Genomic DNA, 115,343 nt, shown 5'->3' with positions numbered 1-115,343 from the left:
CCGTCACGATGCCGCCATTGCCCAGGTTCGCACCGCCGTAGATGCCGGCGTCGCTGTTGAACACCTCACGCCACTGGCCGCCCTGCGGTACGCCGATGCGGTAGCCGTGCTGCACCACCGGAGTGAAGTTGATCACCACCAGCACCGGCGGATCGCCGCGCTTGCCCTTGCGCAGGAACGCCAGCACGCTGTTGGCGGCATCGTCGCCCACCACCCAGGCGAACCCGGCCGGGTCGTCGTCGTGCGCATGCAACGCGGGATATTCCGCGTACAACCGGTTGAGGTCGCGCACCAGGGTCTGCACCCCGCGGTGGCGCGGGTCGTCGAGCAGGTGCCACGGAATGCTGGCGTCGTGGTTCCACTCGGTGGGCTGGCCGAACTCGCAGCCCATGAACAGCAACTTGCGCCCCGGGTGCGTGAACATATAGCCCAGATACGCACGCAGGTTGGCAAAGCGCTGCCACTCGTCGCCCGGCATACGGCCCAGCAACGAGCCCTTGCCGTGCACCACTTCATCGTGCGAGATCGGCAGCACGAAGCGCTCCGAATACGCATACACCATGCTGAAGGTCAGCTCGCCATGGTGGTAGCGGCGATAGATCGGGTCCAGGCCGGCGTAATGCAAGGTGTCGTGCATCCAGCCCATGTTCCACTTGTAGTGGAAACCCAGGCCACCGTGCGCCACATCGGCGGTGACACCGGGGAATGCAGTGGATTCTTCGGCAATCATCACCGCGCCCGGGGTGTGCTCGCGCACCACTTCGTTGAGCCGGCGCAGGAAGGCGATGGTTTCGTAGTTCTCGCGCCCGCCATGGATGTTGGGCACCCACTCGCCGGCATTGCGGCTGTAATCGCGGTACAGCATCGAAGCCACCGCATCCACGCGCAGCCCGTCCACGTGGTAACGCTGCAAGAACTCCAGCGCGCTGGCGATCAAGAACCCGGAGACCTCGCGGCGGCCGTGGTTGTAGATCAAGGTATTCCAGTCGCGGTGGAAGCCTTCGCGCGGGTCGGCGTGTTCGTACAGCGCGGTGCCGTCGAAATGCGCCAGGCCGTGCGCGTCGGTGGGAAAGTGCGCCGGTACCCAGTCCACCAGCACGCCGATGCCTTCGCGGTGGCAACGGTCGACGAAGCGGGCAAAGCCGTCCGGCGAACCGAAACGCGCGGTGGGTGCGAACAGGCCCAGCGGTTGATAGCCCCACGAGCCGCCAAACGGATGCTCGCTCACCGGCAGCAACTCGACATGGGTGAAGCCCATATCGGCCACGTACGGAATCAGCCGGTCGGCCAGGCCATCCCAGTCCAGGTCCACGCCTTCTTCGCGCAGCCAGGAACCGGCATGGATCTCGTAGATGCTCATCGGTGCGTCATGCGCCTGGCGGCGCGCACGCGTGGCCATCCAGCCGTCGTCGCTCCACTGGAACGGCGCCGGGTCGGCCACGATCGATGCGGTGCCGGGCGCCAGTTCCGCGCGCCGCGCCACCGGGTCGGCCTTGGCCGGCAATTCGTGCCCATGTGGGCCACGCAGCTGGTACTTGTAGTGCGCACCGGGGCCAACGTCGGGCACGAACAGCTCCCACACGCCGGACTGATGCCGCAGCCGCATCGGATGACGGCGCGCATCCCAGCTATTGAAGTCGCCCACCACCGCCACGCGCGAGGCATTGGGCGCCCACACCGCAAAGCGCGTGCCGCGTACGCCATCCACCTCGACCACGTTGGCGCCCAATGCGTCGGCCAGCTGAAGATGGTGGCCTTCGCTGATCAGGTGCAGGTCGAAGTCGGTGAGCTGCGGGCCGAATGCGTAAGGATCGGCCGTTTCCTGCTCGCCGCCGGGCCAGCCGATACGCAGCCGGTAACTGCCCTGCGCCGGCAGGTCGCCGGCAAACAGGCCCGGCTCCGGGCCGGGCTCCAGGGCGATCGTCTGGCCGTCGTCGAGCACGGCGCTCACCTGGTTGGCGCCCGGCAGATAGGTGCGCAACACGCGCCCGGTGTCGGTCGGATGCGCGCCTAACACGGCAAAGGCGTCGCCGTGGCGTGATTCGGCCAGCGCGCGTACCACGCCGGGGTCCCATCGATTGGTCACTGCTGTCATTACTCCATTCATCATGTGTCTCCTGCACCGGCGCGTGCGCGTTGCAGGATGCGTCGCAAGCCTTCGATCGGCACCATCAACCAGCCCGGGCGGTTGGCCGCTTCGTAACGCACCTCGTAGCAGGCCTTCTCCACCAGGAACAGCAAGGTGGCCGCGTTGAACGCCGCCGGCGCAATCCACGGGTGGGCGCTGGCGTCGAGCACGGCATGGTAAGCGTCCAGGAAGGCTTGTGTGGAGCGGCGGCGGAACTGCACCAGGAATTCGTCCAGATGCGTGTCCACCCCGACGCCTGCGCGCGCGGCCGTGCCCTCTTCGCCACGTGCCGAGACTTCGCTGGCGTAATCGAGCGAACGCAGGAAGCCGGCCACATCGCGTAGCGGGCTGGCCTTGGCGCGGCGTTCGGCCAGCGGCTTGGCCGGTTCGCCTTCGAAGTCGATCAACACCACATCGTCGAAAGCCACCAGGATCTGGCCCAGGTGGAAGTCGCCATGCACGCGGGTCAGCAGCGAATCGGCCAGCACGCTGGGAGCCTTCGCCAACAGGCTGTCCAGTTGCGGGCGCTGCGCCAGCACCGCTTCCAGTGCCTCGCGCTCGGTGGCGTCGTCGGTGCCTGCCAGGCGCGTATTGACCGTGTCCCACATCTCTTCCACCTGTCGCGCCACGCCGGCCACCACATCGTTGGCGGCGGGCAGGTCGATGCGCTGCGGGGCAAAGTCGGCATCGTCGCTGGCACGCGACAAGGCTTCATGCAGCTCGGCCAGGCGCTTGCCGACCACCGCGGCAAAGGCGTCGTACCCGGCAATGGCTTCGGCGCGTGCTTCGTCGGTCTGCGCGGTGGCGTACTCATCGAAGCTGCGCGCCAGGTGATCCAGCGTCCAGCGCCAGGCATCGCCCTGGTTGCGGATGAAGCCCTGCAACAAGGCGATGGTGGTGACGGTGCCCTGCGCGTCGATCCGGCTGACGCTGCCCAGCAACGGCGCAGCATTGGCGTAGCCCATTTCGGTCAGGCGGCGGCCGATCTCGATCTCCGGGTTCGCCCCGTCCGCCACATGCCGCAGCAGCTTGAACACCGCCTTGTCGGCCACCACCAGCGAGCTGTTGCTCTGTTCGGCCGACAACCAGCGGATGTCCGGGTCGGCAGGGATCTCCAGCCTGGCCAGTGCCGGCGTCGCTTCGAAGCGCACCTGGCCCTGCTGCGCGGCATCGTCGCCATCGCGTACGTCCAGCACCGCATTGCTGCGCAGCGCATCGATCACGCCGCGCACCATCGGCTTGAGTGCGAACGCATCGGTGAGATAGCCCACCTCGCGGCCCTGGCGCACGCGCGCCAGGGCCAGCTGCTCGGCCAGCGTGCTGGGGTGGTCGCGCTCCCACACGATGCCGATCGGCAGCATGTAGCGCTCGTGGCGGCCATCTTCCAGCTCTGCGTCGAGCTCCAGCAGGCTCATCGGCTCATCACCCGGCAGCGGCGTGCGGCGCGAGATGCGCACGTTCTTCAATGCCTGATCCTTGGCCGAGAACCAGCGACGCGCCGACAACCAAGCCGGCAGGATCTCGCCTTCCAGCGTGGCCAGATGCGGCAGCAAGGCGTTGCTCTCATCGGTGTCGCTGCGCAGCACCAGCGTGCGGTAATCCGGCAACGGCACCGGGCTGGGCACATGCCAATCCGGCAAGGTGCCTTCGCTGACCAACTGGAACGCGTAGAAACCGAATGGCGGCACGGTGAGCAGGTAGGTTAGCCGGCCGATCGGCGGAAAACTGCCGCCGCCGATGATGTCCACCGGCACGCGGCCCTCGAATTCGGACAGGTCCAGCTCCACCGCCTGCAGCGTGTGCGAGAGGTTGGCCACGCACAGCACGGTCTCGTCCTGATAGCAGCGCAGGTAGGCCAGCATGCGGCGGTTGCCCGGGTACAGGAAGCGCAGGCTGCCGCGCCCGAAGGCCTGATAGCGCTTGCGCACGCTGAGCACGCGGCGGGTCCAGGTCAGCAGCGAATGCTGGTCGCGGATCTGCGCTTCCACATTGACGGCCTGGAAGCCGTACAGCGGGTCCATCACCGGCGGCAGTACCAGCTGCGCGGGATCGGCGCGCGAGAAGCCACCGTTGCGGTCGATCGACCACTGCATCGGCGTGCGCACGCCATCGCGGTCGCCCAGATGGATGTTGTCGCCCATGCCGATCTCGTCGCCGTAATACAGCACCGGCGTGCCGGGCATGGTCAGCAGCAACGAGGTCATCAATTCAATACGACGTCGGTCGCGCTCCAGCAGCGGCGCCAGGCGGCGGCGGATGCCCAGGTTGATGCGTGCGCGGCGGTCGGCGGCATAGGTCTGCCACAGATAATCGCGCTCCGAATCGGTGACCATTTCCAGCGTCAGCTCGTCGTGGTTACGCAGGAAGATCGCCCACTGGCAGCTCTCCGGAATCTCCGGGGTCTGGCGCATGATGTCGGTGATGGGGAAGCGGTCTTCGCGCGCGATCGCCATGTACATGCGCGGCATCAGCGGGAAGTGGAACGCCATATGGCATTCGTCGGCGTTCTGGCCGAAATACTGCTGGGTGTCTTCCGGCCACATGTTGGCCTCGGCCAGCAGCATGCGGTCGGGGTATTCGGCATCCAGCGTGGCGCGGATCTTGCGCAGGATCGCGTGGGTTTCCGGCAGGTTTTCGTTGGAGGTGCCGGAGCGCTCGATCAGGTACGGCACCGCATCCAGACGCAGGCCATCCACCCCGCGGTCCAGCCAGAAGCGCATCACTTCCAGCACCGCTTCCAGCACTGCGGGGTTATCGAAGTTGAGGTCAGGCTGGTGCGAATAGAACCGGTGCCAGAAGTACTGCCCGGCCACCGGGTCCCAGGTCCAGTTGGACTTTTCGGTGTCGCAGAAAATGATCCGCGTGCCTTCGTATTCCTGGTCGGTGTCCGACCACACATAGAAGTCGCGCTCCGGCGAGCCGGCCGGCGCATTGCGTGCACGCTGGAACCATGGGTGCTGGTCGGAGGTGTGGTTGATCACCAGCTCGGTGACGATGCGGATGCCGCGTGCATGTGCCTGCGCCACCAGCTGCTCGAAATCCTCGATGCTGCCGTAGTCCGGGTGCACCGCCATGTATTCGGCAATGTCGTAGCCGTCATCACGGCGCGGGCTGGGGTAGAACGGCAGCAGCCAGATGGTGTCCACGCCCAGTTCGGCAATGTAGTCCAGCTTGGAAATCAGCCCCGGGAAGTCACCGATGCCATCGTCGTTGGAGTCGAAGAACGACTTGACGTGCACCTGGTAAATGATGGCGTCCTTGTACCAGAGCTGGTCGGCAACCACCGACGACTGCTCGGCATCGGCCTGTAACGCTGCAACTGCATTCATGCGACCTCTCCTGCGCGGATGCGCCATAACGCGAACGGTCGCGTTGCCTCTAGACGGATGTGTTGGTATTTGCCGTGCCACTCAAACCGGTGCCCGTCCCACAGATCCTCCACCGCAACGGTGGCGTGATCGGGCAGGCCCAGCTCCCACAGCGGGATTTCGATATCCGCATCCTGCCCGGCATGCGGGTCCAGGTTGACTGCCACCAGTACCATGCTGCGGCTGCGCGACAGGTAGCCGGCATCCAGGAACTTGCCGTAGTACAGCACCTGATCGTTATGCGCCTGATAGAAGCGCGTACCCAGGTGCGACTGCAGCTCCGGATGCATGCGGCGCAGCTGGTTGAAACGGGTGATCTCATCGACGATGTCGCCGGGCGACCGCTCCGGCCATGCACGTAGCTGGAATTTTTCCGAATCCAGATACTCTTCCTTGCCCGGTGCCAGCGGCGTGGCCTCGCACAATTCGAAGCCCTGGTACATGCCCCACAGCCCGGACAAGGTGGTTGCCAGCGCGGCGCGGATCAGATGCCCGTTGCGCCCACTGTTTTGCAGGAACGTGGGGTTGATATCCGGCGTGTTGACGAAGAAATGCGGGCGGAAGCATTCGCGCGGCACGCCTTCGTTCAACTCTTCCACGTACTCCTGTAGCTCGTGCTTGTGGTTGCGCCAGGTAAAGTAGGTGTAGGACTGCGAAAAGCCGCACTTGGCCAGGCGGTACATCATCTTCGGGCGGGTGAACGCCTCCGACAAAAACACCACGTCCGGCCGACGCCCGCGCACATCGGCAATCAACCATTCCCAGAACGGGAACGGCTTGGTGTGCGGGTTGTCCACCCGGAACAGGGTGACGCCTTCGTTGACCCAGAACAGCACCGCATCGCGCAGCGTGTTCCACAGGTCTGGCACCGCGCCACTGGCGTAGAAATCGACGTTGACGATGTCTTGGTATTTCTTCGGCGGGTTCTCCGCATACGGGATCGACCCATCCGCGCGCCAGGTGAACCAGTCCTTGTGGTCCTTCAACCACGGGTGGTCCGGCGCGCACTGGATCGCGAAATCCAATGCCACTTCCAGCCCATGTGCACGCGCGGCCTGGATCAGGCGACGGAAGCCCTCCAGCCCACCGAGTTCGGCATGCACCTCGGTGTGCCCGCCATCGCTGGCACCAATTGCATACGGGCTGCCCGGCTCGCCCTCCACCGCAGTGACCGAGTTGTTGCGGCCCTTGCGGTTGTTCAACCCGATCGGATGGATCGGCGGCATGTACAGCACATCGAAGTTCATCGCGCGGATGTGCGCCAGCCGCTTGATCACATCGTCGAAGGTGCCGTGCCGCTGCGGGTCGCCGCTTTGCGAGCGCGGGAACAATTCGTACCAGCTGGCAAAATGCGCCGCGCGGCGCTCCGATTCCACCCGGTAGGTCACCGGCGTCTCTGAGCGGAACGGCTTGTCGTCGGCTGCCGCCATCGCCTGCGCGGTGTCCGGCTCCAGCACGATGGCCAGCTGCTGCAAGGGCTCGCTCTGCGCGCCGATACGGGTAAGCACCGCCTGCAGGCGCTCGGCCAGCGCGCCACTGCTACGCGCATGCGCTGCCTGCACCACGGCGACGGCTTCCTGCACGTCCACCGGCAGCACCGTATTGGCCGCGCGCTTCTTTTCCAGGTCCGCATGCAAGGTGGCGAACACATCGCGCCAGCCTTCCACCCGGAACTCATAGGTGCCGATGCGCTCCAGCGGGAACTCCGCGCGCCAGCGGTCGTTGCCCAGTGCACGCATCGGTGCGCTGGACCAGGCCTTGGCATCGGCCGGGCGCCACAGCACCGCCACCGCGATGCGGTCGTGTCCGTCGCAGAACGCATCGGCTTCCACACAGATGCGGTCGCCCACCGTGCGCTTGACCGGGAAACGGCCGTTGTCCACCGACGGCGTCACCGACTCGATGCACACCCGCGGCCAGGTGGCGGCGGTCTGCGCACGCGGGCGCATGCGGGGCACCGCCAGCACGTGGCGCGCCGGCACGCTGCGGTACACGCGCACCTCGCCCGGCTCCAGCGCGTCGAGCGTCGCGCCGGACAAGGTGCGGCCGTCGTCGGCCACCAGCGCTTCGGCGTCGCCGAGCAGGCGCAACAGATCCGATGCCGGCACCGGCACCACATGCCGCGTATCGCCATTGATCAATAACAAGGAGGGCAAGCCGCCCAGCGGCTCCACTGCCACCGCGGTCAAGCCGGTGGATTCGCGCAGCAGCGGCCGCAACCGCATGCCCGCATTGCTGGTGGGCAAACCATCGGTGGCACGGATCGACAACGGCAACGCGTCCAGATGCGCATCGTCCAGCAACCAGGCGCTACCCAGGGCCAGCGCCAGCTGCCAGTGCTGCTCGGGCGCGGCGGCACGCTTGCCATCCGGTGCATCCAGCACGGCAATCACCTGCGAGGCCAATGCACGCAGCGCGGTGTCTTCGTCGAAGAACCAGCTGCCGCGACCATCCCACCATGCCAGCGACGAGAACGCCGCATCGAACCCGGCACCGGACAGCTGCTGCAGCGCCTCCAGCCCCAGCCCGGGCGTCCACGCCGCAAACACCACTTCCGGCGCCTGCGCGTGCACGCGGGCGATCAGCTCGCGCCAACGCTGTGCCGGCACTTGCTGCGGCTGCAACAGCCGAAACCCGGCCACACCCTGCCCGGCCCACTCCAGCAAGCGTGCGCTCCACCACTCCACCAGCGCGGCGCCCTCTTGTGCATAGCTGAAGCGCGCCTCAGCCACTTCCGGCGTGGCGCGCGGCTGACGCGGGTCCGGCACCGCCGTACTGCGTGCGCGGAACCACTGCGGGTTATCGCGCACCACCGCGCTGGCCCCGCCCACTTCATCCAGCCGCAGATCGATCAGCAGCTTCACCCCGGCGCGATGCGCGGCCTGCGCCGCCTCACGCAACGGGCCGTGCTGCACATCGGCAGCACCAGCCGGCTCGATGAGCCGGCCATCCGCATCACGCTCGAACGGCGCAGCCATCACCACGTAGTCGCACCCGGCCTCGCGCGCCGCCACGCAGCGCTGCTCCAGCCCGGTGGCGCTCGGGGTCGTTTCATTGAGTACACAGATCCGCATGACCGCCCCTCAGCAGGCAACGGCGCGCGAACGCACCGTCAGGGTGGACGTCACGCGGCAGCCGCCGCTCCATGCTGCCGCAAGCGCTCGCTGCCCACGCGCCGGCCCTCCCCCCGCTCGGACCGATGCGAGCGGCAGTGACGCATGCTGCGCCGCCGCCTGCTGCACCGATGCCCGCCCGCTCGACGCCTGGTCGACCCTGCCTACCGTGACTGCACTCATGCGCAACTCCGCAACGATTCTTGACCCATGCAGTCAAGCACCCGGCCTGCGAATTTCATGTGTCGGCCGAATTGACGAAAATCAAACAAGCCCGGCTGTGCCCAGGCAAGCAGGACTAAGCTTGGTGCTCACGAATGGACGCGAGACCAGCAATGAAGCTCATCGCTGCACAAATTCGTTCCGCACCGGGTGAGATCGACAGGAACATTGGTAGACACCTGGATGTCATTCGCTTCGCTGCGAGCAAAGGTGCCGACGTGCTGCTGTTCCCCGAGCTTTCCCTTACCGGTTACGAGCCGAGGCTGGCAGAGTCACTGGCGGTGAACCCGGCGGATAAGCGTTTTGACGCGTTTCAGGTGTCCAGTGACCGGTACGGCATGCTCATCGCCGTGGGCGCGCCCACCAGGGGAGCAAACGGTACCGAAATCGGTATGGTCTATTTCCAGCCGGGGCTGAAACGCCGTACCTATTCGAAACAGCATCTCCACCTCGACGAATTGCCTTTTTTCACCCCAGGCGCCGAGCAGCTTGTGCTCACGCAGGCAGATCATGTCCTGGCGCCCGCCATTTGCTATGAATCACTGCAGGCCAGCCATGCCGAACACGCAGCCGCATTAGGCGCTCACGTGTATCTGGCAAGCGTGGCGAAGTCTGAGAGAGGCGTCGCATCGGCCTATGGGCATTACCCGATGATTGCGAAGAAACATTCCATGACCGTGGTGATGGCCAACTGTGTGGGCGCCGCCGACACCTTCATCGGTGCGGGCCAGTCTGCTATCTGGAGCAGTGGCGGAAAATGCGTGTGCAGCGCCGACGCGTCTGAAGAGGCATTGGTGGCGTACGACGTAGGGACCGGAGAGGCGGGCGTCTTCCAATTGGCTTGAGTCAGGCCAGGGTCAATGACAGGCAGCCCCTCTGTGCGGTGACACTTCAGCCATCCCCTGCTCCCCGGCGCCGCGTTCACTTATCGCGGTCCCGCGGTGACCACGGGACTTCTGCAACACCTGCGTCACCTACTGCTCACCATTCAATTGACAACATGTTGTCAATTTGAATGGCGTCGATTGCATGCAGACAGACAACGCACACGTGCGCGCGTTGGCGCTAGCGGTGTTCGCGGCCAACGGCCGCTTGGTGAGCGCGGGCAACGAGCTGGTTGCCCATCTTGGGCTCGACGTCCCCCCGCCCTGAGTAGCGGTCGGGTTTAGAGTCCGGGGTTGATGATATCGGTGTTTGCCAGATGTTGGGCATAAGCGGACGGCGTCATGCCGCCAATTGCTTTCTTGGGTCGGTCCTCGTTGTATTCGCGTCGCCAGCGTTCGATCTCGGTGCGCGCATGCAGCAACGTCGGGAACCAGTGCTCGTTGAGGCATTCGTCGCGCAGCCGGCCGTTGAACGATTCGACGTAGGCGTTCTGGTTTGGTTTGCCCGGCTGGATGAGCCGTAGCTGCACACCCCGGTCATGCGCCCAGGCAACCATCGCTTTGCCGCAAAACTCCTTGCCGTTGTCGGTGCGGATCACCTGCGGCAGGCCGCGACTGTGTGCCAACCGATCCAGCGCGCGCGCAACCCCGTGCCCGGAGATCGCGCGTTCCACCTCGATGGCGACCGCTTCGTGCGTTGCGTCGTCCACGATCACCAGACACTTGATCACTCGGCCGTCGGCGGAGCGGTCGAACACGAAGTCCATCGACCACACCTGGTTGGCCTGCGCTGGCCGCAGCAGCGGCTGACGCTCGCCAACCGGTACCTTCTTGCGCTTGCGGCGCCGGACTTGTAGCTGCTGCTCGCGATACAACCGCTCCACGCGCTTGTAGTTCACCAGGCGTCCTTCCTGTCGCAGCTTGAGATAGATCATCCCCACGCCGTAGCGGCGATGGCGATGCGCCAACGCAAGAATGCGCTCGCGCAGTTCGCCATTGCGGTCTTGACGTGGGCAATAGCGCAGCGCGCTGGCGCTCATGCCGATCGCCGCCAACGCACGACGCTCGCTGGCACCACGCCCGATCCACTCGCGCACCAGCGCACGACGCGCCGGTGCGCTCACCACTTTTTTCGCAAAGCATCCTTGATCAGGTCATTCTCGAACAACTGCTCGGCCAGCAACTTCTTTAGCCGCGCGTTCTCGGCCTCAAGGTCCTTGAGCCGCTTGGCGTCGGGCACGCTCATGCCGCCGAACTTGCTGCGCCACAGATAGTACGAGGCCTCACTGAAGCCATGCCGCCGGCATAAGTCCTTGATCGCTATGCCCGCTTCGGCCTCGCGCAGGAAGCCGATGATCTGCTCTTCGGAAAAACGCTTCTTCACGTCCAATCTCCTTGGGGTAGGGAATTGGACTCCAAACTGAGGTGCTACTCAAAATTGGGGGGACGTCGCCCGCTGCTCAAGCATCTCGCGCACGGCATTGGCAGCATCGAAGATGGCTTGCCCGAGCGTGGGCAGCGTCTGCGCCTCCAGGCACTCCGGCTTGCTCATGGCGATGATGTCGCCGTGAGCGATGAGGATGCGTAGCAGGCGGTCGAGCTGGTCGCGTTGGTCCAGCGTGACATACAAGACGACGGAAGGGTGCTCCATCTGTGTCCTCCTCTGCGCGGTGAGCGGGGAGCGCGCACGGTGCGGCGATTGGCGCGTTGCGCTCGGCGCGGGGCGTGCGGGTGTGTGCTGCGCGTACGCGGCGCACCTGGTTAGTCCGTAGGTGCGATGCTGACGACCAGCTCGCCGTTGCGCATGGTTATGTTGAGTTTGCTGCCGATGGTGAAGCCGAGTTGTTCCAGCCAGCGGCCGCGTAGGCGTAGCGTGGGGATACGTTGGTGGCTGGCGGGGTAGTAGCCGTAGCCGACGGTGCAGTGTTGGGGGGCACGGGGATGGCCGGGGCGTGGGGGGCGGCGTTCGGTGCGGGGCTCGGGGATGGGCGTGCGCTCAAGGTACGGCGGTGGCTTGAGTGTGGGGTCGAGGGTGCGCCAGACGACCTCGGTGGGCGGCGGCACCTTGGTGCGCTTGCGTGCTGATGTGGGATGGGACGTGGGTCGACGCATGGCAAAGCCCTCCTTGACGAACAGGCCCCGCCGCCGGCTGGCGACGGGATGTCGGGAGGTTAGAAACCGCACACAGTCGGCGGGCGTATTCCCCGAAGGGTGTTGTATTAGCCGCCCTCCCGACGCAGGCATCGCGTCGGTTGTACCCGCGAAACGCTGCAGGTACAAAAACCCACCGGTTTGACGGAGGTGGGTACCGCTGTGTGAGGAGTTTCTACGCTCCTTGTGGTAGAGATTGCTGCGGGTTGGTTGGGATGTCAACTGCTTGGGGTGGCAGAGCATAGATGAGAATCTGAGAGTGCCCCCCCTGCCGATGCGCTGCACGCAGAATGTCTTGATCCCTTCACTTTCCCACTTGTTTCAAGAAGTGAACCTGACCCCGTTTCGCAAACGAATTGTTATCTATCAGCTGGCAATCTTAAGCAGGTTAGCCCCGCCGAAAATACTACTAATGAACACGGTAAACATGAGGGCTTGAACAGCAAGCACCGTGAAAAGTAGCTCAGCTAGCAGCGAAACCTTGATCTTGGCTGCCTCTTCTAGCGTTATTCCGAGTAGCCCGAGCACCCCCACTTTTGTAGCAGGCCGCGGCTCGAGCCCGCAATAACCACAGCATGGAATGGCTGATGGTTCGATTTTTAGCGCTGAAATTCTAAGCTTAACGGCTTTGTCTAGCACATCTAGACTTCGACAATAGTCGCTCATGAAATTGATGGAATTTGCAGCCACACTGATTATTGCAAGCAACAAGAGTGCGAAAAACAGAAGCGTCGCAGCCCAATTGGAAAGGTCTACTCGGTTAAAATCCAGGCGAGTGCCGATAAAGTATGCTAGCGACAGCAGAGCAACTTGTGGCGTCAGGTTTCGTAAGAATTCCAAGAAGGCTTTTCGGCCTTCGTCAAAAACATGCATCAATCTCACCTTGATGGCTATGGCCTGAGTTAAACCTTGCTCCGCGACGGCATAGGCTTGAACGAATTTTTAGGCCGCGGGTGGGTAGGCGGGGCCAGGTCAACTCATTAAGTGACCTAGCCCCCATCCTCTGGACTTCTTTAAATGAACCTGACCCCTTGTGACCCCATTCTGCCTACACTTCTTTTAAGGCTCTTCTGCCTTGGGTTGGCGCGTTGAAAGAATAAGGGCGTGGTCCACGACTTTGTCGCAACGATCATTGTCAGAAAACTCCGAGTCTGCGAACAAGATCTTGCCATACTTTTTGACGCCGATAGCCTGTTCAAAACATGCAGAGGCATCCGACATGACGCCGTTTGCGCAGACACGCTTGATCCGAATACATTGCGCAATTGTCTGAGTTTCTTTCGAGTCGTGACGTACCAAACACGACTCCCCGCCCTCGATTTTGCTGCAAGCTACAGTGGTTTTGAATGGATACGTCACCCCATATTTAAAGACCAAGAATCCGAGAAACGCGAATCCAGCAATGGCAACGGCCACTTGTGCCCGATCAGGTCGAGGACTGCCTTTAGACGCTTCGCCTTCAGGAATTTTTGTCATGAGTCCTACCAACTGAATTAAGCCGCGTGGCGAAACAGCGTCGGTTTTAATGAATTGTTAGACCTCATCCCGATCACCCTTGGAACTGTTGTGAGGAAAACACAAGAAGCGTAGGTTTGTGAGGTCATCTGTGCCACCGCGCGATAAGGCCTTGATGTGATCTATAGTGAGACCAGACGTGATATCGCAACCGGGGACCGCGCAGATGTGTGGGACGCCCGAGTTTAGCATTGCGAGAACGAGGTCAGAGCGCAGATTATTGAATTCGGATCGCCTAATCTGAGTGTGCCGCTTCTTTTCTGCGACACCAGCCTCAGAAATCTCGATCTCTCGTAGAAGTTCAAGGTATTCCGCAAAGTCCAAGTTGCGATAGTTAGCCAGAGGCCCTCTGCCGCCGCAGCATGCGGCCACTAACGCTGGGTCATTGAGGTGGGAATACGCAATCCGAACCACAGCTGCTAGTTCTTCTGGCTCCACCGAAAGCGCTTTCTCGTGAACCATCACGCCGTGGTTGGTTGCGAAAGACACCAAGTCGTCAATGTTTACGAACGGCATGCGGACATCTCTATGTAAGTTCAAAGGCCTGATTTAAGCCGATCCGCTACGCGGCGACGGCTGAGTGAAATCTTCCAGCGCTCCACCAAAGCCGCGAAGCGGCCACGGCTTGAACGAATTATTACATGCCGCTCCGAAGGGATTCACCTATCTCCTGAGCGAACATCTGTTGGTAGCGTTCCGCCAGCAAGTCACACTGCTTTGCGTACTCTGGAAGGTGTGCTTCCGAGACAATGCGGATAACGGCACGATTGTAGCGCTCCCAATGAGCACTAAACTCGAACGAGCTAGCCGGGACCTCTAGAAATCGCTGCTCTCCATTTGGACCCTCCGAGTACTCATAAATTGGAGTACTAACTACAATCGTGGGGAAGCCAAATGCTAGCGCCGAATCTTCTGTCTTTACGAGGGACGCCGCCGCCTTTAGAGCCCCAATGGAGGCTGTGTACGCGTGGTCCGATTGACCAGAAAACGCTTGCTTCAAGGCATAGCCACCGACCGACGAGCCCAGATAGTCCTCGTATGCAAGTAGATATTCCGAGACGTGGGTGCCCATGGCCTCACGAGCCTTCTGGGACATAGTGGCGATCCAGAGCCCGCCGAACCTGTTGTATTGGTTTCTATTGGTTAGGACTACCCAGGGCTTGTCGCTCGACTTGCACTCAACGACGAAGAAAGTTGCAAAACATCCAGTTGCATCTCGCCGATAGGCCAGGATGTCTATTTCCCTGCCTTTACTAGTTTCCGGGTCGATGTAGACGGCAGAGTGCTCGACTGCAAATCTAGCGCGAACAAAAGCGCGGGCAGATCGGATCTCCAGCGGAAATCCCGTAGAGTTAAACCATCGTTTTAGGTTTTCTTGACTTGCGTCATCGTTCATAGCGGCACCTAACACCTGAGTTGAACCCCGCCGTGAAACGGCGTCAGCTCGAACGAATTATTAGACCTTGTCCTCTACCTGACTGCAAAGTCAACGCCTGAAATATGGAAACTCACTTTATTCCCCTTGACCATCATGAAGTCAGCTTCATTCGACATGGTGAAGTCGCGTTCTCTACCACCCTTGATGGTTCCATATGCCGTCCTGAAAGACATGCCTTCAGAGATTGCGTATGTATAGGCCGTAAGCCCGCTCCCGTATAGACCATCTGTGCCTTTAGGGTAATTCGGATAGAGAGTCTTGTTGTATGGCGGCTTTAGAAGGCTAACCATCGCTTTTTCGGCATCGGCCACTAGCCGCTTATTGTCATAACTGAAGTCTAGGTCGTCGTCGTTGATCTCTGAGTCAGGCCCGAAGACCTTGAGCATCAGAGGCTCTACCTTAAACGCAAAGAGATATGTCTCGTCACTAACGCGTGCGCCAGGATACCGTTGCGGCTCTTTAGCCAAAATTTCCATTCTTGCGAGGTGACCTTTAGCGAAGAGACGCTCATAGGTGTCACTTTTCTTTGCGATGCCAACGTAAAGCAGGTCGTATATCGCAAGGTCGAGATAAGAATTGAAGCCACCAAGCACAGACTCTTTTCTACCTCGCCTCATTAAGACATCATCGGGCGTAAAGGCGGCAAATACCTGTTTGCTTCCATCGTCCTTGATCTCAAAGAATGCGATTTGCGAATCTCCCCACCGAACTTGAATATCCAGATCGTCCAAACTGTCTCGAATGTGGGGGATTTGATCAACAACAATCCATCCGGAGTCTTTTTTGCCACCTGCCACGGCGATCTCGAAGTGGAGGCGTCCAGTCGCAGAATCATGCCGAAAGTTTCCGAAGGTCGCCTGAGCACGACCGGCAATCATGTAGAAGTCGCTCTGCTTAAGGATCGACTCGGCAACCTTGTTGCCCACTAGATCTATCGCCAAACTATTGGGAATCGGTGGAGCAACAAGATCTAATGTGGCGGAGCAGGTGTTTGTCTTTTCTTCAGTCACCGATGATGCTTCCAGAGGTCTAACTTCAGTTGGACCGCCTAAGCGCGGCATAACAGGATCCTCGCCGACGTCCTGACCTCGGTCAAGTGCAATAAGCATTTGATACCAATCGCTTTTTTAGCGGTTTCCCTCTGACGTCAAGTGTTATGCCGCATCCCCAGTGCGGCCACAGTCAGTGCCACGATGCTCCATGCTTTGCTCAACATTGTTTCTTCCCCCTGAAGAAATGTGTGGCTTTGCGGCTGCACTAGATACTGCGTGACTTGATCCTCGCCGAGTTTTTGGGTTGCGTCAATGCGCTTGGGCAGTTGATTTTTGGCTTTATCGGGTTTGCCCTCATCCGCCCTTCGGGCACCTTCTCCCGCGTGCGGGAGAAGGGCTTGGTGTGTTGGGCTATTGGCGGTTCTCTGTGGTTGCCGGCTTGGCTGGGGTGGGTAGCGCGAGACTATTGTTGAGGCCGGTAATCTCTGGGACGTTGCCTTCGGTCATCACACGCAGGTGCGCGGTTTTTAGATTCGCGGCGTTGGTTCGCAGCAGGCGTACCTGGGTGGTGATCGGCTGCAGATTGCGTGGTGCCGCGAGTGACGGGAACGGGGTTCTTGCCAGCTCCCTGCCACGCGCATCTTCCAGCACCACAAACCCGGCCGGTGCATCGGCATGGCCAAGACTATGCACGGTCACTTCGATACCGTCTGCAGTCACGCGCACGTCGCCGTGACCGATGCCCAGGTCCGGGCGCAGTTCGACCGGGGTGGTGGCTGCGATGCGTTCGAGCTGCAGGACGGTGGTGCGGCCTGCGGGGAAGTCGATGTCGATGGAGGCGCTTTTTTCGAAGGCCAGCTCACGCGTGGTGCCGGTGCCGTCGATCTTGCCGTCGCCCTCGCGGTCCACGCCTTGGGTGATGCGCCATTGGCCTGGGGCGACGTTCCAGCCGGTCATGCTGGCGCGCTGAGGTTTGCTGGAGGTGTTGTAGGCGATGACGGTGAAGCGGTCTTGCTGGGGTGCGGGGATGGCGATGGCGACTTGGGTTGCGGCTTCGGGATCGGCGAAGCGCCAGCTCACGGTGTGACCGGGGTAGGTTTGATTGCGCTTGAGCGCCACACCCCCTAAGCGTGCGCGTTGCAGGTTGACCGTAGGGGATTCCACGCGGTCGCTCCACCAGTGGCCTTCGGTGTTCATGTAGAAGTTCTGCAGTTTCTCGCGTGCCTCGCTGCGGTAAATGGCGGCGAGATAATCCAGATTGCCGGTTTGCTCCCAGGCCACATGGTGCGGGAAGTCCGGGGCGCTGCCGTCGTCCTTGTTGGCGGCATCGATGAGCTTGCTGCTCCAGTCGCTGCGCTTGCCCATGACGTCGAGGAAGTTTTCGTTGAGCAGGGAGAGGCCATTGGGGCCGCTGTTGGCGACGCGGTAGTTAATGGGCTTGAGATAGCGGTCTTCGCCGGTGAAGCGGTAGGCGGCCCAGAAGGTGTGCAAGGTGTCGGCGCCGCCGCTGCCTTCGAACAGTTCGCCGCCGCGGGTTTTGCCGGTTTGCCAGTTGATCTCGTTGGGTAGCGCCCAGTTGCCCTTGGCGTTGGTGTAGGCGTGGGCGAGATAGCCGTCTGCCAGGCCGGTAACGATGCGGCGGCTGTTGGGGTCGGCGTTATAGCCGCCCAGCAGGATGGCCGGGTGCACGATGGGGAAGGAGTACGGTTTTTGCCATTGCCAGTTGGGCTCGCGATAGACGGTGCGGCCACCGAACCAGTTGCTGGCGAACAGCAGGTGGCCTTGTGGGTTGACCTGGATGACATTGTCGAAGGCCTTGACGGTTTCCATCAGGCGCTCGACGGTGCGCGGGTCGCCCCAGTTGAGGTACAGCAGGGCGCTGTTGAGGTTGATGCCCTCCTCATACGAGTGCAGCTCGTCGGTTTCGATGGTGGACAGGCCGTTGGTGAACATGCCGTTGCGGTAGTTGGCATCGGACAGCGCGAGCATGGAGGCGTTGAGCAGGTCCGGGTCCACGCCCATCAGGGCGACGCCGGGCCACTGCTGCACCAGGTCCGAGTCATCCGAGATGCCGCCACCAAAATCGCCGTAGGCCACCTGGCGCTGCTCGATCCACCAGCGGATGTAACGGCGGGTGGCGCTGAGGTCCTGCAGCTGCCAGAACGCCCAGGCGGGCACGCCCTTGGGCACGCTGGGCAGTTCGACAGGCAACTCGCCCTGGTTGGCGTAGCTGATGTCGTTCCAGTACTGGCGGCCGAGGGCGTGGTCCGGGTCGACGCGCAGCAGGTCGGTGATGTCGGCGTCCAGGCGCTTGTAGAGCAGCTGGCGCTTGGAGGTGGTGTGCTCTTCCACCAGAAAGCCCCAGTTGTCCTTGACCTGGTTGAAGCGGTCGGCGACGTGCTCTTTGATGGCCTCGGCGCGTGGTTTGAACACCAGCTGCAATTGGGTGCCGTCGAGCGCATTGGCATCGAAGCCGGGCGCGGCGGCGGCAATGCTGAGCATCAAGCTGTCGTTGCTGAGGATTCTGTCGCGCAGGTCCAGCCACAGCGTGCGGGCCTGGCCGGGGGTAACCGCGACCGAGACGTCGATCATGTCGCGCGCGGGCCAGATGGGGTCCTTGATGCGGATGTTGAGCGGGATGCTGCCGTTGTGGGTGGCCGGCAGGTTGAGCGCGGGCAAGGTGATGGCGATGCCGTCCAGGCCGTCGTGCATGTTCTCCCAGCCGTAGGACCAGCTGCGCATCAGCGCCTGGTCCGGCGGCGGGTCGCCCAGGCTGGACGGCACCAGAATGTGCACGATGGGTTGCTGCGCGCTTGCTGCGGCCTTGTCGCTGGGGCGCTTGCGCGCCGGTGCCTTGGTGGGCAGCGCGATGACGGTCTGGCGCTCGCCAGGCGGGTAGCGGCCGGCGATGACGTCGCGCAAGGGGGCGAGGTTGTCGTAGTCGGGCTGGATGTCGCTGCGCACGGTGTAGCTGAGCTGCGCGCTGCCTTTGGGCACCTCGCCCGGTTGCACGTTGTAGGCCCAGATTTCCTGGATGGGGGTTTCCTGCGCGGTGTTGGCAAAGCGCAGGGTGCCGCCACGGCGCTCGGGGAACTGGTCCACGCTGCGCACCACGCCCTGGCTGCGTGCGAACAGTGGCTGCGCCTGTGCGTTGGGCGCGGCGTAAGTGGCCTGGCCGTAGGCGGCGCCGCGCAGCTCGATGCGGTTGACCGGCTCGTCGGGCAGGGTGAGGTCCAGCGCCTTGCCGCCTTCGACGTAGGTGTTCCAGTCCGGGAGCTGGAAGTAGTCGTTGCGGCCGGGCAGGCGCGAGCGGTTGTAGACGCCGGGCCAGGTGGTCTCGGCGATGCCGTCGGTGGCCTTCCACATCCATTGTTTGAGGTCGCGTGCGTCGGCGAACTCCACCTTGCGGATGCGGGTGAACGGTGCGTCCAGCAGTGGTGGTGCGTGGCCGTTGTCCCAGCCGAAGCGGTGCAGGAAGGCGGCGTGTTGCGCGTTGCCGGTGGGTGCTTCAGCGGTGGCGGGCTCCTGCAGGCGTGCCAGCGCGGCGGCGCCGCTGGCGTCGAGCATGCGGTCGTAGATGCGGATCTCGTCGAAGTCGCTGCCGCGCAGGAAGTTGTAGCGGCTCTGTACCTGGTGCGGCGACATCACGCGCCCGGCCAGGCCGAACTGGTCCAGCGCGGCGTCGAAATCGAGTGCGCCGCCGTTGGCGCAGGGTGCGCCGCAGTCCACGCGTGCGGCCTCCTTGCCGTCCACATACAGGCGCACGCCGCGGGTTTCGTCCCAGGCAAAGGCGATATGGGTCCAGTCGCTGGCAGTGGGGGGTTTATCCAGCTTGAAGGAGACGCGGGTGCGCGCGAGATTGGCGTCGGTGACGAAGGCGTCGAAGCCGTGGCCATTCCAGTCGATGCGCAGCCAGGCCATGTCCCAGCTGGTGTGGTCGGCGTAGCCGACGCGGAAGATCACGAACGGCGCTTCGCCAACGGGATAGCGCGAGCGCCAGAAAAAGCTCAGCGTGCCGCGCTGGGTGTAGAGGTTGCCGGGCGCATTCCACGACAGCACGCCGTCGTCGGCCCATTCGATGGCGTTGCCGCGCTTGCCGGTGGGCACCAGGGCGATCTTGTCGCGGAAGTTGGGCACGCCATCGCCGCGGGCGACGTCCGCGTCCAGGCTGCGATCGGCGGACACGCGGAACAGCAGTTCCGGTGCCGCAACGGAGGCCGCGCTTGCCGGCAACGCGATCAGACACACCACACCCATCAAAAGCTTCAGCACGCTTACCTCACTTCAAAAAGAACGTCGCCGCGCGGGGTCGCCGCGCGGCGGGGTTTTGCCTACAGCCCGTTGGCGGCACGCCACTTGGGGATATCTTCCTTCAACAGCTTGTCCGGCCAAGTGCCGTGCCAGGCGTAGCCGACGCGGCGTTCGTTGGGCACCTTCATGTAGTCGGTCAATGCAACGCCGTCGCGGTTGGCATAGAGGGGGCGTTGATTCTGCAGGTCGTAGAAGCGTGCCCACAAGGAGGCGCCCGGTTGCGCGACCAGGATCACGTCCTTGCCGGTTTCCTGGGCGGGGTCGTCGATCTTTTTGGTGGCCAGGTCGCGCATGCGGTGAGTATCGAACCAGACAGCGGCCGCTTGCACCGCCGTCTTGATCTTGGCCGAGGGGTTGGGCTGACGCATCAGAAAGCGCACGATGCTGACCGACTCGCCCGACGACAACGAAGCCAGCTCATACGCGCGCGCCTTGGCCGGCTTGAGGGTGACCTCATCGTATTGCGCGCCCCAGATGGTGAGGGTGCCGCCGATCTTGACCTGGGTGGCGAGCACGCATTCCAGGCCCTTGGCCACGGCCTGGGTGGACTTGGCGCCATGGCTGCTGCGTAGTTGCGCGCCGGTGTCGCCCTTGCCCTCGCCGATGTCCTGCAACAGGTTGAGCACGCGCACCATGGCGTCGTCGTTGTAGGTGATCTGGTGGTGGTAGGACGACAGGTCCGGGTAGAACTGCGGCCAGCCGCCATTGGCGTATTGCGCCTTGAGCAGGTAGTCCACGCCACGCCGTGCGGCGGCGATGTACTTGGCGTTCTTCTCGTTCTTGAAGGCAGTGGCCAGGTACGTGATTTCGTACGTGGTGGCCTTGTTGTCGATGGTGGCGTCGTCCTTGCGGCCGGGCTGCTGCAGTTCGGCAATTTCTGCGGCGGTGAAGGTGCGCGTGTAATCCACCGCCACGCCCTTGTACTGCTTGGACCAGCCACCGGAGGCGGTCTGCAGCAGCAGCATGTTGTCGGCGATGGTGTCGGCCATGGCCGAGAGCGGGGCCAGCAGCAGCGCGCCGGTCAACGCGAAGGTTGAGAACTTGATCATCAGAACGGCCTCCAGGTGCCGAGGATGGCGGCGCGGTCTTGCGCGGCGGCCTGGGCAGCGGTGAGCTGGCGCGACCATTTCACGCGGCGCGAGGGGTTGGCGCCGGCGCCGCTGCTCTGGTATTCGCTGTAGCGGGCGGTGGCCTCGTTGGCGGCGTTGCCCCAGTTGTTCCAGCCTTCGGGCAGGATGTGCGCGCCGAGCTGGCTGCTGATGAAGCTGACGCTGGCATAGGGGCGCCACGGGCGGCCCAGGTGCACGCGGCTGACGCCGCTGGCAGCGGTGACGCGGGCATTGCGGAACACGAAGCCGCGTGCCGCCTCCTGCGGGGTGGAGGCGGCGGTGAGATAGCCATCGCCCAGCGAGTGCAGCTGCACGTTCTCGAACAAGGCGGTGCCGGCGCCGAACACGAAATCCACGGTGCCTTCGACATAGCAGTCGAGGAAATACGACAGCTTGGCGCCGCGCAGGTACAGGGTGTCTTGATATCCAAGGAAGCGCACGTTGCGGAACGCGGCGCGGTCGCCATCCACACGCACGGCCACCGCCTGCCCCACCGGGCCGGCGTGATTGCCGAAGCTCAGCTGCTCGGCAGTGAAGTCGTTGCCGGCGATGATGACGCTGGACGAGCCGGAGGTGCCGTATTCGGTGCCCGTAGCCGGATTGATGCGTGAGGCGTAGTTGTCGTAGGTGATGACGGTTTGGGTGGCGCCGGCGCCGGTGAGCTTGAGCGCCGGTGCGTTGGACGGCACCACGATCAGTTCCTGGTAGGTGCCGGCGCCGATGTTGATCTGCGCGCGTTTGCCACCCTGTACGGCGGCGTCGATGGCGGCCTGCACGGTGCGGTAGCCGGCGCTGCCCTGCTTGGCCACGGTGTAGACCGGGTCGGCGGCAAAGGCAGCATTGCTGCCCAGCGAGAGCCCGGCCAGCACGGCGGTGGCGACGAAGGTGCGTAACACGTTCCTGCGATGCGGTTGCATGCGTTGCTCCTGTCAGAACTTGTAGCGCGCGCCGACGTAGTACTGACGCCCGGTGACGGTGTACTTGTCGGGCAGTTCCAGCGTGGAATCGACGTAGCGGCGGTCGGGGGTGTCGAGCAGGTTGATCGCCTCGAAGGTCAGCGAGATGTGGTCGTTGAGCTTGTAGGACATGTTGAAGTCGACGTTTTCAACGCTGTATTTGCCGGTGACATCGGCAGTGACCAGGCGACGCCCGTCCAGGTCGTAGACGTCTTCCTGGGCCAGGATGTTGTTGATGTAGCCATCGCGGTAGCTGGTGGACACGCGCGCACTGAAGCGGCCGTCGTCGTAATAGACGGTGGCGTTGTAGGACTGCGGCGAAAGGTTGAGCAGGTCGCGCTCGGTGGCGGTGGTGGTGATGCTGGTGTTGCTGTTGCCGGCGGTACTGAACAGGTAATTGATCTTGGAATCGACCTGGGTGTAATTGAGCTGGATGCCGAAGTTGCGCCAGAAGCCGGGCAGGAAGTCGAAGGCCTGCTGGTAGGTCAGCTCGAAGCCCTTGAGCGGGCCACCGGGGGTGTTGAAGTAGCTCTGCACATTGAAGATGGTGTCCGGCGTAAAGCCTGCCGGGAGCAGGTCCAGCGAGTAGCCCATCGCTTCCCAGGTGCTGAGCACGCGGGTGCGCTGCACGTAGCTGTCGATGTCCTTGTAGAACACCGCCGCCGACAACAGCGAGCCTTCGCGGAAATACCATTCGGCGCTGAGGTCGTAGTTGGTGGAGCGGAACGGGTCGAGCTTGGGGTTGCCCAGGTTGATCGAGAAAAAGCGCCCGTCGTCGAAGAACTGGGTGGGGCCGCCGCTGACGCTGGGCGACAGGTAGGCCAGCGTGGGGCGTGCCATGGTCTTGGCCGCACCGAAGCGCAGCACCACCTCGTCGCTGACATCCCACGAGAGGTTCAACGAGGGCAGGATGTCGCGGTAGTTGTGGTTGACGGTGGTGGGCACCAGCAGGCGCTCGCCGGCTGCGGCGGTGGCGCTGGCCACGCCGAAGAACGATTCGCAGTTGGGCGAGATGGCGCCGGCGGCAGTCGCCGTGCACGGTGCATAGCCGCTGGCGGCGATCTGCGTCTGCACATAGCGCACGCCCAGGTTGCCGCGCAGCGCGCGGCCCCACAGGTCGGTGTTGAAATCCAGCTGCAGGTAGGTGCCCAGGCTCTTTTCGTTGACCGCGAAATTGTTGTTGGACGAGCCGAAGTGGCCGACATCGGCCAGGCGGTAGTCGCCACCGGGCACGCCGGTGTCGCAGTTGCAATTGATGTTGAGCAGGTCGGCGACCTTCTGGAAATCCGGAATCACCCAGGTGGTGGGGAAGCTGCCGTTCAAGCTGCGGCCGAAGCCATCCAGGTTGGTGCTCAGGTCACCCACGCCCACACCGGCCGGCAATGCCTGCGCCAATCGCCCGTAGGAGATGTTGCGCGACTCCGACGTGTCCATGTCGTAGTTCTTGTAGGCCAGCCCGGTGCGGAAGGTGAAGGTGGGGCTGATGTTGAATTCCAGGTCCACCTTGGCGGTGTCGAAGGTGTTGCCCACCGACTGCGGGTTGAGCCGCACCTCGCTGATGTTGGTGCCGCGCGCGGTGCCGTTGCTGTTGACCGGCACTGCGCCATAGCCCAGCCACTGCCAGTTGTTGGGGTTACCCGCATCGAACGGGAAGCTCATGCTCGGATAATCGCCGCCATTGCGGCGGTCGAGCACGAAGCCGTCCAGATTGGTGTTGTCGAAACTCACCATCGAAAACTCGGGGCGTTCGTAGTCCGAGGTCGAGTGGCCGACCAAGGCATTGAGGCGCACCTGGTCGTTGAAGCGGTGCGCCAGGTCCAGGCTGAACTGCTTGAACTCGGTGGATTCTTCGATGTTGCTGGACTCGGTGCGGAAATCGACGTTGTCGAACACGCCATAGGTGAGGCGGTTCTGGTCGTCCACCTGCGCCTGCCGCACGGCAATCTGGGTCTTGCCGCCGAAGTTGGCGGTGCGGTGCAGGTTGGCGCCGACCGAATCTTCGCGCTGGTCCTTGTCCAGCTTGGAATACAGCATGTCGAAGTTCAGCAGGGTGTCGTCGCTGACCTTGAACTGCAGCGCGCCGGTGACGCCCAGCCGTTTGATTTCATGATCGGTGCGGATGTAGCGCGGGTAGCGCGGAATCCAGGCGTTGGTGGCGGTTTCGTAGGCCTGGATGTTCTCCGGCGTGTTGGCCGGGCGCGGGATGCCGGTGCCGCAATTGGTGGCGCTGATGCCGTAGCTGCCCCAGCCGTTGTTGCGGTCCTGGTTGGCCTGCGAACCGACGCCAGCGCGCGTTTCATTGGCCAGCGGGTTGCGCGGGGTCTGCGGGTTGTAGCCCACCGGCGAACAGAAACCATAGGTGCCGTTGTTGGTGGCGGTGCTCTGGTTGGAGTTGCGGTAGTTGCCGTGCTCCCAACGCACCGGGTTGTAGCCTTCTTCGCGCAGGTGGCGCTCGCTATACGACACCGACATCAACGCGCCGACGCGGCCATCGGCCCAGATGTTGCTGATCAGACCGGAAAAACGCGGATCCTTTTCGCGCGAGAGATCGTTGTAGCCGTACTGCGTGGACGCGGCCGCTTCGAAGCCGTCGAAATCGAACGGGCGCGAGCCGCGCAGATCCACGGTGGCGCCCAATGAGCCTTCGTCCATCTGCGCCGACTGGGTCTTGCTGATGGTGACGCGGCTGAAGAGTTCGGAGGCGAAGGTGTTGAAGTCGAAACCGCGGCTGCGGTTGACGCCATCGCTGCCACTGCCGGCGGTGGCCAGGGCTTCCAGCCCGTTGATGCGCACGCGGGTGAAATCCGAGCCCAGGCCGCGCACGGAGATCTGCTTGCCCTCGCCGCCTTCGCGGTCGATGGAGACGCCGGCGATGCGCTGCATCGATTCGGCCAGGTTCAGATCGGGAAACTTGCCGATGTCTTCGGCGTAGATGGCGTCCACCTGCTCCACGCTGTAGCGCTTGGCATCGAGCGATTGCTGCAGGCTTTCGCGGTAGGTGGCCTTGACCTGCACGCGGTCCAAGTCCACCGCGTCGGTGGTTGGCGCGGGAGCGGTCTGCGCCACGGCCGCGGCCGCGTGCAGTGCCAGGACAATGGCCACCGATAGACGCGCGGTGGGCAGGCGGGCGGCCGCCAATGCGGCGGTACGACGCGAACGGACTTGCATGATGCACTCACTCCGGTGGCACTGCTGCAAAGACGCATGCAGCCTCCCCACAGGCCCGCGGCGTCGAATCGAGATGCGCCACCGGCAACACGGCAGGCCTCATGCGATGGCGTGCGCGGTGGTGCGGCAGCGGCTAGAAACAGCACGCCCACCGCGTTGCAGACGCCCACCTCGGGTGGGCGCAGACGCAAGCGCGATCAGGCGTTGGAAGAAGGCCCGCTGCGCATGTGCGCAGCGGGCGGGCGACACTTAGAACTTGTAGCGCAGGCCCAGCAGGTACTGCCGGCCGGTTTCGGCGTATTGCAGCGGCAACTGGCCGGTGCGCGGCGACGACACCCACTCGTCGGAGGCTTCGTTGGTGAGGTTGATGCCTTCCAGGCTCAGCTCCAGCTGCTTGCTGATCTTGTAGCGCAGCGAGGCGTCGAGCATGGTGGTGCCGGTCATGCCGTGCACGCCATCGACGTTGAAGCCGGCTTCCGCACCCGGTGCCTGGGTGAGGTAGTCGTCGCGGTTGGTGGCCGAGACGCGGCCGGCGAACATGTCGCCTTCGTAGAACAGCGTGGCGTTCCACGACGAGCGCGACAGGCCGAGCAGGTCGTTCTTCATCACCGGCGCGCCGCTGCTGGCCAGGTACTGGATCTGCGAATCGACCCAGGTGTAGTTGAGCTGCACGCCCAGGTTGGCCCACTTGCCCGGCAGGAAGGTGAAGGGCTGGGTGTAGTTGGCTTCCACGCCCTTCAGTTCGCCGCCCGGGGTGTTGAGCGGGATGCTGAAGGCGAAGTCGTCGTTAACGGTGGCGCCGGTGCCTTCCAGCAATTCGGCCGGCAGGCCGCTGCTGGAATACGGGCGCACTTCGCGCGCGGTCTGGATGAAGCTCTCGATGTCCTTGTAGAACACGCCGACACCGAGCATGGCGCCTTCGTTGAAGTACCACTCCAGGCCGAGGTCGACGTTGGTGGCTTCGATTGGGTCCAGGTCCGGGTTGCCGCCGGCCACGGTGCGCGCACCGCCGGCCACCGCCACGGTCACGCCGGGGGTGAGGCTGCCCAGGCCGGGACGCGACATCACCTTGGCCGCGCCAAGCCGCAGCAGCAGGTCCGGGGCCAGCTCGGCCACCAGGTTGAACGAGGGCAGCGTGTTGCTGTACTTGCGGCCCACCGTGGTCAGCGCCGGTGCGTTGTTGATCAGCGCGTAGCCGGTGGATTCCTGCTCGGTCTCCACGTAGCGCACACCGAAATTACCCGACAGCGGGATGGAGCCCAGGTCGGTGGAGAACTCGCCCATCAACCACACACCGCGGTCCTTTTCTTCCACGCTGCGGCTGTTGTTGACGCGCGGGGCCACGGCGAAGGTGCCGCTGTTGCTGTAGATGCCGAACTGGTTGGCTACCGCATCCAGGTTGGGCACCACCCACGCCGCCGGGCTGCCGTTGATGCCCTTGAGCCCGGCCTGTTCGTTGAGGTCGGCCGGCACGATGCGCGTGCCATTGGCGAAGGTGGGCACGGCCAGTTCGTTGGCGCGGCGCAGTTCGACGGTGCTGAAGCTGTAGTTCTTGGCCAGCACGCCACCCTTGAGGCGGAAGCCGGGGCTGATGTTCCAGTTGAAGTCGATCTGGCCGGTGTCGAAGTCGTTGTCCACCGACTGCGGACGCAGGCGGATTTCGGCCAGCTCCCAGCCATTGGGATTGGTCGGGTCGATGCCGTAGTTCAGCACCGGCGCGCGGCTGTTGCCACGGTAGTCGTAGCTGTACCCGTCGACGTCGTACTTGTCCATGATGATGGTGGTCTGCACCGGGTTCTCGTGCGCCGAGCGCGAGGTACCAACGCGGGCATTGACGCTGAAGGCATCGTTGAAGCGGTGCTCCACATCGAAGCTGATCTGCTTGAACTCGGTGTTCCACTCGTCGTGGCGGTTTTCCGAGCGGATGTCGACGTTGTCGAATTCACCATAGACCAGCGCGTTGTTGCGGATCTCGCCGTTGCGCACGACGGTGGCCGGCTTGCCGACGAGCACGGGGCGCGCATTGCCGCCGCGGCTGAAGGAGATCGCTTCGATGTAGTGCTCGTCGCGCTTGGCGTCGATCTTGGAATACAGCGCATCCAGCGACAGCGTGGTGCGATCGGTGGGCTTCCACTGCAGCGAGCCGGTGACGCCCAGACGCTGCTGGTCGTGGATCTGCTGGGTGTAGCGCGGGAAGCGCGGATGGTAGACATCGGCCGAGCGCGCGGCGGCGAACGGCGAGGTGGCGCTGAAGCCGCCATTGCTGGGGCCATTGGCCCAACGGCCGGTGTTGGCGCCTTCTTCCAGCACTTCGCGCTCGGTGTAGGCCACCGACAGCAAGGCGCCGAAGGTGTTGTCAGCCCAGGTGTTGGCGATCAACCCGGCCACGCGCGGGTTGGCCTTCTCGGCCATGGCGTTATAGGCCGCCTGGCTGCTGGCGGCGAAGGTGAAGCCGTTGTAGTCGAACGGACGCGCAGTGCGCAGGTCGACGGTGGCGCCCAGCGAGCCTTCTTCCACGTCGGCCGAGGCGGTCTTGCGCGCGATCAGCTGCGAGAACAGGTCCGAGGCGAACACGTTGAAGTCGAAGCCACGGCCGCGGTTGGTGCCGCCGCTCTGGTCGCCGGCGCCCACGGTGGTGAGCGCTTCCATGCCGTTGATGCGCACGCGGGTGAACTCCGGGCCCAGGCCACGCACCGAAATGGCGCGGCCTTCGCCGGCCTCACGGGTGATCACTACGCCGGGGATGCGCTGCAGCGACTCGGCCAGGTTGAGGTCGGGGAACTTGCCGATGTCCTCGGCGACGATGGCATCGACCACGCCGGCTTCGCCACGCTTGATGTCCAGGGCCTTTTCCACGCTGGCGCGGTAGCCGGTCACCGTGACGGTGTCCAGGTCCACGGCGGGCTCGGCAGGTGGGGTGGCGGCGTCTTGTGCGGCGGCGTGGCCGCTCAGCGCCAGGCCGATCGACAATGCCAGCAAGGTAACCGGTGTCTTCCGGCTGGTGGTCCGAAATTGCATGTCCTCCCCTCCCAAGGGTCCATGAACAATGTGAAATGCGGGGGTGTGAGCGGCAATGACACCGCTGGTCAAAACGACGTTACCAGCTGAATCGTCGTTCAACATCTTGCAGCGCAGCAGAAATGCGTCCGGATTTCGCCTAAATGGGGCGCAAGCCGTCACGCCGTGTCGCATAGTGGGTCTCACCCGCCGTGTTCCGGGAGGGCTAGAATGACACCGATGGTCATCGTAACGCGCTGCGGGTCCCCCACCCCGTGACGCACCACACAGCCGAGGTAGTGCCGCATGAGTCGAACCCGCATCCTGTGTTTTGGAGAGTTGTTGCTGCGCCTGGGGGCGCCTGGTCACGCGCTGCTGCTGCAGCAGCCCCGGCTGGACGTGCACTGCGGTGGTGCGGAGGCCAATGTCGGCGTCTCGCTGGCGCATTTTGGCCATGACGTGGCCATGGTCAGCACGGTGGCGGACAACCCGCTGGGCGCGGCGGTGCTGGGCGAGCTGCGCCGCCACGACGTGGACACGCGCCACGTGCGGCGGGTGGACGGCCGCATGGGCCTGTACTTCCTGACCACCGGCGCGATCCACCGCCCCAGCGAGGTGGTCTACGACCGCGCCGACTCGGCGTTTGCGCTGGCGCCGGCCGATGCCTACGACTGGCCTGCGCTGCTGGAGGGCGTGCAGTGGCTGCACCTGTCCGGGGTGAGCCCGGCGCTGGGCGCGGACGTGGCACAGGCCACGCTGGCGGCGGCACGCGCCGCACGTGCGGCCGGGGTCAAGGTGTCGTTCGACGGCAATTACCGGCCCAAGCTGTGGCAGCGCTGGCAGGGCGATGCGCGCGGCATCCTGCACCAGCTCTTCGAATGTGCGGATGTGGTGTTTGCCGACTACCGCGACATCGGCGTGGTGCTGGGCGGCGAGTTCCCGCAGGACACCCTGGAGGCGCGGGTGGAGGCAGCCGCGCAGCAGGCGTTTGCGGCATTACCGCAGCTGCAGTTGATGGCCTGCACCCAGCGCGTGGCGCACAACGTGGACCACCACAGCCTGGGCGCGATGCTGGTGCCGCGCGAAGGCGCGGTGGCGCGCGCGCCCAGCGAGGAACTGACCCCCATCATCGACCGCATTGGCGGTGGCGACGCGTTTGCAGCCGGCGTGCTGCACGGGTTGATCGAAGGCTGGCCGCTGGAGGACACGGTGCGCTTCGGCCTGGCCGCCGGTTGTTTGAAGCATTCGATCCCCGGCGATTTCAATCCGTTGTCGGTGGCCGAGGTGCAGGCGTGCGTGGGGGATGCGCGGTTTGATGTGCGGCGCTGAATCGGGAGTGGAGAATCGGGAATCGGAAAGCGGCGCGTGCTGCGCGTGTTTCTCCCTTCTCCCCTCGGGACATTGTCCCCCTTTATGGGGGAGAAGCTGCCCGAAGGGCGGATGAGGGTACGGCCGCTCGACGTTGCGCCACCTGCCGCGTTGACCCAATGACGGCCTTACAGGTTCGTCGACCAACTCACCGGACGCCGCGACGCAAGCACTGCACAAGCGCCTCATATCAGCGCGCGTCGATACCACATCGCGCCGCGGAGCCAACCACCACTGCAGGCCCCAATAAAAAACAGCCGACATCACTGCCGGCCGTTCTTTATCGCGCTATGCGCCCGGAAAGCCAAAGAATCAGGGAACCACGCTCTTGCGATTCCCCATTCCCGATTCCCGATTCCTCACCCCAACTCGATGCAATCGAAGGTGACATCCGTCGCCACATCGGCGTCGTAGTCCACATCGTCGCGTTCGAAGCCGAACAGCTTGAGGAATTCGTGCTTGTAACCGGCGTAGTCGGTGAGCTGGAACAGGTTCTCGGTGGTGACCTGCGGCCACAGCGCCTTGCAGGCGTCCTGCACGTCGTCGCGCAGTTCCCAGTCGTCCAGGCGCAGGCGGTTTTCATCGTCCACCTCGGCCGGCTGGCCGTCTTCGCGGTACAGGCGCTCGCGGAACAGGCGGTCGAGCTGTTCGATGGTGCCTTCGTGCAGGCCCTTTTCCTTCATGATCTTGTAGACCATGGAGATGTACAGCGGCATCACCGGGATGGCCGCGCTGGCCTGGGTGACCACCGACTTGAGCACCGCCACATTGGCGCTGCCGCCGTGCTTGGCCAGGCGCGCATTCAAGCGCTGCGCGGTGTGGTCCAGATCCACCTTGGCCTTGCCGAGTGCGCCATGCCAGTAGATCGGCCAGGTGATCTCGGTGCCGATATAGCTGAAGGCCACGCTGCGTGCGCCGTCGGCGAGCACGCCGGCGCCGTCCAGCGCGTCGATCCACAGCTCCCAATCCTGCCCGCCCATCACGGTGATGGTGTCTTCGATCTCCTGCGCGCTGGCCGGCTCGATCGAGGCCTGGATGATGCTGTCCTTGTTGGTGTCGATGGCGGTGGCGGTGTAGGTCTGGCCGATCGGCTTGAGCGCCGAGCGCTTGACTTCACCGCTGCCCGGCAGCTTGCGCACCGGCGAGGCCAGCGAATACACCACCAGATCGACCTGCCCGCCCATTTCGGTCTTGATCAGCTCGATCACCTTCTCGCGCGCCGCGTCGGAAAACGCATCGCCATTGATCGACTTGCTATACAGCCCGGCGGCCTTGGCATGCTTGTCGAACGCGGCCGAGTTGTACCAGCCGGCGGTACCGGCCTTGGTGGCGGTGCCGGGCTTTTCGAAGAACACGCCCAGCGTGTCGGCGCCGAAGCCGAATGCGGCGGTGATGCGCGAGGCCAGGCCGTAACCGCTGGACGCGCCGATCACCAGCACCTTCTTTGGGCCGTCGTGACGCACGCCGCGCGCGCGCGTGGCGGCGATCTGCTCGAGCACATTGCGCTCGCAGCCAAGCGGATGCGTGGTGGTGCAGATGAAACCGCGCACTTTGGGATGGATGATCAACGTGGACTCCTGGTCAGCAAGATGCTGGCGGCATCTTAGTGCGTGTGACGCGCGCGAAACAGCCTGATGCACAACACACGCTGCTGTATGGAGACGCGCGTGGCGGCGGTGCCAGGGGCTTCTGGCCGCTTGCACCGACCGCGCCGCACCGGCGGCGCGCTGCGCACGCGCAGAGTGCATAAAGCGCGACGTTGGGCAATTGCGGCCGTCACGGCTGTGGTATTTTCGGCCCTGCCGTGCCGTGCCTGGCCGCGCCTGTTGGCGATCGTCAAGGCCCCTTCCAGTTGTGCGACCGGTGTCCGAGTGCATGTCCCTTCGTAGCGAGCGCGTCACGCAGCTGGGCTCCGTTCCGCGGTTCCGCCTGGGCCCGTTGCTGGTCGAACCCGAGCGCCTGGCGCTGATCGACGACGGCCGGACCATCACGCTGGAACCGCGCATGATGGAAGTGCTGATCGCCCTGGCCGAGCGCGCCGGCGAGGTGGTCAGTGCCGAGCAGTTGCTGATCGAGGTGTGGCACGGCAGCTTCTACGGCGACAACCCGGTGCACAAGACCATCGCCCAGCTGCGCCGCAAGCTGGGCGACGACAGCCGCCAGCCGCGTTTTATCGAAACCATCCGCAAACGCGGCTATCGCCTGCTGCCCACGGTGGTGTTTCCGCAGGATTATCGCGGCGCGGTGCTGGGCAGCCAGCACTGGGCGCACGGCAGCCCGTACGTGGGGCTGCAGGCCTTCGACCCGGCACATGCGCAGGTGTTTTTCGGGCGTAGCCATGCCATTGCGCAGGTGGCGGCCGCAGTGCGTGCGCAGTTGCACAGCCGGCGCGGGCTGGTACTGGTGAGCGGCGCCAGCGGCTGCGGCAAGACCTCGTTGCTGCGGGCAGGCGTGGTGCCGTTGCTGTGCCAGCCCGGCGGGCTGGATGGGCTGGAAGCGCTGGCGGTGGCGTATTGCAACCTGGCGCAGTGCCGCGGCGGCGACGTGCTGGACACGCTCGCGCGCGCACTGGGCGAATGGGCGCCGGGCGACCGTGCGGTGTTCTCGCCGGCGCAGGCGGCACACCTGCCCGGGTGGCTGCAGCAGCCCGCCCCGCTGCATGCGGCCATCGAGGAAGCCATGCGCCACTGCGCCCCGGCGCGCGACAGCCTGCCGAGCCAGCGGCATCTGCTGCTGGTGATCGACCACGCCGAAGCGATGGTGGCCACACCCGGCATCACCGACGCCGATCGCGCTGCGCTGGCCAAGGCCTTGCAGGCACTGTGCGCCAGCGCGCACGTGGCCGTGCTGATGGGCACCCGCAGCGATTTTTATCCGCGCCTGATCGATGCATTGCCGGACATCGTCGAGCTCAAACGCGGCGACGGGCATGTGGATCTGTTGCCGCCGCGCGATGGCGAGATCGGTCAGATCATCCGCGTGCCGGCCGCGATGGCGGGGCTGCGCTTCGAAGAAGACCACGACAGTGCCAGCCACCTGGACGATGTGCTGCGCGATGCCACCGCGCGCCAGCCCGATGCCTTGCCACTGCTGCAACACCTGCTGCAGGCCTTGCACGCGCAACGCAGCGCCGATGGCCTGCTGACCTTTGCGGCGTACCGCGCCCTGGGCGGGCTGGAAGGCGCGCTGGCGCATCATGCCGACCACACCTTCGGCGCACTGCCGGCCGATGCGCAGGCCGCGCTCGGCGAGGTGCTGACGTTGCTGAGCGTGATCCACCCCGACAGCGATGCGGTGACCGCGCGGCGTGCGCTGTGGGCCGCATTGCCTCACGGCAGCGGCGCACGCGTGTTGGTCGATGCATTCGTGCATGCGCGGCTGTTCGTCAGCGAGCTGGTGGCCGGCGAGCCGGGCTTTGCGGTCGCGCACGAAGCGGTGTTGCGGCAATGGCCGCGCGCGGCCGAGTGGATCCATGAAAACCGCCGCCTGCTGCAGGCACGCAAACGCCTGCACCTGGCCGCGCAACGCTGGGCCGCCGAAGGCCGCCGCACCGACCACCTGCTCAACAGCGGCCGCCCGCTGAGCGAAGCGCGCGAAGCGGCGCGGCGCATGCCGCAGGACCTGGATGCGTCGGAGCTGGCGTTTCTGCGCGCCTGCGAACGCGCGCACCGGCAACGGCGTGGGCTATACGCCGCGGCCGCAGCGTTGCTGGTGATGCTGGCCAGCGCCTCGCTGCTGCTCGGCTGGCAGGCACGCCAGGCCCAGCAGGTGGCCGAACAGCGCCGCGACCAGGCGCAGCAACTGGTGGGCTACATGCTGGGCGACTTGGCCGAGCAATTGCGCACCGTGGGCAACCTGACATTGCTCGATAGCGTGGGCAGCCGCGCGCTGCGCTATCTGGAAGATTTGCCTAGCGCGAGCATGCACACCGGCGACCTGATCAACCACGCCCGCGCCCTGCGCACCACCGGCGAGGTGTTGATGAATCAGGGCAAGCTGAAAGAGGCGCAGGCCGCTTTCACGCATGCCGCCGCCACCGCCGAACAGGCGCGTTTGCGTGCGCCCGACGTGCTGGAGGCACGTGCAGAAATGGGGCAGGCGGCGTTCTGGCTGGGGAGCATGGCCTATCGCAGCAAGCAGTTTCCGTTGGCCAGGACGCATTGGTCGCGCTATCTGGCCGCCAGTGAATGGCTGGTGCGCACCGTCCCGGATAACCCTCGCTGGCAGCTGGAGCTGTCGTACGCACTCAACAATCTCGGCATGCTTGCCATGGCACAGGGCGATTCCCGGACGGCAATCGGTTTTTTTGCGCGCGACATTGCGCTCAAGCGTTTGCTGATCGCACGGAGTCCGGACAACGCATCGCTGCGCTACGAGTTGATCGACAGCTTGTCGGGGCTGAGCCTGGCGCAGGAGAACCAGGGCTTGTTGGCGCCTGCCGAGCAGGGCTACCGCGACCAGATCGCGATGCTACGCGTGCTGGTGGCAACAGATCCGGATGCCCATGCCTGGCAACGGCGTCTGGCGGTGTCGCTGATCCGCGTCTCCAATCTGGCGTTGGTGCAAGGCCACCTGCTCCAGGCGCAGCGCGACGCACAGGACAGCGTGCGCATGCTGCAGCCGTTGGTCGCACTGCAGCCGGACAACCAGACCTGGCGCAGCGATCTGGGGCATGCCTACGCGCAGGCCGGCTGGATCGCGGCACTGGACGGGCAGTCCGATCAAGCCAGGCAGCAACTTGGCCAGGCGCACTACACCATGACCCGGCTGCTGCAACAGTCGCAGCCGCTGCCGGACTGGCAGTTGCTGGATGCCATCATCGAGATGCGCCTGCACCGCATCCACGCTGCCAACGCAGGCGATCTCGATCGAATCGTCGCGCGCGTGGATGCGGTGCATCGCGCCAAACCCGACGATCTGTCGGCCATCTCGACGTTGGCCCTGGCACTGGTCTGGCAGGGCGAACACCGCGCGGCAACCGGCAATCACGAGGGCGCGCGTGCAGCATGGCGGCGCGTGGTGACGCTGCTCGGCAAGGATGGCGGCAACAGCCGCGACAAGAACCTGCTCGACCCCTGGATTCGCGCCCACGTGCATCTGGGCCAGCGCTCTGCCGTTACGCAACAGCTCGGGTGGCTGTACCAGGCGGGCTACCGCCACCCGGGGTTTGTCTCCTTCTACGGCCCGCCTCTCAAGGAACAGGACAAGTCATGACGGATTTCAGCATCAAGCTCACGGTGGCGCGGGTGGGATTTGGAGGAAATACAGGCGCTGGCGAATATTTCTACAGCTTTGCTCCGGACCTGCTGATTGTCGACAAGGACGACGGTGTCTCGACGTTGACGTATCACTTCGATGAAGACGTTGTTCCGAAGCATTTCATCATCAAGAGCCTGCTGACGACCGATGCATTCAAACAAATCGGTGACCCCGTCATCGCCCCTGACGGCCGCAGCGTCGAAGTCGTCAACGCCAACAGCGTCCCCACGTTGATCTTTCTGACCATCATCGTCGAAGACCCAACCCGCACGGACAAGAAGGGCAACAAAGTCTGGTTCAGTTGCGATCCCCAGGTCGGCAACGACCCGAAGATCAACCCGCAGGAAGTGCCGCCAATCAATAAGGGCAGATAACAAGACGACTGCGCTCACCATCAGGCGGGCGCGGCCGGCGCTCGGTACGGCATGCACCACGCGTCCATTGCGATGCCTGTGCGCCGGCCGCACCCACCTGACGACTGCGCGCTAGGTTTTTGGGGGATCGCTCAAGGCGTCCCCGGCAGTGCTGACGCCACTGCCTGTCTGCGGATAGGTGCTCGCCCGAGCGGAACGGTCACAGCCAGTCCGCAGGCGCGCCCGGGCCAGACGAGACACATGGATGCCTATTGCATGCCGTGGCAGCGGCGCGTCGCAGCTGCGGCGCGCCGGGCCCGACAACCATCCTCAGCACAGGGTCAACGGCCGACGGCTCGGCCAGCAAAGCGGCCTGGACCCAGGGTGCAGGCAGTTCGGCCTGGGTGGGACCCGCCCAGGCCACCAGGGCGAGCAGAACGGCGCGCAGGACAATAGGGAGGGGGTGGCGCATGACGGACTCCGCAGCAGACCGGAGCGCGGCGCGTTTCCGGGCGGCTTTCGAGCCGCCGGGCGACCTTCGTGCACGGCGTCGCGGCTGACCTGACGGCAACCTTACGGTTGCTGTCCATGTCTGACGGATGCGCGAAATCCCTTACAGAACAGTTGCATAGACTTGGTGCACAGGGCGAGCTTCGTTTGCTGGCCAAACCCCGAGTGGCTTCGCCCGTACCCTCACCCCAACCCCCGCTCCGCGCCCCAGCCCGCGCTAGCAGCGCGGGCGCTCCAAGGCACGCGCGCCAGTGGCGCGCAAGCTGTGCCTTATCGCCCCGAAGGGAGAGGGGCTTACGATTCCCGAATCCCGAATCCCGGCAATCAGATCACCCGCAACGTAATCGCCTTCAACACTGCCCGGGTGCGGTCGCGGGTGCCGAGTTTTTCCAGGATGGTGGAGACGTAGTTCTTCACCGTGCCTTCGGCCAGGAACAGGGTGCGGGCGATCTCCTTGTTGGAGTAGCCGCCGGCCAGCAGGCGCAGGATGGCCACCTCGCGTTCGCTGAAGGTCTCGCGCGGGGCCTGCTGGTCGCGGAACTGGTAGCGGGCGCGCACCGGGTCGGTGCTGACCGGCTGCAGCAGGGTGTCGCCGGCGGCGACACGGGCGATGGCGTCGCGCAGGTCTTCCGGGGCGGCGTCCTTGAGCAGGAAACCCTGTGCGCCGGCGTCGCTGGCGCGCAGCAGCAGGTCGCTGTCGTCGAAGGTGGTGAGCAACAGCACCGGGGTGCGGTCGCCGCGGGCGCGCAGCTGCTCCAGCGCCTGGATGCCATCGATGCCGGGCATGCGGATGTCGCTGAGCACCACGTCCACCGTGTGGGTGGCCAGCGCATCCAGCAGGCCCTGCCCGTCGTCGGCCTCGCAGACCACGGCCACGCCCTGCTGTTGCAACAGCGCGCGCAGGCCGGCGCGGACCAGGATCTGGTCGTCGGCCAGGGCGATTCGAAGTGAACTCATTGCGGAAGTCTCGCAGTCAGGTGCATGCCGCCATTGGGGGTGCGGCCAAGGTCGAGATGGCCGTGCAGGGCGGCCAGCCGCTCGCGCATGCCGGTGATGCCATTGCCTTCGCGGATGCGCTCGGCGCGGCGGCCGTCGTCGCAGATGTCCACGTGCAGCTGGGCATCCCGATAGTGCAGATGCACGGCCACCTCGTCGGCATCGGCATGCCGCACGGCGTTGGTCAGCGCCTCCTGCACCAGCCGCAGCAGCAGCTCGGCCACGCGCGCGTCGGTGACGCGCACGTCGGCATCGATCTGCAGCCGCAGCGCCGGGCGCGGGAACGGGGCGGCCAGCGCGCGCAGCGCGGTCTGCAGGTCCAGGCCCTGGTCGTCGCGCATGGACTGCACCACGTTGCGGATGTCCGCCAGCAGTTCCGCCGAGAGCTGTTCCAGCACCCGGATGTCGTCGCGCTGCCGCAAGGCCGGGTCGGCACTGAGCAGGCGCAGGTTGATGCGCATGGCGGTGAGCTTGTGCCCGGCCACGTCGTGCAGCTCGCGCGCCAGGCGCAGGCGCTCGGCATCGCGGGCGCTGTCGGCCAGCAGCGCGCGGGTGGCCAGCAGGTCGGCATTGACGTAGGCCAGCGCGTCGCGTGCGCGCTCGGCACTGCGCGCATAGTGCGCAGTGAGCGCGGCAAAGGCCTGGAAGCCGGCGTAGATGCTGACGATCAACAACGCCCGCTCGAACCCGGCCTGCACCAACACTGCATACATGCCCGCGTTCAACACCAGTGCCAGCAGCAGCACGCGCAACGGCGGCCAGGTCATCCCTGCCTGCGCCACCAGCATCACCAGCAATACCGGAGCCGTGCCGGCACGCGGCTCCATCCAGACCAGCAACAATGCCAGGACCGCCTGCAACAGCGTCGCCACAGTCCGTAAAGCAAGCGCCTGGGGCAGCACGGTATGCAATACAAACAACGCGGTGAAGCCGGCCAGCAGGCCCCAACGCCAGACGCCCTGGGGCGAGGCGTCGGGCATGAACGACAGCGCCACTGCGGCAATGGTGAACCCACCGGCCAGACGCAGGGGGTGCAATAGATGGGAGAAGGACGAATGCATGCGGCGATGCTGACCGCCCTGGGGCCGCTCGGCAATGCTGTGCCTGCAGAAAGTGACTTCCGGCAGGTGGGATCGATGACCTGCGGCCCCTGTGGTCGATGCGGCGCGTGCGCACACTGGCATCACCAACCCACCCCATCGCCACGGAGTTACGCCATGTCTGCTTCCAGTCTGTTTCTCGTCCTCAACCTGGCCTGGGGCGGCTATGAGCTGCTGCTCAGCCGTCGCCGCCGCGCCAACGATGGTGGCGCGCACGACCAGGGCACCTTGAAGCATCTATGGCGGGTGCTGTCTGCGGCGGTGGCGGTTGCAGTGGCGCTGGCCTACAGCGGCCTGGCGCATTGGCCGCAGGGCTGGGATGCCTCGCTGCAATGGGCCGGCTGCGCCTTGATCGGCAGCGGGCTGGCGTTGCGCGTGTGGGCCATCCAGGTGCTGGCACGCTGGTTCACGGTGGATGTGACCATCCAGCCGGATCACCAGTTGGTGCGCCGCGGCCCGTATCGCTGGCTGCGGCATCCGTCCTACACCGGCGCACTGCTGGCCTTTTACGGGCTGGCCCTGGGCATGGGCAACGCGTTGTCGGTGGCGGCGATCGTGGTGCCGGTGACCCTGGTCTTCCTGCACCGCATCCGCATCGAAGAAGCCGCGTTGCAGCGCGCGTTTCCGGTGGCCTACCCGGCGTATGCGGCGCAGAGCCGGCGATTGCTGCCGCTGGTGTGGTGAGCGGAACGCTGGCGTGCAGCGATCACATGCTGCTTGCCAGACGGCTCGCAACCCTCGCACCTGCGCCGGCCACTCCTGCAGCCCCGTCCCTGCGCCGCACCGATCGCCTTACACTCCGGGGCTCCCCCGCCGCCGCTGTCCGTCTTCGATGATCATTTCCGCCGCTTCCGACTACCGTGCCGCCGCGCAGGCGCGTTTGCCGCCCTTCCTGTTCCACTACATCGATGGTGGGGCGTACGCCGAGCACACGCTGCGGCGCAATGTTTCCGACCTGGCCGATATCGCGCTGCGCCAGCGGGTGCTGCGCAATATGTCGGACCTGAGCCTGAGCACCGAGCTGTTCGGCGAAACCCTGGCCATGCCGGTGGCGCTGGCTCCGGTGGGGCTGACCGGCATGTACGCGCGCCGCGGCGAAGTACAGGCCGCGCGCGCCGCGGCGGCGCGCGGGATTCCGTTCACCTTGTCCACGGTGTCGGTGTGCCCGATCGAAGAAGTGGCGCCGGCCATCAGCCGGCCGATGTGGTTCCAGCTGTACGTGCTCAAGGACCGCGGCTTCATGCGCAATGCACTGGAGCGCGCCAAGGCCGCCGGGGTGACCACGCTGGTGTTCACCGTGGACATGCCCACGCCGGGCGCGCGCTACCGCGATGCGCACTCTGGCATGAGCGGGCCCAATGCGTCGCTGCGGCGCATGCTGCAGGCGGTGACGCACCCGCGCTGGGCGTGGGATGTGGGCCTGCTCGGCAAGCCGCATGATTTAGGCAATATTTCCGCCTACCGCGGCAGCCCGACCGGCCTGCAGGACTACATCGGCTGGCTGGCGGCCAATTTCGACCCGTCCATCTCGTGGAAGGACCTGGAATGGATCCGCGAGTTCTGGACCGGGCCGATGGTGATCAAGGGCATCCTGGACCCGGACGATGCGCGCGATGCAGTGCGCTTCGGCGCCGACGGCATCGTGGTCTCCAACCATGGCGGGCGCCAGCTGGACGGTGTGCTGTCCAGCGCGCGCGCGTTGCCGGCGATTGCCGATGCAGTGAAGGGGCAGCTCAAGATCCTGGCCGACTCGGGTATCCGCAGCGGGCTGGACGTGGTGCGCATGCTCGCGCTCGGTGCCGATGCGGTGCTGCTGGGCCGCGCGTTCGTCTATGCGCTGGCGGCCGGTGGCCAGGCTGGCGTGGAAAACCTGCTGAGCTTGATCGAAAAGGAAATGCGCGTGGCGATGACGCTGACCGGCACCCATTCGATTGCCGAAATCAGCGGCGATGCGTTGAGCCGGGTGACGCGGGAGAACGTGGTCTCGCCTTGACGGGCTTCGGGATTCGTTGGTAGCAGAGCGGATGATCTGCGGCTTTGCTGCAGGGCCCTTGCCCGCCCAGTGGCTGCGCAGTCGCCTTGGTGACTGCTCTTACTGGTTGTCGTCGCCGGTGGGCAAGTATTGCTGCAACGCCAGCACCGATTGCCAAGGATCTGCACGTTGACGCTTGGCGCGCTGCATGGCCTTGTCCATCGGGAAGGCATCCGGGCCGCTGATCTTGCCGAGTTCTTCCCAGCGCAGCGGTACGGCGACGGTGGCCTTTCCGCGCGCGCGCAGCGACCACGAACACACGCTGGTATTGCCGCGCCCGTTACGTAACCAATCCACGAAGATCACGCCGTGGCGCTTGGCCTTGCTCATGGTGGCCACGTAGCGTTCCGGTGCCTGCGTGGCCAGGGCCTGCGCGAACGCCTCGCAGAAGTCGCGCGCCCGGTCCCAGCTCGCGTCGGGCACGATGGGCACCACCACATGCAGCCCCTTGCCGCCGGACAGGCGCACCGCGCTTTCCAGCCCGACCGCGCGCAGCTTGGCGCGGATCTCGCGAGCGGCGGCCACCACCTCCGGCCAGGCAACGGCATCGCCCGGATCCAGATCGAACACCAGGCGGTCCGGGCGCTCCGGGTCGTCGACCCGTGCGCCCCAGGGGTGCAGCTCCAGGGTATTCATCTGCACCAGCTCGAGCAGCCCGGCGGCGTCTTCGATATACAGGTAGTCCTCGGTGCCGCTCTTCTGTTCGAGCGGAATCGCCTTGACGTGCGCGCCCAACTGGCGGCCCTGGTGCTTCTGGAAGAAGCAGTCGCCGCCCACGCCGTCCGGGCAGCGCAACAACGACAGCGGCCGACGCGCCACCTCCGGCACCACCAGCGACGCCACCGCACGGTAGTACGCCGCCACATCGCCCTTGCTGATGCCCGATGCGGGAAAGACCACGCGCTCGGGATGGGTGATGCTCACCGCGTCCACGGACAAGGTGGCCGATGCGGTGGACACCGCAGACGCAGCCACGGTTGAAGACTTCGCGCCAGCTGCCGAGGCGCGCTTGCCCGCGCGTTTTTGTGCGGTCTTGGTGGCCACCTTGCTCACCGTCTTCGCAACCGTCTTTGCAACCGTCTTGGTCACGGTCTTGCGCGTGGCGGTGCGTGTTTTTTCCGCGGTCGCGCGCTTGCCGGCCGCAGGCGTGCCGGGCGCTGCGCGGTCGCCGCCCAGATCGGTCATCGGTTTGTCCTCGCGTAGACGCTTGAAGGCGGCCTGCCGCAGCAAGCCCTGCTTGGCCCAGCCGCGGAATGCGATCTCGGCGATCAGCTGCGGGCGCACCCAATGCACATCGCGCGGCCGGCCGGGGATATGCGCAGGCAGCTCCAGCGTGGCCGTGTCGCTCTGCAAGGCCTGCAGCTGCGCGGCAATCTGCCCAAGCAGCGCGCCGTCGAAACCGGTGCCCACCCGGCCGACGTAGCGCAACGTGTCGCCGTCCGGCTGCGCCAGCAGCAAGGCGCCAAAGCCGCTGCGTGCGCCCTTGGGGTCGGTGTACCCCACCACCACAAAGTCGTCGCTGTCTTCGTGCTTGGTCTTGACCCAGTCGGCACTGCGCCCGCCGCGGTACACAGCGTCGGCACGCTTGCTCACGATGCCCTCCCAGCCCTTGCCCGCGCTGGCCGCAAACACCTCGGGGCCGCGCCCGATGACATGCTCGCTGTAGGCCAAGGTGCCCGGCTTCTCACCGAGCAGCGCGCGCAGCAGCTGCTTGCGTTGCAGCAGCGGCGTGTCGCGCAGGTCCACCCCGGCCACGCCGAGCAGGTCGAACGCGAGATAGCGCAGCGGTTGGCGGGCACTGCCATCGATGGCCCGCTGCAGTGCAGTGAAATCGCTGCGCCCGTGCGCGTCCAGCACCACCAGCTCGCCATCCAGCCGCGCGTCGCGCACCGGCAGCGCCTGCAACGCGGTGACTACCTCAGGAAAGCGCTCCGTCCACGCCTGGTCGTTGCGCGAGCGCAGCTGCACGCTGCCGTCGACCAGATCGGCAAGCAATCGATAGCCGTCCCATTTGATCTCGTGCAGCCAGGCCTCGCCATCCGGCGCCTGGTCGCGCAGCAAGGTCAGCTGCGCGCGCAGGCCGGTGGGGCATGCGCCGTCGCGTGCGCCATCCAGCGCCAGCGCGCGGCGGCGCCATGCGGCATCGGCCGCCGCGCCAGCGCGCGGCGAGGGTGCCTGCTTGCGTGCGGGCCGGGGCGCTTGCTGTGCCAACGCCCTGGCCGGCTGCCGCTGTGCACGGCTGTCCTTGGCGCGCCTGCCAGGTGCTACGGCAGCGCTGTCGCCGGCCCGTTCCACGATGGCATCGGCATCCAGGTCCGCCGCAAACGCATCGGTGCGCTTGAACAGCAGCCACTGCGGCTTGCCGCCGCGCATGCGGGTGCGCACCAGCGCAAACCCGCCCTGCAGGTGCTTGCCCTGCAAGGTGAATTCCAGCTTGCCCGCCTCCAGCGCGGCGAGCACGTCGCCATCGCAGTGCCAGTGGCCATGGTCGAAGATCTGCACATGCCCGCCGCCGTACTGCCCTTGCGGGATGTCGCCTTCGAAGCCGGCGTAGGACAGCGGGTGATCTTCCACCTGCACGGCCAGGCGCTTTTCTCCGGCCCGCAGCGACGGCCCCTTGGGCACCGCCCAGCTCTTGAGCACGCCATCGGCTTCCAGACGGAAATCGTAGTGGCGCGCACTGGCGTGGTGGAGCTGCACCACAAAGATCGGCTGGGCACTGGCAGGCACCGGCGCATCTGCCGCCGGCTCCGGGGTCTGGTCGAAGCGGCGCTTGGCCGTGTAATCGCGCAGGCCCATCGCTTAGCCGGCCTTGCGCCGCGGCGCAGCCTTGGCAGCGGTCTTCTTGGTGGCCTTTGTCGCGGTTTTCTTGGCGGCCTTCTTGGCCACTTTCTTGGTAGCGGCCTTCTTGGCCGGCGCCTGCTCCGCCGCTGCCGTGCCGGTCTTCTTTGCCGGCGTGCGCGTGTTGGCCTGCAGGCTCTTCTGCAGCAAGGACATGAAATCCACCACGTTGGTGGTGGCGTCTTCGTGCTGGGTGGGCTCGATGTCCACCTGCGTGGTGCCGGCCTTTTCCTTGATGCGTTTGCGCAGGATCTGCTCCAGCTTGCCGCGGAACTCGTCGTGATAGTCCTCCGGCTGCCAGGTGCCGGACATCGACTCGATCAGCTGCCTGGCCATCTCCTGCTCCTTGGGCGTAATGCGGTACTCGCCCACCGCGCCGGCCGGCAGCTTGAAGTCCTGCGGGTCCACCACCTCCTGCTGGTAGCGCAGCAGCAACAGGATCAATGCATCGCCCTGCGGCATGACGGCGGCCAGATATTCGCGGGTGCGGATGACCACCTTGGCGATGCCGACCTTGCCGGTGTCGCGCAAGGTTTCCCGCAGCAGCACATAGCCCTTTTCAGCCTTCTTGCCCGGCACCAGGATGTAGGGCTTTTCGAAATACCGCGGGTCGATATCGGACGCGTCGACGAAGGTTTCCACCTCCACGGTCTCGTGGCTTTCCGGCGCGGCCGAACGGATGTCCTGCTCTTCGACAATGACGTAGCTGCCCTTGTCGTACTCGAATGCCTTGACGATCTCCTTCCACGGCACCTCATCGCCGGTGTCGGCATTGACACGCTCGAAGCGGATCGGCTTCTTGTCGCGCGAATCGAGCATGCGAAAGTGCAGGTCCACCTTGCGCTCGCCCGACATCAGCGACACCGGCACGTTGAGCAGGCCAAACGATAATGTTCCGGTCCAGATCGGTCGAGCCATCAGTGCGCCACTCCATGGACGGCAGCATCGGGAATGTGGTCCAGCGCCAGCCACGCGTCTTCGACGACGGCGCGCACGTGCGGCCAGTCCAGACGCGAGCCGCCGCGCATGCTGTCCCAGTGCGCAGCCAATGCCTGCTCGCACTGCGCATCGGCGCCACGCGGCCAGTCTGCGGCGTGGGTGACGCGCGCAAACGCGTAGGCCGGCGCGAGATCGCCCCAGGTCGGCCCGCCGCGTCGGCGACGACGGTGATAGTCGGCACGGCTGTAACACCGGAAGTCCTGCGCCACGCCATCGGCGTCCACCGCAGCCCGTGTGCGATGCGTTCGCTTGGGCAACGTGGGGTCGGCAGACGTACTGAACAGGCGACGATCGGGACGACGGTCCAGGGGGCGCATGGTCTGCTCCACGATGCGGCATTGGGGGGGCACATCAGTAACGCTGCTGACGTGATCCATGCGTGAGAAATCCGCATGGTCTGCGATTTGCGTGACCTTCACTGCGCGCGCGGTGAACTGGCGCCCCCTCATGGAAACCAGGAGCCCTGCATGTCCCGTGACCCCTTGCGCGACCAGCCCGCTCACCCGGGCGAACAACACGGCAAGCGCGATGCCGAGCATTATGAAGACCGCGGTGCCGGCGACGCACCCGAGACGCTGATTCCGGCCGACGACACCACCCCGGCCAAGAAGCCCGGCACTGCGCCGTAACGGCTCGCCGTCATGGCCGGGTGTGCGCGCCCGGCACGCGCAGCACCGGCCGTGGCGCAGGGCATCGAGGCGCAGGGCGCGCGTGACGTGGCGCAACCTGGAGCTGGCGTACCTGGACGTTGACGTGCCAGCCGTCCGTGGCAGCGCAACGCGCCCAGTGCTGCCGGCTTCCTCTCATCTGCAGGGTGCGTCAACATGCGCTCGTCGAAACATCGGCGGCCATGACCGCCGGACCGTCACATCAAGACCGTGGTGACGATCCACACGCCCAACCTCACACGCGCCCGGCCGCCTGCAGCTGTGCCATCTCCTCATCGCTGAACAGACGCGACCGCACCAGGAAGCGCACTCCCTCGCCGTTCTCCAGCGAAAACATGCCGCCGCGCCCTGGCACCACATCGATGATCAGCTGGGTGTGCTTCCAGTAGGCGAATTGTGGCGCGCTGATATAGAACGGTGCGCCGGCAATTTCGCCCAGCAGGACATCGCGGTCGCCCACGATGAACTCGCCCACCGCAAAGCACATCGGCGAAGACCCATCGCAGCAGCCACCGGACTGATGGAACAGCACATCGCCGTGCCGCGCGCGCAGCGTGTCGATCAACTGCGACGCCGCCAGGGTGGCCATCACCTGTGGCGGCACCTCGACGCGCGGAGTGGTGTGGTGCATCGGCTGTCTCCTGCGGCCACCTCAGGCCGCCATGTCGAGCACGATACGCCCCTCGATCGTCCCGGCGTGCATGCGCGAGAAGACAGCGTTGATGTTCTCCAGCCGGTCGGTCGACACCGTGGCCGCCACCTTGCCGTGCGCCGCAAACTCCAGCGATTCCTGCAGGTCCAGGCGCGTGCCGACGATGGAGCCCCGCACGGTGATGCCATTGAGCACCATGCCGAAGATATCCAGCGGAAAGTCGCCCGGCGGCAAGCCGTTGAGCGCGACCGTACCGCCGCGCCGCACCATGCCGATGGCCTGCTCGAACGCCTTGGGCGAGACCGCAGTGACCAGCGCGCCATGGGCGCCGCCGATGTGCTGTTTCACGAACGCCACCGGGTCGGTGGTGCGCGCATTGACCGTCACCGTCGCGCCAAGACGCCGTGCCAGCGCCAGCTTGGCATCGTCCACATCCACCGCGGCCACCTGCAGGCCCATTGCACAGGCGTACTGCACCGCCAGGTGGCCCAGTCCGCCAATGCCGGAAATCACCACCCACTGTCCCGGCTTGGTATCGGTCATCTTCAGTCCCTTGTACACGGTGACTCCCGCACACAGGATCGGCGCAACCTCGACAAAGCCCAGCTCGGCAGGCAGGTGCCCGACATACTCGGCATTGGCCAGGGCGTAGCCGGCAAAGCCGCCGTTGACCGAATAGCCGCTGTTCTGCTGCGCCTCGCACAGCGTCTCCCAGCCGCCCAGGCAATGCGTGCAATGCCCGCACGCCGAATACAGCCACGGAATGCCGACCCGGTCGCCCTCCTTGATGTGGCGCACGCCCGCGCCCACCGCAGCCACGTACCCCACCCCCTCGTGGCCGGGGATGAACGGCGGGTTCGGCTTCACCGGCCAGTCGCCCTGCGCGGCATGCAGATCGGTATGGCAGACCCCGCAGGCCTGGATCTTCACCAGCAGATCGCCGGCCTGCGGCCGCGGCACCGCCACCTCCTCGATCACCAACGGCGCCCCGAACTGCCGCACCACCGCCGCCTGCATTGTCATGTCCATCGCCACGCTCCGCACCGAGATTGCAGCCACCTTAGGCGCCTCGCCCAGGCGTGGCCTTGATCGAAGTCAAATGGCCCGACCCGCACGCCCTCCATCGAGGGCGCAAGCGCCCCCCACGCAGGCAATGTGCACGGACCGCCGCTACCGCACCGGCGCTTGCCGGGTGACGCGGCGGGATGCGATCAGAAGAACCCCAGCGCCTTTGGCGAATAACTCACCAGCAGGTTCTTGGTCTGCTGGTAGTGGTCGAGCATCATCTTGTGGTTTTCGCGCCCGATGCCCGACTGCTTGTAGCCGCCGAACGCAGCGTGCGCCGGATAGGCGTGATAGCAGTTGGTCCACACGCGGCCGGCCTGGATTGCGCGGCCCATGCGGTACAGCCGCGAGGCATCGCGGCTCCACACGCCGGCGCCCAGGCCGTACAGCGTGTCGTTGGCGATCGCCAGCGCCTCGGCTTCATCCTTGAAGGTGGTCACCGACACCACCGGGCCGAAGATTTCCTCCTGGAACACGCGCATCGCGTTGTGACCCTTGAACACGGTGGGCTTGACGTAGAAGCCCTCGGCCAACTCGCCGTCAAGCGTGTTGCGCTCGCCACCGATCAACACGTCGGCGCCTTCCTGCTTGCCGATGTCGATGTAGGACAAAATCTTTTCCAGCTGCTCGCTGGAGGCCTGCGCACCGACCATGGTGTTAGGGTCGAGCGGGTTGCCCTGCTTGATCGCGGCCACCCGCTTGAGCGCCTTGTCCATGAACTTGTCATAGATCGATTCCTGGATCAGCGCGCGCGACGGGCAGGTGCACACTTCGCCCTGGTTGAAGGCGAACATGACAAAGCCTTCCACCGCCTTGTCGAGAAAATCGTCGTCTTCGGCCATGACATCCGCAAAGAAGATGTTGGGCGACTTGCCGCCCAGCTCCAGCGTTACCGGGATCAGATTCTGGCTGGCGTATTGCATGATCAGCCGGCCGGTGGTGGTTTCGCCGGTGAAGGCGATCTTGGCGATGCGCGGATTGCTGGCCAGCGGCTTGCCGGCTTCCAGACCAAAACCATTGACCACGTTGAGCACGCCGGGCGGCAGCAGGTCGCCGATGACTTCCATCAGCACCAGGATCGACGCCGGTGTCTGCTCGGCCGGTTTCATCACCACGCAGTTGCCGGCGGCCAGCGCCGGTGCGAGTTTCCAGCAGGCCATCAACAGCGGGAAGTTCCACGGAATGATCTGCCCCACCACGCCCAGCGGCTCGTGGAAGTGATAGGCGATGGTGTCGCTGTCGATCTCGGAAATGCCGCCTTCCTGCGCGCGGATGGCGCCGGCAAAATACCGGAAGTGGTCCGCGCACAGCGGCACATCGGCATTGAGCGTTTCGCGCACCGGCTTGCCGTTGTCCCAGGTCTCGGCATAGGCGAGCAGTTCCAGATTCTGCTCGATGCGGTCGGCGATCTTGAGCAATACGTTGGAACGCTCGGTGGTGGAGGTCTTGCCCCACGCGTCCTTGGCCGCGTGCGCGGCGTCGAGTGCGGCTTCGATATCCGGCGCGGTGGAGCGCGCGATCGACGTAAACACCTTGCCGTTGATCGGCGTGGTGTTGTCGAAGTACTGGCCGTTGTTCGGCGCAACCCACTTGCCACCGATGAAGTTGTCGTAACGCGGCTTGAAGATCGATTGCGGGTCGGTGCTGAGCGGCTTGGTGGCGGGTTGCGCGTTCATCATGGTCTCCGGCAGGAAAGGCGAAGCCACGTGTATACCCAGCCAGGTGCCAGTGCAATCTCCGCGCGCGGGCTGTTGCGCTGCGTCACCACGCAGCCGGCGCAGGGCGGGGTGCGGTTACCCAAATGCGCTGCAGCGCGTCATCGCGCCGATGCGTAGGCAACGCGACGGCCCCGCAACGATACGATGGCTATGACGCGGTCGACCCGAGCACGTCACCGCCGGTACGCGGCGGTGACGGGGTGCGATCACGGTGCAGCGGCATGTGCCGTGGCCGGCGCTGCATTCGGTGATGACTTGCAATCGGCCACGGTTTTTTGCTGATAGGAGCGCAACTGCCACGCAGCCGTGGCAGCGGTCTCTGCCCACACATAGACCCAGTGGTACTGCTGATCGCCATTGCAGGCGTCGATGGTGATCTCGTCGCGCGGTTGGCCACGCACCGGCAGCGGGGCCAGGTCACTCGCGGTGTCGGCGCGCGTGCTCAGCGGACGATTGAACAGGGAGGTGCTGATGCGTACAGGCCCCAGCGCGGCGGCATCGGCCGGCGGCGGTGTTTGCCTGGGCTGCGTGCTCAGCCCGGATTGCTGCTGCAGCCAGGCGTGTATGTTTGCGATGGCGGGGGAGCCGGCTGGATAGTCGCGCACGATGCGCATATCCACGTGGTCTGCCCACGCTGCGCTGCAGAGCAGAAGGCCGGCCACCATTGCCGACACGCTCACCATTCGCTTCCAGGTCATCATCAGTGCACTCCATGCCGAGAATGAGTGGCAGAGGCTAGCACGCGCTCTGGCATCGCTGGACTCGCTGCCGATCGACTCGGACCGGAACAGGATGATCTCCAGCAGCGCGCAGAGCGATGCGCGCCCGGGGGCGCTCCTACAACAGCAGGGTGCGTGATGTCGTGCGGGGCGCCGGTTGTTTGCTCACCCACCAAAATCCCACTGCAGCCCCACCGTGTAGGTGCGGTCCGGGCCGGGCTCGTAATAGCGCCCATTGCCGTCGTTGACGATCACCGAGCCGACGTACTGGCGGTCCAGCGCGTTGTCGATGCGCGCGAAGGTGCGCACGGCGCCATACGTGGTAGTCCAGCGGCGCGAGGCTTCCAGGTTGACCAGGGCATAGCCGGGCGCGCGTTCGGTGGCCAGATCGTTGACCACGGTGGCGGCGGAGGCCACCGTTTCGGCGGCGAACTGCCATTGCATGGGCTGCCATTGCCAGCGCGCAAACAGCTGCTGACGCGGCACGCCGGGCAGGCGCGACCCGCTGGCCACTGGCGCGGTGGGCACCGCGCAGCCACTGCTGGCGCAGGTGAGGTAACCATCGCGCACGGTGGCGTCGACAAAGGTGTAGGCCAGCTGCAGCTGCTGAGTGGCGCCCACCGGCTGCTGCCAGCTCAGTTCCGCGCCCTGGCGGCGGGTAGCGCCGATGTTGCGGAAGGTGCTGCGGCCGTTGGTGTTGCTGGCCACCGCCAGTTCGTCATCGGTGTCGGCGCGGAATAACGCGAACTCCACCGCCGCCCCGCTTTGCGCGCGCCACTTGCTGCCCACCTCGTAGTTGCGGCTTGTCGCCGCGCCCAGGTCCAGCGCCAGGCCGGCGCCGCCGTCGTTGCGGTAGCCTAGCTCGTTGAAGGTGGGCGTTTCAAAGCCGCGCCCGGCCGAGGCGTAAACCCGTAGGTCCTCGGTGGCACGAAACACGATGCCGGCCACTGGCGTGGTGGCCGAGTAATCGCGTTGGCCGCTGTCGTCAGGATTGCGCCCGACGATGTAGTGGTCGTCCGAATCGAAGCGCACCTGGCTATGGCGCACGCCCAGCAGCGCGGACCAGCGCTCGCTCCACTGCCACCACGCCTGCGCGAACTGGTCGATGTTTTCCACCTGGTCACGCTGGTTGCGGCGCAACGCGCCCTTGACGCCCAGCGTGTCGCCGACGAAGTTTTCGTAACCGGTGCGGTGCTGCCGCTGGCGATCGACATTGGCGCCGACAGTCAGCTGCAATGGCCGGCCGAGCGCTTCACCCTGCCAGGCCCAGCGCGCATCGGCGCCTTCGTAATTGCTGTCCAGATCGATCACGCCGCCCGAATGCAGCGGGTTGCGCTGCACCGCCACCGGGATCGCCAGGAACTGCTCCACGCTGCGCTGCCCGCCATAGGCCATCAAGCGCAGCGTCTGGTTATCGAATTCTTGGGTGAAGATCGCCCCGGCCTGCGACTGACGCACCGATTTGCGGGTGTTGAACTGGGTGGCCACCGAAGTAGCTTGCGCCGGGTCGGCGTTGAACTGGGCGCGGGTCAGGCCAAGCGGGTCCTGCGCATCCGGTGCGTCCAGATAATTGAGCACCAGGTCCAGCCGGCGGCCCTCGGCCAGATCGAACCCGAGCTTGGCATTGACCGACTCGCGCCTGGCGCGGCTATGGTCGCGGAAACCGTCGGTCTCGAAATGGTTGGCGGCCAGGTTGTAATGCACCGCGCCCTGCTGGCCGAGCAACTGCGCACCCACGTTGACGGTGGCATTGCTGCCGTAGGTGGCACGCAGCCGCCACGGGTCGTCCGGCTTGCCGTCGGCGCTCCACAGCTGCAGCACGCCGCCGGAGGAATTGCCGTATAGCGCCGAAAACGGCCCGCGCAGCACTTCCACCCGCTGCGCGCCCAGCACGTTGAAGTGCGAGAGCTGGCCCTGGCCATCGGGCATGCTGGCCGGGATGCCGTCCACCAGCAGCCGCACGCCGCGCACGCCGAAGGTGGAGCGCGCGCCGAAGCCGCGGATCGACAGCTGGGTGTCCTGCGCATAGTTCTGGCGGTCGCGCGCCACCAGTCCGGGGATGCCGTCCAGCAACTCGGAGACCTGCGTGCCGCGGCGGTTGTCGTCGTCGGCCGCCACCACGGTGAACGAGGCCGGCAGGTCGAAGTCGTCCACCCCGTGCACACGGGCGGCGTCCACCTGCACGGTAGGGAGGACCTGCAAAGGCGCCGCATCGGCGGCCAGGACGAGCGGCGCGGCGCTCGTGGCGAACAGGCCGCAGGCGGCGGCCAACAGGGTGAGTCTGGGCATGGGGATAGTGTCCCTTATCCGTACTGTGGCCGCATCGTTGCGTACGGAACGAAGCATGCTACGCCCGCCATGGGCTGCTACGATGAAGTAGTTTGGCCCAGCCGCGGCCGAGCACCCCGGAAGTACCCCACTCTTTCGTCCTTCAGCGAGTCATGCCGTGTCCTTCTTTGCAAACGTGGAACAGGTTCCAGGCGACCCCATCCTGGGCCTGACCGAGGCCTACAACGCCGACAGCCGCCCCACCAAGGTCAACCTGGGCGTGGGCATCTATTACGACGAAAACGGGCGCATCCCGCTGTTGCGCGCCGTGCACAAGATCGAGCAGCAGCTTGCGCAGGAGGCCAAACCGCGTGGCTACCTGCCCATCGACGGCCTGGCCGCCTACGACAAGGCCACCCAGGAACTGCTGTTCGGCGCCGAGTCGGCGCTGGTGGCGTCCGGGCGCGTGGCGACCTCGCAGACCGTCGGCGGCAGCGGCGCATTGCGCGTTGGCGCAGACCTGCTCAAGAAGCTGCTGCCCACGGCCACCATCGCCATCAGCAACCCCAGCTGGGAAAACCACCGCGCGGTGTTCGGCGCGGCCGGCTTCGAGGTGGTGGACTACACCTATTTCGACGCCGCCAGCCATGGCCTGAACTTCGACGGCATGCTCGCCGACCTGGCCAAGTTGGAGCCCGGCACCGTGGTGCTGCTGCACGCGTGCTGCCATAACCCCACCGGTGCCGACCTGACCCGCGAGCAGTGGAAGCAGGTGGCCGGGCTGTTGAAGGAACGCAACCTGTTCCCGTTCGTCGACATTGCCTACCAGGGCTTCGACAAGGGCATCGAGGCCGATGCGTATGCGGTACGTCTGCTGGCCGCCGAAGGCATCGACAGCTACGTGGTCGCCAGCTCGTATTCGAAGTCGTTCTCGCTGTATGGCGAGCGCGTGGGCGCGCTGTCGGTGGTCTCGGCTACCGCCGCCGAAGCCAAGGCCGTGCAGTCGCAGGTCAAGCGCATCATCCGCACGATCTACTCCAGCCCGTCCACGCACGGCGCCGCACTCGTCGCCGGCGTACTGACCAGCCCGGAGCTGCGCGATCTGTGGGAGCAGGAACTCACCGAAATGCGTGAACGCATCCACGCCCTGCGCGCAGGGCTGGTGGACAAACTCGCCACGCTGGGCGCGCCGGAGTTCGACTTCATCCAGCGCCAGGCCGGCATGTTCTCGTACTCGGGCCTGACCAAGACCCAGGTGGACCGCCTGCGCGACGAGTTTGCGATCTACGCCGTGGGCACTGGCCGCATCTGCGTGGCCGCCCTGAGCCAGCGCAACCTGGACTACGTGGCCCAGGCCGTGGCGACCGTCAGCCGGGTGTAAGCGGCCCCGCCGCGGCGCGCAGCCGCATCGACGTACTGCAGACCGGGAGCGCGCCAGCCTCCCGGTTTTCTTGTACCCGCAGACGCCGCTCCCTTCCCCCGCCCGCGGGGGAAGGTGCCCGCAGGGCGGATGAGGGCAAGCATCGCCGTCACCGGCGCCATTCGCACAAATTCGATCAGCCACGCTACAAACCGCGCAGCAAGTGATCGAAATCTAACGGCGCAATGGCGACAATGGCGGCCCACTTCCTACAACAGGCTGCCCGCTCCATGTCGCGTCCCTCGCTGACCCGCTTCCTGATCGAAGAACAACACGCCGGCCGTATCGATGCGGAACTGCGCCAGCTGATCACCATCGTCTCGCGCGCCTGCAAGCGCATCTCCATTGCCGTGAGCAAGGGCGCCCTGGGCGGCGTGCTCGGCGATGCCGGTACCGGCAACGTGCAGGGCGAGGCACAGAAAAAGCTCGATGTGCTGAGCAACGACATCCTGCTCGAAGCCAATGCCTGGGGCGGCCATCTGGCCGCGTGCGCCTCCGAAGAAATGGACCACAGCCAGCCGGTGCCCGACCAGTACCCCAGCGGCGATTTCCTGCTGCTGTTCGACCCGCTCGATGGCAGCTCCAACATCGACGTCAACGTCTCGGTCGGCACCATCTTCTCGGTACTGCGCGCGCCCAAGGGCACGGAAAAGCCCGGTGACGAACACTTCCTGCAGCCCGGCACCCAACAGGTCGCCGCCGGTTACTGCATCTACGGCCCCAGCACCATGCTGGTGCTCACGCTCGGCCACGGCACCCACGCCTTCACCCTGGAGCGCGAGGAAGGCAGCTTCCTGCTGACCCAGGCCGACATGCGCGTGCCAGACGACACCGCCGAATACGCCATCAACATGTCCAACCAGCGCCACTGGGAACCGGCGATGCAGGCCTATGTGGGCGACCTGCTGGCCGGCAAGGACGGCGCGCGCGGCAAGGACTTCAACATGCGCTGGATCGCCAGCATGGTGGCCGACGTGCACCGCATCCTCACCCGCGGCGGCATCTTCATCTACCCGTGGGACAAGAAGGACGCGTCCAAGCCCGGCAAGCTGCGCCTGATGTACGAAGCCAACCCGATGAGCATGCTGGTGGAACAGGCCGGCGGCGCCGCAACCACCGGGCGCGAGCGCATTCTCGATATTCAACCGACACAGTTGCATCAGCGCGTGCCGGTATTTTTGGGCTCGAAGAATGAGGTGAATGAGGCCACGCGATATCACCTGGAGGCGGATAAGGCGCAAGGCTGATTTTGGGCGCAAGCGATACGCAGCGCTGATCACCCAGGACACCCGCCCAGTGCGGGTGTCTTTATGTGTGGCAATCTCCGACGACGCAGCACACGATGACGTGGCGACCGGAGAGCATCGCGCCAACCGTCATTTCTTGCCCTCAATTGACTCCGCTCCGGGCAGAGATGTATACCGCGCTCAGGCCGGAGTGGGGCGGTCTACGGGAAGTTGATCTACTCATGGTGCCTTGCAAACAGTCGCCTGACTGCCCGCAGGGATCACTTATCGATCAGGGAGTTCACATGAAGACCGCATGCGCTGCATTGGTGACTGCCGTTCTGTTGCAAGCCACACCCGCCTTCTCCGCATCAACCGCGCCATCACCGCTGGTCGGAACCTGGCTGCTGGATATCAGCAGCCTCCCGATGCCGGCAGCGGTACGACCCAAACGTGTCGTCCTGGAGTTCAAACAGGTTCCAGGCAACAAGTGGGCCACCAGCGCCGAGATCATCGAACACGACAACAAGACGCTGCAGGCACACTCCACACTGTTGCTGGACGGCACGCCGGGCAAGGCCTCGGGTACGTACCTGGTCGATCGTGCCGCCGTCAAAATGCCCGAGCCCGGCGTGCTGGTGATGCAGTTGATGTATCAAGGCGTCCCGGCATCCACACGCACCTATACGGTCAGCGCCGATGGCAAGGTCATGACCGAGATTGAAGCCTACTTCAAGGACGGTAACCCGATGATGCGCACGGCGTATTTCAAGCGCGCGCAAGGTCAAACCAAGTAAGCGACGTCGAGCCGCGCCACATTACGGCGTAGCTCGACGTGCCTGTGAAGCAGCGGCGGCTTGAAGGCAAGGAGCCTGTATGCGACATCTTTTACCGATTGATATTCCAGCCACATTACGGCGCAACAAGCCAGTCGAGCAGTTCCTCGGGAGAAGTCCAGTCGACCTGACGTACATTCGCCATATCGAGTTACGACCAGCAAACGATTCAATCGAGCTGTGGATTCATGACGTTGAGGACGTTGGCAGCGAAGGCTACTCGGATCTGTATGATTTCCCGCATTTCGAGCCGGATGAACAGCACGCCCCTGTTGCCGTTTTTCCGGACGCAGCCGCCGCCGTCGCGTATGCCCGTACACACCTGGCGGCAGATCCCGATCGCTGGACCAACGTCGGAATTGCCGAGTCCGACTACCTTGACTACATTCGGGCAGGCAGGCCTTCCTGTTGGCCCGTTGTCAGCTGACGCTCAATCTCAATGCCTGCCAGGCAAGCGTTCGGGTTCAACAGCCACAGATCCGCCTGAGCTTGCTGTGTCGCAACGTCATCGCCCGGATACGTAGTTGAGCAGACCAGAGCACCAATGACCGACATCAAATTCACCGAAGCCGAACGGGCGGCAATCACCCGCAAGATCCAGCTGTATTTCACCGAAGAACTCAGGCAGGAGATCGGGCGGTTCGATGCCGAGTTCCTGCTCGATTTCTTCGCCGGGGAAGTCGGCGCGTATTTCTACAACCGCGGTGTCTATGATGCGCAAGCCATCATCGCCGGCAAGCTGGAAGATCTGGGTGAGGCGGTTTATCAGCTGGAGCGTCCCACCGATTTCAAGAAGTGATGGGGTGAGCTGAGTCGCTGCACTACCGCGCCGAGCACGCAAGAGATGTGCTCAGCACAGAGGGAGCGCGAGTAATCAGCGGTCGGATGCGTCCCTTGCGATCTGCATCATCGGCACGTGGCTATGCGTGCGCCGCTGGATACCGGCTCCCACACATAGCCTTCCACTGTTTTCCCTTCGCTGATCTGGCGGTGTGGTTGGCGCTGCAGGCAGGGGCCAAAGGCATTGGAAGGCGGCACGATCAGTTGGGTGCCGTCGATCACGACCTGGCGGAAGCGGGTGACTTCGGTATTGCCCAGTTCGCGGCGCAGCAGCGCTTCGATATCGCTGCGTTCGAACGCTTTGCCGGCGTGCCGTGCGACGTAGAGCGGTCGCAGTGCCTCCAGCAAGCCGCGTTTGCCGGCCGAGCGTGCACGCAAGGCGGCATCGACACTGGCGAAGTACAACATGCCGCGCGCATACGGGATACGGCGGATGGATTCCTGCGCAAAGCCGGCCGCATCGATACGTTGCAGCGACCAGTGCCGTGCCGGGCTGGCGTAGTACTGCTGCGCCCATTCGTTGATGGCGTCGGCGCAGGCCGCGTGGGGAAGCAGGCCGGCCGCGCACGGCAAGGTCGCCTGCACGAACACGTTGACCCCTTCCGCATACCACGGCTCCACGGCATTGGTGAGCTGGCCCACCCACTGGTGCCCCATCTCGTGAAAGATGGTGCTCTGCACGCTGTGCAGATCCTGGCCTGGCGAAAACACGTTGCCTACCGTGATCAGGCTGCTACCGCCTGCCAGGCGCGCGGTGCCGGTTTCGTACGAGGCCACCGGCAACGCGCGGATCAACAGGTCGTAACGCGGCGGCGCGTCGATGTAGCCAAACCCGGTTGCCAGCACGTCGTACGCGCGCCGTGCCCACGCCATGGTAGCTGTAGCATCGAAGGGCGGTTGGCCGATCGTGTAGGCGTTGAACACGGCATCGTCCTGCGCCTGGGCCACCACGGCCGGCCCGGCCAGCAGCCACAGATCGCCCATGACCGTTGCCGGGCCCGGCACCCGCACCGTGCCGACGCCGCCGCTGGCGACACCGATGGAGCCGGGCGCCAGTTCCGACAGATCCCACATCAGCGTGCTGGCGTCGCTGTCCAGCTGTTCGGGCAGCAGCACAAAACTCTTGGAGCTGCCTGCCACACCCAGCCCGGCCGCCTTCATGCCAAAGGGTGGCCCACCGCTGTTTACCGGCACCAAGGCGGCGCGGTAGCGCACCGTCACCTGCGGACCGACCGGCCGCTCGGTGCTCCAGCGGCGCATGTCGAAGCCATCCACCGCTGCGCCTTCGGCGATCGACAGCGCCGCATCGCCATGCGCGTCGCTGACATGTAGCTCGCTGATGGCGTCTGCGTTATGCGGCACGGCTGGCAAGGCCGAGGGCAGCACCAAGCTCAGCGGCCTACGCGCGTCTGCACGCGTGATCTGCTCGGTGACTGCCAGCCCGGTGACGGTCCCGTCCTGCGCGGTCAACGGCTTGATGGTCACGCTGAAGCTGTCGCGCTCGGCAGCGGAGACGGCCTGCACATGCGCCAGCGCCCCGACCAGTAGCGACAGCGCAAGCACGCGCCCGGCAACGGCCTTGCGCAGCGCACCGGCAGGGTCGGTTGCAGCGGATGTCACTACCGTGGTGCGTGCCGGCGGGGACATTGCCGACGACGTGTCTGCGGTGTGTCTGGCGTGCATCGGGAACCTCACAAGAACAACTGCGATGCGTAGGCCAGCGTCGCCCACAGGCCGAGGTGATAGGCCAGTGTGCGCAAACCGGGAATGCCGAAAAGATAGCAAACCGCATGCACGATGCGTGCGCCCAAAAACACCAACGATGCAATGACGGTGATGGTTCCGGACACCTGCAACAGCATGGCAGCGAGCGCGACTGCGGCAAACGGCAGGAAGTTTTCCAGCAGATTGCGATGCGCACGCAGCGCACGCCCCGCGGCCCCGTCCGGGTCGGCAATGCCGTCGCGATTGCCGATCAACGCCTTGGCACCGACCTGGCGCGCATACAGTGCGGAAAATACCAAGGGAAGGCACAGGCACAGCACTGCCAGGGTGGCCACCACACTCAATTCGATCTGCGGGCTCATTGCGCCACCTGTTCGATCGCCGCCACCAGCGCCGCCGGTGCAGTGAGAAAGGGCGAGTGTCCGGTGTCCAGATCGATGGTCATCCGCATCGGTGCGGCGGCAATCATCTGCGACTGAAAACCAGGGCTGAGCGCCTTGTCCTGCAGGGTGCGGATGTACACCCGATCCACGCTGCCGGAGCGCGCCGAGGTCAGCTGCACCGGCGTCATCATCGGCTGCACGGGCTCGTCCACCAGCATGGCCGGCACCTCGGCGCGTTGCGCGGCCGTGGCGTCGTTGGCGAATACCTCCGCGCGTGCCGACGTTGCCACCGACATGACGCCCCTGCTCTTGTCCAACGCGAGATGCGGCGGCAACTGGCTACCGGTGTCGGCCTGTGCAAGCGCCAGCAGCGTGCGGCCGTCCTGCGGCACGAACGCGGCCAGGTACACCAGCGTCTTGATCCTGGCCGGCGCGGCTTCGGCCACGTTGGTCACGGTCACGCCGCCAAAGCTGTGCCCGACCAGCACCACCGGTGCCGTCTCGTCCTTGATCGCGGCCAGTACCGCATCGCGATACGCCGCCAGGCTGATCGCCTCCGGTGCTTGCGAGGCGCCAGGGCGGCCGGGCAGATTCACCGCGATGACGCGGTAGCCGTGCGCACGCAGCTGGCCGGCGACCGGGCGCCAGATCGCGGCGGTTTCCCAGGCGCCGTGCACCAGCACGATGGTGGGGCGCGGCGCCGGCAGCGCCTGCACGGCGGTGGAGCACAGCGCGCACAACAGCAACGCGGCGATGGGAATGCAGGTGGTACGTTTCATGGGGCACCTCGGCTCTGTCGGAATGCACTAAGGTTCCGCTTGCGCACCGCGCGACACCATGACCCGGACACCGCCTTCCATGACCGATCCTCCAGCGCCGCAGGCGGCGGGCGATGCCCAGCCCGCGCGCGCCGACATCCTGTCGCAACTGCTCACCTTGATCCGCCTGCAGGGTGATGGCGTGTACAGCGCCGAGCTGGCGGCGGGCGTGCACGCACGGGTGCCGGCCGGGCCATCGCATCTGCATTTTGTCGAGGCGGGCTCGCTATGGATCACTGCAGATGACGGTGCACCACTGCAGCTGCAGACCGGCGATCTGGTCGTGCTGCCACATGGCCGTGGCCACACGCTGTCGCAAGCGCAGCGCCCGGCACGCAGTGCCGAGGATTTTTTTGCAGCCGACCGGTTCGACCCGGCGCGCCTGAAGATCCGTCACGGCGAGGGCGCTGCGATGGCCAGCGTCATCGGCGGCATCTTTCGCTACGAGCGCCTGCCGTTGCCGCCGATCATGCGGGCACTGCCGACGCTGATCCATATCCCGGGCGATGCCGGACGCGTGCCCGAATGGTTGCGCCTGCTCTCGCATTTCTTGATGGCCGAAGCACACGAGGTGCGGCCAGGTGCGCAGCTGATGGTCTCGCGCATCATCGATCTGCTGGTGATCCGCGCACTGCGCAGCTGGGCCGAATTGCATCCACAGCAATCGCGCTGGCTCACCAGCGCGGCCGGCGAGCGCGTCGGTCTGGCCTTGCACGCCATCCATGCCGATCCGTATCGCCGCTGGAGCGTGGAGCACCTGGCCCGGCATGCCGGCCTGTCGCGTTCGCTGCTGGCGCAGCAGTTCGTGCAGGTCACCGGCGAGCCGCCGATGCGCTACATCGCACTGTGGCGGTTGAGCGTGGCCGACGATCTGATCCGCTCCGGCAATGTCGGCGTGGGCGATGCCGCGCGCCGGGTGGGCTATCAGTCCGAAGCCGGTTTCAGCCGCGCGTTCAAGGCGTATTTCGGGTATGCGCCCAAGCAGGCAAAGCCCTAGCACCGCCGCCCGGGCCCTGCCTGCCAGGCAGACAGGGCCCGGGCTGGCCCGTCCCTCCGTTCCGTCGACGCGCCGCAAGACCGAGTCGTCGCCGTGAAATCGCCTGCGCCATCGCTAGAGCGATTCGAAGGCTCCCAGGTCCGGCGCACGCCCGTTGAATGCCGCACCGCTGTCGGCACCGGCATCGATCAACGCACTGCCGGGCGCAAGCGTGGCGAAGGTGATCACCGGAAGATCGCCATTGGCCTGGCGCGGACGGGTGAGTTGGCGCTCATCCAGGCTGACGAAGTCATGCGCAATCGCCACCAGCGGAATGCTGAAGGAATTGCGCCCGATCTCGTTGGCCGTGGCGGCGCCCAGGTTGGCGATCTCGGTGCGCGTACCGTAGCCCAGGTTGTTGGCCAGGGTGTGATCGTAGCCAGCCACGTCGGTGCGATTGTCCGCCAGGGTGGATAGCATGTCGAAGTTGGCGCGCCCATTGCCGATGGCGGTGTTGCTGATCCAGTCCTGCCCACCGATCTGGTGATTGGCATAAAAGCCATTGGTGCGGTTGCCGACCGCCAGATTGAACGCAATGCGATGGCGCGGCACCGGTTGCGGGTAGACACTGCCGTTGCGTCCAAAACCGCCGGCCTTGAAACCGTTGCCGTCGCCCAGCGGCGTGCCATCGGTATCCAGGCCGTTGCGGAACGCCCAGTTGTGCTCCAGCGTGACCGCTTCCCAGGCATTGATCAGATCGAACCCGTCGTCGCTATTGTTCCAGGCACGGCTGCCCTCGATGCGGTTGCCCACGCTGCCGGCGGCGCCGGGATGCGCACCGAAGCCATCGATGTTGCCGTAGGAGAACGTGTTCAGCCCCTTGTTGTTGTACGCATCGACGTTGCGCACCTGGTTGTTGCTGCCCGCCACCAGATACCAGCCGATCGCCTGCCCATCGTGGATGGCCAGCCGCTCGAAGCGATTGCCGTTGCCGCCCTGCACGCGAAAGGCTTCGGACTGGGTCAGGCGGTCGGCGATGGTGATGCGCACGCCGATCACCTCGAAGCCGCGAAACACGCAGTTGCTGGCGCGGACGCGGAATGCCACCACCCGGCGATCTGCCGGCGTCACTGCGGAAAAGTCGAACACCGGGCGCTCGTTGGCGGCATTGACGTAGCGGATGCCGTCCTTGGTGATGTCATTGACGATGGCATAGGTGCGCTCGCTCACGCTGACATTCGCGTTGGTGGGGCGATAGGTGCCGCCGCGCAGGTACACGGTGTCGCCGCTGGCCGCAGCGGCCTGCGCCGCCATCACGCTGGCAAAGGGCGCCGCCCGCGTGCCGGCATTGCTGTCCGCGCCGGTGGGCGAGACATACCAATCGGCCGCGAGTGCCAGCGAAGTGGGCATGCACACTGCAAGTGCCATCGCCACGACGGCAAGGCGGGAGGTGGTGATCATCGGATGGGTCCCTGGAGCTGGGTGAGAAGGTGGTGGCGGCGTGAGGGCTGCATCGCGGCGAGGGCCGCATCGACGTATCGATTGCAGCCGCGCAGACTAGCGATGCTGCGCTGTTGCCACCAGCACTCGGGTTCGGTTTTGGCGACCGATGTTCTGCCGCAGGCGCGCACGCGATACGAAACGTGCGGTAGTCGGCACTTGACCAATCCGGCCTGCGCGGTAAGTCTCGGGCAGTGGCGTGTGGAATTTCCCCACAGGCATCGATCGGAGAGACCACCCGTGGACCGTCGTACCTTCCTCACCCTGTCCGGCATCGGTGCTGCCGGGCTGCTGCTGCCGCATACCCGCCTGATCGCTGCCGAGCAGCTGCTGGCGCCGAACGATGCGGCCCGCAACCGGCGCTTGTCCGACACCGCGCTCACCACCGCCAAAGCCGCCGGTGCCAGCTACTGCGATGTGCGCGTGGGGCGCTATCTGCGCCAGTTCGTGATCACCCGCGAGGCGCAGGTGGAGAACGTGGTCAACGCCGAATCCAGTGGCGTGGGGGTGCGCGTGCTGGCCGATGGCGCCTGGGGCTTTGCTGCCACCAACACGTTGACCAGCGACGGCGTGGCCACGGCTACGCGGCAGGCGGTGGCCATCGCCAAAGCGAATGCGCGCTTGGGCGGTACGCCGGTACAACTGGCGCCGGTGACGCCGGCCGGGCAGGTCAGCTGGAAGACGCCGATCCAGAAGAACGCCATGGAAGTGCCGCTGCAGGACAAGGTGGCGCTGTTGATGGACGTCAATGCCGCGGCGCTCAACGCCGGTGCCACCTTCGTGGCTTCGCGCATGTTTGCGATCAACGAGCAGAAATATTTCGCCAGCAGCGATGGCTCCTACATCGATCAGGACGTGCATCGTTTGTGGCTCCCTTTCACTGTTACCGCAGTGGACAAGGCCAGCGGCAAGTTCCGCACCCGCGATGGGCTGTCTTCGCCGATGGGCATGGGCTACGAATATCTTGATGGCGATGCCAGCCAGAAGCATCGACTGCCAGGCGGGCTGATCGGCTACGGCCACAGCTACGACGCGCGCGAAGATGCGATTGCCGCGGCAAAGCAGGCGCGCGCCAAACTCACCGCGCCGTCGGTGAAGGCCGGCAAGTACGATCTGGTGATCGACCCGAGCAATCTGTTCCTCACCATCCACGAATCGGTGGGCCACCCACTGGAGCTCGACCGCGTGCTGGGTTACGAGGCCAATTACGCCGGCACCAGCTTCGCTACGCTGGACAAGCGCGATGCCAAGTTCCGTTGGGGCAGCGACGCGGTGACCTTCGTCGCCGACCGCACCCAGCCGGGTAGCCTGGGCGCGGTGGGGTACGACGATGAAGGCGTCAAGACCAAACAGTGGGATCTGGTGCGCGACGGTATATTGGTCGACTACCAGTGCACGCGCGATCAGGCGCACCTGCTCGGCAAGACGGCCTCCGATGGCTGCAGTTACGCCGACTCGTGGTCCAACGTGCAATTCCAGCGCATGCCCAATGTCTCGCTGGCGGCAGGCAAGCAACCGCTTGGCGTTGCCGAGATGATCAAGAACGTCGAGCGCGGCTTGTACATTCACGGGCGCGGTTCGTACTCGATCGATCAGCAGCGCTACAACGCGCAGTTCGGCGGGCAACTGTTCTATGAAATCGAAAATGGCCAGGTCACGCGGTTGGTGGAAGACGGTGCCTACCAGATTCGCACGCCGGAGTTCTGGAATGCCTGCAGCGCGGTGTGCGACCAACGCGACTTCCGTCTGGGTGGCTCGTTCTTCGACGGCAAGGGCCAACCGAGTCAGGTCTCGGCAGTCTCGCATGGGTCATCCACCGCACGCTTCGATGGCATCAACGTGATCAATACCGCGCGTTCGTTGGGGTGAGGGCCGATGGATCAACCACGCTTTTATTTGGGCTAAATCAATCACGTCGGACACTGTAACTTAGCCCGTTGCATGGACTGGCTATTCCACGTCTAGTGAGTCGAGTGCGCGGTGCCCTCACCGCTCGCGGCACACGCCGTCAATCCGTCCATGGGGGCTCGGTGGCGGCATCCATGCCGCCAACGGTCCCGCAATCGGTGAGGACACCGCACCATAGTTGGCTGGTGGGTTTATTGAAGAACAGATGGCACCGCGCCAGACCGCTACCGGGTGCTTGTTGAGAACGTTGCGCACCGACCAACTCCACTGGTCCTTGCCCGCTCACCGTCGCGGGACCTTGAGCGGCATGGATGCCGCGCCAGAGCCTTATCTGTTCGGAATGTGGCAGCGTAGGTGTCGAGAGCCGGCGTGGGCTGCCGTATGAGCCTGGATCTAAGCGATCGCCTTGGAGCTTGGCACCCACGCCGGAATCTCCCTTGTTTCGCCCGAACAGTTGCCCGAGGTGACACTCGAAACGATAAGACTGGGCAGGCGAGGGAGCTCTCGACATTTCCAGCCTAGCGGAGATCTCCCATGAGCGGAATCGGGATCGATGTGTGCAAGAAGTCCCTGGATGCGGCTGTCTTTCAAGGTGAGGCCCGCCAGTTCAGCAACACGGCAAGCGGGCACTGCAAGCTCGTCCATTGGCTGAGGACACTGCCAGTTAGGCAGGTGGTGCTGGAGGCGACCGGTGGCTACGAGCTGGCCGCGCTGGACGCGCTGCATCAGGCGGGAATCCCGGTGGCACGCGCCAATGCGTCTCGGGCGCGTCACTTGGCCAACGGCTTGGGACTGGCAAAAACCGATCGGCTGGACGCGGGCATGCTGGCGTGTATGGCCGAGAAGATGGAGCTTCATCCCTATGTTCCACTGCCGCCGTGGCAGCGTCATCTGGGCGAGCATGTCCGCGCCCGCCGCCAGCTCATCGATCTGCTGAAGACGGCCAAACAACAGCTGTTGCAGGTGGCGGACAAACCGCTACGCAAGCTGCTGCAGGCCAACGTGAACCAGCTCGTGCGCAGTGTGGCGCGGCTGGATGAACTGATCGCCGGGCAGCTAAAGACGCTGCTCATCGAGCAACCGCACCTGGCGGCGTTGAAGACGCTCAAAGGGGTCGGTCCGGTATTGCTGGCCGTGTTGGCGTGCCGGTTGCCGGAGCTTGGGACGCTCAACGGAAAGCAGATCTCCCGATTGGTGGGGGTTGCCCCGCTATCGCGCGACAGCGGCAAGATGCGTGGGAAACGAGGGATCGGCGGAGGCCGTGCCGATATCCGGCAAGCGCTGTACATGGCGGCGATGTCCTCGGCGCGTCACGAGCCCCGCCTGCGTGATTTTTATAGAGCGTTACGGACACGCGGCAAGGAAGGCAAGGTCGCGATCGTGGCGGTGATGCGCAAGATGCTGGTCATCCTCAATGCGCGCGTGCGCGATGAAAGAGCCGCCACGCAGCCAGCCTGAGCATGCTCGATGGCCATGAGCAGACGCAAAAGCGTGCCGGCCAGCGGCCGCCACCTATGGATGAACACGTCTGAAGGAAACCGATCAGAGCTCGCGGATCGAGATCCTGATCAACACAGTTGCTCCAGGGACGGATTCACAGCGTGTCCTGCGATGGTGGGCGGGCAAGGGCCCTGCAGCAACGGCGCAGATGATCCGCTCTCCGCCTGATCTGTCAGTATTGAGCAATCAGATGGCGACGACTGCATCGTGCGTATCGCGAGCGCTTGGTGATCTTCAAGCTTCAAGCCTGATCGAGGGCGCGGCGCCCTCACCGCTCGCGGGACACGCCGCAAGTACGTCCCTGTAGTCTCGGTGGCGGCATCCATGCCGCCACACGGTCCCGCAATCGGCGAGGACACCACGCCAGACAGTTGGCTGGTGGGTTTATTGAAGAACAGATGGCACCGCGCCAGATCGCTACTGGGTGCTTGTTGAAAACGTTGCGCACCGACCAACTCCACTGGTCCTTGCCCGCCCACCGTCGCGGGACCTTGAGCGGCATGGATGCCGCGCCAGAGCCTCCAGGGACGGATTCACAGCGTGTCCTGCGATGGTGGGCGGGCAAGGGCCCTGCAGCAACGGCGCAGATGATCCGCTCTCCGCCTGATCTGTCAGTATTGAGCAATCAGATGGCGACGACTGCATCGTGCGTATCGCGAGCGCTTGGTGATCTTCAAGCTTCAAGCCTGATCGAGGGCGCGGCGCCCTCACCGCTCGCGGGACACGCCGCAAGTACGTCCCCTGCAGGCTCGGTGGCGGCATCCATGCCGCCACACGGTCCCGCAATCGGCGAGGACACCACGCCAGACAGTTGGTTGGTGGTTTTGTCGAAAAGCATAAGGTCACCGCGCAGCCAGCTTGCGAGTCGCTGTTGAGATCCATGCGCACCGACCATCTCCACTGATCTTTTCTCGCCACACCACGCCAGACAGTTGGTTGGTGGTTTTGTTGAAAATCGAAAATGCCATGTTGCTGGTTTCTTTTTGAGGCTCTGCGCAAGACCATCGTGAGCGGCCCTTGCAGCAACGTTGCAGTTGATCCGGCCTGCGACGAATCGACTGCCCTGCGTGGCAAAACGAGCGCGCGGTCTGCGTTCCTCCAGCGGCGCTCGCCACATTCGCAGGCAGCCAAGCCGCACCACGCGATGCATGCCGGTATTCCACCTGCTCACGGACCCCTGCCGAAAGTCATTTGACGCAGCAATCATCGCCCGGCAAGAATCGGCGATGCCGCGTGGAGCGCTCCACGCATCACCACACCACCTGCGCGCCGCGCGGGACTATTGGGGAGTTGCCCGTGCAGCGACGTGATTTCCTGGCCCTCACCGGGCTGACCATGGGCGGGCTGATCGTGCCGGCCTATTTCGGCAAGGCGATCGCCGCCGAGCAGTTGTTGACACCCTTCGATGTGGGCCGCAAGAAGCGCCTGGCCGACGCCGGCTTGAACGCTGCGCGTCAGGCCGGAGCGAGCTATTGCGACGTGCGCATTGGCCGCTATCTGCGCCAGTTCGTGATCACCCGCGAAGACAAGGTGCAGAATGTAGTCAACACCGAGTCCATCGGGGCCGGCATCCGTGTGATCGTGGGCGGTGCATGGGGCTTTGCCGCCACCAACGAGCTCACCGAACAAGGCGTGGCCAAGGCCGCGGCGCAGGCGGCGGCGATTGCCAAGGCCAACGCCAAGGTGCAAGGCACGCCGGTGCAGCTGGCGCCGACGCCGGGCGTTGGCGAAGTCAGCTGGAAGACGCCGATCAAGAAGAACGCGATGGAAGTGCCGATCAAGGACAAGGTGGACCTGCTGCTCGGCGTCAACGCCGCCGCCACTGCCGCCGGCGCCAACTTCGTCAACTCGATGCTGTTCGTGGTCAACGAACAGAAGTATTTCGCCAGCACCGACGGCTCCTACATCGACCAGGACGTGCACCGCATCTGGGCGCCGATGAGCGTGACCGCCATCGACAAGGCCAGCGGCAAGTTCCGCACCCGCGACGGGCTGTCTGCGCCGATGGGCCTGGGCTACGAATATCTCGATGGCGCCGCGTCCGGCAAGTTCGTCTCGCCCAACGGCGTGGTGAATTACGGCCTGTCCTACGACATGAAGGAAGATGCGATTGCTGCCGCCAAGCAGGCGCAGGAAAAGCTCAAGGCACCATCGGTGAAGCCGGGCAAGTACGACCTGGTGCTGGACCCCTCGCACACCTGGCTCACCATCCACGAATCGGTCGGCCACCCGCTGGAGCTGGACCGTGTGCTCGGCTACGAAGCCAACTTTGCCGGCACCAGTTTTGCCACGCTGGACAAGCTCAAGGCCGGTTTCCAGTACGGCAGCGACAAGGTGCACATCCTCGCCGACAAGACCCAGCCCGGCAGCCTGGGCGCGGTGGGCTACGACGATGAAGGCGTCAAGACCAAGCAGTGGGATCTGATCCGCGACGGCAAGCTGGTGGACTACCAGGCCATCCGCGACCAGGCGCATATCCTGGGCAAGACCGCCTCTGATGGCTGCTGCTATGCCGACTCGTGGTCGAGCGTGCAGTTCCAGCGCATGGCCAACGTGTCGCTGGCGGCCGGCAAGACGCCGCTGAGCGTGAGCGACTTGATCAAGGACGTGGAAAACGGCATCTACATCATCGGTGACGGCTCGTTCTCCATCGACCAGCAGCGCTACAACGCGCAGTTCGGTGGGCAGCTGTTCTACGAAATCAAGAATGGTGCGATCACCCGCATGCTCGAAGACGTGGCCTACCAGATCCGTACCCCGGAGTTCTGGAATGCCTGCAGCGCCGTGGCCGATCAACGCGACTACCGCCTGGGCGGTTCGTTCTTCGATGGCAAGGGCCAGCCGAGTCAGGTCTCGGCTGTCTCGCATGGGTCGTCCACTGCCCGTTTCGACGGCATCAACGTCATCAACACCGCCCGCTCGCTCGGCTGACAGGAGAAACCCACATGAGCATCCTTACCGAAGCGCAGGCCAAGGCCATTCTGGACAAGGTCATCAAGCTGTCCAAGGCCGACGAGTGCACCGCCACGCTCACCGGCTCGATCGACGGCAACATCCGGTTTGCGCTCAACAACGTGTCCACCAGCGGCATCGTCGACAACACCGACCTGCAGGTGCAGGTGGCGTTCGGCAAGCGCGTGGGCGTTGCCACCATCAACGAGTTCGACGACGCCTCGCTGGAACGGGTGGTGCGCCGTGCAGAAGACCTGGCGCGGCTGGCACCGGAAAACCCGGAGTTCATGCCGGCGGTCGACAAGCAGACCTACAAACCCAGCCCCACCTTCAGCGAGTCCACGGCAGCGGTGGACCCGGCGTTCCGTGCGCAGGTGGCGGCCGATTCGATCGCCCCGTGCAAGGGCAAGGGCCTGATCGCTGCCGGCTTTCTCGAAGATGGCCAGAGCTTCACCGCGTTTGCCAACAGCAAGGGCAACTTCGGCTACCAGCGGGGCGCACGCTTCGACTACACCTGCACGGTGCGCACCGAGGATGGCCGCGGCTCGGGCTGGGTGGGCCGCAACCTGAAGGATGCCGCCGACTTCAAGGCCGAGCAGGACATCCGCATCGCGATGCGCAAGGCCAGCGATTCGTCCGAGGCCAAGGCACTGGAACCGGGCAAGTACACGGTGATCCTGGAGCCGGCCGCGGCAGCCGGACTGATCTCCTTCATGATGAATTTCTTCGACGCACGCCGCGCCGATGAAGGCCGCAGCTTCCTGTCCAAGAAGGGCGGCGGAAACAAGCTCGGCGAGCAGGTCTACGACCCGCGCGTGAACATCACCGCCGACCCGTGGGATGCGCGCGCGGCGGTGCTGCCGTGGGACGAAGAAGGCCTGCCGCGCGAGAAGATGGCCATCGTGGAAAACGGCAAGATCGCCAACCTGCAGTATTCGCGTTTCTGGGCGCAGAAGAACGGCAAGCGTGCGGTCGGCGAGCCGGGCAACCTGCTGATGGCCGGTGGCGACAAGAACATCGCCGAGCTGGTGCGCGGTACCGAGAAAGGCATCCTGGTCACGCGTACCTGGTACATCCGCATGGTCGACCCGCAGACCGTGCTGCTCACCGGGCTCACCCGCGATGGCACGTTCTACATCGAGAACGGACAGATCAAGTATCCGGTGAAGAATTTCCGCTTCAACGAATCGCCGGTGATCATGCTCAACAACATCGACGAGCTGGGCAAGCCGGTGCGCGTGGCTGGCGACGAATCCAGCTTCGTGATGATGATTCCGCCGATGCGGCTGCGTGATTTTACGTTTACCTCGTTGTCGGATGCGGTGTGAGTAAGAGCCGGGACTCGGGACCCGGGACCCGGGACCCGGAAGGCAACGGCGGGGCTTTGCACTCCGGGCCATTGCCGACTTTCATACCCTGCGAGCGTACGGGGTCTGTGATCGCGGAAAGCGATAACGCATCACGGCACGCCGAGGCCTTACCGACATTTTCGCTCCGGGTCCCGGGTCCCGGATCCCGAGTCCCGGCTCTGACACCGCGCCGCCACTTTCTCGGTCTGCTGCTCGGTAGCGTCGCCACATTGGCGCTGCCGCAGCGCGCGCGCGCGGCCGGCAGTTACGATTTCTGGTTCACCCGGCTGCGCTACGACTCCGGCGATTGGGACGTGGATGCGCGCATGCCGTCCAACCTGATCACCTCATTGATCGATTACACGCAATTGCGCGTGGACCCGGAGGAGCATGTGCTGGATCTGGCCGACCCGCGCATGCTGCAGGCGCCGTTCTGCTATCTGTCCGGGCACAAGCTGGTGGAGTTCAATCCGGCCGAGCGGCGCAATTTCGAGCACTACGTACGCAATGGCGGCTTCGTGTTCGCGGACGACTGTAACCACGATATCGATGGCTTGTTCGCCACCTCGTTCGAAGCGCAGATGGCCTCCATCTTCGGCAAGACCGTACTGAAGAAGTTGCCCAAGTCGCATCGCCTCTACAGCGCGTTCTTCAAGTTCCCCGATGGCCCGCCGGCCACCAGCTTCGAGCTCAATGGCTGGGGCGATGACCTGGTGCACGATTACCTCAAGGGCATCAGCATCGACGGCCGGCTGGGAGTGCTGTACAGCAACAAGGATTACGGCTGCGAATGGGATTACGACTGGCGCAACAAGCGCTTCCTGGCCGAAGACAACACTCGCTTCGGCGTCAACATCGTGATGTATGCGTTGACCAACTGACATCGATCCGTAGGAGCGCGCTTGCGCGCGATGAGGCTTTATCGGTAACGCCGCATCGCGCGCCAGCGCGCTCCTACAGGAATCGCGGGAGATTTTTTTTCAAGGCATGACATCCACCGCCAGCCATCCGCCGTCGCATACGCCAGCCGCGTACGCCTTTGTAGGAGCGCGCTTGCGCGCGATGCCGTATCGATAACGACGCATCGCGCGCCAGCGCGCTCCTACGCCAGCAGCCACATAACGAGACGTTTCCCATGACTTCCCCCAACGAAGACACCCTCAGCGCCCAGCTCTCGCAACTTGGCGCACTGCGCGCCGCGCTGGCCCAGGCCGTGGTCGGGCAGGACGCGGTGGTGGAACAACTGTTGATCGGCCTGCTGGCCGGCGGCCATTGCCTGCTGGAAGGCGCGCCCGGCCTGGGCAAGACGCTGCTGGTGCGCTCGCTGGGGCAGGCATTGGAACTGCAATTCCGCCGCGTGCAGTTCACCCCCGACCTGATGCCCAGCGACATCCTGGGCACCGAGTTGCTGGAAGAAGACCATGGCACCGGGCATCGGCATTTCCGTTTCCAGCAGGGGCCGATCTTCACCAACCTGCTGCTGGCCGACGAGCTCAACCGCACCCCGCCCAAGACCCAGGCGGCGCTGCTGGAGGCGATGAGCGAGCGCACCGTCAGTTATGCCGGCACCACCTATGCGTTGCCGTCGCCGTTCTTCGTGCTGGCCACGCAGAACCCGATCGAACAGGCTGGCACCTACCCGTTGCCGGAAGCGCAGCTGGATCGTTTTTTGCTGCATGTGCGGGTGGATTACCCCAGCGAGCAGGAAGAGCGCGACATCCTCAGCCAGACCACCGGCAGCGCCGGCGCGCAGGTGCCCAAGGTGATGGACGCGGCCAGTGTGCAGGCGCTGCAGCGACAGGTGCGCGATGTGCATGTGGGCGCGGAGCTGCTGACCTGGATCAACCGCCTGGCGCGGGCCAGCCGGCCCGGCCCGCAGGCCGGCGACGCGGTGCGGCAGTGGGTCAAGTGGGGCGCCGGCCCGCGCGCCGGGCAATCGCTGGTGCTGGCGTCCAAGGCCCGTGCCCTGCTGCACGGGCGCCTGGCTGCCACCCGCGAGGATGTGCTGGCGCTGGCAGCACCGGTGATGCGCCATCGCCTGCTGCTGTCGTTTGCCGCCGAGGCCGAACAGCGCAGCGCCGACGATGTGGTCGCCGCGCTGCTGCACGCCGTGCCGTACCCGGGCTGAGCGCAACGACATGCACGCCCCGTTACCGGCGCTGATTCCAGCCGATGTGCGCAGCCGCCTGCGCGGCCTGCAGCTGCGGGCGCGTCAGGCCCAGGGCGGCCACGGCATCGGCCAGCACGCCAGCCGCAGCCGCGGCGCCGGTCTGGAATTCGCCCAATACCGCGCTTACGAACCGGGCGATGCGCTGCGCCAGATCGATTGGAAGCTGTACGCACGCTCGGACCGCTTTTTCGTGCGCGAAGCCGAGCGCGAAAGCCCGCTCACCGTGTGGCTGCTGCTCGATGCCACCGCATCGGCCGGGCAGGCCGACAGCGCGCGCCCTGACCACACCCGCCTGCACACGATGGCCACGCTGGCCGCCTGTGCGGCAGAGGTGGCGCTGCAGCAGGGCGATCGCGTCGGGCTGTATGCCTTGCATGGCGGCGGCCTGGTGGCGGTGCCGGCCGGCGTCGGCAGCCGCCAGCGCGACCGGCTGTGGCTGGCCTTGCACGGCCTGCGCGCCGGTGGCCGCTGGCCGGGGCTGGATGCGGTGCGTCCGTTATGGGAACGCATCGCCGCACACGACCTGCTGCTGTCCATCGGCGACGGCTTCGATGAAGAACTGGCCAGCGCACTGGAAAAATTCGCCGCCGCCCGCCGCGACGTAGTGCAGCTGCAGGTGCTGACCTGCGATGAGCGCGATTTCCCGTTCGATGGCGGCCACCGCTTCCGCGACCCGGAAACCGGCGAGGAGCTGCTCGGCGATGGCGCGGCGATGCGCGCCGACTACCTGCAGCGCTTTGCCGCCGCCCAGCGCGCGCGTCAGGCACGCTGGCAGGCCGCCGGCATCGCGCACGCCGTGCACTATCTGGATGCACCGCCCGACGCCACCCTGCGCCAGGTGTTTTCCCGGGGCATGACGCGATGAGCGTGCGGGTGCAGCGCGCCGTGCGGCGGGCGTGGTTGGCGGCCAGCCGGTCAGCGGCCGGCACCCCCGCCGCGCAGCGGCACCGTCCACGCTCCTGCAGCGCAGCCGCGGCACGGCCGTGTTGCGGCAACGCCGGAGCGTGGCGGTGACCCTGCTGCTGCTCTTCCCCGCCGGGCTGGCCGCATTGGCGGCCCTGCTGATGCCGCTGCTGATCCATCTGGCGCGGCGTAGCGAGCACCGGCCCACCGACTTTGCCGCGTTGCGCTGGTTGCGGGCCCTGCCGCGCCCGCGTCACCGCGTGCGCCTGGACGAGCTGCCGTTGCTGCTGGTGCGCTTGCTGCTGCTGGCCGCCGTCGCGCTGCTGCTGGCCGAGCCGGCCATGCGCGAGCATGACGATGCACGCCCGCGTGTCGCGCTCAGCCCGGGGGTCGATATGGCCGCCGCACGCCAGCTCGGCCACGCCGCGAACGCGCAGTGGGTGTGGCTGGCACCGGGTTTCCCGCCGGTCAATGCAGATGCGAATGCCGATACCCCGACGACATCCGCCACACCCGCCAATGCCGCACAGCCAGTCTCCAGCCTTTTGCGCGAACTCGATGCCAGCCTGACGCCGGGCGCCGCGCTCAGCGTCATCGTACCGGCCCAATGGGGCCCGCTGGATGCGCAACGCCTGCAGTTATCGCGCCAGGTGCGCTGGCACGTGGTGCCCGGCCAATCACCGGTGACGGCGCCCGCCGCTGCCGCGCCGCTGCGCCTGCAGGCGATTGCCGACGACGACGCCGCACCGGCCTTGCGCTATCTGCGCGCTGTGCATGCCGCCTGGGCGCTGCCGGGCAGCCTGGCAGTGGGCACGCCGGCCGCTGCCCAGCCGGCGCGCTGGACTCCCGGCACGGTGGTGGCCTGGCTGCCGCACAGCGCCCCGCCCGCGCCGGTGATGGCCTGGGTCGCGGCCGGCGGCCAGTTGCTGGTGGATGCGCAGACACCCCTCCCGGCCGACCTCGCCGCCACGTTGCAGCCGGTGCAACAGGCGGCCTCCGGCGAACCAGTGATCGATGCCGCAGCACTTGGCCGCGGACGCGTGCTGCGGTGGGCTGCGCCGCTGCAGCCGCAGCAACTGCCCGCGCTGCTGGAGGCCGATTTCCCAACCCGGCTGCACGACACCCTGCAGCCGGCGCCCACACCACAGCGCGCGCTGGCGCAGACCCAGCAACCGCAGCGCGGTGCCGCTACGCGCCTGAGCACCGCACCCTGGCCGCTGGCGCCGTGGCTGATCGGCCTGGTGCTGCTGCTGTTCGCGCTCGAACGCTGGCTCGCCACCTCGCCGCGCCGGGCCAACGCCGCATGAGCACGCCGGCACTGCAGCAGGCGTGGCGGGCGGCACGGCGGCGCCAGGCCGCAGGTGTGCTGCTGTTCGGGCTGCCGCTGGCGGCGGTGCCGGCGGCACTGGCGTGGCGGGCCGGTGCGCCGGCAGCGGTGATTCCGCTACTGCTCCTGGGCCTGCTGGCAGTGCTCGGCGTGGCAGCGCTGGAGGCGCGTCGGCTCGACCAGGCCTGGCTGATCCGCCGGCTGGACCGCGAGCCGGATCTGGACGACAGCAGCGACCTGCTGTTCGCGCCCGCCGCGCAGCTGAACCCGCTGCAGGCGCTGCAGCGCCAGCGGCTGGAGCAGCGCCTGCGCAGCTCCCCGCGCGACCTGCGCCCGGCCTGGCCGTGGCGGCGCGCCTGGCCATGGAGCCTGCTGGGGCTGATCGCCTGCGGCACGCTCCTGCTGTGGCCGCCGCGCCCGCACCCGCCTGCCGCAGGCAGCGACCGCGTGGCCGCGGCGCGCGCCGGTCGCGGCGCCCCGGTGTTGCGTCAGGCGCAGCTGCGCAGCACCCCGCCCGCCTACACCGGTCTGCCGGCGGCGCGCCTGTCCGGGCTGGATGCGCGGGTGCCCGCCGGCACCCGGCTTGACTGGCAACTGCAGGTCAGCCCGGCGCCACGCAGCGTGGCGCTGCGGCTCAGCGACGGCCGCCTGATCCCGCTTGCCCGGCAAGGCGGCAGCGACCACTGGCAAGGCCACTGGATCGCCGAACGCCCCAGCCTGTATCGCATTTTGATCGACAACGCCCCGGCGGACCGCCAGCTGCATCGGTTGGACGTGTTGCCCGACCGCCCGCCGCAGGTGCGCGTGCTCGCGCCCGAACAGAGCCTGGTGCTGTGGACGCCAGCCAATGGCAGCTGGGCGCTGCGCTTCGAAGCCAGCGACGATTACGCCGTGGCCGCCGGCGCCGAGCTGCGGCTCACCCTGGCCCAGGGCAGCGGCGAAAACATCACCTTCACCACCCAGCGCCGCACGCTCACCGGCAGCGGCCCGGCCACCCGCCGCAGCTTCGCCACCACGCTGCAGCCGCAGGCCCTGGGCATGGCGGCCGGCGACGACCTGATCGCGCAACTCATCGTCCACGACACCCGCCAGCCCGGCCCGCAGGAAGGCCGCAGCGCCAGCGTGATCCTTCGCTGGCCGCCGCCGGAGCAGACCATGGCCACCAGCCTGGAGGCCAGCGTCAAGCAGACCCTGCCGGCGTACTTCCGCAGCCAGCGCCAGATCATCATCGACGCCGAGGCCCTGCTGAAGGAACAGCCGCGCCTGGACGCGGCCACGTTCCTCAAGCGCTCCGACGCCATCGGCGTGGACCAGCGCCTGCTGCGGCTGCGCTACGGCCAGTTCCTGGGCGAAGAGAGCGAAGGCGCGCCGCAAGGTCCGCCGACCGCCGACGCGCCACCCACCAGCGACGCCCCCGCCGACGATCTGCCCACTGCCGACATGCCCACCGCCGATGCGCCAAGCGCGCCCGCCGCTGCTGCAGACACCCACGCGCACGCCGGGCATGACCACGACGATCACGACAAGGCCAGCACCGCCGAACCCAGCGCCGCCGCGCTGGACGACCACGACCACGACCACGGCGGCGGCAACGGCCGGCCCGAACGCAGCAGCTTCGGCCAGGCGGAGAACGTGCTGGCCGAGTACGGCCATACCCACGATCACGCCGAGGCCGCCACCCTGCTCGACCCGCAGACCCGCGCCCTGCTGCGCGCTGCGCTGGACCAGATGTGGCAGTCCGAAGGCGAGCTGCGCCAGGGTCACCCCGAGCGCGCCCTGCCTTACGCCAACAAGGCGCTGGGCTTCATCAAGCAGGTGCAACAGGCCGAGCGCATCTACCTGGCGCGGGTCGGCACGCAGCTGCCGCCGATCGACCCCAGCCGGCGCATGAGCGGCAAGCGCGATGGCATCGGCCCCGGCCCCGATGCGCTGGATGCGCGCACCCGCCCCGACCCGCAACCGATGGCGCTTTGGCAGGCCTTGGGCGAGGCCGCACCCATGCACGATGCCGCCGCGCTGGATGCCTTCGCGCGCTGGCTGGCCGCCCACGAGCGCCAGCTCGATGCGCCGCTGGATCTGGCCGCCGCCGTCGAGACCCTGCGTGCCACGCCCGACTGCGCCCGTTGCCGGCAGCACCTGCGCGCGCTGCTCTGGCCGGTGCTGGTGCGCCCACCGGCCGCCGTGCAGCCGCGCGCGGCCCCCGATGCCGGCGGCCAGCGGTATCTGGATGCCTTGCACGCACAGGAGCGCCGCTGATGCCCGCCTGGTTCGTCATCGTCCTGCTGGCCCTGATCACGCTGCTGGCGTGGTGGCGCCTGCGCGCTGCGCGCATCGCCGGCTGGCGCAAGGCCGCCCTGCTCGCCCTGCAACCGCTGTGCGCCGCGCTGCTGTACTGCACGCTGCTCCCGCCGCCGCTTCCCGGCCGCAGCGGCACCCTGGTGGTGGCCACCGCCGGCGCCGGCAGGGCCTCGCTCGCGCTGGCGCCCGGCGACCGTCTCATCGCGCTGCCCGAAGCACCGCCCGGCCTGCGCAACGCCAAGCGCATGCCCGATCTGGCCACCGCATTGCGCCGCCATCCCGGCACCACCGGGCTGCGCATCGTTGGCGCCGGCCTGCCCGCGCGCGACCGCGACGCGGCACGTGGCTGGCCGCTGCACTACAGCGCGCCGCCCCCCACCCCGGGCCTGACCGAGCTGGTCACCCCGCCGCTGGCGGCGCCGGGTGACGACGTGGCCATCGCCGGCCGCATCACCGGCCTGCCCGCAGCCACCGTCGAACTGCTGGACCCGGCCGGCCGCCGCGTGGACCTGGTCGCCCCCGACAGCGCCGGACGTTTCCGGCTCACCGGCAGCGTGCGCGCCGCCGGCGACAGCGTCTTCGTGGTGCGCGTGCTCGGCCCGGACGGGCGCCCACGCGACCGGGCCGATGTGCCGGTGTCGGCCGTCGATACGCCTGCCGCCGCCCTGTGGATCCTTGCCGGCGCGCCGCAGCCGGAGCTCAAGTACCTGCGCCGCTGGGCACACGACGCCGGCCTGCAGCTGCACAGCCAGATCGCCACCGGCGGCGGCGCGCAGTTGGGCGACGCCCCACGGGTGCTGGACGCCCCCACGCTGGACCGCACCGACCTGCTGGTCATCGACGAACGCGCCCTGGCCGCGCTGTCGCGCGCGCAACGCATGACGCTGCGCGCCGCGGTCGAGCGTGGCCTTGGCCTGCTGCTGCGCCTGACCGGACCACTGGACGCCGTACAACGCAGCGCCGTTGCCGAGCTTGGTCTGCCGCTGCGTGGCGATGACGCCGGCGCGCCGGTGCAGATGGCGGCTGCCCTTGCGCCGCAGCCTGCCTCGGCGATGGCGCAGCAACCCGCTACAGGGGCCGACGGGAGCGCAGTGCCGGCATTGCCCGTGCTGGAACGTCGCACTCTGGTGCCCGATGCAGACGACGCCATCGCCGTGCTGCGCACCGCCAACGGCACGCCATCGGCATGGTGGCGTGCGCATGGGCGCGGACGGATCGGCCTAATCACCCTCACCGACAGCTACCGCCTGGTGCTGCAGGGCCACCCCGCACTGCACGCCGCGCTGTGGAGCCAGACGCTCTCGCCCCTGGCCCGCGCCCACCCCGCACCACGCCTGGCCACCCGCACCGGCTGGCGCAACCAGCGCATCGGCGTGTGCAACCTGGGCAGCGCAGCACAGTTGCAGGCGCCCGACGGCACCACTGCCCCGTTGCCACCGGACCCGGCCACCGGACCGGCGGCCTGCGCCGGCATCTGGCCAGAGCACACCGGCTGGTATCGCTGGCAGGACGCGCACCGCGGTGGTGCCCTTTACATCCGTGCCCCCGCCGACGCCCCCGCGCTGTCTGCCAACACGCAACGCGACGCCACCCTGGCGCTGGTCACCCCCAGCAATGCCACCCGCCAGGCGCAGCCCGCACCGCAGCCCGGCCCCCGCTGGCCGTGGTGGCTGGGGTTTGTAGTGGCCGCCGCGCTGCTGTGGTGGCTGGAGCGGCGGCGTGCGGATCGCCCGGCGCCTGCGGGCAGGCAGGGGTAGGCGTCACCGCGCGCGTGGCCGGTGTGCGCTGGCTTCCCGCGCGCCACTGCGGGCACGCGCGTTCGCTGTGTCGCTGCGGGTCTGGGTCGGTTCAATGCACAGTTCAGCACCGATGCCGTTTGCTACGTGCGCCGCACATCGCCGGCAGGAAGGGGTGCAGTGCGAGGCGTTCACGGCGGTCACTTGGGGCGAGAATCGCTTAAGCGGCATTGGCGCGTGTGCGTTGGAGTGCCTGCGCTACCAGCGCGGGCCGGGCGCGGAGCGGGAATTGGGGTGAGGGTACGGGCGAAGCCTGGTTGGCCCGCACTGCAGGCTTCGCCCGAACCCTCATCCGCCCTTCGGGCACCTTCTCCCGGAGGGAGAAGGGAGCGTGTGGTCGACAGCGTCGTGTGTTCGAGCACCTTGAGGCCTGCACGACACCGCGAGGGGCTGGGGGGTTTTTCTGGCGTGTCGGTGACGCGCTCGTGGCGCCGATGCATGGCCTTTGCTCGGAGATCGACCGGGCTTTGCATCGCTACTCCCGACGCGGCGGAGGCTACCCGCGTCGCCACACGCGGCAGTGATTGTTCGCCGGCATTGCTACGTCGTCGATCAGCTGCAACCCAACCGATGCTGCCAGCGCATCCACCGCTTCGGCATCACGGATGCCCGATGCAGGGTCGCGTTCGCGCAGCATCGCGTCGAAGGCGCGGTTGCTGTCGCTGGTGAATCGCCCATCGCGGTTGAACGGGCCGTAGATCGCCAGTACCGCATCCGGCGCCATCACGGCCGACAGGCCCGCGAACAGTGCCTGTACCTGCGGCCAGCCCATGATGTGCAGCGTGTTGGCGCTGTAGACCGCGTCGTAGCCATGCCCGCCATCCGGCAGCACCGGCAATGGCGGGCATGGCGCAAGCCCGGGCGCCGGCGTCGGCACGGCCTGCAGCGCAATCGGCGCCAGCATGTTCGGTAACCCTGCTTCATCCAGCCACTGCTGCATGCCTGGCAAATGATCGGCGTGGTCGCTGGCCTGCCACTGCAACCACGGCATCGCCGCGGCAAAGTGCACGGCGTGCTGGCCGGTGCCTGCACCGATTTCCAGCACGTGGTGGCGATCGGCGAAATGCCGCTGCAACACCGCAAGAATCGGATCGCGGTTGCGCGCGCAAGCGGGTGAGAACGGCTTGGAAATGGTCATGTGTCTTTATAGCCTTCAGCGATTATCCGCCACGGCGCAACTGCGTGATCTGCGCCGCTGCCGTGCCGATCAGGGAAATAGTGCGAAAAAATGGTGACTGTGGAAAAGGTATCGCAGCACCCACGTACTGAGCGACTGGTCACAAACAACGTACGCACTCTAAAAATGTTTGGAATGAATTGATGAAAATGTTTCAAACTTTGTTTATTCGAGAAAATTCTTCTTCAAAAGCGAAGCTACGGTCAATGAGAAAATCATACTCATATAGTGTGCGACTGCATCGTTCGATCGATGCACTCGACCGACACTCAACGACCACGCATAAGAGGCCTAGATATGAAATCTCGCCATGATCGATTCCTGAGTTCCAGAGCACTGGCGCTCTGCGTGCTTTTCGCCGCTACGCTTTCGACTGTGCAACACGCCCAAGCGCGCGATATCGGCGTGGTCAGAGTGACAGGCACTGTTACCGGAGATCCAAGAAATGCAAGGCCTACCAACCAAGAAGTCTTCAATTCGCTCTGGGGCGCAGGTTACGCCGCTTGCAGGACCCGAAACGGCGCCACGAAGTCGATAGCCTTGAGACGGGTGGCTGTTCCGCAAAGCAGTCTGACCGGAAGATGGGAAAATGTCACTGCAGAATGGGTATGCCGCGACACCCCATGACGCCCAGCTCGGAAAATCCAGTCATATTCGGCTGATGTTTGTTGTCGAAAGGCACGTTTCTGCTGGTTTGCCAATATCTTGGGACGCTGGAAGATGATTGGCGTTGCGCGCCGCGGATCGCGGCGCGCGTTAGAAGAAGACTCTTTTCACCGCGGCACAGACAAGGCCTCGTACGCCTGCCGCACTGCCTCTTCGCCGAACTGCCGTTCCAGCCGGCGCACGATGAAATGGCCGCGCGCCATCGCCTGGAAGTGGCGCATGAACACCGTGTTGAGCGTGGCACCGCTGACCGCGCCGACCAGGGGCACCGCCTGCACGGCGAGTTTTTCGCCCACGTTGACCGAGAACTTGGCAGCCACGCGCGCGACCAGCGACACCAGCGCCGGTGCGCCCTTGCTGGCAAAACCGTGCGCGGCCACGTGGCGGGCGGCGGCGCTGAGCTGCTGGGCCATCGCTGCACGCACCGCGAAATAGCCCGACTCGGCGCCGTCATCCACCACGCTGCGGCCGCCGTGCGCCAGCACTTCCAGGCAGGCCAGCGCGGTCTCCGGGTCCTGCAGCGATTCGTCTTCGGCACGCGCGATGTCGGCAATGGAGCGCAGCATCACGGTGGTGGTCAGCGGCAGCTCCACCATCAACCCCGGCAGGCCGAAAAACCCGCCAGCGCCGCCGGCCACCGCCACCGCCATGGTGTGGCGCGTGGTGGTCGCCGGCTGCAGGGGCTCGGTCTTGCCGCGCAGGCTCAGCAGCGCCGACTTCATCGCCACCTGCAGCGCGCGGCGGGTCACCCCGTCGATGCTGCGGGTCACCATCCTGGGCAGCCGCCTGGTGAGCAGGCTCTCGATCGGCGCGCCCAGGGCGTTGGCCAGTTGCGCCGCCACACCGGGGTTTTCCAGCAAGGCGTGGGCGGTGGCCAGGTCGCGCTGCGCGGCAGCGTCCATCACCGGTATCGGAAGCGTGGTCATGCCTGCTCTCGCTCGTAAGGGGCCTGGGCCGATGGTACCCAGCCCCGCGTGAGCGTCGGACGAGCGGCGTGCGCAAACTTCGTTACCGCTGCAGATGCCGGCAAAATGCGCGATCATCGGCGTCCACGCAGGCAATGCCCACCAGATGAACCGTGAGATCCGCCACAGCATCGTGATTGCCGCCGCGCCGGAAGTGGTGTCCGCCGCGCTGTCCGAGCCCACCCAGCTGGCCCGCTGGTGGACCCGTGAGGTGCGGCTGGTGGACGGCCGCGTGTGCCTGGACTGGAGCGGGCACGGCTGGCAGGTGGAGCTGCGCATCGACGACGGCGCCGACCACCGGCTGGTGTGCTGGCACTGCGAGCGCTCCAACATGCTCGACACCCTGGCCTGGGAAGGTACGGTGATGCGCTTCGATCTGATCTCCACCAGCCAGGGCACGCGGGTGGAGTTCGTGCAGTCCGGGTACCGCGAGTCGCCATGCTTCGACGCCTGCTCACAGGGCTGGCAGTATTTCCTGGGCAGCAGCCTCAAGCGCTACGTCGAAACCGGGGAAGGCACGCCCTATCCGGACGTGCCCGACCCCCGCAGCCCCGCGCGCTAACCGCGCGCCGTGCCGCTAGGCCGTGCGCGGCTGGCCCAGCGACGGTGCCGCGGGCACCGGCAACTGCGCATCCACCGTCACCGGGCTGTCGGACTGCAGCAACGCGCGCGCTTCGGCATCGCTGGCCACCGCCGGCGGCGAACCCCGCAGCGGCAGGCCGGCGGTCTCGCGCACGAACAGCATGGTCACCAAGCCGACCGCCGCCGCACCCATCAGGTAATACGCCGGCACCAGCGGGTCGCCGGTGCGTTCCACCAGCCAGGCGGTCACCAGCGGCGTGGTCCCGCCGAACAACGACACCGACACGTTGAAGGCGATCGACAGGGCGCTGTAGCGCACCGGGGTGTAGAACAGCGCCGGCAGCGTGGACGGCATCGAACTGGTGAAGCACACCAGCGCCAGGCCCAGCAGCATCAGCCCGGCGAAGATCAATCCATCGTGGCCGCTGCCGATCAGCAACAGGCACGGGATGGCCAGCGCAAACAACGCAATGCAGGCGCCGATGATCATCGGGCGCCGGCCCAGCTTGTCGCTGAACAGGCCGCCGACGATATTGAGCGGCATCATCACCAGCATCACCAGGATGATCAGCAACAAGCCCTTGCTCTCGGCGTAACCCATCGTGACGCTGAGATAGCTGGGCATGTAGGTCAGCAGCATGTAGTCGGTGACGTTGAACACCAGCACCAGCCCCACGCACTTGAGCAGCTGCGGCCAGTGCAGGCGCAGCAAGGTCATCAGGCCCTGGCCGGCGGTTTCGCGCACGCGCTGTTCCGATTGCTCGGTGTAGGCGCGAAAGGCCGGGGTTTCTTCCAGCTTCATGCGCATGTACAGGCCCAGCAGACCCAGCGGCCCGGCGATGAGGAACGGCACGCGCCAGCCCCAATCCAGCATCTGCGCCGGGGTCACGCTCATGTGCAACGCGGTCACGGTGGCGGCGCCGGCGATATAGCCGCCCAAGGTGCCGAATTCCAGCCAGCTGCCCATCAGGCCGCGGTTACGGTCGGTGGCGTATTCGGCAATGAAGGTCGCCGCGCCGCCGTATTCGCCGCCGGTGGAAAACCCCTGCAGCAAGCGCGCCAGCAACAGCAGGGCCGGTGCCCACAGGCCGATGCGGTCGTAGGACGGAATCAGGCCGATGCTGAAGGTACCCAGCGCCATCAGGATCATCGTGGCCGCCAGCACCTTCTGGCGCCCGTAGCGGTCGCCCAGCGGGCCGAACACCATGCCGCCGATCGGCCGCACCAGAAACGCGACGGTGAAGGTGGCAAAGGTGGCGATCAGCTGCGCCGTGGGATTGCTCGCCGGAAAGAACACCTGGCCCAGCGTCACCGCCAGGTAGCCGTACACGCCAAAGTCGAACCACTCCATCGCATTGCCCAGCGCGGCGGCGCCGACCGCCCTGCGCAGCAGGCTGCGGTCCACCACGGTGACCTCGTCGAGGTGCAGTTGGCGGCGGCGTTTGAACCAACCGAAATGCGAACGGATCGCGCGCGTGTCGTGCATGAGCTTGGTCTCCAGACTGGCTTGCGGCCACCGCTACCCGCACGTCCCGGCACCTGCACAGGACACGGCACATCACGCATACACGGCACAGGCACATGCACTGGAGTGGCCGGAGGCATTCCCGGACGGCCGCGTCAACTCAGCGGCGCTGCGGGACAGATGACCAACGAGATGGGCGTATGCCCAAGGGCTTGATCAGTGCGCCATGTTACACCAGCGTGCAGATCGCTGCAGACGCGACTGCATATGGGGCTGGATTTGGGGTCTTTTTTGCGGGGTTTTGCAGACGGTCCACGCGCACACCACTGTGCACGCGCCTGTAGGAGCGCACCCGGGCGCGACGGCGGTATCGGTAATGCCCTTCGCGCCCCGGTACGCCCCATGGCAGTTAGCCGAGGCCAGCAATCAGCCGAGGTCGAGTGCCGACAACAGCGGCTGCAGGTCCTCGCGCGTTTGCGGGCGGACCGCGCGGGCGACTTCTTCGCCATCGCGCAACAGGATCACGGTGGGCCAGAGCTTGACGCGGAACGAGCGGCCCAGCGGGCGCCCTTTTCCATCTTCGAGCTTGCGGTACTCGATCGCCTCATAGCCACCCAGCAGTTTCTGCAGCAGCGGTTGTGCGGCAATGCAATGCCCGCACCAATCGGTACCGAATTCCAGCACCTGCACACCGCGATGCGCATCGATGTCGCTGCGCTCCGGTGCCTGCGTGGCGTAGTCGCGAACAAACCCCATCTGCACTGTCTCCGTGACGCTGAGTGAGAACACAGCATTGCGCGCAGGCGCACCTGTAACGTACCGGCGCCCGGGTACCGGAGTGTACGCGGCGTACATCAGGTGCCGGGCGCCGGCGGCGTGCGTATGCGCCACCGGCGCTGCGCCTGCCGCTTACGACAGCGCGCGCTGGATGTCTTCCAGCGGCAGGTTGGTCAGGTCCTTGGCCAAGTCGCCAACCAGCCGCTGCTGGGTTTCCCTGTGCAGCAGGGGGCGCACGCGGCCCAGCGTGGTCGGGTCGGCCACCAGCACCAGGTGCGTGTACTCCTGCTTCAATGCCCCATCGTTCAGGGCCTTGGACAGCTGCTTGGCAAACGTCATCTCGTCCAGGTCTGCCTCGGTGAGATCCTGCGGTGCCTTGCCGGCCGGGCCATCGTCGTCGACGTTCTGCACGTCGGTGCGCGCGTGCTGGCGCAGCACGACCTTGGCTTCGTTGCCGGTATTGGTGAACCAACGCGCTTCGCCGCCGTCGGCCACCACGACCAAGGCACCCTGCGGAATTTGCAGACTCATCCGATTTCTCCTGTTTCGATGATCGGTGCGGCGTGTGCCGCACCCAGTCGGCCTCAACCTAGGTCAGCAGATGTAAGCAAGGTGCCTAGCCGGCGTCAGCGCGGCGTTAGTGGCGCTGCCAATGGCGGCGGCGGCAGCCCCAGATGGCGGCTGAAAAAGCGCGCCATCACGCGCAACACCTGCTGGCATTCCGGCAAGTTCTCGCAGCGACCCCATCGGCCCAGCCCCCGGTGTCGGCACGAATGCGCGGCGCCACGCGGTATCCAGCAATGCCGTCAGGCTCGCTCAGCGGCCTGCGTTGGGCGTGCACCCTGCGGCCGGCGTGCGCCGTTCAGTGCGGTGTTTGCCCGGGAATGGAGGTGGGCGTGCCGAGCGCCTCCTGCACATACAGGCGCTTGACCAGCACAAACGCCACCACCGTCAGCGGCGCGGCCAGCAACACGCCGGCCGGCCCCAGCAGGATGCCGATGCCGAACAGCGAAAACAGCAGCAACACCGGCGGCAGATCCACCGTGCGTTGCTGGATCAGCGGCAGCAACAGGTTGCCTTCGATCTGCTGCACCACCACGAACAGACCCGCGGTGGCCAGCGCCATCTGCGGGCTGACCGTAAACCCGAGCAGGATGGCCGGAATCGCCGCCACGACCGGCCCGACGATCGGCACGAAATCCAGCAGGCCGGCAACGATGCCCAGCGCCAACGCACCGGGGATGCCCAATGCCCACAGCCCCAGCCCGGTGAGCACGCCCACCACCGCCATCGCCATCAGCTGGCCGCGCAACCACAGCCGCAGCGCGGTGCCGCTGGCCTGCAGTGCCTCGTCGGTGGTGGCGCGCGCGTGCGCCGGCAGCAGCAGCAAGACCCCGCGCCGGTACAGCTGCGGCTGCGCGGCCAGATACACCGCGCCGGCCAGCACCAGGAACAGGTTGGCCACACCGCCGGTGATGCTGAGCGCAAACGCACCGGCGCGTGGGGCCAGGTTGGACACACGTGCCGGCGCCTGGCGGGTGAGTTCTTCCAGTGTCGGCCCCAGGGGCCCGGCCGCCACCCAATCGTGGAAGCGCGTCCACGCCTGCGGCAACGTGCGTTGCAAGGCTCCCACTTCCGAGGCCAGCTGCGAGCCGAACAGCCACAGCAGTGCGATAAATCCCACCGTCAGCACCACCACCACCAGGGCCAGCGCCCACCCGTCCGACACGCGCGTGTGGCGCGTTACCCAGCTGGCCAACGCCCGCAGCAACACCGCCACCACGATCGCGCCGAAGACCATCAGCAACAGGTCCGACAACGTCCACAGCATCCACGCGCACGCCACCAGGGCCAGCACGATGATCACACGGACGGCAAAGGCGCGGAGATCGGAAGAAGGCATGGGCCACTCACTGCAAAAACAAGCCCGGAGCCTAGCGAAGCCAGCGAGAAGAACGTGTCGCCACACCGTGCAACAGCGCCGCACGCGCCAGTAACGGCGCTGTTTGAACGCACCACGCCGGCTGCCACACAGCGTCGGCGCGTGGATGTGCCGCGCACTGTGGGCCGCTGACACGTAGGGCCAATGCGGCGCACTGGCACCAGTGCGCCTGTCGTGGGTGATGCCAATACCCTCCATCCGCGCACGCATCGCACTGCCTGAGTCGCAAGCCGCTCTTCGATTCCCGATTCCCGATTCCCGCCCCGGCCTTGCGCCAAGTCTGGCTAGGGTCCCGCTGCGGCGACGCGACTCAGTCGACCGGCCTAGCCTGCTCGGCCCGCACCTGCCGCACCGCCTGCACCGCCGAGCGGGTCAGCGGCGTGGGCAGCGCATCGAGCGCAAACCAGCCGATGTCCAGCAGCACCTGCGGCTCGCGCAACTGTGCTTGTTCGCTGCCATCGATGCTGGCCAGATACACCGGCGCCACCCAGTGTTGCGGCGGGTCCATGTCCGGCTCGAAGTGGCTGACCACGCACAGCACCCGCTGCGGGTGCACCTGCAGGCCGGTTTCTTCCAGCACCTCGCGCACCACGGTGGCTTCCACGGTCTCCATCCAGTCCACCTTGCCGCCGGGCAGCCCCCAGTGCCCCTGCTCCGGCGCGCGCCCGCGCAACACCAGCAGCAGGCGGCCATCGGCACGCTGGATAAAGGCGCCACAGCCAACGCGTGGACGTAGATCGGAAGTGGGCATGGCGCATCTCGCAACAAGGCCGGCTAGTGTCACAGATGTTGCCGATATGGTCAGCGCGCGGTACAGCGATATGCGCAGCGCGGCGAGCTTTTGGGCGCGGCGCGTGCCTGGTGGTCGAAGTGCACCTGCCGGCATGCGTTGCGGATCACGCGCGACGAACTGCACTGCCAGACGCGGCATGGCCATGCCGCCCGTGCCACGTGAGAGGTGGCATGGGTGTGGATACGCTTGCGGCGCAGTTCACATCGCCGGCGTTGCGTTGCGAGCGCAGCCGCATACCGCGTCGTCGGACTGCAATCGCACCGGCACGTGCCGGCGAAGATCTGCAGCTGCCGTTCTCGCCACTCGACATTGCCTGATGGCGTCGTAGGTGGGCGTTCAATCACCAACATCTGTTGGCACGTCGATAACACCGCCTTAGCGCCGCGTTGGCGAGGATGACGCCCTTCCGCGCCGGTGCGGCGCGCACTGTTGGAGGTGATATGTCCCGTATCCTGGTGATCGGCGGTCATGGCAAGGTCGCGCGTTTGCTCACGCCGCTGCTGGTGCGTGGCGGGCATCACGTGACTGCGGTGTTCCGCAACCCCGAGCACGAAGGCGATGTCATCACCGATGGCGCCACGCCGGTGGTGTTCGACATCGAACATGCGGATACCGCGGCCATCGCCGCGCAGCTGGCCGGGCATGACGCGGTGGTGTGGTCGGCCGGTGCCGGCGGCGGCGATGCAGCGCGCACCTATGCCGTGGACCGCGATGCGGCGATCCGCTCGATGCACGCGGCCGAGCAGGCACGCGTGCGGCGCTATGTGATGGTGTCGTATCTCGGGGCCGGGCTGGAACACGGCATCGGCCCGGACGACGGGTTCTTCGCCTATGCGCAAGCCAAGGCCGCGGCCGACGCGCATCTGCGCAGCACCGTATTGGACTGGACGGTGCTGGGCCCCGGCCGGCTCACCCAGGATCCGCCTTCCGGCCGCATCACCCGCGACCCCGGCAGCGACGCCGACGGCGGTGTGTCGCGCGCCAACGTGGCCCAGGTGATCGCCGCCGCACTCGCCACCCCGGCAAGTATCGGCAAGACGGTGGGGTTCATCGACGGGCAGACCCCGATCCAGCAGGCGCTGTCGCAGCTGGACTGAACGCCGGGCATGGCGATCGCGGCAAGGCGCGCCGTGTCTGGCGCTGATTGAAGGTCTGCCACCCGTACCGCGAGATGACGTTCCACCGGCCCTGTGCCCCGGGGCCACACGCCGGCTCGGCCCAGGGCATAGCGCGTCGTACGCCGGTGGGAGGCTCCCGTTATCATCACCGCACACCACGGTGGCGTGGACCGGCGCCTGCACCAATTGGTTTCTGCGCCTTGCCGCGTCATGTACGGCTGCACAAATGAAAACAGACACCGCGCGCTGCACGGTGCCTGTCGAAGGTGGTCCAACTGCGGATGCCTGCACCCTTTAAGCTGCCTAGATGCTCTAGAACTGCACAGCTGGTGACACATGGTGGGGGGCGGTGCGTTAGCGCCACGTGCAGTGCCGCGGTCAGCTTGAAGACATCCCGCTCATTGCTGCACTGCGGGCAAAGACACGCGCGCCTTGCAGCGCTTGCCCATGCGCGCCATTGCGGCAGCCGGGCGGCAGTGCAGGCAGCGGTGACTGCATGCACGCACGCTAAACGCCAGCGCGCCTACCGACCGGTCACGCGCTCCACCACTGCGGCGCTCGGCCAACGGCCAGTTGTTCCGCGCGCGGGCATGCGCCGGCGATGCCGACACTCCAGACAACGCGCGCGCCGCGGGTGCGGATGACCAGTCGTCAGCACCACGCGCCAGTCAGTGCCGCACGGCAACGGCATGCACCATGCCCGGTGCAATGCAGCGCCTGCCTGCACCGGTACGCTAGCCGCGCGGCAGGCCGCGCGGCAGGCCGTGCGTCGCCAGCGCCGCTGGCAAGCGCCGCCGTAGCGCAGCGTGCCCGGTAGCTGCGCTGCGCATTGCCGCCATGCCCGCCATCGCCGATAGTCGCAGCACTGATCAGACGACTGCCTATGATGCTTGTGACCGTGGTGCTGCTTGCTGCCGGACTGATCGCTGTCGCGATGATCGTCGGTGCCCTGGTGTGGATGCACATGCGCCAACGCGCGCCCACGCCGGTTGCCTCGGACGCGCCCACCACGCGGCCGGCCCGTGCAGCGGCGGCCGCCACACCCGTCGCGGCTTCCTCCCACAGCCACACCGCCCCCGTGCCGCAGCCAACGCACGGCGTGGCGCCCCCCTCGCCAACCGACCCGCCACCGATGCGGCCGCTGCTGCGGCGCATGTATGCCGCGGTGATGGCCAATCCGTCGTTGGCCAATGCCAGCCTGCCCGGCGACCCCGCCCAGCTGGCGGTGCTGGAGGCCGTCGGCAACGCACTGGCGCATGTCGATCTGCGTCCGCAGCTGTTGCCGCGTCGCCCACACCTGTTGCCGCAGTTGATGCGTGCGGTCAACGACCCCGATGCGTCCGGCCGCGGCATTGCCGCCATCATCGCGCAAGACCCGGCATTGGCCGCCAACCTGCTGCGCATCGCCAACAGCGCGCTGTATCGTCCGCAGGGCGGCCCGCTGGAAAGCCTGGAGCGCGCAGTGGTGCATATCGGCACCGAAGGCGTGCGCCAGATCGTTGCCGCAGCGGTCATGCAGCCGGTGCTGAGCCTGGACGGTGGCCTCCACGCGCGCCTGCCCGCAGCGGTGTGGGACTACGCCCTGCGCACCGCCGCCGCCGCAGCCGCCTACATGCGCGAACGGGGCGGGGACACCTTGTCGGCACAGCTGGCCGGCCTGTTGCAGGGCCTGGGCGCGGTGGTGATCCTGCGGGTGCTGCGCGATACCTACGCCGAGCGCCCGGGCCTGCCCTACAGCCTGGAGATCGCCGCCGCCCTGGTCGAACGCCACACCGCGGCGGTGGCCAAGACCATCGCCACCACCTGGGACCTGCCGGCAGCCCTGGGCACCGCCCTGGACGAACAACGCCCCGAGCACGACACCACCCTGCTCGCCAGCCCGTTGGGCCGTGCCCTGCGTTACGGCCGCCTGGCCGCCGTGCTGGCCATGCTGGCCCGCCATGGCGCCGAGCAGGAGGAGCACGCGCTCAGCGTGCTGTCCACGCTGGAGCCGGACCAGGCGGCCAACGCCGCGCTATGGCAACGGCTGGTGGCCTCCAGCGTGGAGTGAGGCCGGCCGCTTCGCGCCAGGTCGGGCACACGCAGGCAGGCAAGCGCCTGCATGGCGCCGCAGCGCTCAACCCTCGCTTGCAATCATCTCCTTCACCCGCGCGGCAAGCACGCTCACGCTGAAGGGCTTGGCCAGCACCGCCATGCCCGCTTCCAGATGGCGGTCGTTCAATTGCGCGTGTTCGGCAAAGCCGGTGATGAACAGCACCTTGAGTTTGGGCCGGCCCACGCGCGCGGCATCGGCCATCTGCCGGCCGTTCATGCCACCGGGCAGCCCCACGTCGCTGATCAACAGATCGATCCGCACCGGCGACTGCAGGATGCCCAGGCCCGCGGCGCTGTCGACGGCCTCCAGCACGGTGTAGCCCAGCTCTTCCAGCACCTCGGTGAACAACAGGCGGATGGACGGTTCGTCGTCGACGATCAACACGGTTTCACCGGCCAGCGAGGGCGCCAGTTCCAGCGTGGCGGCACCGCCGTCGCTGCTGTCGTCGGCACCGGCATGCCGCGGCAGGTAGATGCACACCGTCGAACCCTTGCCCACTTCCGAATGGATGCGCACCTGCCCGCCGGATTGCTTGGCAAACCCGTAGATCATCGACAGGCCCAGGCCGGTGCCCTCGCCGATCGGCTTGGTGGTGAAGAACGGATCGAACGCGCGCGCCACCACGTCCGGCGGCATGCCGGTGCCGGTATCGCTCACGCACAGCGACAGGTAGTGGCCTTCCGGCATGCCCAGCTGCTGGCCCATCTCGCGGTCGATCCAGCGGTTGCTGGTCTGCACGCACAGGCGCCCGCCGTCGGGCATTGCATCGCGCGCGTTGATGCACAGGTTGAGCAGCGCGTTCTCCAGCTGCGGCGCATCCACCAGCGCCAGCCACAGCTCGGCCGCGGCAAGGTTTTCCACGCAGATCCCCGGGCCCACCGTGCGCTGGATCAGCTCCAGCATGTCCACCACCAGCCGGTTGACGTTGGTCGGCTTGGGCAACAGCGTCTGCCGCCGCGCAAATGCCAGCAGCCGGTGGGTCAGCGCAGCCGCTCGCGTGGTGGCGCCCTGCGCGGTGGCCACGTAACGCTCCAGGTCGCGGAAGCGGCCTTGTTCGATCCGCAGGCTCATCAGCTCCAGCGCGCCGGAAATGCCCGCCAGCAGATTGTTGAAGTCGTGCGCCAGCCCGCCGGTGAGCTGCCCCACCGCTTCCATCTTCTGCGATTGGCGCAGCGCCTCTTCCACCGTCATCAACTCGCGCGTGCGCTCGGTGACCCGCTGCTCCAGCGTGTCGCTCAGCTCGCGCAGTGCTGCCAGCGCGCGGTCGCGCTCTTCCGACAGTGCGTGGCGCGCCTCGATGTCCAGCAGCACGCCGGGAAACCGCAGCGGCGTGCCGTCGGCGCCCTTTTCGACCCGGCCATTGGCCTCCAGCCAGTAGTACTTTCCGTCGCGCCGCTTGACCCGGTACTGGTGCGCGTAGGCACCGCCGCGGGCGATGGCTTCGCCAATGGCCACGCGCAGCCCCTCGCGGTCGTCCGGGTGCACGGTCTGGATCACCTGCTCCAGCGACAGGCCGGTGCGTCTAATGGACGGATCGAAGCCGAAGTTCTGCGCAAACGCCTCGTCCACCGAAAACGCGTCGGTGGGCAGGTCCCAGATCCAGGTACCGATGATCGCCCCGGCCGCCAGCGCCAGCTGCACGCGCTCGGCATTGCGGCGCGCCACGGTTTCGGCCTCCAGCGCGCGATCCCGCTCGCTGGTGCGGTTCACCACCTCGTGCACCAGGTGGGTGTTCTCGTTGCTCAACATCGCGTGCTGGATGTCGCGGTTGCGGTCGGCCGCCACCTGCGCGGTGGTTTCGATGGCGATATTCATCAGCCCCACGATGCTGCCGTCTTCGCCGCGGATCGGCGAGGCGGTGGCATTCCAGTAGGTCATCTCGTTGACGCCGTTGCGCAGCATCGGCAAGGCGATGACCCCCTGGCCGAAACCCTCACCGGTTTGCATCACCCGGGCGAAGTCCTGTGCGATGGGCGCGTAGGTTTCCTTCCACACCTCGGTCACCGGCTGGCCCAGCGCCTGCGGATGACGCTCGCCCATCGATTGCACGTACACGTCGTTGTAGAGCAGGCGCAGCTCCGGCCCCCACAGCACCGCACCGAGGAGGGTGGAGTTGAGCACCACCGACAACGACGAGCGCAGCGACTGCGGCCAGGTCTCCGGCGCGCCCAGCGGCGTGGCGGCCCATTCGTGTGCACGCATCAACGCGCCCATCTCGCCGCCCCCCGCAAGAAACTCCAGGCCGGCGGACTCGGTGGCGGGGCGCTGTGTGCTCACGTGACGGCATTGCCTGGCGGAAAGTGCGCGCATTGTGGCACGCAGCGACCTCAGCAAGCCGTGCAGACGCGCGCGTGCCCCGCGGTGGCGCTGCGCGCCAGCTGGGCGTGCTGACGCGGGGATGACGGCATGCCCACGTCGCACTCACGTCCTGCGGGTACAGACTGGGCTGCAACATCCCCAACCGTATGAGGCACCCCGTGGACAAGAACCGTATCGAAGGTACCGCCAAGCAGGTAAAGGGTTCCATCAAGGAAACCGTTGGCCGCGTCACCGGCGACAAGAGCACCGAGCTGGAAGGCGCTGCCGAAAAGAATGTCGGCAAGGTGCAGAACAAGGCTGGCCAGGTCGCCGACAAAGTGCGCGACGCCGCCAAGTAACGCTGGCAGGTCAGCACCGTAGGCAGGCATTACGCCCGCCGCGCTGAAGCAGCGGATTGGCCGTCAAGCGTCACGCACGACGACGTAGACGGTGCATTCCACTTCGGCGAGAGATCGCACCAACGCCCCGACATGATCGGGGCGTTGGCGTTTTAGGGTTTGGAAATGGTTTTTGATTTACCGGGCTGACGGCCAGGATTGTCTGCGTGTCGCCGCAACGGTGATCAAGCCACGTGCACGCGCACAACGCGCTCCCTGGACTGTGTCCTAAACGCCGGGCTTGCGCCCGCGTGCAGCGGGCCGCTTTGCAACGCTGTCGCCATGTTGCTGCCACCACGCGGTCAGCGCTTCCATCGTTGGGCCCAGTCCGCGTGCCTTTGGCGTGATGGCGTATTCCACGCGCGGTGGCACCTGCGCAAACACGGTGCGCGTGATCAGGCCATCTGCTTCCAGCTCGCGCAATTGCGCGGTGAGCATGTGTTGGGTAACACCAGGGATGGCCTTGCGAAGCTCGCCGAAGCGATACACGCGCTGATTGAGCAGCCACATGATTTCCAGTTTCCATTTACCCGACAACAGTGCAAACGCACGGCGCATTTCCTCGTGCATATTGATTGCGCCCGCTGCATTGGTCTGCTTTTTCATACTAAACGCCTGATATTCATCCTACTTTTCAAGCGTCATCTTAGACGACATTCTGCGCGCACCTGGCAACCACCTGTCGCACGGCAGAACTCCATGAACACCCTCTACACGTACTGGGCCAGCACCGCATTGCTGTCGGCGCTCTATCTGACCTCTGCCGCCGTGTATCTGGCAAAAGGCGATGTCGTGCGCAAGGCGCAGGCAGCGCTGGGGTATTCGGCGCCGCTACTGGTGCCTTTCATGATCGCCATCAAACTGCTGGGCCCACTGGTGATCCTGTCGCGCGTCAACCTCGTGCTGAGCGAGCTGGCCTACGCCGGCATGTTCTATCACCTGCTCTTATCCGGCATGGCCCATCTGGGCGCGCGCACCCCCAAGGGCGCCATTCCGGCGGCACTGGGGCTGGTGGTGCTGGTGGCCTCGTTCACTACCCAGAACGCCGCACGCCACCCCGCATCACCGTATGCCGCGGTCGTCGCGGCATCCCTGAGCACACCCTGATCCCCGAAGGAGAACATCATGTCCCGACTCAACGGTAAGGTGGCCATCGTCACCGGTGCAGGACGCGGTATTGGCCGGGCAACCGCGAAGCTGTTCGCCGCAGAAGGCGCAAAGGTCGCCGTGCTCTCGCGCACCCCCGCAAACGTGGATGCAGTCGTTGCCGACATCACTGCTGCAGGCGGCACGGCACTTGGCATTGTCTGCGACATCGGCGAGGCCGCTCAGCTCACCGCAGCCATCGACACGGTGGCCGCCACCTACGGCGGCATCGACATCCTGGTGAACAACGCCTTCGACCCAAGCGTGCCGTTCTCCTCGATCCTCGAGCTGTCGGCGGAGCAGTTGCAGCGCAACCTCGATCTTGGCCCTGTCGCGTACCTGCGCGCGATGCAGGCGGCCTACCCCTACCTCAAGGCAAGCGGCGCCGGCCGCATCATCAATTTCGGCTCGATGGCCGGCGTGGTCGGGATGGCGGGCTACGGCCCCTACAACATGGCCAAGGAAGCCATCCGCGCCCTCACCCGCACTGCCGCCCGCGAATGGGGCGCGGACAAGATCACGGTGAACACCATCCTGCCGGTTGCGCAAACGTGGGGGCCAGAGACCAACGTCCCGGCGCCCACCAATCCGCTGGGCCGTTACGGCTCGCCGGAAGAAGACATTGCCCCGGTCGTGCTGTTTCTGGCCAGCGCCGACAGCCAGTTCATTACCGGGTCGAGCCTCACGCCCGACGGCGGCTCCCTCATCGACAGCGCCCGCTGACCGGACCCCATGACAAGGACACCTGCATGAAGATCCACGCAGTCACCATCGACACCGCCCACCCGCAGGCACTGGCCGCCTGGTGGTCACGCGCCCTGAAGATCGCCGTTGCCAACGACTACGGCACGGTGGTGCAACTGGCCGCGTCGCCGGACCTGCCGTTGTTCCAGTTTCAAAAGATCGACCACGTGCCGACCCAACGCAACCGCGTCCATGTCGATCTGAGGACGCCTGATCTGGACAGCGAAACCGAGCGCCTGGTTGCGCTTGGGGGAACGCTGGTGCAGACCGTTGCATTGCCGCAAATCCGCTACGCGACCCTCACCGACCCGGATGGCAACACCTTCGATCTCATCGCCCAATAGCGCGCCTGCGGCTAGACGCCATGCCGAACGGCAGCGCTGGCGGCAGCACCGATCCACTGCGCGATGCGTTGGCGGAGAGTGCCGCAGGTTCCATCTCGGCGGCGCTGGCAGCGGCGGTGCCTTGGCGTCTGTTCCCTTACGCCTGACAAGCGTCACTGCGTGGTACCACTGCACGGCGGAATGCGCCCCAATGGTCGGCGGCGCAATTTGCCGGCATCACTCACCCACAGCCGCACGGCAGGCAGCCAGAGCACGGCTGATGTGTTTTTCCACCATCTTGACCGAGATGCCCATGACGGCGGCGACTTCCGGGTAGGTGAGGCCGTCGAAGCGGTTGAGCATGAAGGCTTGGCGGCATTTGGGCGGCAGCGCGGGCAGCGTGTGGGTGTGCAGGTGCTGCAGGGTGCGGCGGGCGTCCACCAGTTGGTCCACCGCCGTGCCGGCGGCGGCGAGCGGTTCGCTGCCCTCCAGCGGCACGTGGCGGGAGGCGTGCCTGCGGTGGCGCGTGCGCCAATGCTCCAGCACCACGTTGTGGGCGATGCGGTACAGCAGCAGCTTGTAGCTGTGGATGTCGGGCGTGTTGCGGTAGGCCAGCAGGCGCAGCAGCGCTTCCTGGGCGAGGTCGGCGGCGGTGTGCGGGTCGCGCAGGCGCCGCCGCATGTAGGTGAGCAGCTCCGCCTGCAGCTCCACCACGGCCTGGTCGAAGCGTTCCCTGGCCGGCGCGCGCTCCTCGCGCACCTGCCAGCGCGTGGTGAAGCGGCCAAGCGCGTAGATGCCCGCCATGGGCGCGCGGGCCGGCAACTCGCGCACGGCGTAGGCGCTGCGGTGGCGCCACGGGCGGCTGCCGTAGCGCTCACCCAGCACCGCGCTTGCGGCGTATGCGCGCGCCGCGACCACCTGGCCGATGACACCGTGGCGGTCTGCACGCGACGCGCCGGTCATGCCCTCACTCATCATGCGACGTCTCCAGCAACGTGCCGAGCACATGCGGTGCGCGCATGCGCTGCGGCGTGATCAGCGAGGGTCTACAACGCTGATGACCAGCTCGCCATCGCGCTGGCGGATGTGCAGCTTGCTGCCGATGGCAAAGCCCAATTGTTCCAGCCAGCGGCCGCGCAGGCGCAGGGTGGGAATGCGCTGGTGACTGTCGGGATAGTACCCATAGCCGACGGTGCACTGCTGCGGCGCACGTGGGCGGCCGGGCCGCCGCGGTGTGCGGGGTTCGGCGCGGGGTTCGGGGATGGGCGTGCGCTCAAGGTACGGACGCGGCTGGATCGATGGATCCAGCGAGCGCCAGACGATTTCGGTAGGCGGCGGCACCGTGGCGCGCTTGCGCGCAGACGTGGAACGGGATGGGGATCGACGCATGGCAAAGCCCTCCTTGACGAACAAGCCCTGTCGCACGACGCGACGGGATGTCGGGAGGCTAGAAACCGCACACAGACGGCGGGCGTTTTCCCAAAGGGATTCGCATTAGCCGCTTTCCGACGCAAGTGTCACGCCGATTACGCATGCAAGAAACTGCAGGCACAAAAAACCCACCGGTTTGACGGAGGTGGGTGCCGCTGTGTGAGGAGTTTCTAGGCTCCTTGCAGCGAGATTGCTACGCGTTGGGTGGTGTGTCAACTGGTTGCAGCGACTCATTGCAGTGCTGCGCTTAGCCAGAGAATTCTTCTATGTAGGCGGCTTCCCCGCACCCGGACAGTCACCTCAGCTTGACCCTGCCCTGCGCCACCCGCACACTTCCAGCCGGAGCCTAGAAACTCCCCACACAGCGGTACCCACCTCCGAGTTTTGGTGGGTTTTTTGTGCTCGGCCATCTGGCTTGGCACTGCTCGGCGTTCCTACGCCGGGAGGGCGGCGAATACAACACCCGCAAGGGGAATAAGCCCGCCGGCTGTGTGCGGTTTCTAGCCTCCCGGCATCCCGCTGCGTTGTGCAGCGGGAGCTGCCTCACGGCAAGGAGAGCGGCATGCACAACGAACCGGGTTACTGGATGTCCGAAGGCACGCAATACCACCTGCTGCGCGTACGCGACCAACTGCGCCTGCTCGCCACCCTGGCCACACCACGTACCCGCGACGAAGCCGCGCTGGGGACGCCAACGATTCCACTGCAGCAATGGGCCCATTGCCTGCAGCACCTGGCCGAGCAGGTGGACGATGTGCTTGGGGATTTGAGTACCGCTCCCTAGCGCTGTGCCTGTCTGTGTCAGCGTGCCAGTCCCACGATCTACGGGCTGGCCGGTTTGGACGTGGGCGAGCACCTTGCCTTGTATCAACGCGCCGCGCCGGCGTACAAGACAACAATGACCCGCTTTCGCTCATTCACGCTACTGCTTTGCTTGGCACTGACCTCGGTGCTGCCGAGCGCGTGCACCCGGCCGTCTGAGAAGGCAGACGATCTGCCTGCTGCCCCATCGCCCGCACCCGCAGCACGTTCTGCACCAATCTTGTACACGTATTATTGGTTCGAGTTGGCCATCACCCTGCGACGCTAATGGCTAGGCGCCGCGGAGGCCTCGAGGCTATCTTTAGCAAGACTCGCATAGTAGCGGTTCGTCAATTCAGATTGCAGAAAATCGTCGTTCAAAATTTTGAGAAAAAGATCTTGAGAAACCTTCGTATCAAGTTTGAGCTTCGAGCCATCATCGCTTAGCCGAAATTTTCCTCGCAGCGTGGGATGATTCTCGACAAAAGCAATCACCTGAGCATTAGGGACAATACCCAGAACTGGGGAAGCTTTTGCGGCCCGGACAAGCTTACGAGAAAACGATATATCATTAATCCTATCCGTAAGTACCGCCGTGTCAACTACCAGATTGGACTTATCTATATTATCTATTCCCTGCACGGCTACATTTCGAACGGCCTCATGAAATCCAAAAAATCTTTCCAGCGTCTTGATGTCGACAATAAAGTATTCGCCATCAACACTCATAAACTCGAATTTTGAATTTATACGAAGGATATCATCCTCGAGCTTGACCAACCTATTTTCACTCCGGACAAGACCGAAGGTGCTATCGCGCTTGAGGAGCGCTACAGGATATTGATGCTTATAAATAGCTAACTGCTTCTGACCATGACCCAGAATAATTAGTATCCCTTCTAAATCTTGTAGCTCGTCCGTTTTAAAGCTGAACACCTCAAATTTGTCATTCTTTAGAACTTTTTCCAAACTCTTGATTTGATCTGGGATGTCAGGCAGATCATATCGATAAATGGCATTTGTGCGATCATCTGCACCAGATATATTTAACAATGATAATTCATCATTCAGCAGGACAGTTTTTTTAATGCTTTCTATAAAGTTACCAGCCAACTCATCAGATGCACTTTGATCAATGTCCGCAATTTTGATTGTTATCCCACCGTCTTTTTTGAGAATAAAGTAAAATTCGGCTGAACACGCATCGTCTAAAATCACATCGGATATCTTCGCCTTTAGTGCATCGAGACTCATCGGCTCCCCCTAGCGTAGTAAACACGATCATCTAACTCGAGAAACCTAACTTTATCTCCGTTACGGATCTGATCTTTGGTAATAAGAGTAATCTTTAGTTCTTCCCCGGTCCTTCGGGTCAGTTTAACTGAGTACAAACGAAATCCAAGCACCGCAAGAGTTGGGTTTGCATAGAATTTATCGGTCCTGACGTATATTATTCCAATAACAATCAGAAGGATCCCCAGTGCGAATAGATATCTTCCACTGGTTAGATTGAAGCAGATCAATGGAATTATGTAAGTTGTCAGAAACGTTAAGTGCTCATAGTTAATATCTTCGACACAAGAGACTTCAACAGGTATTGATTTGCTTCCGGCAATCTTGTAGTTGAACCTGAAGTAGTAGAGTGCACCCAGTGTTATCAGCAGAAAAGCGACAGCTGGCACCACATTTCTGGCTAATAATGCTTTCGCACCTATAAAACTGCAAGCAGGCTTAAAACAAAATGGAACATCAATCGTGACAACTATTATTAGTAAAAACAGGAGCCACAAAGACAGAATATAAAGCTCGAATTTCTCTAGAGTTTTATTTTTATTCATCACAAGGCACTGTCGGCTTTAAAATCCCAACCTTTAGCTGATTCGAACTGCGAGGCGGTGCTTAAATTATGTCGATCGAACTTATGGAATCCTCACTGAAAGTCCAGAATTCGGACCGGGAGGAACACCTAATGCCGGCTCTACCCCTACGGAGCTGCGCAGATCAGAAAGTAGTGCCGTCGGATTGAACTTTCTTCCAATAATGGCCTCTGACTCAGCCCTGGGGCTTCCTGAATGCCTAGCTCGATAAGCTTCCAGCTGATCGATTCCGTTATTGATTGCAAATTTACACAAACCGCGTGCGTAGAACCGATTGAACTCACCCTCAGCAAGCGTGGTGTGCGCAGTAACTGGAACCTTTACGGTTGTTGCACCCCCTGTTGATGTTCGCCGTTCTTCAACCGCTTTTATATAACCTCGCACCTGAATCTCATTTGCCAGCCAAGAGTCATCGTGATGCTCTGCTGCCTCATTAATTAGAGCCGCCCAATTTCTAGCTCCCTGTTCTGTGAGGCGATTGCTTACATACAGCGTTCCGCCAGCAACGTCATGGGCGATCTCATCAGTCATCTGCTTCCGAGTCCGCGAATTGAGATTTTGATAGTTTAGTCCCACGAACTCCATCCTTTTCGTCTAACCACATAAGCGAGCGCACTGCAAAGCAGTCCACGGCCTTAGAAACTTAGTAGTCGTATAGAACTACCAGCTAACTTTAATGGCGTTCTGAGAGGCAGTTGTGCCAACACGCTCCACCTTGAAGCCGCCACCTTCCAACTCAGCAATAGCGCCTTGTAGCTCTTTCTCACTCACGGCTTTCTTGCTAAGAAAATGGATGACGAATGTTTCTCCAGTCTGAGAGACTGCCTTTATAGATTGCCCGACTTGTCTAACAACCTCATCAGCTCCATGAGTGGATGCTTCCGAGTTAGCACGTGCTTGAGCTGCGTTAATTTCTAACATGGTGCAATTTCCTAAATTTTGACGAGATGGCTGATGTTTGATTTACGCTTTGGTGGCTAGATCTATGCCGCCGTCGGCGGCGTCCAAGCCAGTTTCTTCCACGGCATAGCCAAGCGGGCAGGCTATTTAGCCTAGTGCGAGTATCCAGCAGCTCGCAGCGCTGGTAGCTGCCAACAAACGAAGCGAGCGCGGCCAAACAGCACATGCTCAGGACCATCCATGCGATGGGCGCGAGCACTGCGCTGATGCTTTGATTAAATCTTGTGCGAGTGGAGCGCTTTGGCGCGATAGCAGCCACGGCACGCCGGTACGTATGGCGAAAAAAGCGCCAACTCCCACAGCGAAGCCGAGCGGCCATGGCGATGACCGCACAGCGGTAAACCCGGTGCTTTCCCGTTTGCGTCCCATGCATGAAACCCCCGTTCCAACTCGCACACTACCGTTGTGTAACAGTTTTGTCAGCGGGGTACCCGACATTTTGTATCAGCGGTGTCATCCACTGTGATTGCACGCACTAAATTTCATGACTAGAGACGCCGGCGGTTGTGCCAATGCCTCTACTCATTTGCTGCAGCGCTCGCTTACTTCTTTTTGCTTTTCTTGTCCGGTGCTTGACTCAAAGCGGACGCGGCCGCTGTTTTTGAATCTTTGCCGGTGCTGCCGCTACGCAAGACCTTGCTTGCGGCCTTTGCCGCTTTGGGGCCGGTTTTCTCGTTGGTCGCCATGCGTGTGACCTCCTCGCCACCCCAATGGTGGCGAGGCGAAACTAGGCCGATTATGTTGGCCGCACAAGTCTGGTTGCAGCGCGCGATACGGCAGATACTGCAAGACCGCCGGTGTGTTATCTGGGTCAGTTCTTTGGCGACATGCGTGGCGCTGTGTGCCTGATGTTTTAAGGCCGGCGTGCCACAGCATCGTGCCGAATCATCACTGCGGCGATGGTTCGGGCAACGGCTGCCGCGCCTGGCCCCAGGTGAGCATTGCATCCAGCGCAGGGCACAGGGCCTGGCCCCACGGCGTCAGGCGGTAATCCACCTGCGGCGGTACCTGCGCGTAGACGGTGCGCAGCACCAGGCCGTCGCGTTCTAGCTGGCGCAGCTGTTGGGCCAGCATCTTTTGCGAGATGGCGGGAATCAGCCGCTCCAGGTCCGAGTAGCGCTGCACCTTGCCGTCGAACAGGTGGAACAGCAGCAGCAGTTTCCAGCGGCCTTCGATGAGTTTGAGCAGGGCTTCGACATCGCACGCGGCGGTGTCCGGGGTGTGCGGCTTTCCCATGGGTGCGTGACTTACCTTTGCGTGCGTTCTTGCGGCAGGTGATGCCGCTGCCGATCATGGCATACCGTTTCTACCGGACCGCCGCCATGTCGCTTGCCCTGCCCGCCGCCGTTGCCTGCTTTTTTACCGCCAGCAACGCCGGCGATGCCACGGAGCTGCTGCCGCACCTGGCCGACGATGCGGTGGTGCACGACGAGCACCGCCAGCACCGTGGCGCTGCCGCCATTGCGGCCTGGCTGGCACAGGCGCAGGCCACCACGCCGTATCGTGCGGTGCCGGTTGGCGTGCACACCCAAGGCGAGCAGGTGAGTGTCACCGCGCAGGTGTCTGGCGATTTCCCGCAGAGCCCGCTGCAGCTGGAGCATGTGTTCCAACTGGTGGGCGGCAAGATTGCGGCGTTGCGGATTCATTGACGCGGCATGCCGGCGTATTGCGCCGGTAGCACGTGCCCGGATGCGGACCTTCCACAGCCGCATGACGCAACCGCACGCGCGGTTACTGAGCGGTTGCTTGGTACCTCGACGCGCGTTGCGCCTCTGAGCAAATGTAGGGCGGCGCCTAGTCGCCTTCTGCCTGAAGTCGAAACACCCTGCCGCCCTGTTCCGTCTCATCGCCAAAGGTGACTGTGACCGTCGCGCCTGCGTTGATGGCCTCATGGCGAAAGGACAGCTCGGCGTGATGCAGTCTCAGGCTGCTATCAAATGTGGTGCCGCTCGATAGGCAGGCCACCGAGTCCATTACCGTGGCGTCTGCAAGCTCTGTTTGCCCATGCTGCATCAGGTAGGCGCAGACGGCCTGCGCGGCGGGGTCGCCACCGTGCTCACACCGTTTGGCGGAAAGCGCCTGCTCTTGCGCATGCCTGAAGTTGGTTCCCCATGAGGTGTGGAACGCAAAACTGCGCACCTGGCCCGGCTGTACTGCACCGACAAAGGCGCGCAAGACCTCGCATAACTCAGCGGCAGGGGTCGCGTGGGCGGTTGCCAACGCCGACAGCAAAATCGAAGGCGCCGCAACATAGAAAAAGAAGGCGCGCATGGCACTCTACTGAAAGAAGACCTGCGCAGTATTGGCTCAGCCGCCTTGCGCCGTAACGTCGGTCCGCGCTGGAGGCGGGGTTGGGATGCGCATGCGCCAGGTGGCTGCGGCGCGGCGAAGGCATCCACCCATCCTCGTCGCTTCGATGCCTGCAGGGCCCATGCGCAGCTTGCCATACGAGCGGTGGCGGTTACTCGGGGCTTCCTGCACCGGTGGAAATCGCCTGGCCCGCACTAACATCGAAGTAATCACGCCAGGCGACGATACGTCAGCGGTCCAGCTTGAGGATGTCCATCACTTCAACGCCCGATGTCCCGCGCGCCATCGGCGGAAGGATCGATGACATGGGCATGGCAGCTTAGGTGAGGCTGGCGCCTGTCGGCATGTGATCGCGGATGTATTGCTCGATATATGCCATCACCAATGCCGCACCGGCATCGTGTTCCAGCAGGTCGATCGGTCGCTGGTTGCGCAGATACGGGTTGTGCGTGTCTGCCCATTGGAAAAAATCTCTGGGCTTTGGCTTGATCGGTTTGGCAGCGATCATGGCAGCTTGTAGAAGATCGGGACGCGCGTACCAGGAGATGGGTTTGGTGGCGTCCTTGTTCTTTCCGGGGATCACGCGAGGCAATTGCGAGGCAGCGAGTTCTTCAAGTGCTATGTGCTTGCGAACCCAGTGCGCATGCTTGCGCAGCTCGCCGTTGGGCTGGCGTTCTTTCTTCATTGGGTTGTTGTCATCGCGCCTGGTTGGAATCACCAGACCAATGATCAGGTAGGTGGCTTTTCTGCGAATCAGCTCCAGTGCTGGTGCGATGTCGGTATCGTTGGTGACAACCACCAGCTGATCGAGCTCGCGGCAATTGATTGCATCGTCATACAAGGATAGCGCCAGATTGACGTCTGACTGCTTCTCTTCCAGCTTCCACACGGTGATCTTCCCGCATTCGCGTGGATCTCTGTCAGGATCCGCTGCATCTACGACGTACTGGTTCGACTTGCTGAGTGAGTAATAGCCCGATGTGATCGAAATGCGGTCGTTTGTAGCCAAGGCACGGTGGTATTGAAGTTGCGATGCAACCGAGTCGGTACCTTTTGCAGCCCGGGGCACAATGGGGGCGGTGAAATAACGGATTGCGCAGTGGTCCAGAACCATGCGAGAAGCAGGCGCATGCGGCGCGGTTCGATGCAGAATCGAGGGCAATATGTGCTTGCCGAACAGTTCGACTAGATCCAACCACTTGTAGGGTGTCCTACGCAGACACCCGTAATACAGGTTATAGCCGTCTATATAGACGCGCGTCCTTAGCGTTGCCATTTCCGTTTCCCTGAAATGAAAAAACCGGCTCAAGGCCGGCTTTTTCTCCCTGACTCCTATGGTGCAAGCCCGTAGCAATGAGGGTTAGTTGTTGGGGCAGACGTTAGCCGGGACCGAAAGGCCTGTCAACCAGGCATGCGCCTGCCATGACAAGGCCGGTCTGTGCATCTGCCGTATTGCTTTACGCGAGCCTGATCAGCTCTACCTCACCTAGCGTGCCGCACGGCGCCGTTGGCTGCTTACGCCGGCACACACACCGCGTCTGCCAGCAGGGCGCGCTGCTTGTGCAGATGCTGCTGGAAGCGGCTGGCGTAGTCCTGCGCCACCGCGCCGATGACGCTGGGCCGCGCGGCCAGTGCGGCGCGCCATGCGCTGATGCGCGGCAGCCCTTCAAAGATGGGTGCATAGACATCGGCGGGCAGCAGGCCGAAATAGCGCAGCAGCGGCGCGAACACCACATCGACCATGCCGAATGTGGAGCCGGCGAAGTAAGGACCTTCGCCCAACACGTCCTCGATCTTTTGCAGCTTGCTGCGGAACGCGGCGCGTGCAGCGTCGGCGCTAGCCTGGTCGCTGGCGTTGAGGAACTGCCAGCCATCGGCAAAGGTGGGCGTTGCGAACTCGATCCAAGAACGCTGCTGCGCGCGTTGCAGCGGGTCGTTGGGATACAGGCTGGGTTTGCCGCTGATGTCGTTGAGGTAGTCGCAGATCACCACGCTTTCGAACACGGTTGCCACGCTACCGTCCGGCTGGCCGATGCGCAGCAGCGGCACCTTGCCGGTGGGCGACAGCGCCAGGAACCAGTCCGGCTTGGCCGACAGGTCGACGTTGATGCGCTCGAACGGCGCAGCGTTTTCCAGCAGCACGATTGCCGCGCGTTGCACGAAGGGACACAGCGGGTGGCTGATCAGGGTCAGGGAGGTAGACATGGGTTATCTGGGTCGCAATGAGAGGGGTGTTACAGGGGCGGCCGTGCGCAGGGCCATGGATTCGCACGTCATCCATGGCAGAAGGACGCGCAGGGCTACGCAGCGCGCGCAGACCGCCGTGCATGCAGCGGAATGGACGCCGGGCCTTGCGTGCGTGCCAGCGCGCAGGGCGCTTTGCCGGGCCTGCACCCGCGCACCGGTCGGTTGCGCAGGCAGGCGGTCAACGCTGGCATTGCCGGCAGGAGCGGCGCTGCGCGCCCCCACTGCCGGTGCCGCAAGGACGGCGGCCATGGTCAGCCGTTGAGCAGGCGGCCGCCGTCGACCACCAACTCCGACCCCACCGTCCAGCGGGATTCGTCCGAGGCCAGGTACAGCACGGCCTTGGCGACTTCTTCCGGGGTGCCGAAGCGGCCCATCGGAATGGTGGCCGCGATGTCCTGGTTGACCTGCGCGCGGTACGCGTCGGGGATGCCAAGCTTGTCGTACAGCGGCGTTTCCACCGGACCCGGGCTGACCGCATTGAGGCGGATGCCGCGATCGAGCAACTCGCTCGACAAGGTCTTGGCCATGTTCAACAAAGCCGACTTGGTGGCACCGTACACCGACGAACGGGCTACCCCGGCGTGGGCGTTGACCGAGGTGTTGAGCACCACCGACGACGGGTTGGCCAACACCGGCAACAGCGCCTGCAGCAGGAAGTACGGGCCTTTGACGTTGATGGCGAAGGAGGCGTCGAAGGCCTGCTCGGTCCAGTCCTCGATCGGAAGCCAGACCGAGACGCCGGCATTGAGGAAGGCCACATCGAGCTGGCCGTAGTGTTCCGCGACGGCCCGCGCCAGTTCTTGCTGGGCGGCGACGCTGGCCGAATCGGCGCGCAGCACCGGCACTTCGGAACCAAGAATGTTCTTGGCCTTGGCGATGGAGTCCGGGTTGACACCGGTGACGATGACGCGGGCGCCTTCGGCGAGGAACTGTTTGGCGGTTTCCAGACCAATACCACTGGTGCCGCCGGTGATAAGGGTGCGTTTGCCTGCTAGACGGGACATGCGTTGCTCCTGGTGAGGGAGGCCGACCACATTGGCGGGCCTTCGGTAGCGCATCATTGCCCCATGCTTGATCTGCGATAAGATCCTGCGACCGCATAACTTTCATGCTTCCCACGCATGAGTCGAAGGCAGGCATGGACCGTTTTCTGTTGATGAACTGCTTTGCCCGCGCTGTGGAAACCGGCAGCTTTTCCGCGGCCGGGCGCGACCTGGGGCTGGGGCAGCCCAACGTCAGCCGCCACGTGGCGGCGCTGGAAGAGCATCTTCAAACGCGGCTGCTCAACCGCTCCACCCGCAAGCTGGTGCTCACCCCGGAGGGCGAGCGTTATTACGCTGAGGTGCGCCGCATCCTGGATGCGGTGGGCGAGTCTGAAATGTCGCTACGCGATGACGTGCAGCCCTCCGGGTTGTTGCGGGTGGCCTGCCCTACGGCGCTGTCGCACACCTTCGTGTTGCCGCTGGTGCCGGCATTTTTGCAGCGGTTTCCGTCACTGGAGCTGGATCTGCAGATCAGCGACCGCTACGTCAATCTGCTCGACGAAGGCGCGGAGCTGGCGATCCGTATTGGTCATCTGGACAGCAGCGCATTGCGCGCACGGCGGATCGGCGCGTTTAAACGGGTGATGGTGGCCAGCCGTGCGTACCTGGACAAGCGCGGAGTGCCGACCGTGCCCGACGACCTGCGTCACCACGACTGCGTGCTGTACACCTTGCTCGCCACCGGGACGAGCTGGCGCTTCAAGGACACCGATGTGCCGGTGTCGGGCAGGTTCCGGGTCAACTCGCCCGAAGCCACGCGCGCGGCGGTCACCGCCGGGCTTGGCATCGGCCAGGGCCCGACCTGGCTCTACGAAGACGGCCTGGCCTCGGGCGAGCTGCAGACCGTGCTGGACGACTTCGCCCCACCGCCGGCACCGATGCAGATCGTCTACGCCGCCAACCGGCTGGTGCCCAAGCGGGCGATTGTGTTCATGGATTTCGTTGCGGAAGAATTCGCGAAGATTCCGCAGCTCAACACGGTTGGGTGATCGATCGGCAATGCAGGTGTGTCGCGCGATCTGTTTCGTCGTCAGCGCGCGCTACGTACACACTGAAGTGGCTGCGACGCAGCGATTTTCCTGGTGCCTGTTCAACCGGTGCAGGTAGGGATCCTTCGCTGCCCCAACGCGAAACCATTCCACCGAATCGGGCGTCTTGGGCAAACGCCGCTGTCAGCGACCCTTGCCGTATGTGCGGATTGCTGAAAAACAGCGTGATGCCGCAGCGCGCGTCCTTCGCGTTCCCCGGCCTGCTCCTGGCCTGGGCGGCAAGTCTCATGCATCCGCGCCATTGATGGCCCACTGCGCCGCAAATGCGCGTTGATAGGCGGGGCGCTGTTCGCCGCGGGTGACGTAGGCCAGCAGGTTGGGATACCCGTCCAGCAGGCCGGTGAGCTTGATGCGGATGAGCACCGAAATCATGAGCAGGTCGCCGGCACTGAACTCGCCTTCCAGCCAGGGGTTGCTGCCCAGGTAGTCGCCCAGGTGCTGCAGGCGGCGCTGGATGCGCTTGTGCAGCAGCGGCAGGCGCTCTGCCATCCAGGGTTTGTCGGCTTCCAGCAGCAAGGCGTTGCCCAGCTCCAGCATGGGCGGCTCGACGGTGTTGAGTGCGGCAAACATCCAGGCGATGGCGCGCGCACGGGCGTTGTCGTCGTGCGGTAGCAGGCCGGGGTAGCGCTGGGCGATGTGCAGCACGATGGCGCCGGTTTCGAACAGCGCCAGCTCGCCGTGCTCGAAGGTGGGAATCTGGCCGAACGGGTGGATGGCCAGGTGCGCCGGTTGCTTGAGCGCGCGGAATGGCAGCAGGCGCACTTCGTACGGTTGGCCCACTTCTTCCAGCGCCCAGCGCAGGCGGGTGTCGCGCACCAGGCCTTGGCCACCATCGGGCGAGCGCTCGAAGGCGGTGATGGTGATCGTCATGGTGGGCAGGCTCCCTTTGGTCGGCGGCTGAGGCCGTAGGGTACGCCTGCGATGGGCCGGCGCCATGGGCAAGGCCGGCCCCTGCGTTTGCCGGGCGGCGCGGCCTGCCCCCTGTGGCGAACGGGCCGCCTTGTTCGGGCCGCGCCTGGTCTGCACGGCCGTGTAGGAGCCGCCTGCTACCGGTGAAAGACCCGCCTTCTGTTGCCGCGCCTGCAAGCGGCCGCTGCCTGCGCGTGCGGCCCTGCCCGATGCGCCCGCCTTGCTGGACGGCCCCTGCATTCCACTGCCACCGGGCGGCGCGCGCCTTGCGTGCCGGGTGCTGCGCGGCGCCGCCCTTGCTGCCGACGACCGGCCCGAACCGGCCCGATTAGGCGTAAAGCGCCCGGTTCTTTGCGTAATCGGGCCGATTGGGACGTTTTGCCACCCTCGTCTCACCTATTAGATATACCGTGCTTTCCGTCACATTTTAATGTGACGCACACCGCACTTATCGACCGGAAGAGGGAGCTGTCATGACCGATCACAGAACGGGGCTGCAGGCGCAGCCGATGGGCGCGCCGGGCCGTGCCGGCCGGGGCTGGACCACGTTGTTGCCTGCGTTGGAAACCCCGTTTACCGACAACCGGCCGGTACGTTTGCCGCCGGCACCGGTGCCGCAGCCAGACAGCCCCAACCTCAAACGGCTGCTGCGCAAAGGTGCGCGCCGCCTGGTCAGGACACTGCCGTGGCGGCATCAGGACCGGCTGTATTTCCTGAATACCTTCGGGCGGCTGCCCAACCTGTACAACCCCACCTGCTTCAATGAGAAGGTGCTCTACCGCAAATGCGTGCACGGTGATTACCCGCTGTACCGCCGGCTGGCAGACAAGTTTGCGGTGCGCCCGTACGTGGCGGCCAGGATCGGCGAGGCGCACCTGATCCCGCTGCTGCTGGACACCACCGACCCGCAGGAGCTGCTGCGCCTGCCGCAGTGGCGGCAGACCGTGATCAAGGCCAACCACGGTGCGGCGATGGTGGAGGTGGTGCGCGATGAGCCGGATGCGCAGCACAAGCGCCGCATCATCGAGCGCTGCGACCAATGGCTGCGCACCGACTTCTCCGACAAGGTGCGCGAGATCCATTACCGCGATATTCCGCCGCGCATCCTGGTGGAGCAATACATCGGCGATGCGCAGCAGGTGCCGGTGGACTACAAGTTCCACATGTTCCGGCAGGCGGACGGCAGTTTTCAGTACGTGCTGCAGGTGATCTATGGGCGCTTCGACACGCCGAAACTGGGCATGACCTTCTTTGTCGGCAACCTGCACGAGGCCTTCCACCGCATCCGCGACGACGGGCGCGCGCCCCCGTGCACGCCGGCGCTGCTGGAACAGGCGCTGGAGCTGAGCAAGCAGCTGGCAAGCGACTTCGATTACGTGCGGGTGGACTGGTATATCCAGCACGGGCAGGTCTATTTCGGCGAGCTGACCTTTACCCCCGGTGCGGGGCTGGTGACCGGCCTGGACCGCGGGCTGGACCGGATGATGGGCAAGATGTGGGTGCAGCAGCGTGCACCGGCGGCGGCGTGCCTTGCCACGGACGGCATCCGCGTGCGGCTGCCGTCGTGAAGTGCGCGCGGCGGTAACGCGCTGCCGACCGCGCGCGCCGCGATCGAGCAGAGACAGGACAACCGCGCAACTGGCAGCGATCCGCATCCACCGCGCGCGGCGGTTGCCGGATGCGGAAAACGCGCAGCGCGCCCGGAGGCCGGGCATTTCACTGCAGCAGCCTGGCTGTACGCTCACCGCCGTGCGCAAGCGCAGCGTTCGCACGATTTTGTTGCTGGGCGAGGTCGATGGCGTTGGCGTTGGCGTGAACAGCACAGCGCCTGCGCGGTCCGTCTGATCAGCCTGCTGCAGCCGATGACCTACGAAGACGGGTGTGGGAGCGCGCGCGCAGCTACGCGTGTTCAACGCGAGACGGGTGGAACGAGGGTCGCGCTTGTCAGCGCGAAAGACGATTCTTGCGAAAGAATCGCTCCGACCGCATCACGTGAACCACCACGACGCGCTGCCCGTCCACACGATGGAACACGCGGCAAGGTGGCTCGACGATCTGACGATAGCGGGAGCGCTTGAGCTCCTGCGGCCGGCTTCCACTCTCCGGGTGCTCGGCCAATTGCTCGACATGCGCAAACACCCGTCTCACCAGCGCCGCTGCGGCGGCAGCGTCCTCAAGTGCAATGTAATCGGCAATCGCGTCCAGGTCGGCCAGTGCCGGCTCCGACCAGACTATTTCAGCCATCGCGCCAGGCGTTGCTTGGCTTGCTCGTGGCTCAGGCTGCGGCCTTCCGCTACGGCCATTTCACCACGGGCAATTCCTTCGAGGATCAGCATCCGCTGCTGCATGCGCTCATAGCTGGCGACATCCACCAGGTAGGCGCTGGGCAGGCCATGCTGGGTGATCAGGATCGGCTCCTTGTCGCGCTCGACATCTGCGAGGAGCTCGGTGGCCTGCCGCTTGAGCGTCGTGACGAGTTCTGTGCGCATGCAGTGACACTAAAGTATCACTCCGGGTAGGGCAAGCCGGCTGCGCCCGGCGAGGCTACACCCCGCCCAGCGGCTGCAGGCACAACCAGATGGCATACCAGTGCGACAGCGCACCGCCCAGCACGTGGGCGTGCCAGATGGCGCGGTTGTAGACCATCGCCTTGCGCACGTAGAACGCCACGCCCACGGTGTAGAACGCGCCGCCAGCCACGATGAGCCAGAGCACGGCGCTGTCCAGGCCGGCAATCATCTGGTTGATCACCACGATGCCGGCCCAGCCCAGCAGCAGGTAGATCGCCACCCAGAACCCCTTGGCGATGCCGGGCAGGCACAGCTTGGCGAACACGCCGAACAAGGCCACGCACCAGACGCTCAAGATCATGCTCCAGCGCCAGCTGCCATCGAGCGCGAGCAGGAAGAACGGCGTGTACGAGCCGGCAATCATCACGAAGATGCCGGCGTGGTCGAACTTGCGCAGCATCGGTTGGCGCTGCGGCGGGGCGAAGTTGTAGGCCGCCGAGCAGGCAAACATCACCAGCAGGCCCAGCGCATACACGCAGGTGGCCACCACCATGGTCTGGCTGGCGTGCGCGCGCCACACCATCCAGGTGCCGCCAACAATGGCCAGGAACAGGCCGGCCGCATGCACGATCACATCGGCACGGCGGGCGGAAGCGGTCTTGTAATGTGGGGGCGGGGCGGGAGCAGGTACGGACAAGGAGCATCTTCGACGCGTAAGGGACGGCGTCGCTGCGCGAGGGGGGAACACAAGGATACGCGTTGGCGGCGACGATCAGGTCAGCGTTGTCGGACGGTGCACGCATGCATGCTTGCGTGCTACGCACCCCTGACAGGCGGCCGCGCCAGGCTGGCACGCGCGTAGCACCCGTTGTGGGCGCTGAAACGGCAGGCGCTCAGGCCTGCCGCCGCCACGATCACTTGCCGGTAGCGTAGAGCGTGTCGATGGCGCGCTTGTTGTCCGCACCCGAGGGGTGGCTCACTGCGCCTTCGCGCTCCAATTGCCCTTCCCACTCGCTCACCTGCGCCTTGAGTTCGCGCGCACAGCACTTGAGTTGGGACAGCGTGACTTCTGCCTCGTCCTCCCAGAACGCGGCGTCGACCGAGGTGCGGAACGTGCCGTCGGCATAGATCCACAGCGCGCGCCCGACGGTGCCGTCGTCGCCCTTGCGCTGGCCGAGCGCCTCGGCGTCGGCGGCACTACGGATGGTGCCGTGGATCTCAAAATCGGTGCGTTGCACGTTGGTGAATGTCACCTTCAGATGCGCGTGCAAACCTTCGGCATCCTTCAATTGATTGGTGACATCCTTGATATAGACATTCTGGGCCGTCGAGGCCTTGTTGCTGAAACGGTTGTCCTGCAAGAACTGGTCACTGACCATGCGCTGACTCCATAAGAGGAAGAGGTGTCCGCCGCCACGCGAGGGACATGCGCAGCGTAGGGATGCCGCACCCGGCGCCACCATCGGTGCAATGCCCATTTCCGCAGCCCGTTGCACCTGGGCGCTGCGCGCATGAAGCGATCAGCTACGCGGGCTGACGGGCGTTGCTCCGGCGTCTCACTTTCTGAGACGCTGTTCTGCTTACCTGCAATGCTTTGGATGCTGACCGCAATGGCCCATGTCCTGGCCCGCCGCACCGAAACCGCCGAACGCGCGCTGGCCACCACCGACGGCCGCCCCAGCCGCGACGGCGCACTGCTCACCGAGCGCCTGGAGCGCCGCTACCACGACCGCATCACCGGCAGCTTCACCATTCCCGGGCGCGAGGGAAGCTACGCGCCCATCCCAGACGATGTGCCCAGTGCGCTGGCCGATGCCCTGCACGCGCGCGGCATCAGCCAGCTCTACAGCCACCAGGCCGATGCGTGGGCGGCCACCCAGCGCGGCGAGCATGTGGCGATCGTGACGCCCACCGCCTCGGGCAAGTCGCTGTGCTACACGCTGCCGGTGGTGAGCGCGGCGATGACCAGCGGCGCCAAGGCGCTGTACCTGTTCCCGACCAAGGCGCTGGCGCAGGACCAGGTGGCCGAACTGCTGGAATTGAACCGCGCCGGCGAGCTCGGGGTGAAGGCCTTCACCTTCGACGGTGATACGCCCGGCGATGCGCGGCAGGCGATCCGGTTGCATGGCGACATCGTGGTGAGCAACCCGGACATGCTGCACCAGGCGATCCTGCCGCATCACACCAAGTGGGCGCAGTTCTTCGAGAACCTGCGCTATGTGGTGATCGACGAGATCCACACCTACCGCGGCGTGTTCGGCAGCCATGTCACCAACGTGCTGCGCCGGCTCAAGCGCGTCTGCGCGTTCTATGGCGCCAGCCCGCAGTTCATCCTGTGCTCGGCCACCATCGGCAACCCGCATGCGCACGCGCAGGCCTTGATCGAAGAACGCGTGCATGCCATCACCGAATCCGGCGCGCCCACCGGCGACAAGCATGTGTTGCTGTGGAACCCGCCGGTGGTCAATGCGGACCTGGGCCTGCGCGCGTCGGCGCGTTCGCAGAGCAACCGCATTGCGCGCATCGCGATCAAGAGCGGGCTGAAGACGCTGGTGTTCGCGCAGACACGTTTGATGGTGGAAGTGCTGACCAAGTACCTGAAGGACATCTTCGACCACGACCCGCGCAAGCCGGCGCGCATCCGCGCCTACCGCGGTGGCTACCTGCCCACCGAACGCCGCGAGGTGGAACGCGCAATGCGCGCCGGCACCATCGACGGCATCATTTCCACCTCTGCGCTGGAGCTGGGCGTGGATATCGGTGCACTGGACGTGGTGATCCTCAATGGCTACCCCGGCAGCGTGGCGGCGACATGGCAGCGCTTCGGCCGCGCCGGGCGTCGCCAGCAACCGGCGCTGGGTGTGCTGGTGGCCAGTTCGCAACCGCTGGACCAGTACGTGGTGCGGCACCCGGATTTCTTCGCCGATGCCTCGCCCGAACATGCGCGCACCGCGCCGGACCAGCCGCTGATCCTGTTCGACCACATTCGTTGCGCGGCGTTCGAATTACCGTTCATTGCCAGCGAGCCGTTCGGGCCGATCGACCCGCTGGTGTTTCTGGAAGCACTGGCCGAAAGCGAAGTGATCCACCAGGAAGGCGACCGCTGGGAATGGATCGCCGACAGCTACCCGGCCAACGCGGTGAGCCTGCGCTCGGTGGCCGACGGCAACTTCGTGGTGGTGGACAAGACCGACGGCAAGCAGCAGATCATCGCCGAGGTGGATTATTCCGCCGCCGCGCTCACCTTGTACGAAGGCGCCATCCACATGGTGCAGAGCACGCCGTACCAGGTGGAGCGGCTGGATTGGGAAGGCCGCAAGGCGTATGTCACGCGTACCCATGTGGACTACTACACCGACAGCATCGACTACACCAAGCTGAAGGTGCTGGACCGCTTCGACGGCGGCGTGGCCGGCCGCGGCGACTCGCACCATGGCGAAGTGCATGTGGTGCGGCGCGTGTCCGGCTACAAGAAGATCCGCTATTACACGCACGAAAACATCGGCTACGGGCCGGTGAATCTGCCCGACCAGGAATTGCACACCACCGCAGTGTGGTGGCAGTTGCCGCAGGCGATTTTGGGCAAGGCGTTCGCGTCCAAGCAGGATGCACTGGATGGATTTTTGGGCGCGGCTTACGCGTTGCACGTGGTGGCCACGGTGGCGGTGATGGCCGATGCGCGCGACCTGCAAAAGGCCGTGGGCAACGGCGACGGCGCGTGGTTTGCGGTGGCCGACCAGACCGGGCGCGGGCAACTGCGCGGGGTGGAAGAAGGCGACGCGGCCACGGTGGAATTGCAGCAGGCATTCGTGCCCACGGTGTACCTGTACGACAACTTCCCCGGCGGCGTTGGCCTGAGCGAGCCGCTGTGGCTGCGCCAGGCCGAGTTGCTGCAGCGCGCGGACGAGTTGGTGCGGCGTTGCGATTGCAGCGCCGGCTGCCCGGCCTGCGTGGGCCCGGTGCTGGCCGCGCACGAGGGAGGCAAGGGCGAATCGCCGAAGTCGCTGGCATTGACGGTGTTGGCGTTGTTGTTCGATGCCGATGCACCGCTGCGGCATGCCACGCAGGTGGACGACGACCTGGCGCTGGACGTGCTTGCATGAGTGTGAGTGCGGACCGGCTGCGCTTGCTGCGCCGGCAGGCCGGGCATGCGGATGTGCGTGCGCATGCGGCGGATGCTGAAGGCGATACACTGCAAGCTGCAGTGGCATTAAATGCGAAGGAAGTGGAGGCCGCACTGGCCGGTGAGGTCACGCAGCCGGCTTCCGGCGCGGCCACGCAGGGCATGCCGCCTGCGCCCGGTGATGCTCCGGCCGTCAGCGCAGAACGTCTGCGCCTGCTGCGCCGTCAGGTCGGCGGGCTGACGCCTGCATCGCGCAAGGACGATGCGGTGATGCCGACACGTGCGCAGCGGGCAGCGGTCTCCGGCACCGCGTCATCTGCTGCACGCTTGCCATCGCGCGATGCAGCCGCTGCGCCTCATGACGCTGCGGCCGCTCGCCCGCACGATGTGCGCGCCGCACCGGCACTCACGCGCCGCGCCTTGCAATCACCCACTTCGGCACCGCCTGCGCGTGACGCATCGGTGTTTGCGTGGGTGGAGCACGATGTGCGCCACAAGCCGGCGTTGCCATCGGCTGCCGATGCCGATGCCACCAGCGCGGTGGATACGGAGGTCGCACGCCATCGGCCAGTGGCGCGCAGCGCAACGACACCGTCGGCAACACCCATGCCGCCGGCACCACCGCCGCAGCGACGCGCCGACATTGCCGGCCTGCGCAAGATGATCGGCCTGCGCGAGCGTGCGGTGTCGGCGCAGACACCCGTGCGCGCGCCATCGAACGACCGGCACCTGCCGGGAACCGAGATCGCACCCGGCCTGCATCTGATCGAAGCGTTTCTGCCGCAGGCCATTCCGTGCGAGGCGCTCTCGCTGGCGTTCGCCAAACGCGACGATACGGTCGACCCGCTGGACCTGCTGTTCTTCGACACCGAAACCACCGGCCTGGCCGGCGGCACCGGCACGCGCGCCTTCATGATCGGCGTGGCGCAGTGGTGCACCGATGCCGTGCAAGGCAGCGGACTGCGCGTGCGCCAGCTGATGATGTCCACCATGGCCGCCGAAAGCGCCATGCTGGACCTGTTCCGCACCTGGCTCACGCCGCGCACGGTGCTGTCCAGCTACAACGGCCGCTGCTATGACGCACCATTGCTGAAGACACGCTACCGCCTGGCGCGGCGCGGCGACCCGATTTCCGCGTTGGACCATGTGGACCTGTTGTTCCCCACCCGCCGCCGTTATCGCGGCACCTGGGAGAACTGCAAGCTGGCCACCATCGAGCGGCAGCTGCTGCGCGTGGTGCGCGAGGACGACCTGCCCGGCTCCGAAGCCCCCGCCGCCTGGCTGAGCTACCTGCGCGGCGGCAGCGCGCGCAACCTGCGCCGCGTGGCCGACCACAACCACCAGGACGTGGTGACGCTCTCGCTGCTGATGCAACGCCTGGTGGCGGTCGAGGCGCAGGACCGCGAGGTGATTCCGTTGATGGATGCGGTTTAGACATCGATGCCATACCGCGACGAGGCACCGCATGGCCGCGGCGAAAGCATCCAGGTGGGTCGTGCAGCTGCAACCGGTGCACTCCGAACACATGGCCGCGCTCGCGAAGCCGAGCACGTTGCCAGCGCGATAGGTGCCTTGTTGTCATATCCACGTGCTGTGATCGGCGTGCGCTTGGCGGCGTGCGCGTCAAGTGTGCACAGCGGCAGTGTGCATGTGATCGCCACCTGCGATGCCGGACCGCCGCCTGCAGTGTGGAAGGATGCGCGCACGACAGTGCCGCGGCGGTGCTGTGCAAACCGCTCCACACATCATCGCCCGCAGGCAGACGTACCGCGCGCAACACCGCTTTTTGCATAACCCGTGGATTTGGCCCAAGAATCAGGACTGCGCATGCCGTCACTCATGGACACCCGCCTCAGCCGCCGTCGCCTGATGGCAGCCGCTGCCGGCACCGCGGCATTGGCGATCGCGGTGCCCGCATTGGCCAAGACTTCGCCACCGCCGGATGTGGGCCGCAAATTCCTGCGTAACAGACGGCCGATGCCGTTTGCCGGCAATACCTTCTTGGGGCATCTGGCGCAGCAGGGCGATGGCTACGACAGCTTCAACCGCGTGCTGGACATCTACCGCGAGCTGCCCGCGCACCGCTTCGCCAACAAGTTTGCGTTGCTGTCGCCGAGCAGTTATCACGTGACCTTGCTGGGCGGCGTCAACGAGATCGACCGCGCGCGCGGGCCTTGGCCGAATGATATGGGTCGCGACATGGCGCTGAGCGAGATCAATGCGGCGTTTCTGTCACGGCTGGCGCAACGCACCGCCGCGCCGCTGGGTGCGTGCAGCTTTGTGGTCAACCCGGCAACGGCAAAGACCGGCGCCAACGATAACCTGCTCATCCCGCTGCATCCTGCGGACGCGCACACCGCGCAACGGTTGGAGACCGCGCGCCAGGCGTTGATGACCCTGACCCGGCTGCAGCGCCCGGACTACACCAACTTCCAGTTCCACATCTCGCTCGCCTACCTGTGCGAGACGCTCGATGCCGCGGAGCAAGCGGACTACCGTGCCACAGTGGACGACTGGCTCAAGCGACTCGCGGCAGCCGGCCCGATCACCGTCCCGCACTTCCATTTTTGTACGTTTGCCGACATGGACGCATTTCGGACGGTGCAGGAAGTTTGATGCGCAGAATACACCGATGCCGTTTAGCCCCTCTCCCACCGGGAGAGGGGTTGGGGTGAGGGTGCGCAATCTCGCTTGTCTACAGTGGCCAACATTCTCGATCCAAGCACGTCCGTCGACGTATTGCGGTGTGGGAGCTGCGGTGCTTCCC

At 65.3% G+C, this 115,343-nt stretch carries 95 protein-coding genes, 1 other RNA gene and 1 pseudogene (1 of these 97 only partly in view); 39 read left to right on the top strand and 58 right to left on the bottom strand.

The window, feature by feature from the left end; translation table 11 throughout:
- The 3 genes in view from glgB to ACCQ10_RS00705 are tightly spaced (at most 11 nt apart) and all read right to left on the bottom strand, a layout consistent with a single transcriptional unit that may run on beyond the window.
- Positions 1-2,095: the 5' portion of a 1,4-alpha-glucan branching protein GlgB gene (glgB, locus tag ACCQ10_RS00715; RefSeq protein ID WP_372361873.1), read on the bottom strand. It extends 89 nt beyond the left edge of the window; only the first 2,095 of its 2,184 coding nucleotides appear in the window; its start codon is at positions 2,093-2,095; its stop codon lies beyond the left edge, outside the window.
- Positions 2,096-2,106: 11 nt separating this feature from the next.
- Positions 2,107-5,457, bottom strand: a complete 3,351-nt coding sequence (treS, locus tag ACCQ10_RS00710) for a maltose alpha-D-glucosyltransferase (RefSeq protein WP_039407011.1) — start codon at positions 5,455-5,457, stop codon at positions 2,107-2,109.
- Positions 5,454-8,570, bottom strand: coding sequence for a maltotransferase domain-containing protein (locus tag ACCQ10_RS00705; protein WP_372361872.1), 3,117 nt, complete (start codon positions 8,568-8,570; stop codon positions 5,454-5,456). Before ACCQ10_RS00705 ends, treS begins: the two co-directional genes overlap by 4 nt.
- Before the next feature lie 374 nt (positions 8,571-8,944).
- On the opposite strand from ACCQ10_RS00705, the gene ACCQ10_RS00700 reads away from it, so the two are divergent.
- Both ACCQ10_RS00700 and ACCQ10_RS00695 read left to right on the top strand, forming a co-directional pair.
- Complete coding sequence (locus ACCQ10_RS00700) at positions 8,945-9,676, top strand: carbon-nitrogen hydrolase family protein (RefSeq protein ID WP_372361871.1); 732 nt, start codon at positions 8,945-8,947, stop codon at positions 9,674-9,676.
- A gap of 184 nt (positions 9,677-9,860) precedes the next feature.
- A pseudogene (locus ACCQ10_RS00695) lies at positions 9,861-9,965 on the top strand (MarR family winged helix-turn-helix transcriptional regulator); the annotation flags it as partial.
- Positions 9,966-9,996: 31 nt separating this feature from the next.
- Here the strand turns inward: ACCQ10_RS00695 and ACCQ10_RS00690 are convergent.
- From ACCQ10_RS00690 to ACCQ10_RS00630, 13 genes are all read right to left on the bottom strand, one after another.
- Positions 9,997-11,099 (bottom strand): IS3-like element IS1389-B family transposase gene (locus ACCQ10_RS00690; protein WP_372361870.1). Its coding sequence is split into 2 segments (ribosomal slippage): positions 9,997-10,841 and positions 10,841-11,099, totalling 1,104 coding nucleotides; the frame shifts between segments, so codons are not numbered across the junction.
- 48 nt (positions 11,100-11,147) lie between these two features.
- Positions 11,148-11,366 carry a hypothetical protein gene (locus ACCQ10_RS00685; RefSeq protein WP_372361869.1) on the bottom strand — a complete coding sequence of 73 codons (219 nt, stop codon included), beginning with the start codon at positions 11,364-11,366 and terminating at the stop codon, positions 11,148-11,150.
- 110 nt (positions 11,367-11,476) lie between these two features.
- Entirely contained in the window at positions 11,477-11,827 is a 351-nt protein-coding gene (locus ACCQ10_RS00680) for a SymE family type I addiction module toxin (protein WP_372361868.1), read from the bottom strand.
- Positions 11,828-12,232: 405 nt separating this feature from the next.
- Positions 12,233-12,739: a hypothetical protein gene (locus tag ACCQ10_RS00675; RefSeq protein ID WP_372361867.1), complete on the bottom strand. Its 507-nt coding sequence runs from the start codon at positions 12,737-12,739 to the stop codon at positions 12,233-12,235.
- A 186-nt stretch (positions 12,740-12,925) separates the two neighbouring features.
- On the bottom strand, positions 12,926-13,342 hold the full coding sequence (locus tag ACCQ10_RS00670) for a hypothetical protein (protein ID WP_372361866.1): 417 nt from the start codon (positions 13,340-13,342) through the stop codon (positions 12,926-12,928).
- A 57-nt stretch (positions 13,343-13,399) separates the two neighbouring features.
- Positions 13,400-13,573, bottom strand: coding sequence for an HNH endonuclease signature motif containing protein (locus ACCQ10_RS00665; protein ID WP_372363021.1), 174 nt, complete (start codon positions 13,571-13,573; stop codon positions 13,400-13,402).
- A 445-nt stretch (positions 13,574-14,018) separates the two neighbouring features.
- Positions 14,019-14,777 carry a hypothetical protein gene (locus tag ACCQ10_RS00660; protein ID WP_372361865.1) on the bottom strand — a complete coding sequence of 253 codons (759 nt, stop codon included), beginning with the start codon at positions 14,775-14,777 and terminating at the stop codon, positions 14,019-14,021.
- Positions 14,778-14,851: 74 nt separating this feature from the next.
- Positions 14,852-15,928 carry a hypothetical protein gene (locus ACCQ10_RS00655; protein WP_372361864.1) on the bottom strand — a complete coding sequence of 359 codons (1,077 nt, stop codon included), beginning with the start codon at positions 15,926-15,928 and terminating at the stop codon, positions 14,852-14,854.
- A 294-nt stretch (positions 15,929-16,222) separates the two neighbouring features.
- Positions 16,223-20,068: a LamG-like jellyroll fold domain-containing protein gene (locus ACCQ10_RS00650; protein WP_372363020.1), complete on the bottom strand. Its 3,846-nt coding sequence runs from the start codon at positions 20,066-20,068 to the stop codon at positions 16,223-16,225.
- A 74-nt stretch (positions 20,069-20,142) separates the two neighbouring features.
- The gene (pelA, locus tag ACCQ10_RS00645; RefSeq protein WP_372361863.1) at positions 20,143-21,171 is read right to left on the bottom strand and encodes a pectate lyase; all 1,029 of its coding nucleotides are present in this window, start codon (positions 21,169-21,171) and stop codon (positions 20,143-20,145) included.
- Positions 21,171-22,148: a pectinesterase family protein gene (locus ACCQ10_RS00640; protein WP_372361862.1), complete on the bottom strand. Its 978-nt coding sequence runs from the start codon at positions 22,146-22,148 to the stop codon at positions 21,171-21,173. Before ACCQ10_RS00640 ends, pelA begins: the two co-directional genes overlap by 1 nt.
- 12 nt (positions 22,149-22,160) lie before the next feature.
- Positions 22,161-25,355: a TonB-dependent receptor gene (locus ACCQ10_RS00635; RefSeq protein ID WP_372361860.1), complete on the bottom strand. Its 3,195-nt coding sequence runs from the start codon at positions 25,353-25,355 to the stop codon at positions 22,161-22,163.
- A gap of 249 nt (positions 25,356-25,604) precedes the next feature.
- Entirely contained in the window at positions 25,605-28,373 is a 2,769-nt protein-coding gene (locus tag ACCQ10_RS00630; protein WP_228313212.1) for a TonB-dependent receptor, read from the bottom strand.
- A gap of 285 nt (positions 28,374-28,658) precedes the next feature.
- Here ACCQ10_RS00630 and ACCQ10_RS00625 point away from each other — a divergent pair, with 285 nt between their 5' ends.
- A complete protein-coding gene (locus tag ACCQ10_RS00625) occupies positions 28,659-29,681 on the top strand; it encodes a PfkB family carbohydrate kinase (protein WP_372361858.1) in 1,023 nt (340 codons plus the stop codon).
- Positions 29,682-30,079: 398 nt separating this feature from the next.
- Here the strand turns inward: ACCQ10_RS00625 and fabV are convergent, their stop codons facing one another.
- On the bottom strand, positions 30,080-31,288 hold the full coding sequence (gene fabV / locus ACCQ10_RS00620; RefSeq protein WP_372361857.1) for an enoyl-ACP reductase FabV: 1,209 nt from the start codon (positions 31,286-31,288) through the stop codon (positions 30,080-30,082).
- Between the two features lie 307 nt (positions 31,289-31,595).
- On the opposite strand from fabV, the gene ACCQ10_RS00615 reads away from it, so the two are divergent.
- The 3 genes from ACCQ10_RS00615 to ACCQ10_RS00605 all read left to right on the top strand — a co-directional run bounded on the left by ACCQ10_RS00615 (position 31,596) and on the right by ACCQ10_RS00605 (position 35,479).
- Complete coding sequence (locus ACCQ10_RS00615) at positions 31,596-34,934, top strand: nSTAND1 domain-containing NTPase (protein WP_372361856.1); 3,339 nt, start codon at positions 31,596-31,598, stop codon at positions 34,932-34,934.
- On the top strand, positions 34,931-35,353 hold the full coding sequence (locus ACCQ10_RS00610) for a hypothetical protein (RefSeq protein ID WP_104580293.1): 423 nt from the start codon (positions 34,931-34,933) through the stop codon (positions 35,351-35,353). The genes ACCQ10_RS00615 and ACCQ10_RS00610 overlap by 4 nt, the downstream gene beginning before the upstream one ends.
- A 51-nt stretch (positions 35,354-35,404) precedes the next feature.
- A non-coding RNA gene (locus ACCQ10_RS00605) (sX9 sRNA) lies at positions 35,405-35,479 on the top strand.
- A gap of 687 nt (positions 35,480-36,166) precedes the next feature.
- Here the strand turns inward: ACCQ10_RS00605 and ACCQ10_RS00600 are convergent.
- Both ACCQ10_RS00600 and ACCQ10_RS00595 read right to left on the bottom strand, forming a co-directional pair.
- On the bottom strand, positions 36,167-36,799 hold the full coding sequence (locus tag ACCQ10_RS00600; RefSeq protein WP_166749894.1) for a response regulator transcription factor: 633 nt from the start codon (positions 36,797-36,799) through the stop codon (positions 36,167-36,169).
- Positions 36,796-38,022: a sensor histidine kinase gene (locus ACCQ10_RS00595; protein ID WP_372363196.1), complete on the bottom strand. Its 1,227-nt coding sequence runs from the start codon at positions 38,020-38,022 to the stop codon at positions 36,796-36,798. Before ACCQ10_RS00595 ends, ACCQ10_RS00600 begins: the two co-directional genes overlap by 4 nt.
- A gap of 33 nt (positions 38,023-38,055) precedes the next feature.
- Between ACCQ10_RS00595 and ACCQ10_RS00590 the strand changes: the two genes are divergently transcribed.
- Both ACCQ10_RS00590 and lldD read left to right on the top strand, forming a co-directional pair.
- Complete coding sequence (locus ACCQ10_RS00590; protein WP_184553707.1) at positions 38,056-38,622, top strand: methyltransferase family protein; 567 nt, start codon at positions 38,056-38,058, stop codon at positions 38,620-38,622.
- Between the two features lie 148 nt (positions 38,623-38,770).
- Complete coding sequence (gene lldD, locus ACCQ10_RS00585; protein ID WP_039563665.1) at positions 38,771-39,931, top strand: FMN-dependent L-lactate dehydrogenase LldD; 1,161 nt, start codon at positions 38,771-38,773, stop codon at positions 39,929-39,931.
- Positions 39,932-40,030: 99 nt separating this feature from the next.
- Here lldD and ligD read toward each other — a convergent pair whose 3' ends face one another.
- From ligD to ACCQ10_RS00570, 3 genes are read right to left on the bottom strand one after another with little or no spacing between them, the layout of a single operon-like run.
- Positions 40,031-42,769 (bottom strand): DNA ligase D, encoded by a 2,739-nt coding sequence (ligD, locus tag ACCQ10_RS00580; protein ID WP_372361855.1) that lies wholly within the window; start codon positions 42,767-42,769, stop codon positions 40,031-40,033.
- Positions 42,770-42,772: 3 nt separating this feature from the next.
- Entirely contained in the window at positions 42,773-43,729 is a 957-nt protein-coding gene (gene ku / locus ACCQ10_RS00575) for a non-homologous end joining protein Ku (protein ID WP_372361854.1), read from the bottom strand.
- Positions 43,729-44,127, bottom strand: a complete 399-nt coding sequence (locus ACCQ10_RS00570) for a hypothetical protein (RefSeq protein ID WP_104580298.1) — start codon at positions 44,125-44,127, stop codon at positions 43,729-43,731. Before ACCQ10_RS00570 ends, ku begins: the two co-directional genes overlap by 1 nt.
- 150 nt (positions 44,128-44,277) lie before the next feature.
- Here ACCQ10_RS00570 and ACCQ10_RS00565 point away from each other — a divergent pair, with 150 nt between their 5' ends.
- A complete protein-coding gene (locus ACCQ10_RS00565; protein ID WP_372361853.1) occupies positions 44,278-44,439 on the top strand; it encodes a hypothetical protein in 162 nt (53 codons plus the stop codon).
- Positions 44,440-44,713: 274 nt separating this feature from the next.
- On the opposite strand, the gene ACCQ10_RS00560 is transcribed toward ACCQ10_RS00565, so the two are convergent.
- From ACCQ10_RS00560 to ACCQ10_RS00540, 5 genes are all read right to left on the bottom strand, one after another.
- Positions 44,714-45,109 carry a DUF779 domain-containing protein gene (locus tag ACCQ10_RS00560; RefSeq protein WP_039406926.1) on the bottom strand — a complete coding sequence of 132 codons (396 nt, stop codon included), beginning with the start codon at positions 45,107-45,109 and terminating at the stop codon, positions 44,714-44,716.
- 21 nt (positions 45,110-45,130) lie between these two features.
- Positions 45,131-46,159, bottom strand: coding sequence for an alcohol dehydrogenase AdhP (gene adhP / locus ACCQ10_RS00555; protein ID WP_372361852.1), 1,029 nt, complete (start codon positions 46,157-46,159; stop codon positions 45,131-45,133).
- A gap of 182 nt (positions 46,160-46,341) precedes the next feature.
- Positions 46,342-47,871: an aldehyde dehydrogenase gene (gene adh, locus ACCQ10_RS00550; protein WP_372361851.1), complete on the bottom strand. Its 1,530-nt coding sequence runs from the start codon at positions 47,869-47,871 to the stop codon at positions 46,342-46,344.
- A gap of 248 nt (positions 47,872-48,119) precedes the next feature.
- Complete coding sequence (locus tag ACCQ10_RS00545; RefSeq protein ID WP_372361850.1) at positions 48,120-48,611, bottom strand: hypothetical protein; 492 nt, start codon at positions 48,609-48,611, stop codon at positions 48,120-48,122.
- A gap of 186 nt (positions 48,612-48,797) precedes the next feature.
- The gene (locus tag ACCQ10_RS00540) at positions 48,798-50,921 is read right to left on the bottom strand and encodes a TonB-dependent receptor family protein (protein ID WP_372361849.1); all 2,124 of its coding nucleotides are present in this window, start codon (positions 50,919-50,921) and stop codon (positions 48,798-48,800) included.
- A gap of 157 nt (positions 50,922-51,078) precedes the next feature.
- Between ACCQ10_RS00540 and ACCQ10_RS00535 the strand changes: the two genes are divergently transcribed.
- The 5 genes from ACCQ10_RS00535 (at position 51,079) to ACCQ10_RS00515 (ending at position 55,181) form a co-directional block, all read left to right on the top strand.
- Positions 51,079-52,281: an amino acid aminotransferase gene (locus ACCQ10_RS00535; protein WP_228313201.1), complete on the top strand. Its 1,203-nt coding sequence runs from the start codon at positions 51,079-51,081 to the stop codon at positions 52,279-52,281.
- Positions 52,282-52,550: 269 nt separating this feature from the next.
- Positions 52,551-53,567 (top strand): class 1 fructose-bisphosphatase, encoded by a 1,017-nt coding sequence (locus tag ACCQ10_RS00530; RefSeq protein ID WP_372361848.1) that lies wholly within the window; start codon positions 52,551-52,553, stop codon positions 53,565-53,567.
- 308 nt (positions 53,568-53,875) lie between these two features.
- Positions 53,876-54,343 (top strand): LuxR family transcriptional regulator, encoded by a 468-nt coding sequence (locus tag ACCQ10_RS00525; RefSeq protein WP_372363195.1) that lies wholly within the window; start codon positions 53,876-53,878, stop codon positions 54,341-54,343.
- Between the two features lie 79 nt (positions 54,344-54,422).
- Positions 54,423-54,809 carry a hypothetical protein gene (locus ACCQ10_RS00520; RefSeq protein ID WP_372361847.1) on the top strand — a complete coding sequence of 129 codons (387 nt, stop codon included), beginning with the start codon at positions 54,423-54,425 and terminating at the stop codon, positions 54,807-54,809.
- Between the two features lie 117 nt (positions 54,810-54,926).
- A complete protein-coding gene (locus tag ACCQ10_RS00515) occupies positions 54,927-55,181 on the top strand; it encodes a DUF2164 domain-containing protein (protein ID WP_372361846.1) in 255 nt (84 codons plus the stop codon).
- A 107-nt stretch (positions 55,182-55,288) separates the two neighbouring features.
- Here ACCQ10_RS00515 and ACCQ10_RS00510 read toward each other — a convergent pair whose 3' ends face one another.
- From ACCQ10_RS00510 to ACCQ10_RS00500, 3 genes are read right to left on the bottom strand one after another with little or no spacing between them, the layout of a single operon-like run.
- A complete protein-coding gene (locus tag ACCQ10_RS00510; protein ID WP_372361845.1) occupies positions 55,289-56,869 on the bottom strand; it encodes a M61 metallopeptidase family protein in 1,581 nt (526 codons plus the stop codon).
- Positions 56,870-56,913: 44 nt separating this feature from the next.
- Positions 56,914-57,309: an MAPEG family protein gene (locus tag ACCQ10_RS00505; protein WP_372361844.1), complete on the bottom strand. Its 396-nt coding sequence runs from the start codon at positions 57,307-57,309 to the stop codon at positions 56,914-56,916.
- Positions 57,306-58,109: an alpha/beta fold hydrolase gene (locus ACCQ10_RS00500; protein WP_372361843.1), complete on the bottom strand. Its 804-nt coding sequence runs from the start codon at positions 58,107-58,109 to the stop codon at positions 57,306-57,308. The genes ACCQ10_RS00505 and ACCQ10_RS00500 overlap by 4 nt, the downstream gene beginning before the upstream one ends.
- 79 nt (positions 58,110-58,188) lie before the next feature.
- Between ACCQ10_RS00500 and ACCQ10_RS00495 the strand changes: the two genes are divergently transcribed.
- A complete protein-coding gene (locus ACCQ10_RS00495; protein WP_372361842.1) occupies positions 58,189-59,145 on the top strand; it encodes an AraC family transcriptional regulator in 957 nt (318 codons plus the stop codon).
- 114 nt (positions 59,146-59,259) lie between these two features.
- On the opposite strand, the gene ACCQ10_RS00490 is transcribed toward ACCQ10_RS00495, so the two are convergent.
- On the bottom strand, positions 59,260-60,585 hold the full coding sequence (locus ACCQ10_RS00490; protein ID WP_372361841.1) for a right-handed parallel beta-helix repeat-containing protein: 1,326 nt from the start codon (positions 60,583-60,585) through the stop codon (positions 59,260-59,262).
- Positions 60,586-60,864: 279 nt separating this feature from the next.
- On the opposite strand from ACCQ10_RS00490, the gene ACCQ10_RS00485 reads away from it, so the two are divergent.
- Together ACCQ10_RS00485 and ACCQ10_RS00480 are read left to right on the top strand one after the other, a co-directional pair.
- Complete coding sequence (locus ACCQ10_RS00485) at positions 60,865-62,493, top strand: TldD/PmbA family protein (RefSeq protein ID WP_372361840.1); 1,629 nt, start codon at positions 60,865-60,867, stop codon at positions 62,491-62,493.
- 573 nt (positions 62,494-63,066) lie between these two features.
- The gene (locus tag ACCQ10_RS00480; protein ID WP_184386145.1) at positions 63,067-63,990 is read left to right on the top strand and encodes an IS110 family RNA-guided transposase; all 924 of its coding nucleotides are present in this window, start codon (positions 63,067-63,069) and stop codon (positions 63,988-63,990) included.
- A 715-nt stretch (positions 63,991-64,705) separates the two neighbouring features.
- Here ACCQ10_RS00480 and ACCQ10_RS00475 read toward each other — a convergent pair.
- Positions 64,706-65,182, bottom strand: a complete 477-nt coding sequence (locus tag ACCQ10_RS00475) for a hypothetical protein (protein WP_372361839.1) — start codon at positions 65,180-65,182, stop codon at positions 64,706-64,708.
- 146 nt (positions 65,183-65,328) lie between these two features.
- On the opposite strand from ACCQ10_RS00475, the gene ACCQ10_RS00470 reads away from it, so the two are divergent.
- The 8 genes from ACCQ10_RS00470 (at position 65,329) to ACCQ10_RS00435 (ending at position 76,788) form a co-directional block, all read left to right on the top strand.
- Positions 65,329-66,963, top strand: coding sequence for a TldD/PmbA family protein (locus ACCQ10_RS00470; protein ID WP_372361838.1), 1,635 nt, complete (start codon positions 65,329-65,331; stop codon positions 66,961-66,963).
- A gap of 14 nt (positions 66,964-66,977) precedes the next feature.
- Positions 66,978-68,312, top strand: a complete 1,335-nt coding sequence (locus ACCQ10_RS00465; RefSeq protein WP_372361837.1) for a TldD/PmbA family protein — start codon at positions 66,978-66,980, stop codon at positions 68,310-68,312.
- An 83-nt stretch (positions 68,313-68,395) separates the two neighbouring features.
- Positions 68,396-69,214, top strand: a complete 819-nt coding sequence (locus tag ACCQ10_RS00460) for a DUF4159 domain-containing protein (RefSeq protein WP_372363194.1) — start codon at positions 68,396-68,398, stop codon at positions 69,212-69,214.
- A 254-nt stretch (positions 69,215-69,468) separates the two neighbouring features.
- Positions 69,469-70,461 carry an AAA family ATPase gene (locus tag ACCQ10_RS00455; protein ID WP_372361836.1) on the top strand — a complete coding sequence of 331 codons (993 nt, stop codon included), beginning with the start codon at positions 69,469-69,471 and terminating at the stop codon, positions 70,459-70,461.
- Positions 70,462-70,471: 10 nt separating this feature from the next.
- A complete protein-coding gene (locus tag ACCQ10_RS00450) occupies positions 70,472-71,368 on the top strand; it encodes a DUF58 domain-containing protein (protein ID WP_372361835.1) in 897 nt (298 codons plus the stop codon).
- Positions 71,369-71,513: 145 nt separating this feature from the next.
- Positions 71,514-72,713, top strand: a complete 1,200-nt coding sequence (locus ACCQ10_RS00445) for a BatA domain-containing protein (protein WP_372361834.1) — start codon at positions 71,514-71,516, stop codon at positions 72,711-72,713.
- Entirely contained in the window at positions 72,710-74,989 is a 2,280-nt protein-coding gene (locus ACCQ10_RS00440; protein WP_372361833.1) for a hypothetical protein, read from the top strand. Before ACCQ10_RS00445 ends, ACCQ10_RS00440 begins: the two co-directional genes overlap by 4 nt.
- On the top strand, positions 74,989-76,788 hold the full coding sequence (locus tag ACCQ10_RS00435) for an amino acid adenylation domain-containing protein (protein ID WP_372361832.1): 1,800 nt from the start codon (positions 74,989-74,991) through the stop codon (positions 76,786-76,788). Before ACCQ10_RS00440 ends, ACCQ10_RS00435 begins: the two co-directional genes overlap by 1 nt.
- 535 nt (positions 76,789-77,323) lie before the next feature.
- Here ACCQ10_RS00435 and ACCQ10_RS00430 read toward each other — a convergent pair.
- A complete protein-coding gene (locus ACCQ10_RS00430) occupies positions 77,324-77,965 on the bottom strand; it encodes a DUF938 domain-containing protein (protein ID WP_372361831.1) in 642 nt (213 codons plus the stop codon).
- A gap of 812 nt (positions 77,966-78,777) precedes the next feature.
- Positions 78,778-79,596, bottom strand: a complete 819-nt coding sequence (locus ACCQ10_RS00425) for an EcsC family protein (RefSeq protein WP_372361830.1) — start codon at positions 79,594-79,596, stop codon at positions 78,778-78,780.
- Between the two features lie 145 nt (positions 79,597-79,741).
- Between ACCQ10_RS00425 and ACCQ10_RS00420 the strand changes: the two genes are divergently transcribed.
- Positions 79,742-80,197, top strand: coding sequence for an SRPBCC family protein (locus ACCQ10_RS00420; protein WP_047693288.1), 456 nt, complete (start codon positions 79,742-79,744; stop codon positions 80,195-80,197).
- Positions 80,198-80,212: 15 nt separating this feature from the next.
- Here ACCQ10_RS00420 and proP read toward each other — a convergent pair whose 3' ends face one another.
- The 5 genes from proP to ACCQ10_RS00395 all read right to left on the bottom strand — a co-directional run bounded on the left by proP (position 80,213) and on the right by ACCQ10_RS00395 (position 85,152).
- On the bottom strand, positions 80,213-81,703 hold the full coding sequence (proP, locus tag ACCQ10_RS00415; RefSeq protein ID WP_372361829.1) for a glycine betaine/L-proline transporter ProP: 1,491 nt from the start codon (positions 81,701-81,703) through the stop codon (positions 80,213-80,215).
- A 405-nt stretch (positions 81,704-82,108) separates the two neighbouring features.
- Positions 82,109-82,438, bottom strand: coding sequence for a thioredoxin family protein (locus ACCQ10_RS00410; RefSeq protein ID WP_372361828.1), 330 nt, complete (start codon positions 82,436-82,438; stop codon positions 82,109-82,111).
- 153 nt (positions 82,439-82,591) lie between these two features.
- On the bottom strand, positions 82,592-82,990 hold the full coding sequence (locus ACCQ10_RS00405) for a host attachment family protein (protein ID WP_372361827.1): 399 nt from the start codon (positions 82,988-82,990) through the stop codon (positions 82,592-82,594).
- A gap of 331 nt (positions 82,991-83,321) precedes the next feature.
- Complete coding sequence (locus ACCQ10_RS00400) at positions 83,322-84,362, bottom strand: AI-2E family transporter (protein WP_372361826.1); 1,041 nt, start codon at positions 84,360-84,362, stop codon at positions 83,322-83,324.
- Positions 84,363-84,711: 349 nt separating this feature from the next.
- The gene (locus ACCQ10_RS00395) at positions 84,712-85,152 is read right to left on the bottom strand and encodes an NUDIX hydrolase (RefSeq protein WP_372361825.1); all 441 of its coding nucleotides are present in this window, start codon (positions 85,150-85,152) and stop codon (positions 84,712-84,714) included.
- A gap of 482 nt (positions 85,153-85,634) precedes the next feature.
- Between ACCQ10_RS00395 and ACCQ10_RS00390 the strand changes: the two genes are divergently transcribed.
- Together ACCQ10_RS00390 and ACCQ10_RS00385 are read left to right on the top strand one after the other, a co-directional pair.
- Complete coding sequence (locus ACCQ10_RS00390; protein ID WP_372361824.1) at positions 85,635-86,291, top strand: SDR family oxidoreductase; 657 nt, start codon at positions 85,635-85,637, stop codon at positions 86,289-86,291.
- Positions 86,292-87,195: 904 nt separating this feature from the next.
- Complete coding sequence (locus ACCQ10_RS00385) at positions 87,196-88,362, top strand: HDOD domain-containing protein (protein WP_372361823.1); 1,167 nt, start codon at positions 87,196-87,198, stop codon at positions 88,360-88,362.
- Between the two features lie 66 nt (positions 88,363-88,428).
- On the opposite strand, the gene ACCQ10_RS00380 is transcribed toward ACCQ10_RS00385, so the two are convergent.
- Positions 88,429-90,717 (bottom strand): ATP-binding protein, encoded by a 2,289-nt coding sequence (locus tag ACCQ10_RS00380; protein ID WP_372361822.1) that lies wholly within the window; start codon positions 90,715-90,717, stop codon positions 88,429-88,431.
- Positions 90,718-90,884: 167 nt separating this feature from the next.
- On the opposite strand from ACCQ10_RS00380, the gene ACCQ10_RS00375 reads away from it, so the two are divergent.
- Positions 90,885-91,064 carry a CsbD family protein gene (locus tag ACCQ10_RS00375; protein WP_016902944.1) on the top strand — a complete coding sequence of 60 codons (180 nt, stop codon included), beginning with the start codon at positions 90,885-90,887 and terminating at the stop codon, positions 91,062-91,064.
- A gap of 267 nt (positions 91,065-91,331) precedes the next feature.
- Here ACCQ10_RS00375 and ACCQ10_RS00370 read toward each other — a convergent pair whose 3' ends face one another.
- Complete coding sequence (locus tag ACCQ10_RS00370; protein ID WP_372361821.1) at positions 91,332-91,709, bottom strand: winged helix-turn-helix transcriptional regulator; 378 nt, start codon at positions 91,707-91,709, stop codon at positions 91,332-91,334.
- A 93-nt stretch (positions 91,710-91,802) separates the two neighbouring features.
- Here ACCQ10_RS00370 and ACCQ10_RS00365 point away from each other — a divergent pair, with 93 nt between their 5' ends.
- The 3 genes from ACCQ10_RS00365 to ACCQ10_RS00355 are packed head-to-tail and all read left to right on the top strand — an operon-like array spanning position 91,803 to position 93,337.
- Positions 91,803-92,210, top strand: coding sequence for a hypothetical protein (locus ACCQ10_RS00365; RefSeq protein ID WP_372361820.1), 408 nt, complete (start codon positions 91,803-91,805; stop codon positions 92,208-92,210).
- 18 nt (positions 92,211-92,228) lie between these two features.
- A complete protein-coding gene (locus tag ACCQ10_RS00360; protein ID WP_047126475.1) occupies positions 92,229-92,972 on the top strand; it encodes an SDR family NAD(P)-dependent oxidoreductase in 744 nt (247 codons plus the stop codon).
- A gap of 26 nt (positions 92,973-92,998) precedes the next feature.
- Positions 92,999-93,337, top strand: a complete 339-nt coding sequence (locus tag ACCQ10_RS00355; RefSeq protein WP_024940047.1) for a VOC family protein — start codon at positions 92,999-93,001, stop codon at positions 93,335-93,337.
- 216 nt (positions 93,338-93,553) lie between these two features.
- On the opposite strand, the gene ACCQ10_RS00350 is transcribed toward ACCQ10_RS00355, so the two are convergent.
- Together ACCQ10_RS00350 and ACCQ10_RS00345 are read right to left on the bottom strand one after the other, a co-directional pair.
- The gene (locus ACCQ10_RS00350; protein WP_372361819.1) at positions 93,554-94,291 is read right to left on the bottom strand and encodes an RNA polymerase sigma factor; all 738 of its coding nucleotides are present in this window, start codon (positions 94,289-94,291) and stop codon (positions 93,554-93,556) included.
- A gap of 60 nt (positions 94,292-94,351) precedes the next feature.
- Positions 94,352-94,705, bottom strand: a complete 354-nt coding sequence (locus tag ACCQ10_RS00345; protein WP_372361818.1) for a SymE family type I addiction module toxin — start codon at positions 94,703-94,705, stop codon at positions 94,352-94,354.
- 604 nt (positions 94,706-95,309) lie between these two features.
- Here ACCQ10_RS00345 and ACCQ10_RS00340 point away from each other — a divergent pair.
- The gene (locus ACCQ10_RS00340; protein WP_372361817.1) at positions 95,310-95,531 is read left to right on the top strand and encodes an XAC0095 family protein; all 222 of its coding nucleotides are present in this window, start codon (positions 95,310-95,312) and stop codon (positions 95,529-95,531) included.
- A gap of 302 nt (positions 95,532-95,833) precedes the next feature.
- Here ACCQ10_RS00340 and kwaB read toward each other — a convergent pair whose 3' ends face one another.
- The 6 genes from kwaB to ACCQ10_RS00310 form a co-directional block, all read right to left on the bottom strand.
- Entirely contained in the window at positions 95,834-96,802 is a 969-nt protein-coding gene (kwaB, locus tag ACCQ10_RS00335; RefSeq protein WP_372361816.1) for an anti-phage protein KwaB, read from the bottom strand.
- Positions 96,799-97,386, bottom strand: a complete 588-nt coding sequence (gene kwaA / locus ACCQ10_RS00330) for an anti-phage protein KwaA (RefSeq protein ID WP_372361815.1) — start codon at positions 97,384-97,386, stop codon at positions 96,799-96,801. The genes kwaB and kwaA overlap by 4 nt, the downstream gene beginning before the upstream one ends.
- 81 nt (positions 97,387-97,467) lie before the next feature.
- Positions 97,468-97,956 (bottom strand): hypothetical protein, encoded by a 489-nt coding sequence (locus ACCQ10_RS00325; RefSeq protein WP_372361814.1) that lies wholly within the window; start codon positions 97,954-97,956, stop codon positions 97,468-97,470.
- 129 nt (positions 97,957-98,085) lie between these two features.
- Positions 98,086-98,346 carry a hypothetical protein gene (locus ACCQ10_RS00320; RefSeq protein WP_372361813.1) on the bottom strand — a complete coding sequence of 87 codons (261 nt, stop codon included), beginning with the start codon at positions 98,344-98,346 and terminating at the stop codon, positions 98,086-98,088.
- Positions 98,347-98,927: 581 nt separating this feature from the next.
- Positions 98,928-99,071, bottom strand: coding sequence for a hypothetical protein (locus ACCQ10_RS00315; protein ID WP_181109670.1), 144 nt, complete (start codon positions 99,069-99,071; stop codon positions 98,928-98,930).
- A 202-nt stretch (positions 99,072-99,273) separates the two neighbouring features.
- Positions 99,274-99,621, bottom strand: a complete 348-nt coding sequence (locus ACCQ10_RS00310) for a winged helix-turn-helix transcriptional regulator (RefSeq protein WP_039411606.1) — start codon at positions 99,619-99,621, stop codon at positions 99,274-99,276.
- 86 nt (positions 99,622-99,707) lie between these two features.
- Here ACCQ10_RS00310 and ACCQ10_RS00305 point away from each other — a divergent pair, with 86 nt between their 5' ends.
- Positions 99,708-100,034, top strand: coding sequence for a nuclear transport factor 2 family protein (locus tag ACCQ10_RS00305; protein ID WP_372361812.1), 327 nt, complete (start codon positions 99,708-99,710; stop codon positions 100,032-100,034).
- Positions 100,035-100,179: 145 nt separating this feature from the next.
- Here the strand turns inward: ACCQ10_RS00305 and ACCQ10_RS00300 are convergent, their stop codons facing one another.
- The 4 genes from ACCQ10_RS00300 to ACCQ10_RS00285 form a co-directional block, all read right to left on the bottom strand.
- Entirely contained in the window at positions 100,180-100,656 is a 477-nt protein-coding gene (locus tag ACCQ10_RS00300; protein WP_372361811.1) for a hypothetical protein, read from the bottom strand.
- Positions 100,657-101,014: 358 nt separating this feature from the next.
- Positions 101,015-102,004: a 6-hydroxy-3-succinoylpyridine hydroxylase gene (locus tag ACCQ10_RS00295; RefSeq protein ID WP_372361810.1), complete on the bottom strand. Its 990-nt coding sequence runs from the start codon at positions 102,002-102,004 to the stop codon at positions 101,015-101,017.
- Between the two features lie 206 nt (positions 102,005-102,210).
- Positions 102,211-102,900, bottom strand: coding sequence for a glutathione S-transferase family protein (locus ACCQ10_RS00290; RefSeq protein ID WP_372361809.1), 690 nt, complete (start codon positions 102,898-102,900; stop codon positions 102,211-102,213).
- 293 nt (positions 102,901-103,193) lie between these two features.
- Entirely contained in the window at positions 103,194-103,946 is a 753-nt protein-coding gene (locus ACCQ10_RS00285; protein WP_372361808.1) for an SDR family oxidoreductase, read from the bottom strand.
- Between the two features lie 134 nt (positions 103,947-104,080).
- Between ACCQ10_RS00285 and ACCQ10_RS00280 the strand changes: the two genes are divergently transcribed.
- Entirely contained in the window at positions 104,081-104,974 is an 894-nt protein-coding gene (locus ACCQ10_RS00280) for a LysR family transcriptional regulator (RefSeq protein WP_372361807.1), read from the top strand.
- A gap of 285 nt (positions 104,975-105,259) precedes the next feature.
- Here the strand turns inward: ACCQ10_RS00280 and ACCQ10_RS00275 are convergent, their stop codons facing one another.
- Positions 105,260-105,904, bottom strand: coding sequence for a glutathione S-transferase family protein (locus ACCQ10_RS00275; RefSeq protein ID WP_166751546.1), 645 nt, complete (start codon positions 105,902-105,904; stop codon positions 105,260-105,262).
- A 512-nt stretch (positions 105,905-106,416) separates the two neighbouring features.
- On the opposite strand from ACCQ10_RS00275, the gene ACCQ10_RS00270 reads away from it, so the two are divergent.
- Positions 106,417-107,511, top strand: coding sequence for an ATP-grasp fold amidoligase family protein (locus ACCQ10_RS00270; protein ID WP_372361806.1), 1,095 nt, complete (start codon positions 106,417-106,419; stop codon positions 107,509-107,511).
- A gap of 376 nt (positions 107,512-107,887) precedes the next feature.
- On the opposite strand, the gene ACCQ10_RS00265 is transcribed toward ACCQ10_RS00270, so the two are convergent.
- The 4 genes from ACCQ10_RS00265 to ACCQ10_RS00250 form a co-directional block, all read right to left on the bottom strand.
- Positions 107,888-108,187, bottom strand: coding sequence for a type II toxin-antitoxin system RelE/ParE family toxin (locus ACCQ10_RS00265; protein WP_372361805.1), 300 nt, complete (start codon positions 108,185-108,187; stop codon positions 107,888-107,890).
- The gene (locus ACCQ10_RS00260; protein ID WP_104563900.1) at positions 108,175-108,432 is read right to left on the bottom strand and encodes a type II toxin-antitoxin system Phd/YefM family antitoxin; all 258 of its coding nucleotides are present in this window, start codon (positions 108,430-108,432) and stop codon (positions 108,175-108,177) included. The genes ACCQ10_RS00265 and ACCQ10_RS00260 overlap by 13 nt, the downstream gene beginning before the upstream one ends.
- A gap of 55 nt (positions 108,433-108,487) precedes the next feature.
- The gene (trhA, locus tag ACCQ10_RS00255; protein WP_179456228.1) at positions 108,488-109,150 is read right to left on the bottom strand and encodes a PAQR family membrane homeostasis protein TrhA; all 663 of its coding nucleotides are present in this window, start codon (positions 109,148-109,150) and stop codon (positions 108,488-108,490) included.
- A 217-nt stretch (positions 109,151-109,367) separates the two neighbouring features.
- Entirely contained in the window at positions 109,368-109,931 is a 564-nt protein-coding gene (locus ACCQ10_RS00250) for a hypothetical protein (RefSeq protein WP_139015268.1), read from the bottom strand.
- Between the two features lie 132 nt (positions 109,932-110,063).
- Between ACCQ10_RS00250 and ACCQ10_RS00245 the strand changes: the two genes are divergently transcribed.
- From ACCQ10_RS00245 to ACCQ10_RS00235, 3 genes are all read left to right on the top strand, one after another.
- Positions 110,064-112,556, top strand: a complete 2,493-nt coding sequence (locus ACCQ10_RS00245) for a DEAD/DEAH box helicase (protein WP_372361804.1) — start codon at positions 110,064-110,066, stop codon at positions 112,554-112,556.
- Entirely contained in the window at positions 112,553-114,010 is a 1,458-nt protein-coding gene (locus ACCQ10_RS00240) for a ribonuclease H-like domain-containing protein (protein ID WP_372361803.1), read from the top strand. Before ACCQ10_RS00245 ends, ACCQ10_RS00240 begins: the two co-directional genes overlap by 4 nt.
- 393 nt (positions 114,011-114,403) lie before the next feature.
- Positions 114,404-115,192 carry a DUF1868 domain-containing protein gene (locus tag ACCQ10_RS00235; RefSeq protein WP_372361802.1) on the top strand — a complete coding sequence of 263 codons (789 nt, stop codon included), beginning with the start codon at positions 114,404-114,406 and terminating at the stop codon, positions 115,190-115,192.
- The last annotated feature ends 151 nt before the right edge of the window (positions 115,193-115,343 follow it).

Origin of the sequence: Xanthomonas sp. NCPPB 1325 (assembly GCF_041477645.2) — a bacterium.
Lineage (GTDB): Bacteria > Pseudomonadota > Gammaproteobacteria > Xanthomonadales > Xanthomonadaceae > Xanthomonas > Xanthomonas cannabis.
This window is presented reverse-complemented; position numbering and strand designations above follow the sequence as displayed.

Excerpts from the sequence above, each read along its gene's own strand:
- treS (WP_039407011.1), bottom strand. The coding sequence starts at position 5,457 with ATGAATGCAGTTGCAGCGTTACAGGCCGATGCCGAGCAGTCGTCGGTG.
- ACCQ10_RS00705 (WP_372361872.1), bottom strand. The coding sequence starts at position 8,570 with ATGCGGATCTGTGTACTCAATGAAACGACCCCGAGCGCCACCGGGCTG.
- ACCQ10_RS00700 (WP_372361871.1), top strand. The coding sequence starts at position 8,945 with ATGAAGCTCATCGCTGCACAAATTCGTTCCGCACCGGGTGAGATCGAC.
- ACCQ10_RS00685 (WP_372361869.1), bottom strand. The coding sequence starts at position 11,366 with ATGGAGCACCCTTCCGTCGTCTTGTATGTCACGCTGGACCAACGCGAC.
- ACCQ10_RS00680 (WP_372361868.1), bottom strand. The coding sequence starts at position 11,827 with ATGCGTCGACCCACGTCCCATCCCACATCAGCACGCAAGCGCACCAAG.
- ACCQ10_RS00675 (WP_372361867.1), bottom strand. The coding sequence starts at position 12,739 with ATGCATGTTTTTGACGAAGGCCGAAAAGCCTTCTTGGAATTCTTACGA.
- ACCQ10_RS00670 (WP_372361866.1), bottom strand. The coding sequence starts at position 13,342 with ATGACAAAAATTCCTGAAGGCGAAGCGTCTAAAGGCAGTCCTCGACCT.
- ACCQ10_RS00665 (WP_372363021.1), bottom strand. The coding sequence starts at position 13,573 with ATGCTAAACTCGGGCGTCCCACACATCTGCGCGGTCCCCGGTTGCGAT.
- ACCQ10_RS00660 (WP_372361865.1), bottom strand. The coding sequence starts at position 14,777 with ATGAACGATGACGCAAGTCAAGAAAACCTAAAACGATGGTTTAACTCT.
- ACCQ10_RS00655 (WP_372361864.1), bottom strand. The coding sequence starts at position 15,928 with ATGCTTATTGCACTTGACCGAGGTCAGGACGTCGGCGAGGATCCTGTT.
- ACCQ10_RS00650 (WP_372363020.1), bottom strand. The coding sequence starts at position 20,068 with ATGGGTGTGGTGTGTCTGATCGCGTTGCCGGCAAGCGCGGCCTCCGTT.
- pelA (WP_372361863.1), bottom strand. The coding sequence starts at position 21,171 with ATGATCAAGTTCTCAACCTTCGCGTTGACCGGCGCGCTGCTGCTGGCC.
- ACCQ10_RS00640 (WP_372361862.1), bottom strand. The coding sequence starts at position 22,148 with ATGCAACCGCATCGCAGGAACGTGTTACGCACCTTCGTCGCCACCGCC.
- ACCQ10_RS00635 (WP_372361860.1), bottom strand. The coding sequence starts at position 25,355 with ATGCAAGTCCGTTCGCGTCGTACCGCCGCATTGGCGGCCGCCCGCCTG.
- ACCQ10_RS00630 (WP_228313212.1), bottom strand. The coding sequence starts at position 28,373 with ATGCAATTTCGGACCACCAGCCGGAAGACACCGGTTACCTTGCTGGCA.
- ACCQ10_RS00625 (WP_372361858.1), top strand. The coding sequence starts at position 28,659 with ATGAGTCGAACCCGCATCCTGTGTTTTGGAGAGTTGTTGCTGCGCCTG.
- ACCQ10_RS00615 (WP_372361856.1), top strand. The coding sequence starts at position 31,596 with ATGTCCCTTCGTAGCGAGCGCGTCACGCAGCTGGGCTCCGTTCCGCGG.
- ACCQ10_RS00610 (WP_104580293.1), top strand. The coding sequence starts at position 34,931 with ATGACGGATTTCAGCATCAAGCTCACGGTGGCGCGGGTGGGATTTGGA.
- ACCQ10_RS00600 (WP_166749894.1), bottom strand. The coding sequence starts at position 36,799 with ATGAGTTCACTTCGAATCGCCCTGGCCGACGACCAGATCCTGGTCCGC.
- ACCQ10_RS00595 (WP_372363196.1), bottom strand. The coding sequence starts at position 38,022 with ATGCCAGTGTGCGCACGCGCCGCATCGACCACAGGGGCCGCAGGTCAT.
- ACCQ10_RS00590 (WP_184553707.1), top strand. The coding sequence starts at position 38,056 with ATGTCTGCTTCCAGTCTGTTTCTCGTCCTCAACCTGGCCTGGGGCGGC.
- lldD (WP_039563665.1), top strand. The coding sequence starts at position 38,771 with ATGATCATTTCCGCCGCTTCCGACTACCGTGCCGCCGCGCAGGCGCGT.
- ligD (WP_372361855.1), bottom strand. The coding sequence starts at position 42,769 with ATGGGCCTGCGCGATTACACGGCCAAGCGCCGCTTCGACCAGACCCCG.
- ku (WP_372361854.1), bottom strand. The coding sequence starts at position 43,729 with ATGGCTCGACCGATCTGGACCGGAACATTATCGTTTGGCCTGCTCAAC.
- ACCQ10_RS00570 (WP_104580298.1), bottom strand. The coding sequence starts at position 44,127 with ATGCGCCCCCTGGACCGTCGTCCCGATCGTCGCCTGTTCAGTACGTCT.
- ACCQ10_RS00565 (WP_372361853.1), top strand. The coding sequence starts at position 44,278 with ATGTCCCGTGACCCCTTGCGCGACCAGCCCGCTCACCCGGGCGAACAA.
- ACCQ10_RS00560 (WP_039406926.1), bottom strand. The coding sequence starts at position 45,109 with ATGCACCACACCACTCCGCGCGTCGAGGTGCCGCCACAGGTGATGGCC.
- adhP (WP_372361852.1), bottom strand. The coding sequence starts at position 46,159 with ATGGACATGACAATGCAGGCGGCGGTGGTGCGGCAGTTCGGGGCGCCG.
- adh (WP_372361851.1), bottom strand. The coding sequence starts at position 47,871 with ATGAACGCGCAACCCGCCACCAAGCCGCTCAGCACCGACCCGCAATCG.
- ACCQ10_RS00545 (WP_372361850.1), bottom strand. The coding sequence starts at position 48,611 with ATGACCTGGAAGCGAATGGTGAGCGTGTCGGCAATGGTGGCCGGCCTT.
- ACCQ10_RS00540 (WP_372361849.1), bottom strand. The coding sequence starts at position 50,921 with ATGCCCAGACTCACCCTGTTGGCCGCCGCCTGCGGCCTGTTCGCCACG.
- ACCQ10_RS00530 (WP_372361848.1), top strand. The coding sequence starts at position 52,551 with ATGTCGCGTCCCTCGCTGACCCGCTTCCTGATCGAAGAACAACACGCC.
- ACCQ10_RS00520 (WP_372361847.1), top strand. The coding sequence starts at position 54,423 with ATGCGACATCTTTTACCGATTGATATTCCAGCCACATTACGGCGCAAC.
- ACCQ10_RS00515 (WP_372361846.1), top strand. The coding sequence starts at position 54,927 with ATGACCGACATCAAATTCACCGAAGCCGAACGGGCGGCAATCACCCGC.
- ACCQ10_RS00510 (WP_372361845.1), bottom strand. The coding sequence starts at position 56,869 with ATGTCCCCGCCGGCACGCACCACGGTAGTGACATCCGCTGCAACCGAC.
- ACCQ10_RS00505 (WP_372361844.1), bottom strand. The coding sequence starts at position 57,309 with ATGAGCCCGCAGATCGAATTGAGTGTGGTGGCCACCCTGGCAGTGCTG.
- ACCQ10_RS00500 (WP_372361843.1), bottom strand. The coding sequence starts at position 58,109 with ATGAAACGTACCACCTGCATTCCCATCGCCGCGTTGCTGTTGTGCGCG.
- ACCQ10_RS00495 (WP_372361842.1), top strand. The coding sequence starts at position 58,189 with ATGACCGATCCTCCAGCGCCGCAGGCGGCGGGCGATGCCCAGCCCGCG.
- ACCQ10_RS00490 (WP_372361841.1), bottom strand. The coding sequence starts at position 60,585 with ATGATCACCACCTCCCGCCTTGCCGTCGTGGCGATGGCACTTGCAGTG.
- ACCQ10_RS00480 (WP_184386145.1), top strand. The coding sequence starts at position 63,067 with ATGAGCGGAATCGGGATCGATGTGTGCAAGAAGTCCCTGGATGCGGCT.
- ACCQ10_RS00475 (WP_372361839.1), bottom strand. The coding sequence starts at position 65,182 with ATGCATCGCGTGGTGCGGCTTGGCTGCCTGCGAATGTGGCGAGCGCCG.
- ACCQ10_RS00465 (WP_372361837.1), top strand. The coding sequence starts at position 66,978 with ATGAGCATCCTTACCGAAGCGCAGGCCAAGGCCATTCTGGACAAGGTC.
- ACCQ10_RS00455 (WP_372361836.1), top strand. The coding sequence starts at position 69,469 with ATGACTTCCCCCAACGAAGACACCCTCAGCGCCCAGCTCTCGCAACTT.
- ACCQ10_RS00450 (WP_372361835.1), top strand. The coding sequence starts at position 70,472 with ATGCACGCCCCGTTACCGGCGCTGATTCCAGCCGATGTGCGCAGCCGC.
- ACCQ10_RS00440 (WP_372361833.1), top strand. The coding sequence starts at position 72,710 with ATGAGCACGCCGGCACTGCAGCAGGCGTGGCGGGCGGCACGGCGGCGC.
- ACCQ10_RS00435 (WP_372361832.1), top strand. The coding sequence starts at position 74,989 with ATGCCCGCCTGGTTCGTCATCGTCCTGCTGGCCCTGATCACGCTGCTG.
- ACCQ10_RS00430 (WP_372361831.1), bottom strand. The coding sequence starts at position 77,965 with ATGACCATTTCCAAGCCGTTCTCACCCGCTTGCGCGCGCAACCGCGAT.
- ACCQ10_RS00425 (WP_372361830.1), bottom strand. The coding sequence starts at position 79,596 with ATGACCACGCTTCCGATACCGGTGATGGACGCTGCCGCGCAGCGCGAC.
- ACCQ10_RS00420 (WP_047693288.1), top strand. The coding sequence starts at position 79,742 with ATGAACCGTGAGATCCGCCACAGCATCGTGATTGCCGCCGCGCCGGAA.
- proP (WP_372361829.1), bottom strand. The coding sequence starts at position 81,703 with ATGCACGACACGCGCGCGATCCGTTCGCATTTCGGTTGGTTCAAACGC.
- ACCQ10_RS00410 (WP_372361828.1), bottom strand. The coding sequence starts at position 82,438 with ATGGGGTTTGTTCGCGACTACGCCACGCAGGCACCGGAGCGCAGCGAC.
- ACCQ10_RS00405 (WP_372361827.1), bottom strand. The coding sequence starts at position 82,990 with ATGAGTCTGCAAATTCCGCAGGGTGCCTTGGTCGTGGTGGCCGACGGC.
- ACCQ10_RS00400 (WP_372361826.1), bottom strand. The coding sequence starts at position 84,362 with ATGCCTTCTTCCGATCTCCGCGCCTTTGCCGTCCGTGTGATCATCGTG.
- ACCQ10_RS00395 (WP_372361825.1), bottom strand. The coding sequence starts at position 85,152 with ATGCCCACTTCCGATCTACGTCCACGCGTTGGCTGTGGCGCCTTTATC.
- ACCQ10_RS00390 (WP_372361824.1), top strand. The coding sequence starts at position 85,635 with ATGTCCCGTATCCTGGTGATCGGCGGTCATGGCAAGGTCGCGCGTTTG.
- ACCQ10_RS00385 (WP_372361823.1), top strand. The coding sequence starts at position 87,196 with ATGATGCTTGTGACCGTGGTGCTGCTTGCTGCCGGACTGATCGCTGTC.
- ACCQ10_RS00380 (WP_372361822.1), bottom strand. The coding sequence starts at position 90,717 with ATGCGCGCACTTTCCGCCAGGCAATGCCGTCACGTGAGCACACAGCGC.
- ACCQ10_RS00370 (WP_372361821.1), bottom strand. The coding sequence starts at position 91,709 with ATGAAAAAGCAGACCAATGCAGCGGGCGCAATCAATATGCACGAGGAA.
- ACCQ10_RS00365 (WP_372361820.1), top strand. The coding sequence starts at position 91,803 with ATGAACACCCTCTACACGTACTGGGCCAGCACCGCATTGCTGTCGGCG.
- ACCQ10_RS00360 (WP_047126475.1), top strand. The coding sequence starts at position 92,229 with ATGTCCCGACTCAACGGTAAGGTGGCCATCGTCACCGGTGCAGGACGC.
- ACCQ10_RS00355 (WP_024940047.1), top strand. The coding sequence starts at position 92,999 with ATGAAGATCCACGCAGTCACCATCGACACCGCCCACCCGCAGGCACTG.
- ACCQ10_RS00350 (WP_372361819.1), bottom strand. The coding sequence starts at position 94,291 with ATGAGTGAGGGCATGACCGGCGCGTCGCGTGCAGACCGCCACGGTGTC.
- ACCQ10_RS00345 (WP_372361818.1), bottom strand. The coding sequence starts at position 94,705 with ATGCGTCGATCCCCATCCCGTTCCACGTCTGCGCGCAAGCGCGCCACG.
- ACCQ10_RS00340 (WP_372361817.1), top strand. The coding sequence starts at position 95,310 with ATGCACAACGAACCGGGTTACTGGATGTCCGAAGGCACGCAATACCAC.
- kwaB (WP_372361816.1), bottom strand. The coding sequence starts at position 96,802 with ATGAGTCTCGATGCACTAAAGGCGAAGATATCCGATGTGATTTTAGAC.
- kwaA (WP_372361815.1), bottom strand. The coding sequence starts at position 97,386 with ATGAATAAAAATAAAACTCTAGAGAAATTCGAGCTTTATATTCTGTCT.
- ACCQ10_RS00325 (WP_372361814.1), bottom strand. The coding sequence starts at position 97,956 with ATGACTGATGAGATCGCCCATGACGTTGCTGGCGGAACGCTGTATGTA.
- ACCQ10_RS00320 (WP_372361813.1), bottom strand. The coding sequence starts at position 98,346 with ATGTTAGAAATTAACGCAGCTCAAGCACGTGCTAACTCGGAAGCATCC.
- ACCQ10_RS00315 (WP_181109670.1), bottom strand. The coding sequence starts at position 99,071 with ATGGCGACCAACGAGAAAACCGGCCCCAAAGCGGCAAAGGCCGCAAGC.
- ACCQ10_RS00310 (WP_039411606.1), bottom strand. The coding sequence starts at position 99,621 with ATGGGAAAGCCGCACACCCCGGACACCGCCGCGTGCGATGTCGAAGCC.
- ACCQ10_RS00305 (WP_372361812.1), top strand. The coding sequence starts at position 99,708 with ATGTCGCTTGCCCTGCCCGCCGCCGTTGCCTGCTTTTTTACCGCCAGC.
- ACCQ10_RS00300 (WP_372361811.1), bottom strand. The coding sequence starts at position 100,656 with ATGCGCGCCTTCTTTTTCTATGTTGCGGCGCCTTCGATTTTGCTGTCG.
- ACCQ10_RS00290 (WP_372361809.1), bottom strand. The coding sequence starts at position 102,900 with ATGTCTACCTCCCTGACCCTGATCAGCCACCCGCTGTGTCCCTTCGTG.
- ACCQ10_RS00285 (WP_372361808.1), bottom strand. The coding sequence starts at position 103,946 with ATGTCCCGTCTAGCAGGCAAACGCACCCTTATCACCGGCGGCACCAGT.
- ACCQ10_RS00280 (WP_372361807.1), top strand. The coding sequence starts at position 104,081 with ATGGACCGTTTTCTGTTGATGAACTGCTTTGCCCGCGCTGTGGAAACC.
- ACCQ10_RS00275 (WP_166751546.1), bottom strand. The coding sequence starts at position 105,904 with ATGACGATCACCATCACCGCCTTCGAGCGCTCGCCCGATGGTGGCCAA.
- ACCQ10_RS00270 (WP_372361806.1), top strand. The coding sequence starts at position 106,417 with ATGACCGATCACAGAACGGGGCTGCAGGCGCAGCCGATGGGCGCGCCG.
- ACCQ10_RS00265 (WP_372361805.1), bottom strand. The coding sequence starts at position 108,187 with ATGGCTGAAATAGTCTGGTCGGAGCCGGCACTGGCCGACCTGGACGCG.
- ACCQ10_RS00260 (WP_104563900.1), bottom strand. The coding sequence starts at position 108,432 with ATGCGCACAGAACTCGTCACGACGCTCAAGCGGCAGGCCACCGAGCTC.
- ACCQ10_RS00250 (WP_139015268.1), bottom strand. The coding sequence starts at position 109,931 with ATGGGCATTGCACCGATGGTGGCGCCGGGTGCGGCATCCCTACGCTGC.
- ACCQ10_RS00245 (WP_372361804.1), top strand. The coding sequence starts at position 110,064 with ATGGCCCATGTCCTGGCCCGCCGCACCGAAACCGCCGAACGCGCGCTG.
- ACCQ10_RS00240 (WP_372361803.1), top strand. The coding sequence starts at position 112,553 with ATGAGTGTGAGTGCGGACCGGCTGCGCTTGCTGCGCCGGCAGGCCGGG.
- ACCQ10_RS00235 (WP_372361802.1), top strand. The coding sequence starts at position 114,404 with ATGCCGTCACTCATGGACACCCGCCTCAGCCGCCGTCGCCTGATGGCA.